Below are 112,412 nucleotides of genomic sequence, written 5' to 3' on the forward strand. Positions count from 1 at the left end.
TGTCGGCACCGGATACGGCACCGCCGGCGGCGCAGCTCGCGCCGATGCTCTCGGAGCCGGGAACACCCGGCCGCGCTCGCGCGCTCGGGTCCCCCGCATGGGCGGAGATCAAGTGGGACGGCATCCGAGCCATCGGCACATGGCAGGCATCGGATGCCGGTGACGGCCGCTTCACGCTTCGGGCGCGCAGCGGAGCAGAGATCACCGCCCGCTACCCGGAGCTCACCTCCGACGGCGCGCCTCACCTGCCCGCCTCCGAGGCGGTCGTCGACGGCGAGATCGTCGCGTTCGACGCGCATGGCCGGCCGAGCTTCGCACGCCTGCAGAATCGGATGCACCTCACCCGCGCCCGCGAGATCGAGCGGGAGGTCGTGCGCACCCCGGTCGTGTACATGCTCTTCGATCTGCTGCGCCTGAACGGACACGATCTCACGGGCGTGCCGCTGCGGCAGCGCCGCGAGCTGCTCGAGCAGCTGGCATCCGACCTCGACGCCCCCGTGCAGGTGCCGCCCGTCTTCGACGACCTGGAGGATGCGCTCGAGATGAGCAGTGCGCAGGGCCTGGAGGGCATCGTCGCCAAGGATCCGATGTCGACGTACCGCCCGGGCGCGCGTTCGTCATCCTGGCTGAAACTGAAGCACACCCGCACCCAAGAGGTCGTGATCGTCGGCATCCGTCCTGGCCAGGGCGGACGCACAGGCTCCATCGGCTCACTGCTGCTCGCCGTCCCCGACGGCGGCGGCGGGTTGCGTTACGTCGGACGCGTCGGCACCGGATTCACGGATCGGATGCTGCGCGACCTCGACCGCCAGCTGCAGCCACTGCGCGTGAAGAAGCCTCCGCTGGACGGCGTGCCGACCGCAGACAGCGGCGATGCGCTGTGGGTCAGGGCGGAGCTGGTCGGCGAGGTCGAGTTCGCGAACTGGTCACCCGGTGGCATCCTCCGCCACTCCCGCTGGCGCGGACTCCGGCCCGACAAGAGCGTCTCGGAGATCACCGTCGAAGACTGACTGCGTCCGCTGCCCGGGGAGGGCGCCATATCAGGAGTGCCTCGCCTCGCACTCCTCGTGGCCGGCGGGCTCCAGCTGGAACGTGGAGTGATCCACGTCGAAATGGTCCGCCAGGCATCCCTGCAGGTCCTGCAGCAGGTCAGCGGTGCGGCCGTCGACGAGCAGCTGCGGGTCGACCCGCACGTGCGCCGTGAACACCGGCGCTCCGCGGGTGAGCTGCCAGATGTGCACGTCGTGCACGTCGACGACGCCGTCGTACATCTTCAGGTGCGTGCGGATCTCACTGACCGCCATCCCCTTCGGCGCCGACTCCGACAGCACCGAGAACACCTCGCGCAGCAACGACAGCGCCCGCGGCAGGATCATCACGGCGATCAGCAGCGACGCGATGGCATCCGCCGGCATCCAGCCAGTCGTGACGATCACCACGGCGGCGATGATCACCATCGCCGAGCCGATCAGATCGCCCATCACCTCGAGGTAGGCGCCGCGGACGTTGATGCTCGTCTTCTGCGCGGCGCTGAGCAGCCACATCGAGATCGCGTTGGCGAGCATGCCGATCACGGCGACGACGAGCATCAGGGGTCCGGCGACCTCGACCTCGCCCGGCTCGATCAGACGCTGCACCCCCTGCACGGCGACCACCGCCATGAGCACGATCAGGATGATCGCGTTGATCAGCGCGCCGAAGACTTCGGCGCGCTGATAGCCGAACGTGCGCCGGTCATCCGCGGGGCGCGCGGCGACGGCGCTCGCGATGAGGGCGATCACCAGAGCTGAGGAGTCGGTGAACATGTGCGCGGCATCCGCGAGCAGCGCAAGGGATCCCGACAGGATCGCGCCGACGACCTGCACGACCATGATCGTCACCGTGATGCCGAGCGAGATCGCCAGCAGACGCCGGTTTCCGGCGCCACGGATTCCGCCGGGGACGGGGGCATGATCGTGCATGCCTCCAGGCTAGGCCGGAACCGCGGCGGGGGCGCGCTCCGCGCGACTGTCGGGAACGGTAACGGTTCTCAACAGCTCCTGCAGCTGCGAGGCGCGCATCCCAGAGCTTGCCCAGGTCGCCACGCGGGGCACGTGGCACGATGAGAAGGACGCACCTGCGTCGCGGAGACAGGAGGACGACGCAGATGATCTCGAGTGCGCTCGTGGCGCTCAGCGCCGCCGATGCCGAGTACGAAGGATTCATCGGCTGGGTGCTCTCACTCATGCAGACGCTCGGTGAGATCGGGGTCGGCGTCGCCGTGCTGCTCGAGACCTTCATCCCGCCGATCCCGTCCGAGGCGGTCCTGCCCGGCGCGGGCTTCCTCGCCTACGCCGGGAAGATGAGCTTCTGGTGGGCGTGGATCGCCGCGACCGCCGGCGCGCTGATCGGCGCGTGGATCTGGTACGCCCTGGGGGCAGCGCTCGGTCGCGATCGCACGCGTCGCCTGGTCGGCGCGATCCCGCTGATGGAGACGGAGGACTTCGACAAAGCCGAGACGTTCTTCCAGCGCTGGGGCGGCGTCGCGGTGCTGGTGGGGCGGTGCGTGCCGCTGGTGCGCTCGTTCATCTCGATCCCGGCGGGTATCGAGCGGATGCCCCTGTGGAAGTTCACCGCATACACGCTGCTCGGATCGGGCATCTGGAACGGCGTGTGGATCGGCCTCGGCTTCGCCTTCGGCCCGGCGATCGAGCCGGTGCTCGCGCAGTGGAGCGGCGTGCTCTCGAAGGCCGTGCTCGCCGTCATCGCGCTGCTGGTGCTGTGGTTCATCGTGGCCCGCCTGCTGCGCTTGCGGCGTCAGAAGCGGGCCGCAGCGACCACGGACGAGCCCGACGCGCGCGCGGGCTAGAGCGCTTCGAGCAGTGGCACGAGTGCGGTGAACGCGCGCGCACGGTGCGACTGCGACTGCTTCTCGGCATCCGAGAACTCACCGACAGTGCGCTCGGATGCCGGATCCTGGCCGTCCGGGATGAAGATCGGGTCGTAGCCGAAGCCGCCCGCCCCGGATGCCGCATGCGCGAGACGCCCCGGCCACACGCCCTCGACCACGTGCTCGGCGCCTTCTGCGGTGACCAGGGCGATCGTGGAGCGGAACTGTGCCGCGCGGTGCGGGTCGGCGATGTCGCGCAGCTGGTCGAGCAGCAGCTCGAGGTTCGCGCTCGCGTCCTTCTTCTGCCCGGCCCAGTATGCGGAGAACACTCCGGGGGACCCGCCCAGCACGTCGACGCAGATGCCGGAATCGTCCGCGACAGCGGCCAGACCGGTGTGCGCGGACGCTGCGCGCGCCTTGATCAGCGCGTTGACAGCGAAGGTCACGCCGTCCTCGACCGGCTCCGGTCCGTCATAGCCCACGACCTCGAGATCCGGGCGGGTGGCGGCGACGATCTGCTGGAACTCGGCGACCTTGTGCGGGTTGTGGGTGGCGAGGACGACCTTCATCAGACCCGGGTCCCTGTCGAGCGGCTCTGCGACAGCGCCGCGAGCTGATGCTCCTTCAGCGCCGCGCAGCCGCTGAGCCCGAGATCGGTCAGCGCGTCAAGCTCGCGCTTGTCGAACGGCGCGCCCTCCGCGGTGCCCTGCACCTCGACGAAGAGGCCGCGGCCGGTGACGACGATGTTCATATCGGTCTCGGCGCGCACATCCTCCACATATGCCAGATCGAGCATGGGCTCGCCGTCGATGATGCCGACCGAGACGGCGGCGACCGTGTCGAGCAGCGGAGTGGAGTTCCTGCCGATGAACTTCTTGTCGCGTCCCCACTCGATCGCGTCGGCGAGCGCGACGTAGGCGCCGGTGATCGCCGCGGTGCGGGTGCCGCCGTCCGCCTGCAGAACATCGCAGTCGATGACGATGGTGTTCTCGCCCAGCGCCTTGGTGTCGACGACGGCGCGCAGCGCGCGCCCGATCAGGCGCGAGATCTCGTGGGTTCGGCCGCCGATGCGGCCCTTCACGCTCTCGCGGTCGTTGCGCGAGTTGGTCGCCCGCGGCAGCATCGCGTACTCGGCGGTGACCCACCCCTTGCCCTTGCCGGTCAGCCAGCGGGGCACGCCGTTCGTGAAAGACGCGGTGCACAGCACCTTCGTGCCGCCGAAGCTGATCAGCGCCGATCCCTCGGCATGCGCGGACCAGCCGCGTTCGATGGTGATCTCGCGGAGCTGATCGGCGCTGCGGCCGTCGGCGCGGACGATGTCGGTCATGGTGTCCTCTCGAAGGGGTTCAGATCTGGTCTGCGTCGGAGAGATCCGGCAGGGTGATGACGCCGGTCTGCACGAGCTGCACGTCTCGGACCTCGCGCCCCATCAGCCGGTTGGCGAGCAGGGTGAAGTCGTCGGCGGACTGACCGGTCGCCTCATAGGTGTACCTGGCGATGGCATCCGCAGGCGCGAGCAGGTCGCGGCGCATGAGCTGCCGGTACACGTCCGCCGCCGTCTCGTCATCGCTGGAGACGAGCGAGACTCCGTCCCCCATCACGTAGCTGATCGCTCCGCGCAGAAAGGGATAGTGCGTGCATCCGAGCACGAGCGTGTCGACGCCCGCGTCGCGCAGCGGCGCAAGGTACCCCTCGGCCGTCGCGAGCACCTCGGGTGTGCCCGTGATGCCCGCCTCGACGAACTCCACGAACCTCGGGCACGCGGCGGTGAACACCTCGAGTCGCTCATTCACCTCGAGCATGTCCTGATAGGCGCGCGAGCCGATGGTCCCGACCGTGCCGATCACGCCGACGCGGCCGTTGCGGGTCGTCGAGACCGCGCGGCGCACGGCAGGGCCGATGACCTCGACGACCGGCACGTCGTAGCGCTCGCGCGCGTCGCGCAGCATGGCGGCGGATGCCGTGTTGCACGCGATCACGAGCATCTTCACGCCCTGATCGACGAGGGTGTCGAGCACCTCGAGACTGTAGCGCCGCACATCCGCGATGGGCTTGGGCCCGTACGGCGAGTGGGCCGTGTCGCCGATGTAGACGAGCGATTCCTGCGGCAGCTGAGCGCGAATGGCTCTGGCGACCGTGAGCCCGCCGACTCCGGAGTCGAAGATGCCGATGGGCGCGTCGTTCATGATGATCAAGCCTAGTCGGCGCCGCCCTGGTCGCGGGCAGCAGCGAGAGCCGCGCGCAGGTTGCCGCCGGTGGCTTCCAGCGCGCGAGCGACCGTGTCGGCATCTGCTCCGGTGAGCACGATCGCGATCGCGGTCTTCACCGAGCCGCCGGCCGCGGCAAGTGCAGCGGCCGCCTCATCGGCGCTGCACGCGGTGGCATGCATGACAGTGCGCTCGGCGCGGGCGCGCAGCTTCTCGTTCGTGGACTGCACATCGACCATGAGGTTGCCGAACACCTTGCCCGACTGCACCATCGCCAGGGTCGACAGGGTGTTCAGTACGAGCTTCTGCGCCGTTCCCGCCTTCAGCCGGGTCGATCCGGCGACGACCTCGGGGCCGACGACCACCTCGATGGCGACGTCGACTCCGGCCGAGATCTCGGCGTCGCGGTTGCATGCCAGGCTCACCGTGAACGCGCCCCGTTCCCGGGCGGCGCGGAGCGCGCCGGCGACATACGGGGTGCGCCCGGATGCCGAGATGCCGACGATCGCGTCATCCGGGCCGAGCTCGCGTCCGGCCTGCTCCCCCGCCGCGTCGTCGTCCTCGGCGTTCTCGATGGCGCCGCGCAACGCGTACTCGCCGCCGGCAATCAGGCCGGTGACCAGTGACGGATCCGTTCCGAACGTCGGCGGGATCTCACTCGCGTCGAGCACGCCCATCCGCCCGGCCGTGCCGGCGCCGATGTAGACCAGCCGGCCGCCGCGGTGCAATCGCGCCACGATCCCGTCGACCGCACGCGCGATGCTCGCGGCCTCACCGGCGACGGCCTGAGCGGCGACCACGCCCTGCTGCGCCATCAGCGCGACCTGGTCGGCCGTGCCCAGCAGGTCGAGGTCGGCGAAGTGTGGGTCGACGCCTTCGGTCGAGAGGGTTCCGAGGGTGGAGCGCAGCTCTTCACGGTCGGCCATGTCAGCTCTTCTTCCTGTCGGGAGCGGGCGGGTTCAGCAGGGTGCGCCGCGCGGCGCGTGCGGCGAGCAGGCTCGCCGCGGAGACGGTGATGGCCGGGCCGTCGATCTCGGCTGCCAGGCCCACGTTCACGACGACGGCGTGCGGCAACGTGGTGCGGATGCCATCGAGCAGCGCTCTCTGAGGGGCGCCCTCCTCGATGCGGTCGACGAGGATCACCGTCTGCGTCGGCTCGGATGCGGCCACGTCGGCTGCAGTCAGCTCGGCTGCAAGCGCGTCGATTTCGAGGGCGCTGATATGGGCATCCGAGGCTTCGCCATGACTCGTCGCGGCAGCGTCGAGGCGCACGATCTCCCCGCCCGCGGCGAGTGCGAGCGCAACGTGCGAGGCGGAGCTGTCGACCGCGAGGCTCGACGGACGACGCAGGTCGATGACCCTGGTCGGGCCGTCGGTGAACGCCTCTAGGTGGCCGTCGACATGCAGCGCCCGGTCGGCGATGCTGTCCGCATCGAAGGGGACGTCGGCTGCGGGCGTGCGCGAGCGCACGGCATCCGCCATCGACGCCACCCGCGCCGCTGCGTCCTGGACGCGCTCGCGCGGCAGGGCGCCGCTGCGGACCGCCGCGACGATCGCATCCCGGGCGGCGAGGTAGTCCCGCTCGTCCTGGTCGGCCAGCATCGCGGCTCCAGGGTTGGTCGGATTGCCGATGCACAGCAGGTCGGCGCCCGCGGCGAGCGCCTGCACCGCTCCGCCCCCGATGCCGACCGTCTCGCGAATGGCCGCCATGTCGAGCGCATCGGTGATGATGACGCCTTCGAAGCCGGACTCGCGCAGCTCACCCAGGGCCTTCCCGTTCAGGGTGACGGGTTCATGGCCCCAGTGCGGTGCGGTGATGTGGGCGGTCATGATGGCGCGCACCCCGGCATCCGCCGCCGCTGCGAAGGGCGGAAGGTGCACGGCCTCGATCTCGTCCTGGCTGAGCGCCAGCCGGGGCAGGTCGTGATGGGAGTCGGTGTGCGTGTCGCCGTGGCCCGGATAGTGCTTCGCACAGCCGGCGACACCGGCATCCTGCAGCCCCTGCACGTAGGCTGCGACGTGACGCGACACGAGCGCGGTGTCCGAGCCGAAGGCGCGCACCCCGATCACCGGGTTGCGCGGATCGGTGTTGACGTCGGCGACCGGCCCGATGACGACGTCCGCACCGATGCGGTCCACGCGTCGGCCGATCTCGTATGCGGTCGCCCTGGTGGCGTCCAGGTCGTCGAGGGCGCCGAGCTGCGCGGCTCCGGGGACGGTCGAGCCCGTGGTCGTCTCGATCCGCGTGACGCTGCCGCCCTCCTCGTCGATGCCGATCAGCGCGTGGGGCGCGGTGCGGTGGATCTCGGCGCTGAGTGCGGCCGTGTCACCGTCGAGGTTCTGTGCGAAGTACACGACACCGGCGAGTCCGTCGGTCAGTGCGGCCGCCAGCCAGGCAGGCAGGACATCGCCGAGAAACCCCGGCCAGAGCACGCCGTTGACGAGTCGTTCCAGTCGGTCGTCCTCGGTCATGCTCGCCTCTTCGCCAGTGGATGTCTTCGCGGGCGACTGTCACGGCCCGATCATCAGTATTCCCGATTCACGCGCTGGATACACTGGCCCGATGAGCTCCGCGTTCCTCACCGACCGGTACGAACTGACCATGCTCGCGGCGTCGCTGCGCGATGGCACGGCCGAGCGTCCGAGCATCTTCGAGCTGTTCTCCCGCCGCCTCTCCGGCGGACGCCGCTTCGGCGTCGTGGCCGGCACGGGGCGCCTGCTGTCGCTGCTGCGCGAGTTCCGCTTCGGCGATGACGAGCTGAGGTACCTGCGCGATCACGACGTGGTGGATGCCACCGCGCTGCGCTATCTGGAGGACTATCGCTTCACCGGCACGATCCGCGGCTACCGCGAGGGCGAGCTGTACTTCCCCGGGTCGCCGATCCTCACCGTCGAGGGCACGTTCGCGGATGCCGTCGTGCTCGAGACCCTGGCGCTGAGTGTGCTGAATCACGATTCCGCCGTCGCGACGGCGGCGTCCCGGATGAGCATCGCCGCGGGTGAGCGCCCGCTGGCCGAGATGGGTTCGCGCCGCGCGGCGGAGCAGTCCGCCGTCGCCGCCGCCCGCGCCGCCTACATCGCCGGATTCGGCGCCACGAGCAATCTCGAGGCGGGCCGGACATGGGGCATCCCGACCATGGGCACTGCCGCGCACTCCTGGACCCTGCTGCACGACAGCGAGGAGGCAGCGTTCCGCTCGCAGGTCGAGAGCCTCGGTGTCGAGACCACGCTGCTGGTCGACACCTACGACATCCGAAACGGCGTCGATACCGCGGTTCGCGTCGCAGGCACCGGTCTGGGTGGGGTGCGACTGGACTCGGGCGATCTGCCGCTGGTCGCCGCCGCCGTGCGCGCCCAGCTCGATGAGCTCGGTGCCACGGAGACGAAGATCACCGTCACCAGCGATCTCGACGAATACGCCATCGCTGCCCTCGCCGCCTCGCCGGTGGACTTCTACGGGGTGGGCACGTCGGTCGTCACCGGCTCCGGCTATCCGACCGCGGGCATGGTGTACAAGCTCGTCGCTCGACAGGACCCGACGGATTCATGGGTGTCGGTGGCGAAAGCATCCGCGGACAAGAGTTCGAAGGGCGGGCGCAAAGCGGCCTTCCGCACGCTGCGCGACGGCGTCGCCGTGGCCGAGACCATCTCGGTGGCAGACGGGTTCGAGCGGGTCGACAGCGCGGCCGAGCATCCGGATGCCCGCGCGCTTCAGGTCGTGCTCGTCGACAACGGCGAGATCGACTCCGCGCATGAAGGAGCCGCCGGAACAGCATCCGCTCGCGATCATCACCTCAATGTGCGCGAGGAGCTGCCGGTGCGCGCTCTGGCGCTCAGCAAGTCGGACCCGGCGATCCCGACTCTGTTTGTTGATGCCGACTGACGGTCAGCGGACCATGCTCTCGTAGATCTCTTTGCACGTGGGGCAGATCGGGAACTTCTCCGGGTCGCGCCCCGGCGTCCACTTCTTGCCGCAGAGCGCGCGGACCGGCTTCCCGGTGATCGCCGACTCGAGGATCTTGTCCTTCTTCACATAATGCGAGAAGCGCTCATGGTCGCCGGGCTCGAGATTCTCCTCACGGAGGAGCTCTTCGAGTTCGCGATCAAGTGTTGCCACGCCACCCTGATCGGGGCTGTCCAGCGGAGTACTCATGACGCGATTCTAGCCGCGGTTCGCACCGGCGGCTCAGGTCGTCTCGACGAACTCCATCAGCCGCTCACCGCTGCGCTCGAAGATCGCACCGCCGATGGCCGCGCCTCCGAAGAGCACCAGGACACCAGTGATGACCCCGAGCCAGAAGGTCGCGGGCGCATGCTGATCGCCCTCGACGATGGTCAGACCGAACTGCCACATCGTCGGTGCGCTGAACAGCAGCGCGCCGATGAAGGTGCCGGCCGCGCCGAACGATCCGTGCGACGACGAGCGCTGCGGCTGCTGGAAGGGGCTGTCTCCCGGTCGCGACACCGCGTATGGGAAGACGACTGAGGCGATGCTCGACATGCCGAGTGCGCTCAGCAGCAGCACCGCGGCCACACCGATCAGCGGCAGCAGCAGGCTCCATTGGGCGATGAATGCCAGGGTCACGGAGACGGCGATCGCCAGCAGCGGGATCGACACCAGCAGCACCGGCACGAGGCGTCCGAGCCGGTCGGGGAGCCCGCGCACTCCGCTGGCGATGTGGATCCACAGCGCGGTCGAGTCGTATGCGACGTCGTTGTGCGGCAGCCAGCCGAAGAACAGCGCCATCAGCGGCACCGGCACCAGCGCCGCGATCCACACCGGAACCCCGGCCACGATCAGCGGGAAGACAGTGAGCACACCGGCGATCGGCACGACGAGGAGGTTCACGATGTAGCGGCGATCGCGCAGCCAGTACACCAGACTGCGCGCGGCAACCGCGCCGAAGGCGTTGGCCGGCAGCGTGCCGAACCAGCCGAGGCCGGACCGCTCGCGCGTCGCGTACGGCCGCTCGGTGACGGTCGAGAGCCGGTGCACGAGGTACGCCCACAGACCGAGCAGCGCGAGGAAGGATGCCAGCGCGATCGATCCGCTCGCCAGAGCCTCGCGCTGTTCGCCTGCGGCGAGGTGGAAAAGCAGGGCGTGCGGTGCCGCGAGCGGCGAGAATCCGACCACGTTCGTGGCGACGTCCACAGCGCCGGGCACGTTGCCGTCCCACCGGAGCGAGGCGAAGTACGCAGCCACGGGGAAGGCGATCACCAGGACGGGGATCGTGATCAGCACGGTGAGCTCGCGCGAGCGGCGCTCGGGCAGCAGGATCGCGCTGATCGCCATGCCGATCCGCGCCGCCAGTGCCGTGGAGAGCACTCCGACGACTCCGGCGAGCACGGCCAGTGCGGTCGGCGCTCCGGCGCTGATCGCGACGAAGACCAGGCAGGTCGTGACCGCGATGAGTGCGAGGCTCGGGACGCTGATCAGCGACGCCAGCGCGAGGATCCACGGCAGCTGCCTGACGTCGACCGCGAAAGGTGCGAACCGGCGCGGATCCAGCTGATCCGGCGAGCCCGTGAGCATGGGCGCGAGGAAGAATGCCAAGAACGTCGCCGCTGCGCCCAGTACGAGCACCGTGTGAGCGGTGGGCAAAGGCGCGCTGCCCAGGCCGATGATCGCGATGCAGACCGCGACGGTGATGGCGATGGATGCCAGCAGTGCCAGCACCCGGCGCACTCCGTGCTCTCCGCGCGTCGCGCCGACGAGCAGCGCGAGCCTCAGTCGGAGAACGTGTGCAACCACTCCAGTCCCTCCACTTCGCCGCCCGATCCGGAGAGCTCGACAAAGCGCTGCGTGAGACTGCGTCCCGCTCGAACCTCATCGATCGTGCCTTCGGCGAGCACCTCGCCGCCGACGATCACGGCGACGCGCGAGCAGACCCGCTCGACCAGGTCCATGCCGTGGCTGGAGAGGATCACCGTGCCGCCGTGCGAGACGTAGGCGCGGAGGATGTCGAGGATCACGCCCGACGACACCGGATCCACGGCTTCGAACGGCTCATCGAGCACCAGCACCCGCGGAGAGTGGATGAGCGCGCCGGCGAGCATGAGCTTCTTCGTCATACCCGCGGAGTAGTCCGACACGACGCGGCTGAGTGCCTCGTTCAGGTCGAATGCGCGGGCGAGATCCGCGGTGCGGCTCTCGATGACGGGGCGCTTCAGACCGCGCAGCTGCCCGTAGTAGAACAGCAGCTGACGTCCGGTGAGACGGTCGAACGTGCGCAGCCTGTCGGGCAGCACCCCCATCACGCGCTTGGCTTCCAACGGCTTCGCTCGCTGATCGATGCCGCTGATCTGGACGGTCCCGGCGTCAGGACGCAGCAGGCCCGAGATGATCGAGAGGGTGGTGGTCTTGCCGGCGCCGTTGGGTCCGACGAGTCCGTAGAAGGACCCCGCGGGCACCGTCAGGTCGATCCCGTCGACGGCGAGCGTGTCGCCGAACCGCTTGACGAGACCGCGGATGCGGATCGCCTCGGCAGGAGCGGGAGCACCGACCACAGCGTCCGCTGGCACGTCAACCGGCGCATCCGTCACGGATTCGGCGTCCCCAGCGGTCGCCTCGTCGGTCGTGGGCTCCGCTTCGGCCACCGGCGCCTCGTCGGCAGCAGGCGCCTCGTCGATCGCAGGTGCCTCGTCGGCCGCAGGCGCCTCGTCGATCGCAGGTGCCTCGTCGGTCACGGGCTCCGCTTCGGCCACCGATGCCGCTGCCTCTGCGGCGCTCGGCGCGGCTGCCTCTGCGGTGACCGCAGGTGCGAGCTCAGTGACCACGGGGACGAATTCGACGACCGGCGGGGCGTCGGCGACCGCCGCCTTCCGCGGAGGGCGCGCTTCGGTCGCATCCGGTGCACTGTGCGACGCTGCGACCAGTCGTCGCGCCGGCGCCTCCGTCAGGTCCATGACGGCATCCGTCGTCACGATCGGCATCGCGACCGGTGCTGCGGCTGCCGCGGCGCGGGTCTTCTTCGCCGCGGGCTTGCGCGCGGCGGGCTTCTCGTGCGCAGCGGATGCGATCTTGGCATCCGTGCTCGTGTCTGCGCTCTTCACTGCGGGCGTCTTCTTCGCCGTCGTCGCAGTCGTGGTCTTCTTGGCAGTTGTCGTCTTCTTGGCAGCGGCCGTCGTCTTGGTAGCGGCCGTCGTCTTGGTAGCGGCCGTCGTCTTGGTAGCGGCCGTCGTCTTGGCGGCGGTCGTCGTCTTGGCAGCGGTCGTCTTCTTGACTGCGGTCGTCGGCTTCTTCTCGGCCGGCTTCTTGGCCGCGGGCTTGGCTGCGGCTGCCTTCTCGGCGGACGTCTTCGCAGCCGCCGCCTTCGCCGCCGCCGCATTCTCGGTGTCCGCCTTGGCAGCGGCCTTGACAGCCGCTGCTTCCGACGCAGCCTTCTTCGCCGCCGCCGTCTTCGCGGCGGTCGTCGCTGCGGCGGTCCTGGCAGCAGACGACTTCGCCGCCGCCGTGGTGGACGCGGCCTTCTTCGCCGCCGCTGTCCGCGCCGCGGAGTCGGCAGCGCTCTCCGTGGTGCTCTTCTTCGCGGCGGCCGTCTTCTTCGTCACCGGCGCGGTCTTCGCGGCCGGCTTCCTGGCAGCGGCTGGCTTCTTCGCAGCAGTCGGCTTCTTGGCTGCCGTGGTGCGCCCGGGCGTCCGGTCGGTCTTCGCATCCGCGGGCTTCTCCACCGCTTCAGGTGCCTGCACAGCATCCACCGTCTCGACCTCGGACCTGGCGGAGCGATCGTCCTCGAACTCGGGGGCAGCTGTCACGCCTACTACGGTACCAAGCGGCCCCGACAACGCACCCGAGTTGATGACGGTTCGAGTCACTATGATGCACTGCGCGCGAGTCTGGCAAACTCGTGTGCAATCGATCACGAAACAGCAACGTCATCCGCAACGCCCCGTGGCCTCCCAGGTGAAATCAGTAGCATTGCCAAGGCACGAAGAGGTGTCCCGTCGATGAATCGACAGTGAACACAGTTCTTTATTAGGAGAAATCGTGACTCTTCAGACCGTCATCCTGGCCGCAGGAATGGGCTCGCGCCTCGGTCGCGCCCTGCCCAAGCCGCTGACCGAGCTCAGCGACGGCCGCACCATCATGCGCCAGCAGCACGACAACATCCGCGCAGCGTTCGGCAGCGACGCCCGCATCACGGCTGTCGTCGGCTACCGCGCAGAGACGATCATCGAGGCCTTCCCCTCCGCCAAGTACGTGCACAACGAGCGCTACGACGTGACGAACACGTCCAAGAGCCTGCTGCGCGCACTGACCGTGACCGGCAAGGGCGGCGTGCTGTGGATGAACGGCGATGTGGTCTTCGACCCGCGCATCCTTGGCCGCGCCATCGAGTTCATCGAGCGCGACCAGTCGTTCGTGACCGTCAACACCTCGAAGGTCAGCGACGAAGAGGTCAAGTACACCGTCACGGCTGAGGGCTTCATCAAGGAGCTGTCGAAGACGGTCAAGGGCGGGCTCGGCGAGGCCGTCGGCATCAACTACATCTCGTCGGCTGACAAGAAGGCGTTCATGCGCCAGCTGCAGCGCGTCGACGACCAGGACTACTTCGAGCGCGGTCTCGAGTTGGCGATCGCTGAGGACGGCCTGCTGCTCGAGCCGATGGACGTCTCCGACCTGTACGCGGTCGAGGTCGACTTCGCCGAAGATCTGGAGCGCGCGAACCTGTTCGTATGATTCCACTCTGCGCCGCAAGCCGTCTCCTCCGGGAGGCGGCTTGCGGCGTTCTTGCGGATGCTGTGCGTAGGATCGCCGCATGCCCGACAAGGTCCACAAGATCCACTCCCTGCCCGACGGCGCCCCGTGGGACAGTGCGATACCGCCCGTCGGCTCGAAGGAGCACCCGCTCACGGTTCGCGGAATCGACCGCGTGATGGCCGTGCAGCGTCCGCTCGTGGTCGCGCACATCCGCAGCATCCGACTGCGCAATCCGAACGCGACGCCCGACCAGATCGTGCGGATCCTCGAGACCCGCTATCTCGCCGCGGTGACCACCGGCGGCGCGGCCGTGGGCGCGACGGCCGTCGTGCCCGGTATCGGCACCGGCGTGACGCTCGCGCTCTCCGGAGTCGAGACGATCGGGTTCATGGAGTCGACGGCGCTGTTCGCCCAGTCGGTCGCAGAGGTGCACGGCATCGCGATCGAGAACCCGGATCGCGCCCGCGCCCTCGTCATGACGCTGATGCTCGGCAAGGAGGGCGTCGATCTCGTCTCTCAACTGACCCGGCAGGTCGCCGGCAAGGGCGGGTCGCGTTCCGCGTACTGGGGCGAACTGGTGACGAAATCGATGCCGCGCGCCGCCGTGGGGCCGCTGGTCGACCGATTGAAGTCGGCGTTCATCCGGCAGTTCGCCGCCAGCGGCGGTGCGTCGTTCATCGGCAAGGCGCTGCCGTTCGGCATCGGCGCCGTCATCGGCGGGGCGGGCAACCACATCCTCGGGCGCCGCGTTCTCACCACCTCGCGCCGCGCATTCGGCACGGCGCCGGCGCTGATGCCGGCGGAACTCGAGCCGGTCCCCGGCTCGGAGAAGCTGGAGCGGCGGATGCTGTCGGGCGCCCGCTACCTCGGCGGAGGCGTCGTCGGGATCGCCGGGAGCGTCGGACGCGGTCTGGGCGCTGCAGGTCGCGGGGTGAGTGCTGCGGGGCGCGGAGTTGGCGCGAAGCTTCGCAAGCCGCGGCGCGAGTCGGATGCTGCGGAGTCGTCCTCCACAGACGGGCAGTGAGCCGACTTCTCCACAGGTTCCGCAGGATCCTCGGCGCGGAAGCTCGCGGCGTCGGAGGTCGTTCTTAGCGTGACGGGATGCTGCATCCCATCGACCCCGCTCAGCCGCCTCCGCCCGTCGCCTACTGCGTGCCTTGGGTGATCTCGCGCCGAGACAGGCAGCATCCCGTGGTCATGAACGCGGGCCGTGAGCCCGTCGATTTCGTACGCGTCTTCCGCGACGACGTCGACGATCAGAAGGTCGTCGACCTGTGGGGGCAGGTGCTGCCGGCCGAGACGATGGAGCTGTGTCTGTGCGCTTCCGACCCTGACGAGGTGGTGGTGACCGTCGCGTGGTTCCGGCAGGCCGACGGCCTGGAGTACGTATGGCGGTTCGTGGTGTGACAGCCGCGCGAGCGGACATCGCACCCGACGAAGAGAACCACCAAAGGAACCGGGCCCTCGTTGTGCCGAGCGTCCAACGGCGAAGCAAGCCCCGGCGCTAGTGTGGAATCCGTGACGGAAACGCCAGACCTCTCGACCACGGCCGCCAAGATCGCGGACCTCCGCTCTCGATTCAGCGAGGCGGTCGTCGAGCCGGAGAAGATCGCCCAGCAGAAGCAACACGCCAAGGGCAAGATGACGGCGCGCGAGCGCATCGAGCTGCTCGTCGACAACGGCAGCTTCGTCGAGTTCGACGAGTACGTGCGCCACCGCACGACCTCCTTCGGCATGGATCGCAACCGACCCTACGGCGACTCGGTCGTCACCGGCATCGCCACGATCCACGGCCGCACCGTCGCCGTGTACTCGCAGGACTTCACCACGTTCGGCGGCTCGCTCGGCGAGGTCGCCGGCGACAAGATCATCAAGATCATGCAGTACGCGCTGCAGGGCGGCATGCCCATCATCGGCATCCTCGACTCCGGCGGCGCGCGCATCCAGGAGGGCGTGCTCGCACTCAGCAAGTACGGCGAGATCTTCCGGCACAACACCCGCTCCTCCGGCGTCATCCCGCAGATCTCGATCATCATGGGACCGGCCGCCGGCGGCGCCGTCTATGGTCCCGCGCTCACCGACTTCGTCATCATGGTCGACAAGACCAGCCAGATGTTCGTCACCGGCCCCGACGTCATCAAGACCGTCACCGGCGAGGACGTCGGCATGGAGGAGCTCGGTGGCGCCTACACGCACAACACCCGCTCCGGCGTGGCGCACTACCTCGCCGAAGACGAGGACGACGCGCTCGACTATGCGCGCACACTGCTCAGCTACCTGCCCGACAACAACATGGCAGAGGTGCCGTCGTACGACTCGGCGTTCGAGTTCGAGACGACGGATGCCGATCACGTGCTCAACACGATCATCCCCGACTCGCCCAACCAGCCCTATGACATCCACACCGTCATCGAGCACGTCGTCGACGAGGGCGAGTTCCTCGAGGTGCAGCCGCTGTTCGCCCCGAACATCGTCATCGGTTTCGGTCGCGTCGAAGGGCGCTCGGTGGGCATCATCGCCAACCAGCCCTCGCAGATGGCCGGAACGCTGAACATCGAAGCAGGCGAGAAGGCCAGTCGCTTCGTCCGCTTCTGCGACTCCTTCTCGATCCCGATCGTGACCCTCGTCGACGTGCCCGGCTACCTGCCCGGCACCGACCAGGAATGGACCGGCGTCATCCGCCGCGGCGCGAAGCTCATCTACGCGTACGCCGAGGCCACCGTGCCGCTGGTCACGGTGATCCTGCGCAAGGCGTACGGCGGCGCGTACATCGTGATGGGCTCCAAGCAGCTCGGCGCAGACGTGAACCTCGCCTGGCCCACCGCCGAGATCGCCGTCATGGGCGGCCAGGGCGCCGTCAACATCCTGTACCGCAACGAGATCAAGCGCGCTTCCGAGGCCGGCGAGGACGTCGCCGCCGTGCGCACCCGCCTCGCCAACGAGTACACCTACAGCGTGACCTCTCCGTTCCTCGCCGCCGAGCGCGGTGAGATCGACGGGGTCATCGAGCCCGCGAGCACCCGTGTGGCGATAGCCAAGGCACTGCGCTCTCTGCGTGGCAAGCGCGCCGACCTGCCGCCCAAGAAGCACGGGAACATCCCGCTGTGAGCATGTCGAGCACCCCTCCGGCGAACGAACCGAGCAGCGCCGCCGAGGAGCACGCCTCCACGATCGAGATCGTGCGCGGCAACCCCACTGAGGAGGAGCTGGCGGCACTGATCGCGGTCGTGAGCGATGCATACGCGCATGAGGCCGGCGAGGCCGTCGCGGAGCAGCCGCACATCTCTGCGTGGCAGCGCACCCAGCGCGGACTCCGCCAGCCGCTGCGCCGCGACATTCCCTGGGGCCGATATTCCGGTTGAATTGCCGCACTGATTGCGTCGTCGATTTACCGACCGAAGTCGCATTCCATGCATTTCGCCCTCTAAAAGCCTCTTTCGACCCGAAATCGGCTCTTTTTGTCCCCCGAAATACCTACAGACACAGGTCTTTGCGCTCGACAGACTTATAGGGACGCTTCGCGTTAGGCGGCTGCTCTGTCCCAGGGTAGACAGACGCAGCACCGCCCCCCTGCGGACAGTTTTCGGGTAGCTGTTCCGCACCTGGCGAGGGGCGGGCGGCTTCGCCGCCCCTCGCCCACTCTCTTCCTCAAAGGACGCCCACCGGGCATGCCGCACAGAGCAGCCCACCGGGCATGCCGCACCCGGAGATGTGACGAGCGTGCCTCACTGGGCCGAGCGGCGGATCTCTCGCCAGAGATCGACGGCATCATCGTCGTTGGCGCCGCCGGCCGCACGGCCGACCACGGTGACCGCGACGACGTCGTCCCGCCCGGCGCGGATGATCACACGGTTCGACCGCGCCGATTCCACCACGCCGGCGAGCTCGTCGCGGATCTCGGCGATACGCGCCTCAGCTAGCCCTTCCAGTCCACCCTCGTCGAACACCGTCACTCTCGTTCCGCGGCGCCTGGCATCCGCTATCGCCTGGCGAACCGCGTCGTTGAGGAGGCTCGCACCGCGCAGCTCGTCGCGCAGTGTTCCCTCGGCGAGCCGAGCGTCGTCCCTCTCCTGCTCGGTCAGCTCGCCCCGCGAGGCCACTGTCCGCGTGAGGATGGGGCCCGCGACGGCGAGTGCGCGCTGCGCCCGCACCCGACGCTCTCGCTGACGCACCAGCTGCGTGGCGTTCCACGCCGACACAGCGCGCTGGATGTCTGCCAGACGCTCGGTGTCGTGCACGGCACGGTCCCAGAAGAGCACCAGCAGCTGGGCGACCAGCACCCAGGTGATCGAGCCGACCAGTCCCAGCGTGAAGGCATCCCCCACGCCCATATAGACCGAGGCCGACACGGTGAGCAGCGCGAGCATCGCCCAGCCGTACAGCGTTCTGCGACGCACGATGCACACCACTGCGAGTAGCCCGACGGCGCCGATGTACCAGGTCGCGAACGGCGCGCCGCGCACAGCAGGCGGCAGCGACAGACTCACCAGACTCGGCACGAGCACGCTGGTCGCGAGAGCGAGGATGGCCGGCTCCACGGGCATCCGGATGCTGCTCGCCGCCCCCGCGAGCACCGCGGTCAGCGTCGCGGCCAGATACAGCGCGATCGCCGTGACCATGAGCAGCGGCGCGGACGGGTGCACGGTCCACCAGATCGCACGCGCCGCGAAGTAGATCGCGAAGCCGAGCGCCAGAGCGGTCGTGATGCTGCGAACTGTGCGCCTCACGTCGCCCTCCAGCCCAGCACCACCGCGGTGCCGTCCGCATCCGTCCGGATCTCCGATGTCCCCGCCACTGCTGCCATCCGCGCCACGATCGACGCTCGGATGCCGAGTCGATCCTCGCCGATGGCATCCGGATCGAAACCTGGCCCCGCATCGAGGATCGTCAGGGTCAGCTCGTCCGCAGTCGCCGAGTCGGCGATGACGTGCAGTCCCCGGCCGCCGGCATGCGCGAGGGCATTGCCGATCGCCTGCCTGGCCGCCAGCACCATCGCGCGCGCCACCTTCCCTGGTACATCCGCCGCCACTCCGCGCTCCTCGACGACGGCATCCAGTCCCTGCTCGGACAGCGTGCGGCGCAGCTCGGCGACGATCTGCGGGCGGCTGACCGGCTCGTCGCTGCCCTCCTGCGCGATGGACGCCTCGGTGTTCGCCAGGCGGGTCAGCGCCTCGCGCGACATCGCCACCGCCAGATCCCGCTCACGCTCGGTGCGCGCGCGCTCCGCGGCGATCAGCGCCGCGAGCACGCTGTCGTGCATCAGCGCCGACATCGCCACCCGCTCCTCCTCCGCCGCAGACGCCGCGGCGGCCGCCGCGTACGTCTCCACCGCCCGGGCGCGTGCCTCGTCGACTCCGGCCGCCACCTGACGGAACATCCAGCCCAGCGAGATGATCACCATGCCGAGGATCAGCGTGAACGACACGTCGAACGCGGTGGTGATCCAGAAGTCGCGCAGGAAGTCGCCCTCCACCAGACGGACGTATCCGTAGACGAAGGGCAGGCCCAGCGCCCACACGATCTGCAGGCGGATCTTGAAAGCGAGCATCGCGGCGATGACGGCGATGTTGACGAGGAAGAAGATCCACGGCTGACTCGACGGCGCGCGCGAGAGCGGGTCGACCACCACCGGCCACAGCAGCAGCGCCACCACGTACACGACAGCGAAGGTTCCGCAGGCGGGCTTTATCAGCCGTGCCGTGGCGCAGGCGATGATCATCCAGAGCAGGGGTCCGAAGACCAGCACCATCATGCCGACCCGCGCGGCATCCACCGCGCTGATCCCGGTCACTGCCGCCAGCAGCGCCTGCGCCCCGAGGGCGGTCGAGCCGATCGCGGCGACGGTCGCGAGGATGCGCTCCATCCGCTGGCCGGTGAAGCGCTCGAGACCCGCCCCGACCTGTCCGGGCGACGGGATGCTGAGCCACGCCTCGCGGATGCTGCGGGTGTCAGGTGACACTCGACACCCCGTCGGGGGCCACGATGCCGTCCTCCATCGCACGGCGCAGCAGGTCGACCTTCGTCGGAGCGGGGCGACCGACCTCGACGTACTTCACGCGGATGCGCGTGATGTTCTCCTTCGCCGTGGAGTACGCCACACCGAGCCGCTCGGCTACCGCCTTCAGCGGGAGTCCTGCCGCATACAGGCGCAGCACCTCGCGCTCGCGGGCCGACAGCTGCGCGTCGGCGAACTCACGGTCGCCGTCGACGGCGCTCGCCCATTCGACGTTGTTCAGCGCCTCGCCTCGGGCGACGGTGCGGATCGCGTCCAGCACGTCGTCCAGCGCGGAGGACTTGCTGACGACGCCCGCGGCGCCGGCCACGAGAGCCTCGCGGACGGATGCCGGGCGGTCGGCCACACTGTGGATCACGACGCTCGCCCCGTCCGCCACGAGCGTGGCGACGTTCTCGGTGACGGTCGTGCCGTCCCCCAGGGTCAGGTCCAGGACGACCACGTCAACCGGGCGTGACTCGGAGGCCTCGCGCCAGGCCAGGTACTCCTTCACCGTTCCGCCGGAGAAGACCACCTGCTGCTCGCCGTCGCGCATGCACGCCGCCTCCAGGCCCAAGCGAACCGACTCGTGGTCGTCGATCAGTGCGACGGTACTCATTCCGCCAGCCTAGCGAGTGCGCTCCCCGGTCGAATGCCGGGTCACCTGGTCAGCAGGGCGACGGCTTCGAAGTGATGCGAGTGCGGGAACAGGTCGAAGGCGCGAAGGGAGGTCACATCCCACCCGAGCTCCCGGAACGTCCCCAGATCCCTGGCCAGGGCGACGGGATCGCAGGCGACGTAGACGACGGCGTCCGGGTCGAGGCCGTGGATCGACTCGACGACCCCGCGGCCCGCGCCAGCGCGCGGCGGGTCGAGCACGACGGCGCCGGCACGCGTGCCGTCGGGCAGCGCCGTGAGGAACCGATCGACCCGTGCGGTGACCGCCTGCGCGTCGAAGGCGGCGAGGTTCTCGAGGGCGTGCTCGGTCGCGCGTCGATCCGACTCGACGGTCACGATGTCGGTTGCACCCTGCTCGCCGAGCGTGGCGGCGAACAGGCCGACCCCGCCATAGAGGTCGAAGTGCGTGGCATTCGCGTCCACGCGCCCGTCGAGTGCCTCTCCGACCGCCTCGTGCAGTGTCTCTGCCGCACGCGGGTGCACCTGCCAGAAGCCGCCGGCCTCGACGCGGAAGCGGCGCCCGCCCACCGTCTCGACGATCGTCTCGGACTTGCCGCGGCGTGCTCCCTCCGGACGGGGCAGCACCCGAACCCGGCCATCGCCCGGTTCGACGAGGTCGACCCGGCCGGGTTTCTGCGAACGCAGCGCGAACGCGGCCTCCTCGATCGCGGGGCGCGCCAGCGGCAGGGATGAGACGTCGATCACGCGATGGCTGCGCGCGGCGAACGGTCCCACGCGCCCGGCGTCGTCGACGTGCAGCGACACGCGCGTGCGCCACCTGGTGCCGTCAGCCTGTCCTGTGCCGTCGGCCTGTCCTGTGCCGTCGGCCTGTCCTGTGCCGTCGGCCCGGTCGACAGCCTCGACGGCCGGGGCGCCGATCCCGGCACCGGCGAACTTGTCGAGCGCCTCCTGCAGCACCTGGTGCTTGAGCACCCGCTGATGATCCAGCGCGATGTGCCCGAGATCGGCGCCGCCCACGCGGTCCTCCGGTGCGCGCGAGACGTCGGCCTCTGCCCAGACATGATCACGGCGGTGGGGCGAGGCGTCGAGCACCTCGAGAGTCTCGGCGCGCCAGAAGCTGGATTTCGACGCGTCGGAGATCCGCGCCCGCACCAGCTCGCCCGGAATGGCATCCGGCACGAAGACCACGCGCCCCTCGTGGCGAGCGATGAACGTGCCGCCGTGAGCGATGCCGGTGATGTCGAGCTCGAGCTCGGATGCCGCGAATGTCATCATCCCAGGATCCCACAGCGGCTACCGTGGAGGGATGCGCGTGTGCCTGGCATCCACCTCCCCCGCCCGACTGATGCTGCTGCGGCAGGCGGGCATCGAGCCACTGATCATGTCGCCCGAGGTGGATGAGGACGCCGTCGCCGCGGCCGCCGCGACCGAGCGCGGCGACGACCTCGCCCCCGACGAGCTGGTGCTGCTGCTGGCGCGTGCGAAGGCGGCGGATGTCGCGCGCAGGCTGCCCTCCGAGCATCCGGCGTTCGACGGCGTCGTGATCGGCGGCGACTCGATGTTCGCCATGGACGGCCGGGTCTACGGCAAGCCCTACACTCCCGAAGCCGCGCGGGAGCGCTGGCAGGGCATGCGCGGCGCGACCGGTGTCCTGCACTCCGGGCACTCCGTCTTCCGTGTGCGGCCCGGCGCCGAGCTGGTCGAGGCGGTAGCGGTCGCGCAGGCATCCGTGACCTTCGCCGATGACGTGACGAATGCCGAACTCGATGCGTACATCGCGAGCGGCGAACCGCTGCACGTGGCCGGCGCGTTCACCGTCGACAGCCTCGGCGGCGCGTTCATCACCCGCGTCGACGGCGACCCGTCCACGGTGGTCGGCATGTCGCTGTCGACGCTGCGCCGCCTCATCGCCGAGCTCGGCGTCACCTGGACCGACCTGTGGACGCCACGAACCGCACAGTGACTCATCCACGATGAATTCTCCGGTTTCTTGTGGGGAGTCGTCAAAAGGAACGGGTCAGCAGTCGCTAGGCTGAAACCCATGCCTCACATCGCCAAGGTGCTCATCGCCAACCGCGGCGAGATCGCCGTACGCATCATCCGTGCCGCCCGTGACTCCGGGATCTCGTCCGTCGCCGTGTACGCCGACCAGGACCGCGATGCGATGCACGCGCGACTCGCCGACGAGGCCTATGCCCTCGACGGGTCCACCAGCGCCGAGACCTACCTGCAGATCGACAAGATCCTCTCGATCGCCCGCCGTGCCGGTGCGGATGCCGTGCATCCCGGCTACGGCTTCCTCGCCGAGAACGCGGAGTTCGCCCGTGCCGTGACGAACGCGGGGATGATCTGGATCGGCCCGTCGCCCGAGGCCATCGAGGCGCTCGGTGACAAGGTGACCGCGCGTCACGTGGCCGAGAAGGTCGGCGCCCCTCTTGCTCCCGGCACCCCTGGCCCCGTCGAGAGCGCCGACGATGTCGTCGCGTTCGCGAAGGAGTTCGGCCTGCCGATCGCCATCAAGGCCGCATACGGCGGCGGCGGTCGCGGCCTGAAGGTCGCCCGTGAGCTCGACGAGGTCGCCGAGATGTTCGAGTCGGCGACCCGTGAGGCCGTCGCGGCGTTCGGCCGCGGCGAGTGCTTCGTCGAGAAGTACCTCGACAAGCCGCGTCACGTCGAGACGCAGTGCCTGGCGGATGCCGAGGGCAACGTCGTCGTCATCTCGACCCGTGACTGCTCGCTGCAGCGCCGCCACCAGAAGCTCGTCGAAGAGGCGCCCGCGCCGTTCCTCACCGACGAGCAGAACGCTCAGCTCTACTCCGCGTCGAAGGCCATCCTCAAGGAGGTCGGCTACGTCGGAGCCGGCACCTGCGAGTTCCTGATCGGCGCCGATGGCACCGTGTCCTTCCTCGAGGTGAACACCCGCCTGCAGGTGGAGCACCCGGTCTCCGAGGAGGTCACCGGCATCGACCTGGTGCGCGAGCAGTTCCGCATCGCCGCGGGCGGCACCCTCGACTACGAGGACCCGTCGCCGCAGGGCCATTCGTTCGAGTTCCGCATCAACGGCGAGGACCCGGGTCGCGGCTTCCTGCCGCAGCCCGGTCCCATCAGCGTCTTCAAGACCTTCGGCGGTCCCGGCATCCGTCTCGACTCCGGTGTGACCGCCGGTGACGCCGTCTCGGGTGCCTTCGACTCGCTGCTGGCGAAGATCATCGTGACCGGCCGCAATCGCGCCGAGGCGCTGGAGCGCTCGCGCCGGGCACTCGATGAGTTCGAGGTGCTCGGACTGCCCACGGTCCTGCCGTTCCACCGTCAGGTCGTCCGCGAGCCCGCTTTCGTCGCCGAGAACGGCGAGTTCGGCGTGTTCACCCGCTGGATCGAGACCGAGTTCGTCAACGAGATCCCCGCGTGGGACGGCGAGCTCGAAGATCCCGCCGCTGCACCCAGCCGGCATACGGTCGTCGTCGAGGTCGCCGGCAAGCGGCTCGAGGTGAGCCTGCCCGACCGCGTGACCGCTCCGGTCGCCGGCACCGCCGGTCGCCCCGCGGCCGTCCCGCCGTCACGGCGCAGCCACGCCACGACCGCGAACTCCGGCGCCGCGGGCGACGCGATGAAGTCGCCCATGCAGGCGACCGTCGTCAAGGTCGCCGTCGAGGACGGTCAGCACGTCGTCAAGGGCGACCTGGTCGTCGTGCTCGAGGCCATGAAGATGGAGCAGCCGCTGCACGCCCACAAGGACGGCGTCATCGGCAACATCAGCGCGGATGCCGGCGCGACGGTGTCGGCCGGTCACCAGCTGCTGACGATCAGCTGACGCTCGTGGCAGTGCCTGACCCGGGTCCGGGCCGGGGTCAGGAGATGTTCACGGCGTGCATCGCGCGGCTCGCGTCGGTGATGCTCGAGGTCAGCGACGGGTAAGCCGCGAACACGCGGGACACCTGGTCGACGTTCAGCCGGCGCTCGACGGCCATCGCCAGCGGGTAGATGAGCTCGGATGCCCTGGGCGCGACGATCACGCCGCCGATCACCGTGCCGGATCCCCGGCGGGCGATGATCTTCACGAAGCCGTCCTTGATGCCCATCATCTTCGCGCGCGGGTTGGCTGCCAGCGGCAGCTTGTAGGCGATGCCCTCGGCGTGCCCGTTCTCGATGTCGCGCTCGGAGTATCCGACGGTGGCGATCTCGGGTGCGGTGAAGATGTTCGCGGTGATCTTGCGGTGCTCCAGCGGGATCACGATGTCACCCAGCGCGTGGAAGACCGCGGTGCGTCCCTGCATCGAGGCGACGGATGCCAGCGGGAAGAAGTTCGTGCAGTCTCCGACGGCGTACACGTTGGGGACGGACGTTCGCGCCACGCGGTTGACCCGCACGTGCCCGGAGTCGTCGAGCTCGACGCCCGCCTCCTCGAGTCCGATGCCGGTCGTGTTCGGGATGGAGCCGACCGCCATCAGGCAATGGCTGCCCTCGACGGTGCGACCGTCGGAGAGAGTGACCAGCACGCCGTCGTCGCTGCGCTCCACCTTCTCGGCGCGGGCCTTGGACAGCACCTGCATGCCGCCGCGCTTGAACACCTTCTCGAGCACGTGCGCGGCGTCGACGTCCTCGCCGGGGAGCACCTGGTCGCGGCTGGAGACCAGCGTGACCTTGGCGCCGAGGTTCATGTAGGCCGAGGCGAACTCCGCGCCCGTGACGCCCGAGCCGACCACGATCAGGTGCTCGGGGAGCGCCTTCATGTCGTATAGCTGCGTCCAGGTGAGGATGCGATCCCCGTCCGGCTTGGCCGAGTCGAGCTCGCGCGGCGAGGCGCCGACCGAGACCACGACGGTGTCGGCCTCGACGCGGTCGAAATCCGTTCCGCCGGGGCCGGTCGACACGACGATCGCGTTCGGGCCCTCCAGACGGCCGTGACCGGAGAGGATGCGCACACCGGCTTCGAGCAGTGTCGCCCGCATGTCCTCGGACTGCTGACCCGCCAGCGCAAGCAGCCGCTTGTTGACGGCGGCGAGGTTGATCGCGATCTCGGGCTTGAGCGGCTTGCCGTGGGCGCCCTTGGCGTAGAACTGCACGCCGAGATCGGATGCCTCGGCGATGGCGACCGCGGCATCCGACGTCGCGATCAGGCTCTTCGAGGGCACGACGTCGGTGAGCACGGCCGAGCCGCCGACGCCGACGCGTTCGACGAGAGTGACATCGGCACCGAGCTGCGCGGCGGCGAGCGCGGCTTCGTACCCGCCCGGGCCGCCACCGAGGACCGCCACACTCTGCCTGTTCGCGAAGGAAGTCTGAGACATGGTCTCCATTCTTCCGCAATCCTGGCTCCCGAGCCGCCACCTTCCTAGAGTGGAGTCATGCCTGAATCCGCCATGAATCCCCTGGACGACCCGAACGCCGATCCGTTCGCCATCGCTGCCAGGGCCGCCGACGACATCGCGCGCCTCACCGGGGTCGACCGCCACGACATCGCCCTGACCCTGGGATCCGGGTGGGGCAAGGCCGCCGAGATCATCGGCGAGACCGTCGCCACCGTCTCCGCCACCGAGGTCACCGGGTTCTCGAAGCCGGCGCTGGAGGGCCACGTCGGCACGCTGCGCAGCATCCGCACCCCCGACGGCAAGAACGTGCTCGTCATCGGCGCCCGCACCCACTACTACGAGTCGCACGGCGTGCGCCGGGTGGTGCACAGCGTGCGCACCGCGGCCGCCACGGGAGCTGCGATCATGGTGCTCACCAACGGCGCCGGCGGCATCCGCGAGACGTGGAAGCCCGGCCAGCCCGTGCTGATCAGCGACCACATCAACCTCACCGCGGACTCGCCGCTGGAGGGCGCCACCTTCGTCGACCTCACCGATCTGTACTCGAGGCGCCTGCGCGAGCTCGCCCGCTCCATCGACCCCTCGCTCGACGAGGGCGTCTACACCCAGTTCCGCGGGCCGCACTACGAGACGCCGGCCGAGGTGCAGATGGCGAAGCGCATCGGCGGCGACATCGTCGGGATGTCCACCGCACTGGAGGCGATCGCCGCCCGCGAGGCGGGTATGGAGATCCTCGGATTCTCGCTCATCACGAATCTGGCTGCCGGGATCCAGCAGACGCCGCTCAGCCACGCGGAGGTCATCGAGGCGGGCCGCGAGGCCGAGCCGGTGATCTCGGCGCTGCTGGCCCGAGTGATCGAGGCGCTGTGAACGAGCGAGGCGCTGTGAACGAGCTGCTCGCCCAGGCCCGCGCCTGGCTACGCCAGGATCCGGATGCCTTCACCCGCGACGAGCTCGCCGGCATCATCACGCGCGCTGCCGGCGGCGATGCCGCGGCGCTCGCCGATCTCGACGACCGGTTCCGCACCCGCCTCGCGTTCGGCACCGCCGGGCTTCGCGGCGCGCTCGGGCCCGGCAGCAACCGGATGAACCGCGTGCTCGTCGCGCAGGCCGCCGCCGGCTTCGCCGCCTTCCTGCGCGAGCGCGCCGCGGGCGAGCGCCCGACGGTGGTGGTCGGGTACGACGGCCGCCGCAACTCTCAGCGGTTCGCTCAGGACTCCGCCGAGCTGTTCGCCGGCGCGGGTCTGCGGGCCATCCTGCTTCCCCGCCTGCTGCCGACTCCGGTGCTCGCCTTCGCCGTCCGTCACCTCGGAGCGGATGCCGGCGTGATGGTCACCGCGAGTCACAACCCGCCGGATGACAACGGCTACAAGGTGTACCTCGGCGGCGCCGACGGCGGCGCTCAGATCGTCTCTCCGACGGATGCCGAGATCGCCGCGCACATCGCACGCGTGGCGGATGCCGGTGACATCAGCGCCCTGCCCCGCTCGGACGCCTACGAGACGGCGGGAGAGGACGTGGTGGAGGCGTACATCGCCGCGACCGCCGCGGTCTCCCCCGCGCCGTTCGGCGTGCAGGAGATGCGCTGGGTGTACACCGCGATGCACGGCGTCGGATGGGAGACGTTCTCGCGCGTTCTGAAGTCGGCCGGATACCCCGCGCCGCGCGTCGTCGACGAGCAGCGCGACCCTGACGCAACGTTCCGGACCGTGTCGTTCCCGAATCCCGAGGAACCGGGCGCCATGGACCTCGCGTTCGCCCGCGCCCGCGACGTCGACGCCGAGTTCATCATCGCCAACGACCCCGACGCGGACCGGCTGGCGGTCGCGGTGCCGGATGCCGCCGTGGAGGGCGGCTGGCGTCGCCTGACCGGAAATCAGGTCGGGCTGCTGCTCGGTCTTCGCGCAGCGCAGGCCGCCGTGCAGGCGGGCACTGCCGGCAGTTCGTCGCTCGCCTGCTCGCTGGTCTCATCCCCCGGCCTCGGCGCTATCGCCGCGGCGCATGGGATGGCATTCCACGAGACGCTCACCGGCTTCAAGTGGATCTCCCGCGCACCCGACATGGTGTTCGGCTATGAGGAAGCCCTGGGCTACCTGGTCAACCCCGGCACCGTCCGCGACAAGGACGGCATCTCGGCAGCGATCGCGATGCTGGGACTCGCCGCGGATGCCCGCGTGCGCGGCACCACCATCTCCGGACTGCTCGACGAGCTCGGTGACCGGATAGGCCACTTCGCCAGCGGACAGGTCTCGATCCGGGTGGATGATCTGGCTGTGATCGCGAAGGTGATGGCGTCGCTGCGCGCGCAGCATCCGGCGTCCTTCGGCGCCCGTTCCGTCGCCGCGGGCGAAGATCTCGCCGCGGCCGCTGCAGGGGCCCCCGCCGGTGATGTGCTTCGCTACCGGCTCGCCGACGGCTCACGCGTGATCGTGCGCCCGAGCGGCACTGAGCCGAAGCTGAAGGTGTACATAGACGCACGGGCGGATTCGCCCACCGAGGCCGCCGCCGCGGTGACCGAGATCGAGCTCGCCGTGCGGGAGCTGCTCGCGGAGCGACGATGAGCACGCTGCGCCGGCGGGTCACGGTCGCCGTGCACAACGGCGTCCATGCCCGTCCCGTCGCGGAGCTGGTGAGGCTGGCCGAGGCGCACGGCGCCGTCGTGAAGCTCTCGACCAGCGGCGGCGACACGGTGGACCTCTCCAGTGTGCTCGCCGTGATGGATCTCGGGATCGCCACTGGCGAGGAGGTGACCCTCGAGGTCGCCGACTCGCCTGACGCGGCAACGCTGCTGGACAAGCTCTCGGCCGTGCTCGCGCCGGCCTAGCCACGCCCGGTCACCCGCCGGATCGGGGGCCCGGTCAGCCGTCGATCACCGCCACCAGCTCGTCCAGGAACGATTCGAAGTCCGCTGAGCGGCGCATGATGCGCTGCACGCTGTCGCGCTCGCTGAACACTTCGACGAGCTGCTCGAACACCGTCTGGAAGGCGTCGCGGTCGCTGTCGCTGAAGGCGGCGAGCGCGACGACCTGCACGCGTCCGCTCCCCCAGGCGACGGATCCATCGGCCATGCCGATCGCGATCGCGGTGCGCTGCGCGCTCATCTGCAGCGCGTGCGGCACCGCGAGCGCATCGGTGAACGCGGTCGACGACATGTGCTCGCGCGCGATGGTGTTCTCGATGTAGTCCTCATCGATGAGACCGGATGCCGTCAGCATCCCGCCCAGGCGCCGGATGATCTGCTCCTCGCCGATGTCCGGCAGCGGCGCGAGGTAGGCATCGGCGGAGAAGTAGCGCTGCAGCTCCGCGCGCAGTCGGCGCAGCCGGCGCGCGCGGCGGATTCTGGCGGCGGCCTGCTGCACGCGCTCCACGTCCGCCTCGCCCAGGAAGGGCTGGATGCGGACGATGCGGTCGTCCGCGCCGGCCAGCGGGATCGTGCTGAGCACCAGGTCGGTGTCGAGCTCGCTCCAGTCCGGATCGACGCTCGTCACGACCCGCACGACCTCGATGAGTCGCCCCAGCGATTGGTCGACGCTGGAGCGCAGCAGCTCCTGCAGCTCCTGATAGCCGGGGCAGACGATGGTGGCCGTGAGGATGGCATCCGCCGCCCTGCTGCGCTCGAGTCGCCCGCCGACGTGCATGGCGATGTACGCGATCTCGTCCTCCTGCAGCGGCACGCCGAGCCGGTCGTGCAGTCCGCTGGCGATCGAGACGGCGACCTCGAAGATCATCGGGTACGAGGACTTCAGCGAGCGGGTGAGCGGATTGCGCGTCCACGCCTGCTCGCGCGAGCGGTGCAGCAGGTTCTGCACGTGCAGCGCGAGGCGCAGCGCGAACGCGTCGTCGACGAGGTCGACCTGGTAGTCGTGCGCGGCCTGCTCGATCTCGGCGCGCACAGCGCGCACCACCTGCGGGTCGGTGCTGCGCGGCGCCCGCTCACGGGCGCCGTCGCCCGGGGTGACCACCCTGGTGAGCACGAGGTTCGCCAGATGCTCGCGATCGCCGTCGCCGAGCGTGACGCCGAAGTGCTGCTCCGCCAGTCGCGCGATCGCCGAGCCGACCCCCGCGACGGCGTCGTCGTCCGTGCTCGAGCGGCCCTCCAGCGCGCGTCCGCCCGCGACGCGCTCGGCGGCGATCGTGATGTGCAGCAGCACATCGCTGATCGCGAGCTCGTTCACGTAGTATCCGAGCGCGCCGAGTTCGCCCACCAGCGCGCTCTTGAACGGCCCCACGGCCCTTGCGGGAACCGCCTCGGGCGCCAGGGCGCGCTGCAGAGCGTCGGCGCGCAGCGGACCGGCATCCATCTCGTCCTGTGCAAGTCTGCTCAGCAGGCGCCGCAGCGACTGCTCGTCGCCGCTGAGCCGCACCACGTCGCGTTCGCGCTCGAGACGCACCGCGGTGCCGTCCAGCAGCGCTCGCACGCGCACGAGGTCGTTCTCCAGGGTCGTCTCGCTCACCTGCAGGGCGAGTGCGGTGTCGTACACGTCGATGCCGTCCGAGTCGTCGACGAGCGCGCGCAGGATCCTGTGCAGGCGGGCGCGAGGAGTGTGCGCATGCTCGCCGGTGCCGACCGCGTCGTGGGCGTGCGCGCCGGCGCGGTAGCCCGCGGAGCCGGATTCGACGGCATCGCCGCCGGCCACCCGTGCGTTGAGCGCGGCGACGTACGTGCGGATGCTGCGCGGGGTCACCCCCAGCTGGTCGGCCAGGTTCGCGGCCGTGGACCAGGAATCCTGACGCAGCAGAAGCGCGAGGAGCTGGTCCTGTCGCTGGCGTGACATCCTCCGCCTTCCTCGCTGACGACGCGTGCGCCTCCATGATGCCAGTCGCGGCGCCCGGGCGGGCGGAAACCGATGTTCCGCGGGGGCGGAAGGAAGCTTGCTGGAAGAACGCTGAACGTCCTGGGCACACTGAGAGAGAGGAAGGGGCAGGCAGATGCGAATCCTGGTGGTGTGCGGCGCGGGTGCGTCGAGCACGTTCGTCGCCCAGCGCCTGGCGCGCGCGGCGACCGGGGCGGGCCTGCCGTGGTCCACCGAGGCCGGCACGGAGCGGACCGCGCTGTCGGCGGCAGGCGTCGACATGGTCCTCGTCGGGCCGCACCTGGCCGATCATGCCGATGACATCCGCTCGGCTCTCAGCGGCCGCTCGCGCGTCGTCACCCTCCCCGACGACGCCTTCAGCGATCTCGACGGCAGCCGCACGCTGCGTCTCGTCCGCGACGCGATGGCCGCGCCGCACGACCGGAAGGAAGCACCATGACCGTCTCCAGAACCGTTCGGGTCGGCTCCTCGCACGGGCTGCACGCCCGCCCCGCGAAGCTGTTCGCGCAGGCGGCGAAAGACGCCGGCATCCCGGTGACCATTGCGAAGGATTCCGGAAAGGCCGTCAACGCGGCCAGCATCCTCAGCGTCATCTCGCTCGGCATCGACTTCGGCGACCACGTCGTGATCACCGCCGACGGCGACAGCGCCGAGCAGGTGCTCGACAGCCTCACCGAGCTGCTCACCACCGACCACGATGAGGGCGCATGAGCGTGCTGCGCGGTGTCGGCATCGGTCAGGGCGTGGCGACCGGACCGGTCGTGCGCATGGCCGAGGCGATGCCCGCTCCTCAGGAGCAGCCGAGCACGCTGAGCGTCGAGGATGAGCGCACACGCGCCCGGGAGGCCGTCGCCGCCGTCGCCGCCGAGCTGCAGCAGCGTGCGGATGCCGTCGGCGGCGCCGCCCAGGAGGTGCTCGAGGCTCAGGCGATGATCGCCGAGGACCCGACCCTGCAGGACGAGATCGACACCAGGATCGATCAGGGCAGCACCGCCGAGTGGGCTGTGCACGACGCGTTCGCCGGCTTCCGTGCCACGCTGGAGGCCGTCGGCGGCTACCTCGGCGAGCGCGCCGCCGATCTCGACGACATCGCCCAGCGCGTGCTCGCGCACCTCCGCGGCGTGCCGGCACCCGGTGTGCCCGACCCGGGGCATCCGTTCGTCCTCGTCGCGCGCGATCTCGCGCCCGCCGACACGGCGCTGCTGAATCTCGAGCAGGTGCTCGCGCTGATCACCACCGACGGCGGACCGACCTCGCACACCGCGATCCTCGCCAGGGAGAAGGGCATCGTCGCCATCGTCGGCGCCACAGGCGCCGCCAGTCTCTCCGACGGACAGTCGGTGATCGTCGACGCCGCCGCGGGCACGGTGAACGACGCTCCCACCGAGGCGGAGATCGCCGCGGTCGAAGAGCGGCTCGCCGCGCGCGCCGCCGAGGATGATGTGCCGGCCGCACCCGGCGCGCTCGCCGACGGAACCCCCATCCTGCTGCTCGCCAACCTCGGAAAGCCGTCCGACGCAGCCGACGCCGTCGCCCGCGGCGCGGAGGGCGTCGGACTGTTCCGCACCGAGTTCCTCTTCCTGTCGGCATCTCAGGCGCCGACGATCGAGCAGCAGCGCGCCTCGTACATCGAGCTGCTGCAGGCCTTCGAGGGCAAGAAGGTCGTGGTGCGCCTGCTGGATGCCGGCGCCGACAAGCCGCTGGCCTTCCTCAACGATGCGCACGAGGAGAACCCCGCGCTCGGTCTGCGCGGGCTTCGCGCGCTGCGCGCCAGCGAAGACATCCTGCGCGAGCAGCTGACCGCGCTCGCCGAGGCGGATGCCAAGACAGCGGCCGACCTCTGGGTGATGGCCCCGATGGTCACCACCGTCGAGGAGACCGCGTACTTCACCGCGCTGGCGAAGGAGTACGGGCTGAAGACCGCCGGAGTCATGGTCGAGGTCCCGGCCAGCGCCCTGCTGGCCGATCGCGTGCTCGCGCACGCCGACTTCGCGTCGATCGGCACGAACGACCTCACGCAGTACACGATGGCAGCGGACCGGCTGCTGGGCTCGGTGGCGTCGTTCCAGGACCCGTGGCATCCGGCTGTGCTGCGCCTGGTGCGGGAGGTCGGCGACGCCGGCGCCCGCCTGGGCAAGCCCGTCGGAATCTGCGGCGAGGCTGCCGCGGACCCGCTGCTGGCCGTCGTGCTGGTCGGACTCGGCGCGACGAGCCTCTCGATGGCGCCGGCCGCCCTGGGCGACGTGCGGCGCTCCCTGACCGCACACAGCCTCGACGACGCGCGGCGCATCGCCCAGGCGGCTCTCGCCGCCGACGACGCCGACGGCGCCCGCGACGCCGCTCGCGCCGCGGCCGGGTCCTGAACGCGGACGCGACGCCCCGAAGACCTGCATCACCACCACCCGAACACCGCAACATCTGACCAGAGAGAGACACATCATGACGACGACGTCACCGACAAGGCCCGGAGGAGCACGCGTCGCCGTGCAGCGCTTCGGCACGTTCCTGTCCGGCATGATCATGCCGAACATCGCGGCGTTCATCGCCTGGGGCTTCATCACGATGCTCTTCATCCCGGCCGGCTTCTTCGGTGCCGACAGCCCGTTCCGCTGGCACTGGGCGCCCGTCGCCGAGATCATCGGCGGCGGCGGTGACGCCGCCGTGATCAACTGGCCCGGCGCCATGACCGCGCTCAGCGAGGGCGACGGCGGGAACTACGCCGCCTACGTCGGCCTCGTCGGGCCGATGATCACCTACCTGCTGCCGCTGCTGATCGCCAACACCGCCGGACGGATGGTCTACGCCGAGCGCGGCGGCGTGGTCGCCACCATCGCCACCATGGGCGTCATCGTCGGCACGAACATCCCGATGTTCCTCGGCGCGATGATCATGGGCCCCATCGCCGCGTGGATCACCAAGCAGATGGACCGCATGTGGGACGGAAAGATCAGGCCGGGCTTCGAGATGCTGGTGAACAACTTCTCGGCCGGCATCCTCGGCATGATCCTGGCGATCGTCGGATTCTTCGCATTCGGCCCGCTCATGCTCGGCATCAGCGCAATCCTCGGCGGTGCCGTCGGCTGGCTGGTGTCGGTGCAGCTGCTTCCGCTGGTTTCGATCATCGTCGAGCCTGCGAAGGTGCTGTTCCTGAACAACGCCATCAACCACGGCGTGTTCACGCCGCTCGGCATCGAGCAGGCCGCCGAGACCGGCAAGTCGATCCTGTTCCTCATCGAGGCGAACCCCGGCCCCGGACTCGGACTGCTGATGGCGTTCACGTTCTTCGGCGTCGGCGCAGCCAAGGCCTCAGCCCCCGGTGCTGCGATCATTCAGTTCTTCGGCGGCATCCACGAGATCTACTTCCCGTACGCGCTCAGCAAGCCGGCCACGATCCTCGCGCTGATCGCGGGTGGCGCAGCCGGGGTGACGACCAACATGCTGCTCGGGGGCGGACTCGGGTTCCCCGCGGCCCCCGGCAGCATCATCGCCGTCACCGCCGCGGCCATCGGCTCCGGCGTCGGCAATCTGCTGGTGGTCTACCTGTCGGTGATCATCGCCGCCACGGTGACGTTCCTGATCACCGCCGTGATCCTGCGCGCCTCGCGCCGCCGCGATCTGGAGGCCGAGGCCGATTCGTTCGGCGCCGCCATCGCACAGACCGAGGCGAACAAGGGCAAGTCCTCCAGCACATTGTCGAACCTCGCAGCCAGCGCGTCGGCCTCGAGCGCAGGCACAGCCGTGGCCACTCGCCGCATCGAATCGATCGTGTTCGCCTGCGACGCAGGCATGGGCTCGTCGGCGATGGGCGCGAGCGTGCTGCGCAACAAGATCAAGCAGGCCGGCGTCTCGGGCATCACGGTAACCAATGCCGCCATCGCGAACCTCGACGGCACGGCCGATCTGGTGATCACGCAGCAGCAGCTGACGGATCGCGCACAGGCGAAATCGCCCGGTTCGATGCACGTCTCGGTGGACAACTTCATGAACTCGCCGAAGTACGACGACGTCGTGCAGCTGGTCCGGGAGCAGGATGCCGTCGTGGCGGAGCCGCAGGCGGCCGCTGATCCCGCGGCTGCCGCAGCACCCGTCGCCGCAGCACCTGTCGCCGCAGCACCCGCGGGCTCGGCCGTGCTCACCGCCGACCGGGTCCGCATCCACGCGGGCTCCGCGACACGTGACGAGGCGCTGAAGGAGGCGGCCGATGCGCTGGTCGCCGCCGGCGCCGTGACGCCGGACTATCTGCAGGCTATGCGCGAGCGGGAGAGCACGGTCTCGACCTTCATGGGCAACGGCCTGGCCATCCCGCACGGCACCAACGACGCCAAGGACGCGGTGCTCGGCTCGGCTCTCAGCGTCGTGCGCTACGACGGCGGCGTCGACTGGGACGGCGACCGCGCCACGTTCGTCATCGGAATCGCCGGAAAGGACGGCGACCACCTGCAGATCCTCGCTCAGATCGCCGAGCTGTTCTCGGATGAGGCGGACGTGGCAAGGCTCAACGCCGCCGCAACGCCCGAGGAGCTGTACGCCATGCTGTCGGCGGTGAACGAGGCATGAAAGCCGTCCACTTCGGCGCCGGGAACATCGGACGCGGCTTCGTCGGTCTGCTGCTGCATCAGGGCGGCTACGAACTGGTGTTCTCAGACGTCGCCGCCCCGCTCGTCGACGCGATAAACGCGGCGGACAGCTACACGGTGCACGAAGTGGGCGACGGCGGCGTGGACACCGTGGTCACCGGCTTCCGCGCCATCAACAGCGCCGAGCAGCCCGAGGCGCTCGTCGCGGAGATCGCGGATGCGGAGGTCGTGACCACGGCGGTGGGCGCGGGCATCCTGCGCTTCGTCGCACCCCCGATCGTCGACGCGCTGCGCCGTCGATCGGATGCGGCGCCGCCGCTGCAGGTCATGGCCTGCGAGAACGCGATCGGCGCCACAGATCTGCTGCGGCAGGAGATCATCGCACGCGCCGGCGAGGACTGGGGGGCCCTCGCCGGGCGGGCGGTGTTCGCCGACACCGCCGTGGATCGGATCGTGCCCGGTCAGCCCGCCGACGGCGGTGTCGACGTCACGGTCGAGCCGTTCTACGAGTGGGCGATCGAGCGCGGTGCGTTCGGAGACGCCCCACCGCACATCCCGGGGGCGCACTTCGTGGACGATCTGACGCCGTACATCGAGCGCAAGCTCTTCACGGTGAACACCGGGCACGCCACCACGGCGTACCTCGGTGCGCAGGCCGGCATCGAGAGCATCTCCGACGCCCTGGCCGACGAGACGATCGCCGCCGCGGTCGCCGCGGCCCTGGAGGAGACCTCTGCCCTGCTCGCGGACAAGCACGGACTGGATCAGGCAGAGCTCGCCGAGTACCGTGCGACGATCCTGCGGCGCTTCGCGAATCCCGCGCTGCCTGACACGGTGTGGCGGGTCGGGCGGCAGCCGCTGCGCAAGCTCTCACGCCACGACCGCTTCATCGGTCCGGCGGCCGAGGCCGCCGAGCGCGGTCTGCCCACCGATGCGCTGATGCGCGCAGTGGCCGCGGCGCTCGAGTTCGATCACCCGGAGGATGACCAGTCCGTCGAGCTGCAGCGGCTGCTGCGCACCTCTGACGCCACCGCACTGGCATCCGAGGTGACCGGTCTCGATGACGGGCATCCGCTCTTCCCCGCCGTGCGGGACGCGTTCGTCCAGCGCGTCGCAGAGGTGACAATCGCCTAGGCTCGTGCGAGGACGGTCCGACCCGCGGGCCTGAAAGAGGTCGCTGACGGATGCTGGTGCTCACCGCCGCGGCGACTGTGATCGCCGCGGTCATCCAGCGCGTGACCGGCCTCGCCTTCGTACTGGTGCTGATCGGACCCGTCGTACTCGTCTACGGACCGGTGGAAGGTGTCACGGTCGCCGTGTTCCTCGCCGTGATCGCGTCGCTGTTCGCCGTGCCTGGAGCGTGGCGCGACGTCGACTGGCGCCGCACGCTGTGGCTGCTCGGCGCCGGACTCGTCGCGGCTCCCCTCGGCGCCCTCACCTCGGTGCTGCTGCCGGAGGCCGCACTTCTGCTGCTGATCGGCGGGATGGGCGTGCTCGCCCTGAGCGCTCAGCGGCTCGGTCCGATCGCCCGGCACGTCCGCGGCCGGTCCGGCGCGATCGGCGCCGGGGCGCTGGCCGGATTCATGCACGCCTCCAGTGGGCTGTCCGGCCCCGCGCTGGCCTCCTTCGCGCTCGGGGACGACTGGCCGCAGCGCCGGTTCGCCGCGAGCGCGCAGATCATCTTCCTCGGCTACGGCGCGATCGCGGTGGCGCTGCGGGGGCTGCCGTCCACCCCGGTGCCGGAGATCGCGCTGCTCGCCGCATGCACGGCCGGCGGGATGATCATCGGCATGTTCGCCGCGCGGCGCGTCTCGCCGGCGCTCGCCCGCCGGGTCATGCTCCTCTGCGCCTGGGCGGGCACGCTGGTCGTGCTGGTGCGCGCCGTGCTCGCGCTGCTCGGCTGAGCGCGGGTCTTCGGCACCTGCTGCCGTCGGTTAAGATCGAGTGACCCCGGGGGGCCGTCTGCAATGCACGATGTCGTGCAGGAGTGAAATGAAGAACTACGCCGTCATCGGCGCGGGCCCCTCAGGCCTTGCCGCCGCACGCGCCCTGAGCAGGCGCGGCATCCAGGTCACCGGCTACGAGGCATCCTCCGATGTCGGCGGGCTGTGGGACATCGACAATCCGCGCAGCACCATGTACGAATCGGCGCATCTGATCTCGTCGCGCACCACCACCGAGTTCGCCGAATTCCCGATGGACACGGATGCCGATTACCCGGGTCACCGAGTGCTGAAGAGCTACTTCGACGCCTACGCCGACGAGTTCGATCTGCGCGAGCTGTTCCATTTCGACGCGAAGGTGACGCGCCTCGAGCCCGCCGGCGGGCCCGATGACGGATGGATGCTGTACGCCGACGCCCGCGAGCCGCGCCACTTCGACGGCGTCGTGCTCGCGAACGGCACCCTGGCCGAGCCGAACATCCCGCGGTTCCCCGGGGAGTTCAGCGGTGAGATCATGCACACCAGCCAGTACAAGCGCCCGGGCCAGCTGGCCGGCAAGCGGGTGCTCATCATCGGCGCCGGCAACTCGGGCTGCGACATCGCCGTCGATGCCGTCCATCACGCGGCATCCGTCGACATGAGCGTGCGCCGGGGCTACTACTTCGTGCCGCGCTACCTGTTCGGCAGGCCGAGCGACACTCTCAACCAGGGCAAGCCGCTTCCGGCGAAGCTGAAACAGGCGATCGACACCCGGGTGCTGAGGGCGTTCACCGGCGACCCGGTGCGGTTCGGCTTCCCCAAGCCGGATTACCGCATCTACGAGTCGCACCCGATCGTGAACACGCTGATCCTGAACCACCTCGGCCAGGGCGACCTTCGCATCCGGGCCGACATCGCCCGCTTCGACGGCGACACGGTGCATTTCAAGGACGGTTCCTCCGCCGAGTACGACCTGATCCTGCTGGCCACCGGGTACACGCTCGACTACCCGTTCGTCGATCGCGGGCACCTGCACTGGCAGAACGCATCGCCGCGGCTGTTCCTCAACATGTTCCCGCCATCGTTCAACGGCCTTTACGTGATGGGCATGATCGAGGCGTCCGGCATCGGCTGGCAGGGACGCTACGAGCAGGCCGAGCTGCTGGCCGCGTACCTCTCGTCACTCGAGCACTCCCCTGCCGCTGCGGCCGCGTTCCGAGCCCGTGTCACCGGACGCCCGTGGCCGGACACCACCGGCGGGTATCGGTATCTCGGCCTGGATCGCATGGCCTACTACGTCAACAAGGATGCGTACCGCTCAGCCGTGCGCACCGCGACCCGCAGCCTGGAGGCGTGATGGACTTCGACGAACTGGTGCTGAACTTCACCCCCGGCACGCTGATGATCCTCAACGTCGTCCTCGGGCTGATCATGTTCGGCATCGCGCTCGACACCAGGCCCGCCGACTTCAAGGTGGTGGCGCGGCACCCGAAGCCCTTCGCGATCGCGATCCTCGCGCAGCTGCTGGTGCTGCCCGCCGTCACGTTCGGCCTGACCCTGATCCTGCCGGTGACCGCGTCGATGGCGCTGGGCATGATCGTCGTCGCATGCTGCCCACCAGGAAACATCTCGCAGGTGCTGACGCACCGCTCCGGCGGCAACGTCGCCCTGTCGGTGTCGATGACGGCGGTCGGCAACCTGCTCTACATCGTCGCCATGCCGATGAGCATCGCATTCTGGGGATCGCTGCACCCCACCGGACGCGAGCTGCTGCACGCGGTGTCACTGAACCCGTGGCAGATGCTGCTGGAGATCGTGCTGATCATCGGCCTGCCGTTCGCCGCCGGCCTGGCGCTGCGCGCCTGGAGACCCGGCTTCGCGCAGCGCGTGCAGCCGTTCGTGCGCTGGTTCAGCCTGATCGCGCTGGTGGGCTTCATCGTCGGCGCGCTGGCCGGGAACTGGGCCGTGTTCATCAGCGTCATCGGCGCGGTGCTGGTCGTGGTCGCCGTGCATGACGCCGTCGCACTGGGCATCGGCTACGGAACAGCCGTGCTGGGCGGTCTCGGCACGCGCGAGCGCAAGGCCATGACCTTCGAGGTCGGCATCCGCAACGCCGGGCTGGGTCTCGGCCTCATCTTCGCGTTCTTCGGCGGGCTCGGCGGCATGGCCGTCGTCGCCGGCTGGTGGGGCGTGTGGGACATCATCGCCGGCCTCATCGTCGCAGGACTCTGGGCACGGCACACGCGAAGGCGCACCGGGTCGGCGCAGGGCGATGCCAGCAGGCACGCCGTCGCCACCGACGCACCGGCGGGTCCCTCATCGGATGCCGCGCCGGAGACCACCCGATGACGCGCGTGCTGGTGACCGGCGGCGCCGGGTTCCTCGGCTCCCACGTGACCCGGCTGCTCTGCGGGCATCCGTCGGTCGAGGTCGTCCTCAGCGGCGACCTGCGCGACTCGGACGTGCCCGGCGTGATCTCGGCGCGCTTCGACGTGACCGATGGCGAGGCCCTCGCTCCGGTTCTCGCCGAGCACCGCATCGACACCGTCGTGCATCTCGCGGCGATCGTCAACCCCGGCCGCGACGTCGACCTGGAGTACCGGGTCGACGTCGACGGCACCCGGCATGTGCTCGACGCCTGCATCACGGCCGGTGTGCGGCGCATCGTCGTCTCCAGCTCCGGCGCCGCGTACGGGTATCACGCGGACAGTCCGCTATGGCTCACCGAGGACCATCCGGCGCGCGGCAGCGACGAGTTCCCGTATTCGAAGCACAAGCGGCTGGTCGAGGAGATGCTCGCCCGCGCTCGCAACGAGCATCCGGAGCTGGAGCAGGTCGTCTTCCGCATCGGGACGATCCTGGGTCCGACGGTGCAGAACCAGATCACCGCGCTCTGGGATGCGCCGCGCCTGCTGCGAGTCGCGGGCTCCGACTCGCCGTTCGTGTTCGTCTGGGTCGACGATGTGGCAGGCGCCATGGTGCGCGCCGCGACTGACGGGCCGGAAGGGATCTTCAACGTCGCGGGCGACGGACGCATGACCGTCCCCGAGATCGCCGAGCGATTGGGCAAGCGGATGCTGACGATCCCCGCCTGGCTGCTCGGCGGCGCCCTGCGGATCGGACGCGCGCTGCGCCTGACCGAGCACGGTCCGGAGAAGGTGCGGTTCCTGCGATACCGCCCGGTGCTGGAGAACACGCTGCTGAAAGAGCGATTCGGGTACGTTCCCCGGCTGACCAGTCGTCAGGCGTTCGAGGAGTACCTGCGCACCCACCCCGGCGTCGCACGCCGATAGCCTGGGACGACGCCGACCGAGCGCGCGAAGCGGACGCGCAGCTCGTCGGTCGGTTCCCGGCGGGGGTGTGACTCAGCGCTCGAAGCCCTCGGCGATGATCTCGACGATCTCCTCGCGCTCCTCCACGGGAAGGAACGCCGCGGACGCCGCATTGAACTGGAATGCCTCCAGGTCGTCCAGGTTGTAGTCGAACGCGTCCACCAGCAGCGCGAGCTCGCGCGTGAGCGAGGTTGCGCTCATCGTGCGGTTGTCCGTGTTCACCGTCACGGCGAAGCCCAGCTGATACAGCAGGTCGAACGGATGATCGGCGAGTTCGTCGCCCCACGCCGCGATGGCGCCGGTCTGCAGATTCGACGACGGCGACAGCTCGAGCGGGATCTCCCGGTCGCGCACCCAGCGGGCGAGGTCGCCGAACTGCACGTGCACCTCGTCGCCCTCGCGCTCGATGATCTGCAGATCCTCGGCGATGCGCACCCCGTGCCCGAGACGCAGGGCGCGCCCGTCGATCAGCGCGGAGCGGATCGAGCTCGGCCCGGCCGCCTCGCCGGCGTGCACAGTCACCGGGAAGAACTCCGAGGCGAGGTAGTCGAATGCGTCGCGGTGCTGAGAGGCGGGGAAGCCGTCCTCGGGCCCGGCGATGTCGAAGCCGACGACGCCGCGCTCGCGGAACGCGATCGCGACCTCGGCGACCTCGCGCGCGCGGTCGTTGTGGCGCATCGCTGACAGGATCTGACCGACGCGGATGCTGTGGCCTGCGGCATCCGCCTCATCCTCGCCCTCCTCGATGCCGCGCTGGACGGCATCGACGGCCTGGGCGAGCGAGAGCCCGCCGGCGACGTGCTGCTCGGGTGCCCAGCGCACCTCGCCGTAGATGACGCCGTCCTTCGCCAGGTCGGTGACGAACTCGCGGGCGACGCGGGTGAGCGCCTGCTCGCTCTGCATCACCGCGGTGACCAGGTCGAACGTCTTCAGGTACTCGGTGAGCGAGCCGGAGCCGCACTGCTCGGCGAACCAGCGCCGCATGCCCCTTGCATCCCCCGCGGGCGCCGGCACGCCGATCTCGGCGGCCAGCTCGAGGATCGTCGCGGGGCGCACGCCGCCGTCGAGGTGGTCGTGCAGCGAGATCTTCGGCAGGGCGCGCAGCGACAAGCCCTGGACCTTGATGTCTCCGTGCTGATCGATCGTCATCGCGCGCCCTCCTCTGCGGTGATGCGCTCGCGCACGATCGACTGCGCCGCCGGTGCGGCATCGCCGATCTCGTATGCGCCGCCGAGCGCGTCCAGCGCGCGGGAGAAGCGGCTCTCATCGTCTCCCGACAGGGTGAACAGCGGCTGTCCCGCGGTCACCCGGTCGCCGGGCTTGACGGCGAGGTCGATGCCGGCCGCGTGGATCACGGGATCTTCCGCACGCGCACGTCCCGCGCCCAGACGCCAGGCTGCGATCCCGAACGGCAGCGCATCCATGCGGGTGACGACGCCGTCGCGCTCTGCGGTGACGACATGCGTCTCCCGCGGCGTCGGCAGCGCGGCACCCGGATCGCCGTCCTGCGCGCGGATCATCGCGTTCCAGCGGTCCATCGCACGGCCGTCGTCGAGGGCGGCCTCGACGTCGGCATCCGGAAGCCCTGCCAACGCGAGCATCTCGCGGGCCAGCGCCACGGTCAGCTCGCGGACGTCGGCGGGACCGCCGCCGGCGAGCACCTCGACGGACTCGCGCACCTCGTTCGCGTTGCCGATCGCGAGTCCCAGTGGAGTGTTCATGTCGGTCAGAAGCGCCGTGGTCGCCACCCCGGAGTCAGTTCCGAGCGCGACCATCGTGCGGGCGAGCTCGCGCGCACGATCGATGTCCTGCATGAAGGCGCCGCTTCCGAACTTCACATCGAGCACCAGCGCGTCGGTGCCCTCGGCGATCTTCTTCGACATGATGCTCGAGGCGATCAGCGGGATCGCCTCGACCGTTCCGGTGACATCGCGCAGCGCGTAGAGCTTCTTGTCCGCAGGAGCGAGGCCGGAGCCGGCCGCGCAGATCACCGCGCCCACATCGCCCTGCATCTGCGCGAACATCTCCTCGTTCGACAGCGCCGCACGCCACCCGGGAATCGACTCGAGCTTGTCTAGCGTGCCACCGGTGTGGCCGAGCCCGCGTCCGCTCAACTGCGGCACGGCGACGCCGAACACGGCGACCAGCGGCGCCAGCGGAAGGGTGATCTTGTCTCCGACACCGCCGGTGGAGTGCTTGTCGACCGTGCGCTTGCCGAGGTCGGCGAAGCTCATCCGCTCCCCGGAGGCGATCATCGCGTCGGTGAGCACGCGGATCTCGTCGCGCTCCATCCCTCGCTGGAAGATCGCCATCGCGAAAGAGGCCATCTGCGCGTCTGACACGTATCCGCGGGTGTAGGCGTCGACCATCCAGCGCAGCTCGGGCTCGGGGACGGTGCCGCCTTCGCGCTTGGCGCGGATGACGTCGATCGCGTCGAACGGCTCGCCCTTCGTCTGCGCACCGGTCATCGGACATCCTCCAGGTCGGCGGGACCGAAGCGGTCCGGCAGCACCTCGTCGATCGTGCGGATGCCGGAGACGGTCTCCAGCAGCATCCCCGGCATCGCGTGCTCAGAGAGAAGCTGACGGCAGCGGCCGCACGGCATGATCGTCGTTCCCTCCCCGTTCACGCACACGAACGCCACGAGCTGTCCGCCGCCGGACATGTGCAGGTCGCCGATCAGGGCGCACTCCGCACACAGGGTCACCCCGTAGGAGGCGTTCTCGACGTTGCATCCGGCGACGATGCGACCGTCGCCGACGAGAGCGGCCGCTCCCACCTTGTATCGCGAGTACGGCGCATAGGCCCTGCCCATCGCATCGATCGCGACCTGTCGCAGCTCGTCCCAGTCGATGTCGGTCATCTGCGTGTCTCTCCTATGACTTGATGTACGGCTCGCCGTCGGCGGCCGGCGGCCGCGAGCGTCCGACCAGACCCGCCACGGCGAAGATGGTCACGACGTACGGCAGCATGAGCATGAACTGGCTGGGCACCGGCGATCCGATGACGCTGAGCACACCCTGCAGGTTCGTGGCGAAGCCGAACAGCAGCGCGGCCAGGGTCGCGCGGATCGGATCCCACTTTCCGAAGATCACCGCCGCGAGGGCGATGAAGCCGGCGCCAGCCGTCATCTCCTGGTTGAAGCGCGGCACCGAGACCAGCGTGTAGAACGCTCCGCCCATGCCCGCGACGGCTCCGGCGAGGATGATCGCCCGGTAGCGGGTCGCCGCCACCTTGATCCCGACGGTGTCCGCCGCCTGCGGGTGCTCGCCGACTGCGCGAAGACGCAGCCCCCAGCGGGTGCGGTACAGCGAGTAGGCGACGATCGCGACGACCGCGTACATCAGGTAGACGATGAAGGACTGCTGGAACAGGATCGGCCCGATCACGGGGATCTCGCCGAGCACCGGGATGGGCAGCACCGTGAAGGTGTCCGGGCTGTTCAGCGCCTCGGTGTTGGGGGCGAGCACCTGACGGAACAGGAACGTGGTGAGACCGACCACCAGGACGTTCAGCACCACGCCGACGATGATCTGGTTGACGTAGTACGTGATCGTGAAGACGCCGAGCACCAGCGCCACGAGCATGCCCGCGACCATCGCGGCGATCAGACCCGCCCACGGCGTGCCCGCGAGCGATGCCGCGACCGCCGCCGTGAAGGCGCCGGCCAGCAGCTGCGCCTCGATGGCGATGTTGACGACACCGGCGCGCTCGCCGATCACACCGCCGAGTGCGCCGTAGATCAGCGGGGTCGCCAGTGCGAGCGCACCGGCCAGAAGGCCGATCATCGGCAGGGTCTGACCCGCCGCCGCCCAGGCGAGGAACCCGATCAGCAGCACCGCGACGTACGCCACGATCAGCCACAGCGAGATCTTGCGGTGACGCATAACCGCGAGCGCAGCGAGGACAGTGCACACTGCGAGCAGCAGCACGGCGACCCACGCGGTCGCCGTGGCCGGCAGCACCACGTCGGGCACAGGGATCGCGGCCCGCTCCTCGGCGAGGCGGAACGTCGTCACGCCGTCGCGCGGCGCCAGCAGCGGCAGCAGGGCGAACAGCACCGTGAACAGGCCGAAGATCACCGGGGTCTTCCACGAGACGACGGCGACGCGACGGGGCTCCTCGATCGGGGCGTCGGTCAGGGGGGCCGTGACGGTCATGCCGACACCTCCTTCTCTTCGACGGGCTCGGTGCGGCGCTTCGCGGAGGCGCGTCTGCTGCGCCGGGAGGGCCGTCCGGGCTGCGGCAGACCGAACATGGCCCGCACCAGCGGCGGCGCGGCGATGAACAGCACGATCAGCGACTGCACGACGAGGATGATCTCGACCGGGATCCCCTGCGAGGACTGCATCGTGAAGCCACCGGTCTTGAAAGCGCCGAACAGCAGGCCGGCGCCGAGGATGCCCAGAGGCGAAGAGCGCCCGAGCAGGGCGACGGTGATCGCATCGAAGCCGATGCCGGCGTCGATGCCGCCGCTGAAGCCGCTGACCTCGGTGCCGAGCACCTGGCTGACACCGGCGATGCCGACGAGGGCACCGGCGATGAGCATGACGACGAAGTACATCCGGCCCACGTCGATGCCCGCCACGCGTGCGGCCGCGGGGTTCTCGCCGACCGCGCGGAAGCGGAAGCCGAGCGCCGAGCGCTCCAGCAGCCACCACGTGAACGCGACCGCGATCAGCGCGAGCAGGAAGCCGGCGTGCAGCTTGTACCCGGGGCCGAGGATGAGCGGCAGCTGCGCGGACTCGGGCATGGGTGCCGTCTTCGGGTTGCTCGAGCCGGGCGCCTGCAGCAGGCCCTGGGTGGCGAGCATCCACGCGAGCAGATAGAACGCGATGTGGTTGAGCATGATCGTCGTGATCACCTCGTGCGCGCCGGTGCGCGCCTTGAGGTAGCCGGCGATCCCGCCCCACAGCGCTGCGGCGATCATGCCGGCGACGACGGCGGCGACCAGGTGCAGCACGATCGGCAGGTCCATCGCGGTGGCCACGTAGCCGGCGGCCGCCGCGGCCATCAGCATCTGGCCCTGGCCACCGATGTTGAACAGGCCGGCGCGGAAGGCCAGGCCGACGCCGAGACCGGCCGCGATCAGCGGGGTCGCGAACTTCAGGGTCTCGGTGAGCGGGCGGATGCCGGCGGCGAAGGTGTCGGCGTTGTAGTTGTAGATCGCGCCGCGGAACAGTGCCGCATAGGCTCCCGAGACCGATTCCCAGATGGCGACGAACGTGTCCATCGGCTGCGCGAAGAAGTATCCGGCGGCGGCCTGGACATCCTCGTCGGTCGCGGCGATCATGATCGAGCCGACGACGACGGCGATGAGCACTGCCAGCAGCGAGATGATGCCGTTGCCGTGCACGATCGCCTGCAGGGTCACCTGCCAGCGCGACGGTGCGATCTTGGTCTCGGGTTCGGCGAGTGGGCCCGGCGTCTGCGTGGTGCTCACTTCGTCTCCCTCCGGTCGCTCAGTGCATCCAATGCGATCTCTCCGTTCTGGTCGGCGGAAGAGGTCCGGTCGGCTGTGCTCTCGGCGGAGGCCGCGGACTCGCTCATGCCGGCCATCATCAGGCCGAGCGTCTCGCGCGAGGTGTCGCCGGGCACGATCCCGACGATCCGGCCGCGGTACATCACAAGGATGCGATCGGCGAGTGCGGATACCTCGTCCAACTCGGTGGAGACCAGGATCACGGGGACACCGGCATCCCTCGTCTCGATGATGCGCTTGTGGATGAACTCGATCGAGCCGACGTCGACGCCGCGCGTCGGCTGCGCAGCGACGAGCAGCGACAGGTCCCGGCTGAGCTCACGAGCCAGCACCACCTTCTGCTGGTTGCCGCCGGACAGGCGGCCGGCCGACTGCGTCGGCCCCTGCGTGCGGATGTCGAACTCCTCGATCTTGTCGTGCGCGAAGCGCTCCAGCAGCCCGCGCTGCACGGCGCCCATGACGACGAACGGCGCGCCGTACGAGCGATCGAGCATCAGATTCTCGGAGATCGAGAACTCCTTGACCAGGCCGTCGACGCTGCGGTCCTCCGGCACGAAGCCGACGCCGGCGTCGAGAATGCGCCGCACGGTGCGTCCGACGAGCTCCTGCCCGTCGAGGCGGATGCTGCCTCGCACATCGCCCTGCAGGCCGATGATCGCCTCGGTGAGCTCGGTCTGCCCGTTGCCCTGCACTCCGGCGATGGCCAGCACTTCGCCACCGCGCACCTCGAAGGACGCGCCGTCGACGGTCACTGTGCCGAACTCGTCAGCCACGGTGAGGTCCGAGACGACCAGGCCGTTCTCGCGCAGCTCGGGGGCGTCCTTGGCGACCGTGAGCTCGACAGCGCGGCCGACCATCAGGTTGGCGAGCTCGGAGTTGGATGCCGTCGGCTGGGCCTCGCCGACCACCTTGCCGAGGCGGATGACGGTGATGCGATCGGCGACTTCGCGCACCTCCCGCAGCTTGTGCGTGATGAACACGATCGAGGTGCCCTGCTCCTTGAGCCGACGCATCGTCGCCATCAGCTCGTCGGTCTCCTGAGGGGTGAGCACCGCGGTCGGCTCGTCGAAGACGAGCACCTTCGCCTCGCGGGAGAGTGCCTTGATGATCTCCACCCGCTGCTGAACCCCGACCGGGAGGTCCTCTACGAGGGCATCCGGGTCGACGTGGAAGCCGAACCGGTCGGAGATCTCACGCACCTGCGCGCGAGCTGCCGCGATGTCGAGCCGACCGCCGAAGCCGGTCTGCTCGTGACCGAGCATGACGTTCTCGGCGACCGTGAAGACGGGGATGAGCATGAAGTGCTGGTGCACCATGCCGATGCCGGCAGCCATCGCATCGCCGGGACCGGCGAAGTGCTGCTCGACATCATCGAGGAGGATCTCCCCCTCATCGGCCTGGTACAGACCGTAGAGCACATTCATCAGCGTCGACTTCCCGGCGCCGTTCTCGCCGAGCAGGCAGTGGATCTCCCCTGCCTCGACCGTCAGGTCGATGTGGTCGTTCGCTGTCAGCGCGCCGAACCTCTTCGTGATGCCGCGCAGTTCAAGCTTCATATTCTGATCCTATTCACAGGCAGAATCGGGGAGGCCGGCGCGAGCCGACCTCCCCGATCCCAATGCATCAGTTGTTGAGGTACGAGGTGACCTCGACCGTGCCGTCGATGATGTCCTGGCGCAGCTGAGTGACCTCATCCTGCAGCTCGGCATCGACCTTGTCGGCGAAGTTGTGCAGGTCGGCGATGCCGACGCCCTCGTTCTCGAGCGTTCCGATGTATGCCTCGGCGTCGAACTCGCCCTTGCCGCTGGAGAGCACGGCCTGGTAGGTCGAGAGGTCCATGGCCTTCAGCACCGAGGTCAGCACGACGTCAGCGGTGCTCGGATCGGTGACGAACAGGTCGGCGTCGGCGCCGATCAGGGCGATGTCCTTGCCGGACTCCTTGATGGCCTGCTGAGCCGACTGGTAGATCGGACCGCCGACCGGGAGGATGACGTCGACGCCCTGGTTCAGGATGTTGACTGCGACCTGCTTGGCGTCCGGGTTGGCCTCGAAGCCACCGGTGAACGAGCCGGTCTTGCCGTCCCAGCCGATGACCTGGACGTCGGTGCCCTTGACCTCGTTGTAGTGGTTCACGCCCTGCAGGAAGCCGTCCATGAAGATCGTCACGGTCGGGAACTCCATGCCGCCGTAGGTGCCGACCTTGCCGGTCTTCGAGTAGCCGGCCGACAGGTAGCCCGCGAGGAACGCGGCCTGTGCGGTGTCGTACAGCAGGGGCTTGATGTTCTCGGCGTCCTTCGTGCCGTCGAAGTCGTTGTCGGCGGCGTCGTCGACGAGGATGAAGTCGATGTCCTCGTTGGCGCCGGCCGCCTCGACGGTCGCTGCCGACAGCGCGAAGCCGACGGCCACGATGGCGTTGCAGCCCTCGCTGACGAGGTTGGTCATGTTGGGGCCGTACTCGGTCTCGGCGTTGGACTGCACGTCCTTGAGCTCGACACCGAGCTCGTCAGCGGCCTTCTTCGCGCCTTCGAACGAGAGCTGGTTGAACGACTTGTCGTCGAAGCCGCCCATGTCGGAGACGATGCAGGGCAGGAAGTCGAGTGCTTCCTCTCCTCCGCCGCCCGCGGGCTTGTCGGTGGGCGCCTGACCACACGCGGCCAGGCTGAGGACGACGCCGGCGGCGAGGGTCGCGCCGAGCAGCTTCTTGGTGATGGAGATGGACACTCATGCCTCCCTGAACGGTCCCGCGGACATCGCGGGTCGATCGAGATTACCTACTGTTACGCGCTCTGCGCACCATCAGCCCGGACGTGCTGGCGAAAGGTTACAAACCTGCAATGCACGACGCGCTACAGCACGTCCCCTCGGCCGGTGAGCTTGAGGGATTCTACGACGCCCTTCACCCGCTGGGCGTGCTCGACGGTCGTCACCAGCAGGGCGTCGTCCGTGTCGACGACGACGATGTCGCGCACGCCGACCAGGCTGATCACGCGGGAGGTCTGACTCACCAGGATGCCGCTGGCGGCGTCCGACAGCACTCGCGCCTTCGGCCCGAGCACCGCGAGGTCGTTCTTGCGGCCGTGGGTGATGAGCTTGGTGAGGGATGCGAAATCGCCGACGTCATCCCAGTCGAAGTGCCCGGGGATCACCGCGAGACGTCCGCGCTCGGCGGCGGGCTCGGCGACGGCGTAGTCGATGGCGACCTTCTTCAGCCCCGGCCAGATGCGGTCGACCGCGGGCCCTCTGCGGTCGCGGTCGTCCCACGCCTCGGCGAGCTCGAGGAGCCCTGCGTGCAGCTCCGGCTCGTTCGCCGCGAGCTCGTCCAGCAGGACTCCCGCCTTGGCGATGAACATGCCCGCGTTCCACAGGTAGTCCCGATCCGCCGCGTACACCTTGGCGGTATCGAGATCCGGCTTCTCGACGAAGCGCTCCACCAGCGTCGCCTCCGGTGCGCCGTCGACGACGATCTCCTCGGCCCGCTTGATGTACCCGAACCCGACGGACGGCTCAGTCGGCGGGATGCCGATCGTGACGATGAACCCTTCGCGAGCGACCTGGACGGCCTGCTGCACGGCCCACTCGAAGACCTGGGTTCCGCGGATCACGTGATCGGCGCTGAAAGATCCGATGATCACGTTCGGGTCCCGGCGGTGCAGGATCGCCGCCGCCAGCCCGATGGCCGCGGCGGACTCCCGCGGCTCGGATTCGAGGAAGACGTTCTCATCGGGAATGCCCGGAAGCTGGCCCTCCACGGCGGCGCGATGCGCGCGACCGGTGACCACGGCGATGCGCTCCTCGCCGGCCAGCGGCACCAGGCGATCCCACGTGTCGCGCAGCAGCGAGTGCCCCGACCCGGTGAGGTCGTGGAGGAACTTCGGCGCGTCGGCGCGTGACAGCGGCCACAGCCGGCTGCCGATTCCGCCCGCGGGGATCACCGCGTAGAAGTCATCGATTCTGCCCATGCGTCCAACCTATCCGGCCGCCGCAGTCGAGACCGCGACGCGCTAAGGGTCGCCTTCGTCGCACCCAGCGTTCTGACAGGAATAGGATGGAGGAGGCCGGGCATGCCCTGTGGCACGCCCCCGACATCTCATCGATCAGGGAGGACGACGTGTCCACGAGCACGCGCTTGACACCGTCGATTTCGGAGACCACGTCGAAGTCTCCGCGCGGCACACTGTATCGGGGCCGCGAAGGGATGTGGTCGTGGGTGCTGCACCGCATCACCGGCGTCGCGATCTTCTTCTTCCTTCTGGTGCATGTGCTCGACACGGCGCTCATCCGCGTCTCGCCGGAGGCGTACGACGCGGTCATCGGCACCTACAAGAACCCGGTCATGGCGTTCGGCGAAGTGGTGCTGGTCGCAGGCATCGCCTTCCACGCGATGAACGGCCTGCGCATCATCCTGGTCGACTTCTGGTCCAAGGGCGCGCGGTTCCAGCGTCAGCTCTTCTGGATCGTGATCGGGGTGTGGGCCGTGATCATGGCGGGCTTCGTGCCGCGCCACCTCGCACTCGCGTTCGCCGGATTCGGAGGGGGTCACTGATGTCCACCCAGACTGCAGCTCCTGTCGCTCGCCGCCGTCGCGGTGTCAACCTCGAGAAGTGGGGCTGGCTGTTCATGCGCGGCTCCGGCGTCATCCTCGTGGTGCTGATCTTCGGCCACCTGTTCGTGAACCTGATGCTCGGCGACGGCATCCACGCACTGGACTTCGGCTTCGTGGCGGGCAAGTTCGCCAACCCGTTCTGGCAGTGGTGGGACGTGCTGATGCTCTGGCTCGCGCTGATCCACGGCGCCAACGGCATGCGCACCATCGTGAACGACTACGTCACCCATGAGAAGGCCCGCAAGACACTCGTGTGGGCGGTCGGCCTGGCGGCGGCCCTGCTCATCATCCTCGGCACCCTGGTCGTCTTCACCTTCGACCCCTGCCTCGGTCTCACCGAGGGCAGCACGCTCGAAGAGGTCTGCGCCGCCCAGGGCGTCTTCCCGAACTGACAAGAGAGCAACGACAAGTGACTACCCAGACCCATGATTCCGTCGTCCGCGACGGCGTGCACTACCACCAGTTCGACGTCGTCATCGTCGGCGCCGGCGGCGCGGGCATGCGCGCCGCGATCGAGGCCGGGCCCGGTGCGAAGACCGCGGTGATCTCGAAGCTGTACCCGACGCGCTCGCACACCGGTGCGGCGCAGGGCGGCATGGCCGCGGCCCTGGCGAACGTCGAGGACGACAACTGGGAATGGCACACCTACGACACGGTCAAGGGCGGTGACTACCTCGTCGACCAGGACGCCGCCGAGATCCTCGCCAAGGAGGCGATCGACGCCGTCATCGACCTTGAGAACATGGGCCTGCCGTTCAACCGCACCCCGGACGGCAAGATCGACCAGCGCCGCTTCGGCGGACACACCGCCGAGCACGGCAAGTCCCCCGTGCGCCGCGCCTGCTACGCCGCCGACCGCACCGGTCACATGATCCTGCAGACGCTGTTCCAGAACTGCGTCAAGCTCGGCATCAACTTCTTCAACGAGTTCTACGTGCTCGACCTGATCACGGTGAAGGACGCCGCCGGCGCCACGCAGATCGCGGGCGTCGTGGCATACGACCTCGCCACCGGCGAGCTGCACGTGTTCCACTCCAAGGCCGTGATCTTCGCGACCGGCGGCTTCGGCAAGATCTTCAAGACCACCTCGAACGCCCACACCCTCACCGGCGACGGCGTCGGCATCGTCTGGCGCAAGGGCCTGCCGCTCGAGGACCTTGAGTTCTTCCAGTTCCACCCGACGGGTCTGGCCGGTCTCGGCATCCTGCTCACGGAGGGAGCCCGAGGCGAAGGCGCGATACTCCGCAACGCCTCCGGCGAGCGGTTCATGGAGCGCTACGCCCCCACCATCAAGGACCTCGCGCCCCGCGACATCGTGGCACGCAGCATGGTGCAGGAGGTCGCGGAAGGCCGCGGCGCCGGCCCGCACAAGGACTACGTCTACCTGGACTGCACGCATCTGGGCGCCGAGGTCCTCGAGACCAAGCTGCCGGACATCACCGAGTTCGCCCGCACCTACCTGGGCGTCGATCCCGTCGTCGAGCCCGTCCCGGTGATGCCGACCGCGCACTACGCGATGGGCGGCATCCCCACGAACAACGACGCCGAGGTGCTGGCCGACAACACCACGGTGGTGCCCGGACTCTACGCCGCCGGCGAGTGCGCCTGTGTGTCGGTGCACGGCTCCAACCGTCTCGGCACCAACTCACTGCTCGACATCAACGTGTTCGGCAAGCGCGCAGGACGCAACGCCGTGGAGTACTCCAAGACCGCGGACTTCGTGCCGCTGCCCGAGAACCCGGCCACATTCGTCAAGGACATGATCGAGGGCCTGCGCGAGAACAAGGGCACCGAGCGCATCGCGGTGCTGCGCAAGAAGCTGCAGGACGAGATGGACAAGGGCGCGCAGGTGTTCCGCACCCACGAGTCGCTCGAGCACGTGCTCGGCGTCATCAAGGAGCTGCGCGAGCGCTACCGGAACGTCCACGTGGACGACAAGGGCAAGCGCTTCAACACCGACCTCCTCGAAGCGGTCGAGCTGGGCTTCCTGCTCGACATCGCCGAGGTCGTCGTCTACGCGGCGCAGAACCGCAAGGAGAGCCGTGGCGGTCACATGCGCGACGACTTCCCCAAGCGCGACGACGAGAACTACATGAAGCACACCATGGCCTACCTGACGGGCGACCCGCACTCATCGACGCCGGCCGACCACATCAAGCTCGACTGGAAACCGGTGGTCATCACCAATTACCAGCCGATGGAGAGGAAGTACTGACATGTCGAACGCCGTCGCCGAGGCATCAACTCAGAACGTCGCAGAAGAAGCGGCCGTGCAGTCCTTCCTGGTCACCTTCAACATCCGCCGCTTCGACCCCGAGGTCGACGCGGAGCCGCGCTGGGTCGACTACGACGTGGAGCTCTACGCCACCGACCGCGTGCTCGACGCGCTGCACAAGATCAAGTGGGAGGTCGACGGCTCGCTGAGCTTCCGCCGCTCCTGCGCGCACGGCATCTGCGGGTCGGACGCCATGCGCATCAACGGCCGCAACCGCCTCGCCTGCAAGACGCTGATCAAGGACCTCGACATCTCGAAGCCGATCTACGTCGAGGCGATCAAGGGCCTGCCGCTGGAGAAGGACCTCATCGTCGACATGGAGCCGTTCTTCGCCTCCTACCGCGAGGTGCAGCCCTTCCTCATCGCGAACTCCACACCCGAGAAGGGCAAGGAGCGCGTGCAGTCGATCACCGATCGCGCGATCTTCGACGACACCACCAAGTGCATCCTGTGCGCCGCGTGCACCTCGTCGTGCCCGATCTTCTGGACCGACGGCCAGTACTTCGGTCCGGCCGCGATCGTCAACGCGCACCGCTTCATCTTCGACTCGCGCGACGACGCGGGCGACGTCCGCCTGGACATCCTGAACGACAAGGAGGGCGTGTGGCGCTGCCGCACGACCTTCAACTGCACCGAGGCGTGCCCGCGCGGCATCGAGGTCACCAAGGCCATCGCCGAGGTCAAGCAGGCTGTCCTCCGCGGACGAAGCTGACCCACTCGCTACTCTGGGGTCGTGACCGATTCCGAGCAGCAGCGGACGCCGGGAGCCAGCGCGCGTGAGAAGCGCGGTCTGGCCGCCCGGGCCGCTCGCGAGGAGCAGCATCTTCGGGCACGGTGGGAGGCGACGCAGGAGAGCCTGCGGGGGCGCTTCGATGTGCCCATCGAGCGCGCCACGAAGCTGACCCGAAGGACCCTCGCGCTGTTCCCCGTCCGGGTGTGGCGCAACTTCCTGCAGCACGAGGGGTTCCTGCTGGCGGCGGGCGTCAGCTATCAGACGCTGTTCGCGACATTCGCCGCCGTGTACGTGGTGTTCGCGGTTGCCGGCGTCTGGCTGGGCAACGATGAAGCCGCCGTGCAGGCTCTGATCAATGTCATCAACGACTACATCCCAGGCCTCATCGGCGAGACCGGGATCGCCACCCGCGAGCAGGTGCTGCAGATCACCAGCAACACCAGCAGCGCGCTGACGATCACGGGTGTCATCGCGCTCGGAGCCTTGATCTGGACCGCCATCGGCGCGATCTCGTTCGCCCGGCGCGCGGTGCGGGGCGTGTTCGGCATCGCGCCGGACCGGCGCAACTACGTGATGCTCAAGTCCCTGGATCTGCTGGCCGCCATCGTCTTCGGCGCAGGTCTCGTGCTCGGCACCGCGCTCGGCACCGTCGGTACCTGGGCGCTCAGTCTGGTGTTCGAGCTCATCGGCATGAGCGAGTCCTCGGCGCTGTTCGGATTCACCGTCCGAGCGGTGACCGTCGTCATCCTGTATGCCGTGAACACGGCGCTGCTGGCCGGATTGTTCCGCTTTCTGACAGGCACCAGCCTGACGTGGCGCCGCATACTCCCCGGCGCGTTCCTCGGAGCCGGTGCGACGACCGTGCTGCAGCTCGCGTTCGGTCTGTTCCTCAGCTACTCCCCCTCGAACCCGCTGCTGGTGACGTTCACCGTGTTCATCGTTCTGCTGCTGTGGTATCGGCTGATCGGCATCGTCCTGCTCGTGGCGGCGTCCTGGATCGCCGTGGCAGCATCCGATCACGACGTGCAGCTGATTCCGCAGACCGAGGCCGAGCGGCTGGCGGCCGAGCACGAGGCGCTGCTGCTGGCGGCACGGGTGCGGCTGCGGACCGCCATCGACGAGCAGGTGACGTCGCCGTGGTACCGGCGCTGGGCCGCGGACCGCGCCGTGCGCGATGCGCGGGACGAGCTGAAGCAGGTCGAGGATGCCAAGCCCCCGGCGCCGGTCAAGGGCAGGCGCGGCGGTGTCCGTGCCGGTCGTTAGGCTGGAGGAATGCCCCATCTGCGTATCGCTTCAGTCAATGTCAACGGGATCAGGGCGGCCGTCCGCAACGGCATGCACGCCTGGCTGGACGCCGCCGATGTCGACATCCTGACAGTGCAGGAGGTGCGCGGAGACGATGAGCACCTCGCCGCGGCGTTCCCCGGCTGGTCCATCGTGCACGACAAGGCGACCGCAAAAGGACGCTCGGGAGTGGCGATCGTCAGCCGGGAGCCCGCGGTGGCGTCGCGCACGGTGTTCGGCGACGATGACTTCGACTCGGCGGGGCGCTGGATCGAAGCCGATTTCTCTCTCGGTGGCGAACCGCTGACCGTGGTCAGCGCGTACGTGCACTCCGGCGAGGCGGATACGCCCAAACAGGACGAGAAATGGCGCTTCCTCGACGCGATGACGATCCGCATGGGTGAGCTCGGCGCCGACGGCGCCCTGGCGCTCGTGACCGGAGACCTCAACGTCGGTCACCGCGAACTCGACATCAAGAACTGGCGCGGCAACCGCACCAAGGCGGGCTTCCTGCCGCGCGAGCGCGCCTACTTCGACAGGTTCCTCGGCGCCGCCGGCGAGCACGTCACGGGTGTGGACGGCACGACCGGTCCCGGGATGGGCTGGGTCGACGTGGGTCGGGTGCACCACGGCGAGATCGATGGCCCGTACACGTGGTGGTCGATGCGCGGCAAGGCCTTCGACAACGACAGCGGATGGCGCATCGACTACCACCTCGCGACCCCTCCGCTGGCGGCACGCGCCACCGGCTACACGATCGCGCGAGCGGCCACCTACGCCGAGCGCTGGAGTGATCACGCTCCCGTCATCGTCGACTACACGTACTGACGAGTCGGCCGCACCTGACCAGTCGAGCGCACGCACTGACCATAGGATTGACTCCGTGACGAAACCACGCCTCTACTCAGGAATGCAGCCCTCCGCCGACTCGCTTCAGGCCGGCAACTACATCGGGGCGCTCCTGCAGTGGCGTGAGATGCAGGGCTCGTACGACGCCTTCTTCTCGGTCGTCGACCTGCATGCGATCACCGTGCCCCAGCAGCCCGCCGAACTGCGCGAGAAGACCCGTCGCACGGCGGCGCAGTACATCGCGGCGGGCATCGAGCCGTCGAAGTCGACACTGTACGTGCAGTCGCACGTGCGCGCGCACGCCGAGCTCGCCTGGATCCTCAGCACGATCACCGGCTTCGGCGAGGCCGGCCGCATGACGCAGTTCAAGGACAAATCGCAGCGATACGGTCAGGACTCCACCTCTGTCGGGCTGTTCACCTATCCGGTGCTGATGGCTGCGGACATCCTGCTGTATCAGAGCGAGCTCGTGCCGGTCGGTGACGACCAGAAGCAGCACGTCGAGCTCACCCGCGACCTCGCCGAGCGCTTCAACAGCCGTTTCGGGAAGACGTTCACCGTGCCGATGCCGGTCATCCAGAAAGAGACCGCACGCATCTACGACCTGCAGAACCCGACGTCGAAGATGTCGAAGTCGGCTGAGAGCGACGCGGGAGTGCTGTGGCTGCTGGATGACCCGGCGAAGTCCGCGAAGAAGATCATGCGCGCGGTGACCGACACCGAGGGCTCGGTGCGCTTCGATCGCGAGAGCAAGCCAGGGGTATCGAACCTGCTGACCATCTACGCGGCCCTCACCGGCAGGCAGGTCGGCTCCATCGAGGACGAGTACGCCGGGCGGGGCTACGGCGATTTCAAGAAGGGTCTCGCGGAGGTCGTGGTGCACGAGTTCGGCCCCGTGCGCGAGCGCGCCAACGAGCTGCTGGCCGATCCTGCCGAGCTCGATCGCATCCTCGCCGGCAACGCGGCGAAGGCGGATGCCGTGGCGGATGCCACGCTCGCGGACGTCTACGACAAGGTGGGACTGCTGCGTCGCGTCTGACGCGAGCGGTGAAGGGAACGCGAGATGACTGATCAGACACCACCTCCCCCACCGCCGCCCGCCGCTCCGAACGGGAGCTACGGTGTGCCCGTGGGCGGCTACCAGGCTCCGGCCGGCGGGTATCAGGTACCGGTCGGCTATCAGGTGCCGGCCTATCAGACGCCGCAGGCGGATCTGCCCCGATCACGCGCGCTCGGCGCGATCTCGCTGATCCTCGCGCTCGTCGCGGCGATCGTCGTGCCCGTGGTCGGAGGCGTCTTCGCGTACCAGATCGGCGCCCTGCTGCCCACGACCGAGATCGACGTCACCTCGTCGTTCAACGACGACCTGGCCATGCTCTCGCCCGCCCGCATGCAGGTGCTCTGGGCCGAGATCACGTTCTGGACCGGAACGGTGCTCGGCGTGCTCGCCCTCGTGCTCGGCATCATGTCCGTCGCCAAGCGACAGGGGCGCGGTGCGGGAATCACGGCGATCGTGCTCGCAGCGCTGGGGCCCGTGCTGTTCGTGATCGCGATCACGCTGATGCTGGGCATCGGCGCGGCTGTCGGAGCCGCTTCCCTGTAGCCGAAGTCGCGCGTCAGCCGCGCGAGTGGTGCTTCTGCTGCGCCGCGACCAGTCCCTCGTCCACGAGCTGCTCGACCGCGTCGGCCGCGTCGGAGAGGAACATGGGCAAGGACTTCTGCTCGACCGATCCGAACGGCGCGAGCACCCAGTCGGCCGGATCCTGACGCCCCGGAGGACGCCCGATGCCGGCCCGCACGCGCAGGAAGTCGGCGGTGCCGAGGGCGCGCGCGATGTCGCGGACGCCGTTGTGGCCGCCGTGCCCGCCGCCCGCTTTCATCCGGATGCTGTCGAACGGGATGTCCAGCTCGTCGTGGACGACGACGACGTTCTCGGCCGGCACGGAGTAGAAGCGCGCCAGCGCGGCCACCGGAGCGCCGGAGACGTTCATGAACGAGTTCGGCTTCGCGAGCACGAGCTTCTCGCCACCGGGACGCAGCCACGTCTCGACGACCCTGGCGCCGGCCTTGTGCTCGCGAAAGCGCTCACCGCGCCGGTCGGCGAGCTCGTCCAGCACCATCTGCCCGATGTTGTGCCGGGTGGGCGCATATCGGGGCCCCGGGTTGCCGAGGCCGACGATGAGCCAGGTCGATGCCATGCTCTGATCCTCTCAGGGACGCCCGCAGGCGCGGGCCGGATATGACGAAGGGGACGCGATCAGCTCGCGTCCCCTTCGCCGACATCATCGGCGGATCACTCCGCGGCGGCCTCCGCTGCCTCAACCGGTGCGGGCTCGGCTGCGGCCTCTTCGTTCTCCTCGGCGACCTCAGCGGCCGGGATCGAGACCGCGACGAGCAGGACGTCCGGCTCGTCGAGCAGCGTGGCGCCCTTGGGGAGCGTCACGTCGCCGGCGGTGATGTGAGCGCCCTCTTCGAGACCCTCGACGCTGACCTCGACGTGCTGCGGGATGTGCGTGGCCTCGACCTCGAGCTTGATCGTCGCGAGGTCGACGGTCACGATGGTGCCCGAGAAGGACTCACCGGTGACGACGATCGGGACCTCGACGGTGACCTTCTCGCCCTTCTTCACGACGAGCAGGTCGATGTGCTCGATGATCTGGCGCACGGGGTCCTTCTGGACGTCCTTCACCAGCGTGAGCTGCGACTTGCCCTCGATGTCGAGCTCAAGCAGCGCGTTGGCGCGGCGGATGATCAGCGAGACCTGGTGGCCGGGCAGTGCGACGTGCACCGGCTCGGTGCCGTGGCCGTAGACCACTGCGGGGATCTTGCCCTCTGCGCGCAGACGGCGGGCGAAGCCCTTGCCGAAGTTGGTGCGGAGGTCGGCGTGGACCTTGTTGTCGTCGGACATGAGTGGTTCTCCTTCAGACGCGCGGGATGGGCCGCGCGGTGGTCGTGGGGGCTCGCGCCTCGGCTGCGGACGCGAGGAGGCGAAGCCGCGATCATCTGACCGTTGAAGTCCACATGACACCGGGCTCACGTCACCGCGTCGATCACGGATGCCTGCGCACGCGCGAAGCATCCCTCGCCGAGGAACTCCTCCATCGTACCCGAAACGTCGATATGCTGTTGCCATGCTTGATGCCGCCTTCCTCTCCCACGCGATCCTCTGGCTGATCGGCGCAATGACGCTCGGCGCCATCGTCAGCACCATCGGCGCCCTGTACGCGATGGGCCGCTCGGGTTACCGCAAGGACTGAATGCGTCACATGAGCGGAGCGCTCGGCGCGTGACGGTACGCTGAACACGTCCCGCACGCTGCCCTCGAGGAGTTCTTCTGTGTCCGTAGCATCTGCCAACATCGGAGTCGTCGGCCTGGCCGTGATGGGTTCGAATCTCGCTCGCAACCTCGCCTCTCGTGAGGGCAATACGGTGGCCGTGCTGAACCGGTCGCGGACGAAGACGGATGAGCTGGTGGCGGCGCACCCCGAGGCGGGGTTCGTGCCGGCGTTCTCGTATGAGGAGTTCGCCGCGTCGCTGCAGAAGCCGCGCACGGCGATCATCATGGTCAAGGCCGGTGGCCCCACGGATGCGGTCATCGATGAGCTGGTGCGGGTTTTCGAGCCGGGTGACATCATCGTCGACGGCGGCAACGCGTACTTCCCGGACACGATCCGTCGGGAGAAGGCGGTGCGCGAGACGGGCATCAACTTCGTCGGCGCGGGGATCTCCGGCGGTGAGGAGGGCGCCCTGCTCGGGCCCTCGATCATGCCGGGCGGATCGGCGGAGTCGTGGGTGACGCTGGGTCCGATCCTGACGTCGATCGCGGCGGTCGCGGAGGGCGAGGCGTGTGTGACGCACATCGGCGCGGACGGTGCCGGGCACTTCGTGAAGATGGTGCACAACGGCATCGAGTACGCCGACATGCAGCTGATCGCCGAGGCGTACGACCTGATCCGTCGCGGCACCGGCAAAACCCCCGCACAGATCGCGGACATCTTCGCCGACTGGAACACAGGCGAGCTGGAGTCGTACCTGATCGAGATCACCGCCGAGGTCCTCCGCCAGGTCGATGCGGAAACCGGACAGCCTTTGGTGGATGTGATCGTGGACCAGGCCGGCGCGAAGGGCACCGGAGCATGGACCGTGCAGACCGCCCTGGCACTCGGGGTGCCGGTCTCCGGGATCGCGGAAGCCACCTTCGCCCGCTCACTGTCCTCCCACCCCGAACAGCGCACCGCCGCCGCACACCTGCCCGGCCCGCAGGACGCGTTCACCGTCCCGGCCGAGGAGGTCGACGCGTTCATCGAGGACGTCCGCCTGGCCCTGTACGCGTCGAAGATCGTCGCCTACAGCCAGGGCTTCGACGAGATCCGCGCCGGCGCTGTCGAGTACGACTGGGACATCGACCTCGCCGCCGTCAGCAAGATCTGGCGCGGCGGGTGCATCATCCGCGCCCAGTTCCTCAACCGCATCGCCGACGCCTACACCACCACCCCCGACCTGCCCGTGCTGCTGGCCGCCCCGTACTTCGCCGAGGCCCTCACTCGCGGACAGGCCGCCTGGCGGCGCGTGGTCATCGCCGCCGCACAATCCGGCATCCCCGCCCCCGCCTTCTCCTCCTCCCTGTCCTACTACGACGGCATCCGCGCCGACCGCCTCCCCGCCGCCCTCGTCCAAGGCCAACGCGACTTCTTCGGCGCCCACACCTACCGCCGGGTCGACAAACCAGGCACCTTCCACACCCTCTGGTCCGGCGACCGCACCGAAATCGAAGCCGAAGACACCCACTGACCTAGAACCAACGGATCCCTGAGCCTGCTGCTCGTACTGAGCGAGCGCAGCGAGTCGAAGTGAACGCATAACGAGTTCTCAGTGAGCCTCCAGCGGCTTCCATAGATTTCGCATAGCAAGTTCGTCAGAATGGATGCATGAGCACCGAGCATCCGGAACTGCGCCGCGCTGACGGCGAACCTCTGCGCATCCTCGCGGTGGACGATGAGCCGATGCTCACCGATCTGCTCGCGATGGCCCTCCGCATGGAGGGCTGGGAGGTGCGCACCGCGGCATCCGGCCTGGAGGCGCTGACGGTCGCGCGCGAGTTCGAACCGGACGCCCTGGTGCTGGACGTGATGATGCCCGACCTCGACGGGATGAGCGTGCTGCGCCGTCTTCGCGAATCGGGCAATCTCGTCCCCGTCGTGTTCCTTACGGCGAAGGATGCGGTCGCCGACCGCATCGCCGGGCTCACCGCCGGCGGCGACGACTACGTGACCAAGCCGTTCAGCCTCGAAGAGGTGATCGCGCGCCTTCGCGCCGTGATCCGCCGCTCAGGCCAGAGCCGCACCGAGCACGAGCAGGCGATCCTGCGGGTCGCGGACCTCTCGCTCAACGAGGACAGCCACGAGGTGCTCCGCGGCGACGACGAGATCGAATTGACCGCGACGGAGTTCGAGCTGCTGCGCTTCCTGATGCGCAACGAGCGCCGCGTGCTGTCGAAAGCGCAGATCCTCGACCGGGTGTGGAGCTACGACTTCGGCGGCAAGTCCTCGGTCGTCGAGCTGTACATCTCTTACCTGCGCAAGAAGATCGACGCCGGCCGCACTCCCCTGCTGCACACCGTGCGCGGTGTCGGCTACATGATCAAGGCACCGCAGTAGGCACAGTCATGCTCGCGCCTCCGCTGAGCCTGCAGGCCCGGCTGATGGCCGCGGTGATCGGGTTCGTCTCCCTCATCCTGGTGATCGTCGCGATCATCACCAGTGCGACGCTCGGCAACACCCTCGAGGTCCGTCTGCAGGAGCAGGTCGACGGCGCGGCCTCCCAGACGGTTCCGCTCGTGACCGAACGAGCCCAGACTGCGGCTATGCACGGGCAGACGCTCACCGTCGACTACGTCATGGAAGGCCAGCACGTCCAGGGCAACAGTCTTCTTGTGATGGTGGTGCCGCCGGGCACCGCGCCATCGGGTTCGATCGTCACGCCGGATCAGTCCACGCCGCTGACCGCGCAGGACATGCTGATCCTGACGTCGGCGCTGCAGAACTCTCGCAACGCGACCGTGACGGTGCCCGACTTCGGCTCGTACCGCGTCACCGTCGACCAGACGCGCAACGGCGTCGTCGTGATCACCGGCCTCTCGCGCGCCGAGGTGCAGCACACGATGACATCGCTGTTCACCACGATCGCGCTGGCGACGCTCGGCGGCCTCATCCTGCTGGCACTCACCACGGCGCTGACGATCAGCATGAGCCTTCGCCCGCTGCGCGCGGTCGCGGCCACCGCGACCCGCGTGGCGAGCCAGCCCCTCGACCGCGGCGAGGTGACGATCACCGAGCGCGTGCCCGACTACGAGGCCGACCCGCGCACCGAGGTCGGCCGGGTCGGGGTCGCGTTGAACACGCTGCTCGACCATGTCGACTCGTCGCTCGCCGCCCGGCAGCGCAACGAGGACCAGATGCGCCGCTTCGTGGCGGATGCCAGTCATGAGCTGCGCACCCCCCTGGCATCCATCCGCGGCTACTCCGAGCTGTCGCTGCGGGCACTCGGTCAGGGGCACGGCGACGAGGCGCTGCAGCACACCACCTCCGCGCTGGAGCGCATCCAGGCGCAGTCGCTGCGGATGACCAGGCTCGTCGAGGATCTGCTGCTGCTCGCGCGGCTGGATGAGGGCACCGAGCTCGTACACGGCACCGTCGATCTCTCCCAGCTCGCCGTCGAGGCTCTCGCCGACGCGCAGCCGACCGGCGCCGATCATGTCTGGGAGCTGGAGGCCCCCGGAGAGCCGGTGACGGTGCCCGGCGACACCGGCCGACTCCACCAGGTGCTGGCCAACCTGCTCGCCAACGCGCGCACGCACACGCCCGCCGGCACGACGATCACGCTCACCGTGGCTCCCGTCGAAGGGGGCGCCGAGCTGCGCGTGCACGACGACGGCCCGGGTATCGACCCCCAGATGCGCGACGAGCTGTTCGCCCGTTTCGCCCGCGGCGATGTCTCACGCGCTCGACAGTCCGGCGGAACCGGCCTCGGTCTCGCCATCGCGAAGGCGATCGTCGAGGGCCACGGCGGCAGGATCTCGGTCACGAGCGAGCCCGGCGACACCACGTTCACGGTGCACCTGCCCGCGGGCCCGGCCAATCCTCCCCGTCAGACGGCGCAGCAGCCCGCTCAATAGCCGGCGAAGGCGTCCGTGGTGAGGCCGCGCGCCTTCTGCAGCGCAGGTGCCAGATCTGCGATCAGCCGCGGCGGACCCGAGATGAACGCGTGGCGCAGCGCGATGTCGGGAACGACCCTCTCGAGGCCCTCGGCATCCAGCCGCACGCCCTGCGCCCAGCTCCAGTGCGCCGGCAGATCGGCGGGCCGGTCGCGGACGAACACGACGGTGCGCGCGCCCGTCGCCTCGAGCTCGGCGCGGAAGGCCAGCTCGGCGGACTCGGATGCCACATAGATCAGCACCACGTCACGGTCGACGCCAGTGGCCTGCAGCTGGCGCAGCTGCGAGACGAACGGCGTCACTCCGATGCCGGCGGCGACCATCAGCACCGGCGCGGTGCCGCGCGGCAGCACGAAGTCACCCCAGGTCCCGGTGACACCGAGAACGGCGCCGGGCTCCGCGGCCTTGAGCGCGCGCTTGTAGCTGGACGGATGCTTCTGATCGCCGTCCTTGTATGCCAGGCGCAGCGTCGGAAGGTCGGCGGGAGCGGAGACGATGCTGAACTCGCGCCGCGTGCCACGGGCGTCCGGATTGCGGTGCGGCACCTCCAGCTCGAGGTACTGTCCGGCCACGAACGACAGCCGCCCGCGCGTGCGGAAGGTGAGCTCCTGCGCGGTGGGTGTCACGAACTCGCGCTTCGTGAGGATCAGTCGCGCCGAACCGCGCACCGCGAAGGCGAACGCCAGCAGGTTGCCGATCAGCAGCGCACGCTCCTGACCCAGAGTGAAAGCGCCGCCGATGATGATCGGCCATCCGGCCAGCACGCCCACCAGTGCGGCGACGCTGAACTGCTGCCAGCGGCGCGGCGGCATCGTCAGAGGCTCGGACAGCATGAACGCACCGAGGAAGAGGTACGGGCTCTGCGTGATGGCGAGCGCTGCGGCATCCGACACGGTGAACGCGAGACCGGCCGCCTCGGCCTGCACCGCCTGGCGCACCACCGAGACCCCGACCGCGACGAGCAGGAATACCAGGACGATCCGCACCTTCTCGGTGCGCCACAGCACGATCAGCCCGAGCAGTGCCACCGGCAGCGTCAGTGCGGGCGTGCCGACCCACCAGGACGAGAACGAGCCGAGCCCGAGCACCGTGACGACGGCCGCGCCGAATGCGGCCGGGTTCAGGATGTGACGTCCTCGCCACGCGATCAGGTACTTCGACGCGGCGGCGAGTGCACCGGCGACGGCGTTGCCGGCCAGCCCCTGGACGGTGAGTGACGGGGCCATCACGAACAAGAGGATGAGGGCGGTCACCAGCGAGGACTCGATGCGCCACGGCAGACGCAGCAGCCTCTGGGCGAGTGCGTCGACGGCGGAGACGACAGCGCCCAGCACGGCGAAGGATGCGAGGATCTCGGCGGCCGTCGGGCCGATGAGCCCGGTGAAGGACAGTACGACCGCGATCACCGCCAGGGCGACCAGGGCGAAGAACACGAGCCGGTACATCGACAGGGCTCCGAGCACGGCGAGCACGCGCTGCCGCAGGGCCGTGAAAGTGGTGATCACGCTACTACTCTTCCGTATTCTCGGTGCGTCGGGCGTGAGACGCCCATTTCGTCAGGCGGTGAACAGCTCCCCGGCGAACCCGGCCGAGCGCTCCACGCGCCCGTCGGTGGTCATCCGCACCCAGTCGACACCCCAGCGGGCGGCGAGTTCGGCGCCCCCGTCGAAGAACAGCGCAGTGGCGGCGGCGTCCGCGTGCATCGCGTCCGACGCGAGTGCCCACGTCGCCGCCCAGGTGCGCACCGGATGTCCCGTGCGCGCGTCCAGCACGTGGTGCAGGCCGTCGCCCCAGGCACGTCGGTTGATGGCCGAGGCGCACAGCGCGCGATCGGTCACCGCCACGACTCCGATGGCGGATGCCGGATCGTACGGGTGTTCCAGCGCGACGCGCGCTGTTCCGCCGCTCACGCGCAGATCTCCGCCGGCATCGACGATCACGCGTCCGGGCACATCCGCCAGCTGCGCTGCGACGAGGTCGGCCAGGCGCCCCTTGCCGAGCGCTCCGACATCGATCACGGCGCGACCAGTGAGGCTGAGCGTCGTTGCGCTCCACGTCAGCATCCGCTCCCACTCCGCCGGCGAGACCTGGGCCGGTGAGGCCTCCGCGGGTGATACCCGGACCGGTGAACTCTGGGCCGGCCCCGCCGAGAGGGTGTACGCGGGGTCGTAGCCGAGCGATTCCAGCGCGGCGCCGACCAGCGGGTTCACCGCGCCGCTCGTAGCCTGGCTGAGCTCACGGTACGTCTCCAGCATCAGGACGGCATCGGCCGGGGCATCCGCCGTGCCGCCGTCGCGCAGCGACGAGACGACCGAGTCCGCACGGAACCTCGACCAGGCGGCGTCGAAGCGCGCGACCACGTCCCCCACTGCGTCGTGGTGTCGCTCGGGCAGCGCCGACTCGGTCTCGATCTCCCAGCGCGTGCCGATCGCGTCGAAGCGCCAGATCATGAGGAAAGTCCCGAGCTCACGACGTCCGGCTGCTAATCGGCGGCCTCAGCGAGCGTGGCCTCATCCTTGATCCGCACGACGGCCTGATCGAAGCCTCCGCTGGTCAGCGAGGAGCCGGCCACGCGATCGACGTCGAGCTCGTCGAGGCTCTTGCCGACGACGTGCTCGTCGATGCCCGAGATGAACTGCCCCTGGTAGCGGGTCGACTCCGGTGCGATCGGATCGCCGACGATCTCGACATCTGTGACGATGTCGTCCTTCAGCGTGAGGGTCACCGAGATCGTCTCAACCGTCTCGGGGGTCTGATACGAGCCGTCTGCGGTGTAGGTGCCATCCGCGTACGGGGCGGTCGCGTCCGTCTCGGTCGGATTCGGATCGGCCTTGTCGACACCCGCCGAGCCGGAGCATCCGGCGAGAAGCAGGGCTCCGGCGACGCCGAGCAGAGCGGATCCGGTCCGAGCAGCGGGGTGGGCGTTCATGCTCACAGCATCCGGTATGCGGCTATGAGCGGTTCTCAGGCGTCGCCGCCGAACATGCTCGTGACCGAGCCGTCCTCGAAGACCTGCTTGATCGCCGTCGCCAGCAGCGGTGCGATCGGCAGGATCGTGAGCCCGTCCCAGCGACGCGACTCGGTCAGCGGGACGGTATCGGTGATCACGACCTGATCGATCGATGCGTCCTGCAGACGCTCGGATGCCGGGTCGCTGAAGATCGCGTGGGTAGCGGCGACGATCACCTTGCGGGCGCCGTTCGCCTTTAGCGCCTGCGCGGCCTTCACGATCGTGCCGCCGGTGTCGATCATGTCGTCGACGAGCAGGCAGGTGCGACCGTCCACGGCGCCGACGATCTCATGCACCGAGACCTGGTTGGCGACCTTCGGGTCGCGGCGCTTGTGAATGATCGCCAAGGGTGCTCCCAGGCTGTCGGACCAGGTGTCCGCGACGCGGACGCGACCCATGTCCGGCGAGACGATGGTGAGCGTCTCGCGGTCTTCGGCGGTCAGCGTGCTCTCGAAGTGCTCGAGCAGCACGGGCTTGGCGAACAGGTGGTCGACGGGGCCGTCGAAGAAGCCCTGGATCTGCGCGGCGTGCAGGTCGACGCTCATGACGCGGTCCGCGCCGGCGATCTTCAGCATGTCGGCGACCAGTCGGGCCGAGATCGGCTCGCGACCGCGGCCCTTCTTGTCCTGCCGGGAGTACGGGTAGTACGGCGCGACGACGGTGACTCGCTTCGCGGAGGCGCGCTTGGCGGCGTCCAGCATGATCAGCGTCTCCATGAGCCACTCGTTCACCGGCTCACCGAACGACTGCACGATGAAGAGGTCGCAGCCGCGGATCGAGACCTCGAAGCGGGCGTAGATCTCACCGGATGCGAAGGTGCGGTGCTCGACCGGAGCCACCTCCTGCCCGAGCGCCGCGGCGACCGCGGCGGTCAGCTCTGGGTGCGAGCGTCCGCCGGCGACGACGAGGCGCTTCTTGGTCTTCGCGATCAGGCCGGGGGCGACCCCGTTCTCACGATCCAGCGCGACCTTCTTCTTCTTCTTGTGCCCCATGCGAACTCCGCCTATTCCGCTGATCGTTCCCGGGCAGCCGCGTCGGCCGCGCCCGTGCCTGCTCTGTTCTTCTCGACCCACCCGACGATGTTCCGCTGGGGGGCGACGCTCATGGCCAGGGCGCCTGCGGGGACGTCCTTGCGGACGACGGCGCCTGCACCGGTCTTCGCACCGGCTCCCAGCTTAACGGGAGCGACGAGCACGGTGTGCGAGCCGGTGTGCACCTCGTCGCCGATCTCGGTGCGGTGCTTGTTCACATCGTCGTAGTTCGCTGTGATCGTGCTGGCGCCGAGGTTGACGCCGCGTCCGATGGTGGCATCCCCCACGTACGACAGGTGCGGGACCTTGCTGCCCTCGCCGATCTGCGCGTTCTTCGTCTCGACGTACGCGCCGATCTTGCCGCCCGCGCCGAGGACGGTGCCGGGGCGCAGGAACGAGAACGGGCCGACGGTGGCGCCTCGGCCGATGACGGCCAGGTTGGCATCAGTGCGGCGCACGACGGCGTCCTCGCCGACCTCGCAGTCGACCAGCGTCGTGTCGGGGCCGATGGTGGCGCCGGCGGCGATCACCGTGGCGCGCAGGATCTGCGTGTTCGGCAGGATGGTCACGTCGGGCGCGAGCTTCGCGTCGTCGTCGATCCAGGTGGTGGCGGGGTCGATGATCGTCACGCCCTCGCGCTGCCAGTGGCGCACGATGCGCTGATTGAGCACGCGGCCGGCCTCGGCGAGCTGGGCGCGGTCGTTGATGCCGAAGGTCGATGCCACGTCACGGGTGATCTCGGCGGCGACGGTCTCGGCGGCGCCGCGCAGCAGCCCGATCACGTCGGTGAGGTACATCTCGCCCTGGGCGTTGTCCTGATCGACCTTCGCGAGGTAGGTGCGAAGCGTCGGCGCGCGGAACACGTAGACGCCGGCGTTGATCTCGGTGATCGCCGCCTCGTCGGCGCTGGCGTCCTTCTGCTCGACGATGCGCTCGACGACGCCGTCCGCACCGCGGATCACGCGTCCGTAGCCGGTGGGGTCGTCGAGGTGGGCGCTGAGCAGCGTGGCCGCGGCGGAGGCCGCGCGGTGCCCGGCGATCAGCGCCTCGAGGGTGTCGGTCTCCAGCAGCGGCACGTCGCCGGAGAGCACCAGCACGTCGCCGTCGAAGTCTGCGGGCAGCGCGTCGAGGGCGACCTGCACGGCACGGCCGGTTCCGGGGATCTCGTCCTGGTCGACGATCACGGCATCCGGGTACTGATCGGCCAGGGCTGCGACGACCTTGTCCCGCTCGTGGCGCACGACGACCTCAACGTGGTCGGCTCCGAGAGCATGGGCGGTGGTGAGCACGTGTCCGACCAGCGGTCGACCGCCGATCTCATGCAGCACCTTCGGCAGCCGGGACTTCATGCGGGTGCCCTGGCCCGCGGCGAGGACGATGATGGCGAGTGGATTCTGCGACATGCTCCGCCGCCAGGACTCGAACCTGGACCTAACAGCTCCAAAGGCTGTCGTGCTGCCATTACACTACGGCGGACCACGGCCTCAGCAGGTCTGAGCGCATTCGGCCGCGTGACAAGTCTGCCACGTCCGGGCGAGCGTCCCCTGCGGGCGATAATGGAGGGATGAGCGAGGTGGATGAGGTCGATCGCATCGTCGGCGCCTGGAACACCCAGCGACCCGACCTGGACTTCTCGCCGCTCGAAGTGCTCTCGCGGATGGATCGCCTCTCGCGCCACCTCGACCGGGCCCGCCGCGAGGTGTTCCACCGCAGCGACATCGAGCCGTGGGAGTGGGACGTGCTCTCGGCGCTGCGGCGCGCGGGCTCTCCGTTCCAGCTGAGCCCGAAGCAGCTGCTGCAGCAGACGCTCGTCTCCAGCGGCACCATGACCAACCGGATCGACCGGCTCGTGGGTCGCCGATTCGTGCGCCGCGAGGCGGACCCGGTCGACGGCCGCAGCATCCTGGTCATCCTCACCGACGACGGGAAGGTGCGGGTGGATGCCGCTATCACCCGTCTGGTGGATGCCGAGGCCGAGCTGCTGCGCGCCCTCCCCCGCGCCGACCGCGAACGACTCGCCGGGCTGCTGCGCAAGCTCAGTCTGAGTTTCGACTCGTGACGCTCCTCGATTCGGGCGGCGGCTCCTGATGGCGATGGCATCGCCCCTGCCCGTGCGAGACGGCGTCGGCGCGACCAGGCTGCACCTGCCGATGAGCGGTGAATGGCCGACGGTCGGGGCGTACATGGCCGAGCGATTCTTCCACCTCGATCCGGAGCGGCTGCTGAGGCGGTTCGACCGCGGTGAGATCGTCGCGAGGGACGGCACCGCGCTCACCCGCGAGACGCCGCTGGGCGCCCACGAGTTCGTCTGGTACTACCGCGACCCGCCCGTGGAGCGCGAGATCCCGTTCGAGGTCGAGGTGCTGCACCAGGACCGCGACCTGGTCGTCGCCGACAAGCCGCACTTCCTGCCGACGACCCCCGGCGGCAAGTACCTGCAGAACTCCGCGCTGGTGCGGCTGCGGAACCTCCTCGGCATCCCCGAGCTCACCCCGATCCATCGCCTCGACCGCGCGACGGCAGGGCTGCTGATGTTCTCGACGCGGCCCGAGACGCGCGGCGCCTACCAGCTGCTCTTCCAGGATCGAGAGGTCGAGAAGGTCTACGAGGCCGTCTCGGCGCTCCCGGAAGGCTGGGATGCTGCATCTCCTGCGCTTGCCGGACAGCCGTTCCCGATCGTCTACCGCAACCACATCGAGAAGGCGCGCAGCAGCGTGTGCGTGCGAGTGGATGCCGAGCGCGAGCCGAACTCCGAGACCTTGATCGAGCTGATCGATGCCGACGAGCGCGTGCTGCACACCATGCTCAGGCCACACAGCGGCAAGATGCACCAACTGCGCGTGCACCTCGCGGCTCTCGGCGCAGGCATCCTCAACGACGGCTTCTACCCCGAGCTGCTGCCCGAGGTGCCCGACGACTTCGGCAGGCCGCTGCAGCTGCTCGCCCGCGAACTGCGCTTCATCGATCCGCTCAGCGGTGCACCGCGCGAGTTCGTCACCGCGCGGACACTGCAAGAGGCGCCAGGCGCCCACGGCGGCTGACGAGACTGCCGGTCTCAGCGCAGGCAGGCCCCGGTCGGAACCGGCTCGCTCGCCTCGTCGAGCGTGGCGAGCACGGGCAGCAGCTCAGCGTTGGTCATGGCATACCCGACGTCCTTGTTCGTCTCGCCGCGGGCGAAGACCACCCCGGCGGCCTCCCCCGCCGTGGTCAGCAGCGGGCCGCCGGAGTTGCCGGGATGCACCTCGGCGCCCAGGGTGTAGACCGAACGCTCGGTGGTGCCGGTGCCGTAGATGTCGTCGATCGGGATGCTGCCCGCGGCGATGACGCCGGCAGGCACCGTGCGGAACGGACCGCCGTACGGGTATCCCTGCACGACGGCCTCGTCTCCGGGGCCCAGCGCGTCGGCGAGCGGCAGCGGCGACGCCGCGACATCAGCGGCGATCACGGCGATGTCGTCGACAGGGTCGAAGTAGACCACGTGTCCGTCACGCGCCGGCTCGCCCGGCAGTTCCACCACCGGCACATCGACGCCGGCGACGACATGGGCGTTGGTCACGATGAGGTCGACACCGGCGACGAAACCCGAACCGCTGGGCATCGTGGCGCAGGCGGGCGCGACGCCAGAGATCCGCGCGACTGACGATGCGGTTGCGGCGAGCGCGGGATCGTCGACGTCGATTCGGCCCGGGTCGGGCGCGATCGCCAGGTCGCCCTCGTCGAGCAGTCCATCGATCGTCGGCAGTGTGGTGTCGCCGAGCACGGCCGCGTGCAGCCGCGCCATGGTCTCGGCCAGCATCGGGGGCGTGTGCCGGTCAATGTCGCGCAGCACCTGGGAGGAGGCGACGGATGCCGAGACGACAGGGATTCCGGCCGTGGCCAGTGCCGCGCCGGTGAGGGCGAGCGTCATCGCGCCGGCCACCAGACCGAGTGCTCCGCCGAGAGCGCGCTCGATCACGCGCAGCCTCAGCCGGTCGGCCCCTGAACGCAGCATCGCCCCGATGCCCGATCCGAGACTCGCACCCGCCGCCAGCAGCACGATTGCGCTGCCGACAACACTGAGAGCATGCCAGTCACCGGCCGCCGTCATCCCCGACACCCACGGCAGCACCCACGTGGCAGCCAGGCCTCCGGCCACCAGCCCGCACAGCATCCCGAGCACGGCGAACACGCCCATGCGCAACCCGGCCAGCAGTGCCGCGATCACGAGCGCGACGATCACCACATCGACCACGGGCGGCATCCGGCCTCCTCGCTCCAGCGGGCGCGCATCTGCGCGCCCCGGTCAGATTACGGGCTCCGGCTGTGCGTGTTCCGAACGGGGATCTGGGGTTGTTCGGGTCGTTTCGTCGCTGACGGGGAGCCGAATGCCGGTTCTCAGCGGCTGAGGCAGACATCTGGCTCCCCGCGACGAGCACCTGAGCGTCACCGGCGCATGATCACGCGGGCCAGCTTCGTGCCCAGCAGCTGCACGAGATGCACGAACACGACGATCAGGACGATCGCCGCCCACATCACAACCGGTTCGAACTTGCGGAAGCCGTAGATCTGCGCGAACGCACCGAGACCTCCGCCGCCGATGAGCCCTGCCATGGCGGTCATGTCGATCAGCGCCACGACGATGAAGGTGTAGCCGAGGATCAGCGGGCCGAGCGATTCGGGAATCGCGACGGTGAACAGGATGCGCCACGGCCCCGCGCCCATCGACCGAGCCGCCTCGACGACACCGGGCGAGACCGAGACGAGGTGCTGCTCGACGATGCGGCCGATCGCGAAGGCCGCCGCGATGCCGATGGCGAAGGCTCCCGCGGTGGTGCCGATGCCGATGCCGATCACGGCACGGGTCACCGGCTGCAGCACAGCGATGAAGATGACGAACGGGATCGGTCGGAAGAAGTTCACCAGCAGCTCGAGGATGCCGTTGAGCAGCCGGTTCTGCATCAGCCCACCGGGACGGGTGACGTACAGGCCGATGCCGATCAGCGTGCCGAGGATGCCGGCCAGGACGAGCGCGTACGTCGTCATGTAGAGCGTCTCGAGCGCAGCATCCCAGAACTCGGGCCACAGTTCGTTGAGGCGATCCATCAGGCGGCCCCTTCCGCGGTGATTTCGGTGACCGTCGCATGTTCGCGGATCTTCTCCAGGGTCGCGTCGACCGTGGCATCCGATCCCCTGATCGCCAGGGTGAGGTGACCGAACGCGCGACCGCGGATGTCGTTGATGCCGCCGTAGACGAGCTCGAAGCCGAGGCCCGCTTCCGCGAGGTCGACGAACACCTGCGCCTGAGAGGAATCGCCGTCACGGAACGAGAACGTCACCAGGCGCCCCTCGTGGCGCGCGCGCAGCGACGCGCTCTCGGCGGGCGATGGGATGCCCTTGACGACGGTTCCCACGAAGCGCTGGGAGGCCGGGTTCTGTGGGTCGGAGAAGACTTCGAACACGTCACCCTGTTCGATCACGCGACCGTTCTCCATGACGGCGACCTTGGTGGCGATGGACTGGATGACATCCATCTCATGCGTGATGACGACGATCGTGACGCCCTGCTCGTCGTTGACGCGCTTGAGCAACGCGAGCACTTCGTGCGTCGTCTGCGGATCCAGAGCACTGGTCGCCTCATCGGCCAGCAAGATCGCGGGCCTCGTGGCAAGCGCGCGTGCGATGCCGACGCGCTGCTTCTGCCCTCCGGAGAGCTGTTCGGGGTGGGCCTTCGCCTTGTCGGCGAGCCCGACGAAGCGCAGCAGTTCGTCGACTCGCTCGTCGATGTCGCTCTTCGACCAGCCGGCGAGCTTCAGCGGGTAGGCGATGTTCGCCTTCACGGTCTTCGATGAGAACAGGTTGAACTGCTGGAAGATCATGCCGATGCCGCCGCGCACCCGACGCAGCTCGCGCTCGCTCAGCGCGGTGATGTCGACGCCGTCGACATGGATCGTGCCACTGGTGGTGGGCTCCAGCGCGTTGATCAGCCGCACGAGCGTCGACTTGCCAGCGCCGGAGTAGCCGATGATGCCGAAGATCTCACCCTGCTCGATGTCGAGCGTCACGCCGTCGACCGCGGTCACGGGCTGTGCGCCCTTGACCGCGGCCGGGTAGGTCTTCGTGACGTCGACCAGACTCACGATGGCCATGGATGTCAGCCCTGTGCCTCGGTGTCCTTCTCGACCTTGGCCAGCGACTCCTCGAGATCGGCGACCGGTGTCTGCAGCGGGACGATGGTGTTGCCGGATGCCTCGAGCAGACCTGCCTGAACCGCCTCGTCGGTCTGGAAGATCTCGACGAGCTTCAGGTACGTCTCGTCGTCCTTGTCCTCGGCGCGGGCGGCGAAGATGTTCACGTACGGCAGGGCGTTCGCATCGCTCGGGTCGTCCTGGGCGATGGCATCCTCGAACTTCAGTCCCGCCTGCGTGACGAAGTCGTTGTTGATGATGGCCGCAGCGACGTCGGGCAGCGAGTTCGGGATCAGCGCGGCCTCGAGCGCGATGACCTCGACCTTGGACTTGTCCTTGTCGATGTCGGCCAGGTCGGAGAAGATCGTGCCACCGCTGGTGAGCTCGATGAGCCCGGCGGACTGCAGCACGAGCAGGGCGCGCGCCTGGTTCGAGGCGTCGTCCGGAACGGCGACCTTCTCGCCCTTCTTGATGTCCTTGACGTCGTCGACCTTCTGCGAGTACAAGCCGAGCGGGTAGATGCCGGTCGAGCCGATCGGCGTGAGGTCCTCGCCCGAGGCGACGTTGTAGCCGGCCAGGTACACGATGTGCTGGAACTGGTTCAGATCGAGCTCGCCCTCAGTGAGCGCCGGGTTCGGCTGCTCGTAGGAGCCGAAATCGACCAGTTCGACCTCGATGCCCTCTGCGGCTGCGGCCTCGACGAACGCGGGCCACTGGGGATCGCTCTTGCCGACGACGCCGATGCGGACGGTCTCGCCACCGGACGGTGCGCTGTCACCGCCGTCGGCGGCGGGAGACGACGCGCATCCGGCGAGGGACGCGATGAGCGCGGCCGCTGCTGCTGCGGCTGCGATGGTGGTGATGCGGCGGGACATTTCGGGTGCTTCCTCTCGTGGGGACTCAGAAACCGTACGTTCCGTCCGCGCGCCCGCCGTAATCGGCACGTCACATTACGTCACAGCGAAGCCTGCGCCAGTAGTGTTCGCCCCCGATGCTCTTGGCCGTTGGTGCGCTTCATCGGGGGCGAATCGCGGACACCCGCGTCAGCCGATCTGCTCGGTCAGCTCGAACCAGCGCAGCTCGAGCTCTTCGACCTCATCCTGCTGAGCCTGAATCGCCTGCATCTTCTCGCCGAGAGCGGCGTAGTCGGACTGATCGTGCTCGGCGAGCGCATGCTTCGCCTTGTCGATCTTCTCGTTCAGCTTCTGCATCTTGCGCTCCAGCGCCGCGAGCTCTTTCTGTGCCGCTCGGAGTTCGGCTCCGGAGAGCGTAGGTCCGGTCTGTGAGCCCGTTTCGTCTCGCTTCGCTCGCTCAACGACCGGGGAGGCCGCGCGCAGTCGCAGGTACTCGTCGATGCCGCCGGGCAGGTGGCGCAGCCGGCCCACGCCGTCCGGCCCCGGCATGACGGCGTACTGCTGATCGGTGACCCGCTCGAGGAAGTACCGGTCGTGGCTGACGACGAGCAGCGTGCCCGGCCACGAGTCGAGAAGATCCTCGATCGCGGCGAGCATGTCGGTGTCCACGTCGTTGGTGGGCTCATCGAGGATGAGCACGTTCGGCTGATCGAGCAGCACCAGCAGCAGCTGCAGGCGCCGCTGCTGACCGCCGGAGAGATCCTTCACCGGCGTGGAAAGCTGCGCGGAGGTGAAGCCGAGCCGTTCGAGGAGCTGCCCCGGCGTGAGGTCCTGCGCCTTGGACCCCGCACCGAACGTGTACGAGGTGCGCAGGCCGTTGATGACCGTGCGCACCGGATCCTTCCAGTGCTTCTCGAGCTCGTCGATGCGCTGGGTGAGGGTGCGCACCTGCACGGTCTTGCCGCGTTTGACCCGCCCGCTCGTGGGCTCGACGGTACCGGCGACGAGGCCGAGCAGCGTCGACTTTCCGGCGCCGTTGACACCGAGGATGCCTGTGCGCTCCCCCGGCGCGATGCGCCACTCGACGTCCTTGAGCACGTGACGCGCCTGCCCTGAGCTCGCCGCGGGGTACGTCACGCCGGCATCCAGCAGGTCCACGACGTCCTTGCCGAGCCGCGCGACGGCGAGGGACTGCAGTGAGACGGTGTCGCGGATCTCGGGCACGTCGGCGATCAGCGCGTTGGCGGCGTCGATCCGGAACTTCGGCTTGCTGGTGCGCGCCGGTGCACCACGGCGCAGCCATGCGAGCTCCTTGCGGGCGAGGTTCTGCCGCTTCGCCTCAGTGGCCGCGGCCATCCGATCGCGCTCGACGCGCTGCAGGATGTATGCCGCATACCCGCCTTCGAAGGGCTCGACGATCCGGTCGTGCACCTCCCAGGTGGCGGTGCAGATCTCGTCGAGGAACCATCGGTCGTGGGTGACGACCATCAGTGCCCCGGCGCTGGGAGCCCAGCGGGTCTTCAGGTGGCCGGCCAGCCACGTGATCGCCTCGACGTCGAGGTGGTTGGTGGGCTCGTCCAGGGCGATGATGTCCCAGTCGCCGGCCAGCAGCTTCGCGAGCGACACGCGGCGGCGCTGCCCGCCGCTGAGGGAGGCCACCGGGGCGTCCCACGGCAGGTCGCCGACGAGACCGGCGATGACGTCGCGGATCTTCGCGTCGCCCGCCCACTCGTGCTCCGGGGTGTCGCCGACGACGGCGCCGCCCACCGTCAGCGTGTCGTCGAGGGTGTCGGCCTGATCGAGAACGCCGATGGTCGTGCCGCCGCGGACCGTCACGCGACCGGCATCCGGCTCCTTGCGGCCGGCGAGCATCGCGAGCAGGCTGGACTTGCCGTCGCCGTTGCGTCCGACGATGCCGATCCGATCACCCTCCTCGATGCCGACTGTGACGGAATCGAAGACGATCTTCGTGGGGTATTCGAGGTGGAGCCCTTCGGCCCCGAGCAGATGTGCCATGTCCTACCCAGGCTATCCGGTGGGGCTGAGCGTGACGCTGGGCGTGACCGGGCGACCGGTCAGCGGATGCGGCCGCGTCGGCGCACCACACTCTGCAGGGTGTCGCGCACCGGTGCGCCGAGGAACAGCCCCAGTGAAGCGCCGGATGCCAGTGCGAGGCCGATCGCCCCGGCCTGGAACAGGTCAGCGAAGCCGAGGATGAGACCGGTCGCATCGTCCTCAGCCTCGACGATCCCCAGCAGCCCGCGGTAGACGACCGAACCCGGCACCATCGGCACGATCGCAGCGGTGGTCACGGCGATCGACGGCACGTGCAGCCGGTGCGCGACCAGCGTCCCGATGAAGCTCGCGATCAGGGCGCCGACGGCGCTGGCCAGGGGCACGCCGATGCCGCCTGCGACAGCGGCACTGAAGCCGCCCCAGGCGATGCTGCCCAGCAGAGCGGACACCAGGATCGTGCGTCCCGCGGCTCCGTTCCAGACGGCGACCGTGACGGCGATCAGCACGACCCCCGCGATCTGCATCGCCACCGGCCCCAGCGTGGGAGGATCCGTCGAGAGCGGGATGCCGACCCCGAGCCGCTGCGCCAGAGACACGCCGCCGACGATGCCGATGACGACGCCGAGCGTGAGCAGCGCGAGATCGAGGATGCGCCCGCCCGCGGTCAGCGCGAAACCGTCGATCGCATCCTGGGCGGCGGCCACCACCGACATCCCGGCGAGCATGAGCACGATGCCCGCTGCGACGATGATGCCGGGACTCGCGTCCTCGAACGCCGGCACGCCGTTCGCCCGCAGAGCGTTGGCCGCCGCGGCGAACGCGGTGACCACCAGGGCGCCGGCTGCCTGTGAGAAGAAGAACGGCACATGCATCCGCGCCATCCATCGCTGCGCCAGCGCGGCACCGCACGCGGCCAGCAGCGCGACCAGAGTCGTCAGCCACGACGCGCCGTAGAGCAGACAGACGCCGGCGGCGAGCAGCCCCTGAGCGATGACGATGACGGCTGGACGATACCGGAACGGCGTTCGCCGGATGGTGTGGAACCGGATGCGCGCCTCGTCAAGCGCCAGCCCCGACTCGATCTCCACCACCAGCGCCTGCAGTTCCTGCAGCTTCGCGTGGTCAGGCACGGGGGCCCGCACGACCCGGATCAGCGTGAACGGCAGATCGGACTCACCGCCGTGATACGAGACAGCGATCGCGTTGAAGGTGATGTCGACGTGCACAGGCCGGATGCCCAGCGCAGCCGTGACCCGCGTCACCGTGAGCGCGACCTCGTTCGCGGCGGCGCCGACCGCGATGAGCGCCTCGGCGATCCGCATCGCCAGCTCGATCACCCGGCGGGCGTACATCTCGTCTACGGAGAGGATCGCCTGCGTCTCGGGACGTGAGGCCGCATCGACGTGGATCGCGTGCGCGAGACGCATGCGCCAGTTCTTCGCTGCGGCCATCACCCCATCCTCACAGGCTGATCACCCGCGGCTCAACCCAGCACCTGCGCACCCGCCACCGGTCCGTGCACATGCAGTGCCGTGCGGCCGGTCGCCTGCAGCTCCTGCTGCACGGTGCGGGCGATCTCCGAGTCGGCGCACAACAGCGCGACTGTCGGACCGGAGCCGGAGACGATTCCGGCCAGGGCGCCGAAGCGCAGGCCGTCGGCGAGTGCACGCTCGAGATCGGGTCGACCGTCGACGGCCGCCCGCTCGAGGTCGTTGAACATCACCGGTGCCAGAGCCATGGCATCCCCCGCGCGCAGCGCCTGCAGCACCGCAACAGGGACATCCAGGGAGAGCGGCGGGTCATCCGCGAGCGCTTCGCCGTGAGCGCGCAGCGCGTCGAGACGTCCATAGATCTCGGGCGTCGACAGTCCCTGCGCACTGGTGACCAGCACCCAGTCGAATCGTCCGCGGGCGAGCGCAGGGGTCAGCTCATCACCGCGTCCGGCTCCGATCGCCGTGCCGCCGTGCAGCGCGAACGGCACATCGGCGCCCAGTCGCGCGGCCAGCTCGTGCAGCCGATGCGGTCCCAGCTCGGTGCCCCAGAGCGCGTCGCACGCCACGAGTGCCGCCGCGGCATCCGCGGATCCGCCGCCCATACCCCCGGCGACCGGCACGCCCTTGCGGATCACCAGGTGCACGCCGGCCGTGACGCCGGCCGTCTGCGCGAGCAGCTTGGCTGCGCGCATGGCGAGGTTGCGGTCATCGACCGGCACATCCGCGACGTCCACGTCGCCGTAGACCTCCAGCGTGAACTCGTTCGAGGGATGCGCGTAGACGTCCTCGTACAGCGAGACCGCCTGGAACACGGTGGCCAGCGCGTGGTAGCCGTCATCGTGCTGCGACCCGACCCCCAGATAGACGTTGATCTTGCCGGGGGCGCGCACGTGCACGGCATCCGATCTGTGCGCCATGCTCATACTCTGTGCTCGTACTCTCGGAGGTGCGGATCAGAGATCCGACGAGACGGCCCACAGGTTCACGTCGATGCCGTGCGAAAGCGCGTCGATCGCAGTGAGCTCCTCATCGGTGAAGTCCGGTCCGTTCACGGCGGCGATGTTCTCATCGAGCTGCTCCGGACGCGAGGCTCCGATCAGTGCCGAGGCGACGACCGGGTCGCGCAGCGTCCACTGCAATGCCATCTGCGCGAGCGTCTGACCGCGCTCCGCGGCGATGTCGTTCAGCCCGCGCAGCACGGCAAGGCCCTCCTCCGACAGGGGCTTGTCCGGCAGCGAGCCGCGCTTCTGCGCACGCTCGGCGGTGCCGTCGGCAAGGTACTTGTCGGTCAGCAGGCCCTGGGCGAGCGGTGTGAACGCGATCGCTCCGACGCCCTCCGTGCGCAGCGCGTCGGTGAGGCCGTCCTCGACCCAGCGGTTCAGGATCGAGTACGACGGCTGGTGGATCACCAGCGGCGTGCCCAGATCGCGTGCGACCGCCAGGGCGGCCTCGGTGCGCTCGGCGCTGTAAGAGGAGATGCCGACGTACAGTGCCTTGCCCTGACGCACGAGCGTGTCGAGCGCGCCGATGGTCTCCTCGACCGGGGTCACGGGGTCCACGCGGTGCGAGTAGAAGATGTCGACGTAGTCCAGGCCCATGCGCGTGAGCGACTGCTCGGCGCTGGCGAGGATGTACTTGCGGCTGCCGAGGTCGCCGTACGGGCCGGGCCACATGTCCCATCCGGCCTTCGACGAGATGATCAGCTCATCGCGGTACGGCGCGAAGTCCTCGGCGAAGATGCGCCCGAAGTTCTTCTCGGCCGAGCCGTAGGGCGGGCCGTAGTTGTTCGCCAGGTCGAAGTGCGTGATGCCGCTGTCGAACGCGTGGCGCAGCAGGGTGCGCTGGTTGTCGAGCGGGATGTTGTCGCCGAAGTTCCACCACAGACCGAGCGAGATCGGCGGCAGATACAGCCCCGATGAACCGACCTGGCGGTACTCGAAGCGCTGGTAGCGATCTGCGGCCGCGACGTACGGGCGGTGGATCTCGGGGACAGCGGGCTGAAAGCGAGGTTCGGTCACGGTGCCAGAGTATCCGCATCGGGCGACACCGGCGACGCGGGCGCGGGCGCGACCAGGGCTATGCGGTGGTAATCGTCGACCGTCAGGTCCTCGCCGCGCGCTGTCGGTGCGACGCCGGCGGATTCGAGCACGGCGGATGCCGCGGCCGAGCCTCCGAAGATGCTCGACAGCGCCTGCCGAAGCATCTTGCGGCGCTGGTTGAACGCAGCATCCACGATCTGGAACGTGCGCCGGCGCTCGTCCTCGCTGCCGCGCGGCTCTGCGTCACGGACGAAGCCGACCAGCAGGCTGTCGACGTTCGGCACCGGCCAGAACACCTGGCGCGACACCGTGCCGCGCAGCTGCCACGGTCCGTACCAGGCGGCCTTGACGCTCGGTGTGCCGTAGATCTTCGACCCGGGCTTCGCAGCCAGCCGCTCGGCGACCTCGGCCTGCACCATCACGACGCCGCGCTGCAGAGTGGGGAACGTCTCGAGGAAGTGCAGCAGCACCGGCACCGAGACGTTGTACGGCAGATTCGCGACGAGGATGGTCGGATCGCCCGGCAGCTCGGAGATCTGCATCGCGTCGGCATCCACCACAGTCAGCGCGCCATCGGCCACGCCGCGCTCGGCGGCCGTCTGCGGCAGCCTCTCGGCGAGGCGGTGATCGATCTCGACGGCGGTGACAGATGCCCCGGCCTCGAGAATGGCGAGGGTGAGCGAGCCGAGCCCGGGGCCGATCTCGACGACTCGCTCCCCCGGCTGCACGCCCGCCGCGTGCACGATCTTGCGCACCGTGTTCGCGTCGACGACGAAGTTCTGCCCCAGCTTCTTGGTGGGGGTGACGTCGAGCTCGGCGGCGAGTCGGCGGATCTCGGTGGCGCCGAGCAGTGAGACGGTCATGATCACATTGTTCCGCATGTGGGACCCTGACCCTAAGATCGACCGGGTGACCGCACTCGGAGAGCTCATCGCACCACGCCGGATGGGCCGCGATTTCCGCTGGCTGCTGGCGTCATCGTGGACCAGCAACATCGGCGACGGCGTGGCCCTGGCAGCAGCGCCACTGCTGATCGCGTCGATGACCTCGTCACCGATCCTGGTGGCATCCGGTGCTGTGCTGCAGTTCCTGCCGTGGCTGCTGTTCGGGCTGCACGCCGGTGCGATCGCGGACCGTTTCGACCGCCGCAGACTGGTCATGTTCGCCAACGCCGCGCGCGCCGTCGTGCTCGCAGCGCTGTGCGTCTTCCTCATCACCGGCACAGCGAACATCTGGATCGTGCTCGCCGTGGCGTTCCTGTACGGCACAGCCGAGGTGTTCGTCGACACCGCCGCCAGCACGCTGCTGCCGATGCTGGTCAAGCCCGCCGACCTCGGCATCGGAAACGCGCGCCTGCAGGCCGGCTACCTCGTCGCCAACCAGTTCGCCGGTCCCCCGCTGGGCGCGTTCCTGTTCGCGGCCGGCGCGGCCTGGCCGTTCCTGCTCGAGGTGCTCTGCGTGCTGCTGGCCGTCATGCTCGTCTCGCGGATGGCCGCGACGCCGGTGCCGCCGCGTGCGGAGTCCGCGGCGAAGCCGGCTGTGCACACCGACATCGCCGAGGGGATCCGATGGCTCTGGCGCAACCCGCCGGTGCGGATGCTGGTGCTGATCATCCTGCTCTTCAACGTCACGTGGGCGGCCCCCTGGGGCGTCCTCGTGCTGTACGCGACCGAGCATCTGAACATGGGTGCGGTCGGGTTCGGCATGCTGACGACGGCATCCGCCGCGGGAGGCCTGCTCGCCACCTTCTGCTTCGGGTGGCTGGAGCGCCACGTCTCGTTCGCGTCGCTGATGCGGGTCGCGCTGTCGCTCGAGGTGGCGATGCACCTCGCGTTCGCGCTCACGACGACGGGCTGGGTGGCGCTGGTGATCATGTTCGTCTTCGGCTTCTACGCGTTCGTCTGGGGCACGATCTCGACCACGGTGCGTCAGCGCCTGGTGCCGCCGCAGCTGCAGGGGCGCATCGCCTCGGTCAACATGGTCGGCGTGTTCGGCGGGATGGTGATCGGTCAGGCCCTCGGCGGCGTGATCGCGCAGGTGTGGGGGCTCACCGCGCCGTGGTGGTTCGCGTTCGTCGGCGCAGCGATCACCCTGCTGCTGGTGTGGCGTCCGATCTCGCACATCGTGAATGCGAAGCCCGCTCTCACTGAGACCGGATCGATCGCCGTCATCGCAGAAGACATCGCAGAAGACGGGGGCGCTCAGTCGAACGAGCCGTAGACCGCCAGTGTGTTGGCGGCGAGCTGCGCGCTCAGCTCGTCCACGTCCATGCCGAGCTCGGCGGCCATGAACCGCACCGTGATCGGCACCAGGTAGGGCGCGTTGGGACGGCCGCGCAGCGGCACGGGAGTGAGGAACGGGGCATCCGTCTCGACGAGGATGCGATCGCGGGGCGTGACCGCGAGCGCATCGCGCAGGTTCTGGGCGTTCTTGAAGGTGATGTTGCCCGCGAACGACAGGTAGTACCCGGCATCCGCCGCGATCCGCGCCATCTGCTCATCGCCCGAGAAGCAGTGGAACACGGTGCGCTCCGGTGCGCCGACGCGCGTCAGCGTCTCGAGGACGTCGTCGTGCGCGTCGCGGTCGTGGATCTGCATGGCGATGCCGTGCTTCTTCGCCAGCGCGATGTGCGCCTCGAACGACTCGTGCTGTGCGGGGCGCCCCGGCTCTCCGGTGCGGAAGTAGTCCAGTCCGGTCTCGCCGATCGCGCGGGTGCGCGGGTGCGCCGCGAGCTCGTCGATCACCGCGATCGCCTCTTCGAGGCGCCGCTCGGCCGCGTACGCCGGCGCATCGTTGGGGTGGATCGCGACGGCCGCGAGCACACGGGAGTCGGATGCTGCCGCATCCACCGCCCAGCGGGACGACTCGATGTCGCCCGACGCCTGGACGACCCCGGCGATGCCGACCTCCGCCGCGCGATCGAGCTGCTCCGTCAGCGTGAGCGGTTCTACACCGTCGGTGATCTCGAGGTGCGCGTGATTGTCGTAGACCGCGATCGCCAGTCGCTCGGGGGCGACCGGATACCGCAGATCCTTGCGGCCGTCGGCGGAACGCGCCTGCACGTAGGTCTCTGTCACGCGTTTCGTCTCCTCGCTGCGCTCGTCGCTCAACGACCGGGAAGGCTCACTCAGGCAGTCTGCTCCACCCGCGGGAACAGCGGCGCGAGCGTCGAGACTTGCGTGCCGGGCTGCAGTGCACCCCAGGCTCCGGCCTCGCGGATCGGCTGCGCCTGGAGGTCACCCAGCGCTGCGGCGACGCCGAGGGCGTCCCACAGCTTCGCGGTCGACTGCGGCATCACCGGCGACAGCAGCACGGCCAGTGCGCGGAGGCCCTCCGCGCAGGTGTACAGCACGGTGCCGAGACGGTCGCGCTGCTCCTCGTCGCGCGCCAGAGCCCACGGCTCGTTCTCGGTGATGTAGTGGTTCAGCTCGTCGACGATCTTCCAGATCGCGTCGATGGCCTCATCGATCCGGAACTGCTCGATGGCAGCATCCGCCGCCGTCGCGGCATCCGCAACGATCTTCTGGATCTCAAGGTCGCGCTCGGTGTACTCGGCGGCGGCGGGAACGACGCCGTCGAAGTACTTCTCGATCATCGCGACGGTGCGCGAGGCGAGGTTTCCGAAGCCGTTGGCGAGCTCGGCCTGGTAGCGGGCCGACAGGTCCTCCCACGAGAACGAGCCGTCCTGGCCGAAGGCGATCGCCGACAGGAAGTAGTAGCGGTACGCGTCCGAGCCGAACACGTCGGTGATCTCGGTCGGAGCGATGCCGGTGAGCTTCGACTTCGACATCTTCTCGCCGCCGACCAGCAGCCAGCCGTGCGCGAAGACGCCCTTGGGCACGTCGACGCCCGCGGCCATCAGCATCGCCGGCCAGATCACCGCGTGGAAGCGCAGGATGTCCTTGCCGACCACGTGGTATGCGGGCCAGCGGCGGTCGAAGTTCTCCTGGTCTTCGCCGTAGCCGACGGCGGTCGCGTAGTTCAGCAGCGCGTCGACCCACACGTAGATGACATGCGACTCGTCCCACGGCAGCGGGATGCCCCAGTCGAAGGTCGAGCGCGAGATGGAGAGGTCCTTCAGCCCCTGGCTGACGAAGGAGATGACCTCGTTGCGCGCCGAGTCGGGGCGCACGAAGTCGGGCTCGGTCTTGTACAGCTCGAGCAGGCGATCCTGGAACTCGCTGAGCTTGAAGAAGTAGTTCTTCTCCTGCAGCAGCTCCAGCGGCTTCGAGTGGATCGCGCAGACCTTCAGCCCCTCGAACGGACCGGTGCCGTCGACGATCTCGGAATCGGGCTTGAACTCCTCGCAGCCCACGCAGTACAGCGCCTCGTACTCGCCGGCGTAGATGTAGCCCGCGTCGTACAGCTTCTGGAAGAACACCTGGACGTTCTTCTCGTGCCGCTCCTGCGTGGTGCGGATGAAATCGTCGTTGGCGACATCGAGCGTCTTCAGCAGCGGGAACCAGCTCTCGCCGACGAGGCGGTCGACCCACTCCTGCGGGGTGACGTTGTTCGCCGCAGCAGCGCGGAGCATCTTCTGACCGTGCTCATCGGTTCCGGTGAGCATCCACGTGTCGTCCCCCGCCTGGCGGTGCCAGCGCGAGAGGGTGTCGACAGCCACCGTCGTGTACCCGTGGCCGATGTGCGGCACATCGGACGGGTAGTAGATGGGCGTGGTGATGTAGAAGGAATCGCCTGCGGGCATGCTGTCGATTCTAGGCGGGAACGTGAGGCGGTTTGGCCGCATGACCAACGTGCGGGGGCGGGCGTCCGGACGTTCCCTGCGCTCGCAGAGGCGGGTCCCTCCCGCTGCGCGGGCCCCTCCCGATGCTCGCTCCCGGGAACGTCCTCCCGCCCTCTCTGGTGTGCTGCGTGCGCACTCGGAGCTCCGTACACCCCACGCGGGAATGTACGCCTCGCGCGGATAGATTCCGGGGATTCGTCCGCGGGAAGCGTACATCTCCGCGGGAAGCGTACGACGGAGGTCGCCTGGTCAGCGTCGGGTGGCGGTGAGAGAGGCGTGCGGGCGGATGCTGACCTCGCCCTCGACGCGAGCGCGCTGTTCGGATGCTGTCGGCGTGAAGCCCGCATCATCGAGGATCTCGGCGAGGGCATCCGGAGTCCAGTAGTAGGCCGCCGTGACCGCATGGCTGAACCGCTCCCGCGGGGTGCCGTCGAAGAAGCCCACCAGGATGCTGCCACCAGGCGCGAGCACGCGAGCGAATTCGGCGAGGACCGCGGGCAGGTCCTCGGGAGGCGTGTGGATCAGCGAATACCAGGCGAGGATACCGCCGAGCGACGCGTCCGGCAGCGGCAGCTCGGCGAAAGATCCGCGCACGAACGTCAGCTGCGGGTACTGAGACCCCGCGTGCGCGATGAACTCGGCCGACAGGTCGATGCCGAGAACGTCACGCGATCCGGGTGAGTCACCGTCATGCAGGAACTGCGTCCAGTGCCCTGGCCCGCATCCGGCATCCAGCAGCCGCCCCGCCGTGCCGTGCCGCCACTCGCCGATCACCGCACGATCCGCATCCGCCATCTGCTCGATCGACCCCGCCGCCGCGATGTACTCCTCTGCCCGCGCCCCGTACTCCGCCGCGATCTTCCCGTCACTCACGCGACTTCCCCCGTCGAGAGCACATGATGTCGCCGCACCGGATGTTCGCGTCAATGAGCGATGCGCTCGGCGAGGTGTCGTGCTGTCGACGAACCGGGTGGGGCATCTCAGCGGGCGGCGAGCGCGGACTGGTAGAGGTCGCGCGAACTGAGATCGGTCGCGGCGGCGACCTCGGCACAGGCGTCCTTGAGGCGGGTTCCGGATGCCACCAGCGCCTGCACCTGCGCGAGGGCATCCTCTGCCGACACGGCAGCCGGGGCTGCCCCCTCGACGACGATGACGATCTCGCCCTTCACTCCCTGCTCGGCCCATTCCACGAGCTCCGAAGCAGTACCACGGCGCACCTCTTCGTAGAACTTGGTGAGCTCGCGGCAGACGGCGATGCGACGGTCGGCGCCGAAGGCGGCGCCGATGTCGGCGAGAGCGGATGCCAGCCGTGCGGGCGATTCGAAGAACACCATGGTGCGCGGCTCGGATGCCAGCGTCCGAAGCGTCTGCCTCCGCTCCCCCGGCTTGCGCGGCAGGAAGCCCTCGAAGGTGAAGCGATCGGTGGGCATTCCTGAGATGGCGAGCGCCATGAGCACGGCGCTCGGCCCAGGGATCGCCGTGACGGTGACGCCCCGCTCGACGGCTGCGGCGACGAGTCCGTAGCCGGGATCGCTCACGGCGGGCATCCCGGCGTCGCTGACGACGACGACGTCCTGCTGCTCGGCGAGCTCGGCCAGCTCGGCAGCCTTGTGCTTCTCGTTATGGTCGTGCAGGGCGATCAGCCGCGGACGGTTCTCGATCTGCAGGGCCTGCAGCAGCCGCTGAGTGGTGCGGGTGTCTTCCGCTGCGACGACCTCCGCGTTCTCGAGCACCTCGATCAGCCGCCGCGACGCGTCACCCAGATTGCCGATCGGGGTCGCCGCGAGGATGATCATCGGACCAGTTTAGGCGGCGCCGTCACACTGATCCCGACCCGAATGCCTAGGCTGATCACGTGACCTCGCCCCGCTCGCTGCTGCCGTCGCTCGAGACGCGCGCAACGAGGTGGGAACGGCTGAGCTCGGCCGTGATGGCGGACGCCGTAAGAGCCCGGATGCTCGCTTGGCTGGCACCTACCCTGATCACCCTGCTGGCGGCCGCGCTGCGCCTGGTGAACCTCTCGCACCCGCACGAGATCATGTTCGACGAGACGTACTACGTCAAGGACGCCTGGTCGCTGTGGAACCTCGGGTACGAGGGCACGTGGGGTGAGAACGCGAACACGCAGCTGCCGGGCGGTGACGACTCCGCCCTGCAGACGGAGGGCTCGTATGTCGTGCACCCTCCGCTCGGCAAGTGGATCATCGGACTGGGCATGATCTTGATGGGTCCGGGATCCAGCTTCGGCTGGCGGGTGACGACCGCACTGCTGGGCTCTCTCACGGTGCTGTTGGTCTATCTGATCGCACTGCGTCTGACGCGCTCGCACGTGGTCGCCACGATCGCCGGAGGCCTGCTCGCTATCGACGGCGTGGCGATCGTGATGAGCCGGATCGCACTGCTCGATGGCATCCTGACCTTCTTCATCACTCTCGGCGCCCTGTTCGTGCTGCTGGACCGGGAGCGCACCCTGCCGCGGATCGAGGGCCCGGGGGCGACCGAAGGCGGCCTGCGGATGACGGGACCGGTGATCTGGGCGCGTCCGTGGCTGATCGCCGCTGGAATCGCTCTCGGCGCCGCGTCGGCGGTGAAGTGGTCGGGGCTGTACGCCATGGCCGTGCTGGGGCTCTACGCTGTGATCACGGATGCGCTGGCGCGGCGCCGCGCCGGCATCCTGCTGTGGCCGACGGATGCCGTGTTCCGGCAGGGTCTGGTCTCATTCGCTCTGATGGTCGGGCCGGCGCTGCTCACCTATCTGGCCTCGTGGACCGGCTGGCTGGTGACGGCCGGAGGTTATGACCGCGGAGCGCACGCGAATCCGCTGATCGCGCTGTGGGACTATCACGCGTCGATGCTGAGCTTCCACGTCGGCCTCGCCAGCCCCCACCCGTATGCAAGTGCGGCGTGGCAGTGGCCGCTGCTGCTGCGACCGACGGCGATCTGGGTCTCGGATGACCCGGCTCCATGCGGCACCGACCATTGCATCGCAGTGATCTCGTCGGTGCCGAATCCGCTGATCTGGTACGGCGCAGTGGCCGCGAGCGTGTACCTGCTGTACCGGTTCGTCCGCGGACTCATCGAACGCAACCCCGTCGGTCCCGCAGTGACCTACCCGCTCGTGGGCCTGCTGGCCACCTACGTGCCGTGGCTGCTGGTGCCGAACCGCACGATCTTCCAGTTCTACACGGTGGTGATGGTGCCGTTCCTCGTGATCGCCCTCGCCGTCGCGCTGCGCGAGCTTGCGGGACGCGCGAATGAGCCGCTGCATCGTCGCCAGGCCGGGCAGCGCACCGTGGCCGTCTACCTGGTCGTGACGGTTCTGGTCTCGGCGTTCTTCTACCCGGTCTGGACCGGCATGAGCGTGCCGTACGACTTCTGGCTCATCCACAACTGGCTGCCGGGCTGGATCTAGAGCACCAGCCATTTTGTTTTAGCCGCTAAACTATCCCTATGACGACCATCGCTCTCTTCGGTGCCACCGGCAAGACCGGGCACCGCGTTCTGCAACGCGCCCTTGCAGCCGGGTACGACGTTCGCGCACTCGTGCGAGACCCCGACAGACTCCAGACGAACGACCACCGCCTCACTGTGATCCGCGGCGACGTGCTCGACGCGGCAGCCGTTGACTCGACCATCGCCGGCTCAGACGTCGTGCTGAGCCTGTTCGGCCAGGTGAAGGGATCACCGAAGACGCTGCAGACCGACGGCACGCGCAACATCGCAAAGGCCATGCAGGCGCACGGTGTGCGCCGCCTCGTCACGCTCTCCGGTGGCGGCCTCCGCGCCGAGGGACAAGACCGGCCGAAGGCGGCCGACCGGATCATGCGACTGCTGTTGAAGACGATGGCCGGGCACGTGCTCGCCGATGCCGAGGGTCACCTCGCTGTGCTGCGCGCCGGCGAACTCGACTGGACGGTCGTCCGCGGTCCGCGACTGCTGGACACGCCTGGCTCGGGCGCCTACCGCGTGGGCTGGGTCGGCGTCGGAACCGGCATGCAGATCAGTCGTGACGACCTGGCCGATTTCATCCTCACCCAGGTCAACGACAAGCAGTTCGTGCATGAGATGCCCTTCGTCAGCGCATGATGGCCGATGCTCACGACGCGACGAGCGCAACCGGAGCGGCCGGTGGGGCGCGCGCCGCGCACGCCGCGGCGGTGCTTGAAGCCGTCACCCGCCTGAGCCGCGCGATCGCTGCGCAACGCCACACGCCGCTCGAAGGCCGAACACTCAGCAGCTCCCAGATGGAGACCCTGTTCCTGCTCGCGCACGGCGCCGGTCCGGTCACCCCTGGTCGAGTCGCGTCGCGGCTTGGTCTCACGGCGGGTGCGGTGACACAACTCGTCGATGGACTGAAGGCAGACGGTCTGGTCGAAACCGCACGGCATCCCGACGATGCGAGATCGCGAGTGCTCCGCCTCACCGACGACGCGGCCGAGCAGATCGCGCGCTTCGAAGCCGACACGGTCGAGAGGATGATGCCCGTGTTCGACGGGCTGAGCGACGATGAGGTCGGCGAGCTCGCACGCCTGCTGCGCGCCACTTCCGACGGCGAAGACCGATGATGACTGGCGACGCCGTCTTCGTGACCGGTGCAACAGGCATCGTCGGCGGCGCAGTCGCCCGATCGCTCGTCGATCACGGCGTTCCGGTGATCGCAGCGGTGCGAAGTGAAGCGGATGCCACGCGCGTGGCCACCGGCGTGCACCCTCGCATCTTCGATTTCGGCATGCCCCCCCGAACAGATGGACGCGGCACTCGAAGGGTGTGATCGCCTGTTCCTCATGCGACCACCCGCGATCGACGACGTGCGCACGCACCTCTTGCCTCTCATCGACGCCGCGAACCGGCGCGGCATCCGCCAGATCGTCTTCCTCTCGCTGCAGGGGGTGCAGGCGAACCGCGGCACACCTCATCACGCGGTTGAGCAGTACCTGCGCGAGACCGACGCTCCCTACACGAGCCTGCGACCGAACTTCTTCATGCAGAATCTGTCGACGACGTACGCCGATGCGATCCGCGAGCACGACGAGATCTTCGTGCCCGCGGGCCATTCGTTCACGGCGTTCATCGATGCCGAGGACATCGGTCGGGTCGCCGGAGCGGTCTTCACCTCTCCGGGACACCTGCGCATGGCCTACACGCTGTCAGGCGAGCAGTCGCTGACCTACGCGCAGATCGCGCGGATCCTGTCCGGCGTGCTCGGACGCCACATCCGATACGCGCGACCGAGCGAGCGCGACTACCTCGCCCGCCTGGCTGTGCAGGGCGCGCCCGCTGACTACCTGGCTGTGCAGAAGATGATCTACCGGATCGTGCGCCTGAACATCTCGGCGTTCCCCAACCAGATGGTGCGCAAGCTGACCGGCCGCGCAGCGACGACGTTTCGCGAGTTCGCCGAACGCGAGCGGGCTGTCTGGGAGCCGTGATCCCATAGGGCCTCGAGCCGATAATGGACACATGCCCGCACCCAACGGCTTCGAGCACATCGTCAGAGGCGGCGACGTCGTGATCCTGCACCGCGGCATCCGCGCTGCCACACTTCGCGGCGAGAAGGCGTCTGAGTTCCTCAGCCGCGTCGAGACCGAGGACCCGCAGCTGCTGATGGCGCGCATGACCGGCAACTATCGCCGCGGCAACGAGCGGCAGGCGCGTCAGCACCCGCGCAGCCAGCGCTGAACGCGAAAGGCTCAGTGCTGTGCGCCGGCCTCGGCCTTCGGCATGCGGTGGCCTTCTTCGAGGTTCGGCTTCTTGCCCAGCATCCGACCGATGCCGAGCACGACGCCGACGATGGCCAACCCGACGATCAAGCCGACGACCGCCGAGAGCGCGGTGCCGCCGAGCCACACCACGAATCCGCCGAACGCGGCGAGCAGATCTTCCACGCCGTGCAGCAGGTCGGCCAGCCAGTGCAGGCCGACCTCGCCGAGGTTGACGACGAAGAGATGTCCGCCGACCCACAGCATCGCGACCGTGCCGATGACACTGATCACGCGGAACACCGCCGGCATCGAACGCACGATGCGCGTGCCGGTGTGCCGCACACGGCGCACCGGATTCTTCGCCATCTTGAGGCCGACATCGTCGATCTTCACCAGCAGCGCAACGGCCCCGTAGACGACGGCCGTCATCAGCAAGGCGATGACCGCGAGCACCCCGAGCGTCTGCCACAGCTCCATGCCCTTGTCGAGACTGGCGAGCGAGATGAGCATGATCTCGGTCGAGAGGATCAGGTCGGTGCGGATCGCACCCCAGATCAGGCGGTTCTCGTCGCGGGTGCTCTCGTCGGCGTGGCCGTGGTGGAAGCCGAACCACTCCAGCACCTTCTCGGCGCCCTCGAAGCAGAGGTATGTACCGCCGACGATCAGCAGGTACGGCAGCACCCATGGCGCGAATGTCGTGAGCACGAGCGCGATCGGGATGATGATGAGGAACTTGTTCGCGATCGAGCCCAGCGCGATCTTGCCGACAACCGGCAGCTCGCGAGCGGGCGTGAGCCCCTGCACGTACTGCGGGGTGACCGCGGCATCGTCGATCACGACGCCCGCCGCCTTCGACGACGCCTTCAGAGCGGCACTGAGAATGTCGTCTACGACCGCCAGCAGACCAACCGACATGCGTTCTCCTCGTCTCGAAGACAGCACCGGTGGGCGCCGTCAGGTAACGGTACTAGGAAGACGCGTGATCCGCGGAGCCGACGCGCACCACTGGTTGCCGCAGCAGGGTGCGCAGCTTCTCCGGCGCCACGCGACGGACGTCACTCAAGTAGATCTCGTGATGCGTGCCCGACATGCGCAGCCCGGCGTCCGGGATGAACTCGTCGTGCATGCGTGCGAGCACGGGTGCTTCGTCGTCGAACGATCCGATGTGCAGCGTCTGCACGCACAGTCCTTCGGTCAGCGCCTCGACGCGCACGTCGCCCAGGCGCGCAGGCGGCTCTTTCTTCGCCGCGACCTTCGCGCGCGCCGCGTCGATGATCTCCTGCGGAATCCACTCCGGAACCATCAGCATCAACGTCCAGTTCCAGCGGGACTTGTCGCGCGCCGTCGTGAACGACGCCATGTCGTCGGCCCACCACAGGCCCTCCAGCGGCGGGACGACGTAATCACGACCCAGCTCGCGCGCACTGGCGAACTTCAGCGCGTAGGCGAGCGGATACAACGCCTCGAGTGACTGCGTGTACTGCGCAGAGGTGTTCGGATCACCGTGTCCGTCGATCATCAAATAGGTCGTCTCCGGAATCTCGACCACACGGAAGTCTCCCCGTCTGGCTCGATATCGGTCCAGCGTCTTCTTGAGATCGACCTTCGTCATCATCCGTCCCCTCGCGCGCGCTGCACCGCGGCGGGATCCGACACCGGCAGCCGGCACACGAACGCCCGGCAGTCGTACGCGACGCCGTCGGCGGCAGCCTTGCCGTCGAAGAGCTCGAACCCGGCGGCAGCGAAGGCTTGCGCCTGCGCGGGAGTGACGGCGGCGACCACATCCGCGTCGGCGGCGAGCGCGGCCGACGCGAGCGGCCCGCGGCGATCGGATGCCACGGCGATGACCTGCCTCGGCGCCTCGGCCAGCCCCGCCGCGATCCGCAGCAGCGATCCGAAGGCGAACGGCTGCCCGATCGCCCTGGAGACCAGGCCGGATGCGAGGGCCTCAGCGCGCTCACGATGCTCATCGCCGGCACCGAGACGCCACGCGGACAGATGCGCGGATGCCAGGGCCGCCGTGCCAGAGGGCAGGTCACCGTCGCTCTCGTCGGCGGATGCCGGAATGCCATACGCCGCCAGGACAGGGTCTCCAACCGCCTCGGCGGCGAGAACCTCGAGCGCGCGCGTCGCCCATGACGCGTCACCGGATGCCAGCGCGAGCGCGAACAGCCCGTCGGCGAGCAGTCCGAGATCCGCCGTGGTGGCGACGGCGTCCGCCGCCACCCCGTCGAGCGACGAGCGCACGAGCTCTCCGCTCGGGCCTCGGTTGATGGCGAGGACATCGGATGCCGCCGCCGCCGCGGCATCCACCCACTCCTGCTCGTCCAGCCGCGCACCCGCCCGGGCGAGCGCGCCGATGGCGAGCCCGTTCCAGCCGGTGAGGACCTTCCCGTCGACCGCCGGCGGCTCGAGCGTCGCGCGCTCCGCGGCGCTGCGACGGTAGTAGCCGCCCTCGCTGCGCTCGCCGTCGATCCACGACTCGGAGTCCTGCGCGGCGCCGAATCCGCCGTCGTCTCGTCGCAGTGTCGCGAGCAGGAATTCCGCGACGCCGCGGACGATGTCGTCGCGTCCGGCATCGAGCGCGACCTCGAGAAGCTGCGCGTTATCGGTCAGCATCCGCTCGTAGTGCGGCACTGTCCAGTCTCGCTGCGTGGCATAGCGGAAGAAGCCGCCATCGACGTCGCGCAGCTCCGACCCTGACATCGCCGTGAGCGCCCGAGACACAGCATCCGACCCCGCCGCGATCGGATGCTGCAGAAACCGCAGCGTCGTCGCCACCGGGAACTTCGGCGCACCGCCGAATCCGCCGAACAGTCGGTCTTCGCGCTCGAGGATCTGCGCCGAAGCCGCGCGCAGTTCCGTGGCGTCCGGCAGAGCGGATGTCGTGCGGGCCGCTGCATCGCGCAGTGCTCCGGCGACGGCATCCGACGAGGCGATCACGTCACCGCGCCTCTGCGTCCACGCCTCGCTGACGGCGATGAGCACCTCTCGGAACGAGGGCAGGCCGCCGCGCGCGGTCGGCGGGAAGTAGGTGCCTGCGTAGAAGGTGCGGCCCTCGGGCGTCGCGAAGACCGTGAGCGGCCAGCCGAGATTCTGCGTGAACGCCGAGGCCGCCGACATGAACGCCGCATCGACCTCGGGATGCTCCTCTCGATCGATCTTGATGGGCACGAAACCGTCGTTGATCTGCTCCGCCGTCGCGGCGTCGGAGAAGGACTCGCGCGCCATCACGTGGCACCAGTGGCAGGTGGAGTAGCCGATGGAGATCAGCAGCGGGACATCGCGACGCGCGGCCTCATCGAAGGCGGGCTGCCCCCACGGATGCCATTCGACGGGGTTCTCGGCGTGCGCGCGCAGATACGGACTGCGGGTCTCAGCCAGCCGGTTGGACATGTCATCACGCTACCTGCGCCCACCGACGCCCGGAAGCAGATCTCAGAACGCGACGACCGCCCGCGGGTCGCGCTGGGCCGCGTAGCCGACCAGCGGAAGCGCGCGATCGGCCGCGGTGGCGATCCGGTCCCGCAGCGCGGGCGAGTTCACCACGTGCCCGTCGAAGTCCGTGTCGCTCGCGTACACGCCGAGCGGAAGGGTGAGCGCCTGGAAGAACGCGAACAGCGGGCGCAGCTGGTGCTCGATGATCAGGGCGTGTCGCTCCCCGCCGCCTGTGGCCGCCAGCAGCACGGGGGTGCCGACGAGCGCGTACTGTCCGATGAAGTCGAACAGGTGCTTGAATAGTCCGGTGAACGACGCCCGATACACGGGACTGCCGACGATCAGGAGGTCAGCGTCCTCGATGGCGCGCAGTTCGTCCTCGACGGCGAGCGGCAGATCTTCTCGTCGGAGCGCTCCGGCGAGTGCGGGACCGATCGTCGTCAGCTCGATCAGGTGCACCTCGGCATCCGCGCGCTCGGCGACCGCGGCTGCCAGCGCGCGCAGCAGAGCGGTCGTGCGACTGGGCTCATGCAGAGAGCCGGACACGGCGACGACACGGTACGGGGCGGTCATGCCTCGACGCTACTCAGCACGACGCCCCGCGTCACCTGAGGCGACACGGGGCGTCATGGGCGATGGATCAGTTGAACTCGTTCGGGTGCGTCCCGACCCGGCCGGAGCCGTCCAGGGGGTCCAGTCCGTCGATGGCCGCGATCTCAGCATCCGACAGCGTGAAGTCGAAGACATCGAGGTTCTCGCGCATGCGCTCGGGACGCACCGACTTCGGGAAGACGATGATGTCCTTCTGCAGGTGCCAGCGCAGCACGACCTGCGCGGGCGACTTCTGGTGTGCGGCCGCCGCGTCGGCGACGGGCGCCGCACCGAACAGGTCGTACTTGCCCTGGCCGAGCGGACCCCACGCCTCGGTGCGCATTCCGCGCTCCGCACCCCAGGCGACCTCGGCACGCTGCTGGTAAGCGGGATGCAGCTCGATCTGGTTCACCGCCGGCACGACGCCGGTCTCCGCGACGACGCGGTCGAGGTGCTCCACGAGGTGGTTGGAGACTCCGATGCTCTTGGTCAGGCCGGCGTCTCGCAGCTCGATGAGCTTCGCGAACGCGTGCACATAGTTGTCCTTGGCAGGGGTCGGCCAGTGCACGAGGTACAGGTCGACCTGCTCGAGGCCGAGCTTCTCAAGGCTCTCGGAGATGGCGGCGTGAGGCTCTTCGCCGTCGTGACGGTCGTTCCACAGCTTCGTGGTGATGTACAGCTCATCGCGAGCGATGCCGCTCTTTGCGATCGCCGCTCCGACGCCTTCTTCGTTCTGGTAGATCGCCGCGGTGTCGATGTGGCGGTAGCCGGCCTCGAGCGCGTCGCTGACCGCGCGCTCGGCGTCATCGGCGGGCACCAGGAAGACGCCGTAGCCGAGCTGGGGAATCGTGTGTCCGTCGTTGAGTTCGAGGGTGGGGATGCTGGTCATGATCTACAGCCTAAGGGGTTGTCATGACAGGCATGCCGGATCGGATGCCGGCGAGTCAACGGCGGTTGGCGAGCACCGCGACGGCATCGCCGGCTCTCGCGGCCAGCGTCTCCAGCGGACCCCGCCGCCACAGGATCGACCAGGCGGTGGTCATCACGAGCAGGATGACCGTCGACAAGAGCAGGATGTCCATCGACGCGAGCCGCCCGTCCGGCCCCGCCATCACGAAGTACGACACGACGTGCGCCGTGTATGCGCTGAGCGGCATGGAGCCGAGAGCCGCGATCGGCAGCAGCGGCCAGCGCAGCGGTCTCGCCAGCAGCAGGCACAGTCCGATCACCAGCGATCCCATGCCGAGCGCTGCCAGGATCTCCAGCATCGACCCCGAGTGCGGTTCGAGATCGAAGACCGCCGCGGACAGCATCCGATCCCCCGTCGGCAGGGCGGCGAGCGCGTGAGCGGAGACCAGCAGCGCCGCGCCGGCGGCTGTGAACCAGAGCGCCGTGACCGCGCGCTGCAGCGGCAGCCGCGCCAGTGCCATGCCGATGAGCGCGAAGAACAGCCACACCGTGATCGGGTATGACCCTCGCAACAGGAACTCCAGCACCGGCCCCAGCGTGTCCTCGGGCAGCGGCGCGAGCACGGCCAGCAGCAGAGGGCCGAGCAGGCCGAGCGCCACTGCGAGCAGCACGAGCCACGACGAGCGCCAGCGCAGCATCGGGATGAGCGCCAGGTACAGCACACCGTAGAGGGTCAGGATGATGGCGATCGGTGTACTCAGCAACTCGAGAAACACGCCGATCGCGAAGATCGTGATGCCGCGGCCCAGCATCCGAAGCCGCACCGCCGCGATGTCCTCGTCGGCGACCTGACCGAGTCTCGTCATCAGCGAAACGGAGAAGCCTGCCAGCAGGGCGAACAGCAGGGAGGGGTAGCCGTGCACGATGCCGGCCCAGCTCGACGGGTCGGCGAGCGCGAAGGACTCATCGATCCCCGCGGCGTGTGCGCCCATCATGCCCACGATCGCGAACGCACGTGCGACGTCCAGGCCCATCACGCGCGGAGGGCGCCCGAACATGCGCCACCAGGCCGAGAGCGCGTCGTCGGACGTCATGAACCGATCCTAGAGCGGCACCTGTTCGGCATACGATGGAGGGCTATGTCTTTGCCGGTGATCACCTACCCACCCGAGCTGCCCGTCAGTGCGGCGCGTCAGGAGATCGCCGACGCCATCCGCGACAACCAGGTCGTCATCGTCGCCGGCGCGACCGGGTCCGGCAAGACCACGCAGCTGCCGAAGATCTGCCTCGAGCTCGGCCGCGAGAAGATCGCGCACACCCAGCCGCGTCGACTCGCCGCGCGCACGATCGCCGAGCGCGTGGCCGATGAGCTGGGCGCCTCACTCGGCGACCTCGTCGGCTACAAGGTGCGTTTCACAGACCAGGTGTCGGATGCCACGCGCATCGCGCTGATGACCGACGGCATCCTGCTCAACGAGATCCACCGGGATCGGCTGCTGCGCCGGTACGACACGATCATCATCGACGAGGCGCACGAGCGCTCGCTCAACGTCGACTTCCTGCTCGGCTATCTGCGGAGGATCCTGCCGGAGCGCCCGGATCTGAAGGTGATCATCACCTCGGCGACGATCGACCCGGAGAGCTTCGCGAAGCACTTCGCGGATGCCGACGGCGAACCCGCGCCGATCATCGAGGTCTCCGGCCGCACGTATCCCGTGGAGATCCGGTACCGGCCGCTCGTCGTTGACGCCACAGCTCCGGAGAATTCCTCCGGGAAGGGCTCTGTCGGGGCCGCCGGCCGCGGTTCTGCCCCGGATCTCCTGAGTTCTGGCGGCGAAGCGGGCGATCCGGAGGATGAGGTCTCAGCGATCGTCGCAGCTCTCCGCGAACTCGACCGCGAGCCGGCCGGCGACGTGCTGGTGTTCCTGCCCGGCGAGGCCGAGATCCGCGATGCCGCGGAGGCCGTTCGAGGCGCCTACCGCTCGACTTCCGCGCCCGTCGAGGTGCTGCCGCTTTACGGCCGGCTCTCCGCCGCCGAGCAGCACCGCGTGTTCGAGCCGTCCAAGGTCGCCGGCGTTCGCCGCCGGGTCATCCTGGCCACGAACGTCGCCGAGACGAGCCTCACCGTTCCCGGCATCAAGTACGTGATCGACACCGGCACCGCGCGCATCTCGCGGTACAGCGCCCGCTCCAAGGTGCAGCGCCTGCCGATCGAGGCGGTGTCGCAGGCCTCCGCCAACCAGCGCGCCGGACGCGCCGGCCGCACCAGCGACGGCATCGCCATCCGCCTGTACGGCGAAGAGGACTTCGAGAAGAGAGCGGAGTTCACCGAGCCCGAGGTGCTGCGCACATCGCTGGCATCCGTGGTGCTGCAGATGCTCTCGCTCGGATTCGGCGACATCTCGGCGTTCCCCTTCCTCACTCCCCCGGACTCCCGCGGCATCAAGGCGGCCTTCGACCTGCTCACCGAGATCGGCGCGGTCTCCGTCGGCCGCGGCGCCGAACCGCGGCTCACGAAGGTAGGCCGCGAGATCTCGCGGATGCCGATGGACCCCCGCTTCGCCCGGATGCTGGTGGAGGCCGCCCGCGCCGGCGCGCAGGTCTCGGCAGACGTCATGCCGATCGTCGCGGGGCTTTCGATTCAGGATGTGCGAGAGCGCCCCAGCGCCGAGGCGCCGCAGTCAGTGCGGGATGCGGCCGACCGCGCACATGCGCGCTTCGTCGACCCGACCAGCGACTTCCTCACCCTGCTGAACCTGTGGAACCATCTGCGCGAGCAGCAGCGTGAGCTCGGGTCGAGCGCGTTCCGGCGAATGTGCCGCAGTGAGCACCTGAACTACGTGCGCGTGCGCGAGTGGTTCGATGTGCACCGCCAGCTGCGCACGCTGGTGAAGACACCGAAGCACCAGCGGGGGGCGACGGATCCGGACGCCATCCACCGGGCGATCCTGGCGGGGCTTCTCTCGCAGATCGGCATCCTCGATGAGCGCACCGCGTCCGTTTCGTCTCGCTCCGCTCGGTCAACGACCGGGTCGGGCTTCAAGGGCCGCCGCATTGCCGAGTATCGCGGCGCTCGTGGCATCCGATTCTCGATCTTCCCCGGTTCCGGTCTGCGCAAGAAGTCGCCGCAGGCGGTGATGGCCGCCGAGATCGTCGAGACCTCGCGCACCTTCGCGCGCACGGTCGCCGCGATCGACCCCGCGTGGGCGGAGTCGCTCGCGGGCGACCTCGCCAAGCGACAGGTCACCGAGCCGCACTGGTCGAAGGATGCCGGCGCCGCCGTGGCGTTCGAGAAGGTGACGCTGTTCGGCGTGGAGATCATTCCGCGCAGGCGCGTGCAGTTCGCGCGCATCGATCGTGCGGGTGCGAGGGAGCTCTTCATCCGCCACGCACTGGTGGAGGGCGACTGGGATCCGTCACGGATCGACAAGCGGGTCAGCGCGTTCTGGCGATCGAACGCCGAGCTGCGCCGCCGGCTCGAGAAGCTCGAGGAGCGCGAGCGGCGCCGCGACATCCTCGCCGGCGACGAGACGGTGTTCGCGTTCTACGACGAGCGCATCCCGCGTGATGTCTTCGATGTGCGCTCCTTCGAGAAATGGTGGCGCGACGCACTGGCATCCACGCCGAAACTGCTCGTGATGCGCGAGAGTGACCTGATCGAAGACGACGGGCGGGCGGATCAGAGCGAGTTCCCCACCCGCTGGACGCAGGCCGATCAGGTTCTCGGTCTCGCCTACCGCTTCGAACCGGGCGCCGAGGACGATGGTGTGAGCGTGGTCGTGCCGCTGGCGCTGCTGCAGCAGATCCGCGACACCGGGTTCGACTGGCAGGTGCCCGGGCTGCGGGCAGAGCTGATCACCGCGCTGCTGCGCGCCCTGCCGAAGGCGATCCGCCGTCATGTCGTGCCTGCTGCCGACTGGGCCGAGAAGTTCGGCGCGGAGGTCGTCGCCGACGCCCCGGAGCGACACGAGGGAGTCCCGCCTCGCTCGCTCAAGGAGACGCTCGCCCGGCTCATCCAGCCCCTGGCGAATCAGCCCGTCACCGCCGCGGACTTCGAGGACGAGCGAGTGCCGGGCCACCTGCAGATGAACTTCCGCGCTGTTGACGAGCGCGGCCGCGTGGTCGGCTCCGCGCGAGCCCTTGCCGAGCTTCAGCAGAAGCTCGCGGATCGATCTCGACAGAGCGTGACGCGCTCGCTGAGCCGCCCGGACAACCGGTCGTTGAGCGAGCGAAGCGAGACGAAAAGCGTGGCGACAGCATCCGCCCGCGCTCCGATCGAGCGCGACGACCTCACCGACTGGACCTTCGGTGACCTGCCCGAACTGCTCGACACGAAGGTCGCCGGCGGCACCGTCCGCGGCTACCCTGCGATCGTCGACCGGGGAAAGTCGGTCTCGCTGCGAGTGGAGGCGACGGCGGATGCCGCAGCAGCAGCCACCCGCGACGGCGTGCTCCGACTGGTGCTGCTGAACGTCCCCTCCCCCGCCTCGTACGTGCAGAGCCACCTGACTGCACCCGAGAAGCTGGCGCTGGCGGCATCCCCGTATTCGAACGTGGCCGCGCTCATCGAGGACGCGCGCGCCGCCGTCGTGCGCGCGCTGATCGACGAGCAGGTGCCGCCTTCGAGCGGCTCAGGGGGCCTGATTCGCAGCCAGGCGGAGTTCCAGCGGGTGCGGGATGCGGTGAACGCCGCTCTCGTCGACCGCCTGTTCGCGTGCGTGTCGCTGGTCGCGCGCATCCTCACCAAGAGCCGCGATGTGGAGCGCGGCATCAAATCGCAGAACTCCCTGGCTCTGCTCGGGCCGCTCAACGACATCCGCACGCAGCTGTCCGGACTCATCGCGCCCGGCTTCATCTCGACGACCGGCGTCGATCGGCTCGCTCATCTGCCCCGGTACCTGGACGGGATGCTGGAGCGTCTGAAGACGCTCGCGAACGAGCCCGGCAAGGACCGCGCGCGGATGACCGAGTACGAGCGGATGGCGAAGGCGTTCGAGGATGCCGGTGGCACGATCCCCCTGGCATCCGACGCGCCGGCGCACATGGTTGAGGTGCGCTGGCTTCTCGAGGAGTACCGCATCAGCGTGTTCGCCCAGCGCCTCGGCACCGCACAGCCCGTGTCCCCACAGCGCATCATGAAGGCGCTGGCCGCGTCCTCCGGGTGAATGGGCAGCCCGGGGGGAGCCAAATGCGGGTTCTGAGGGCCTCGTGAGCGTCTTTTGGCTCCCCGGCTGCGTGGCTGGATCAGCTGGCGCACCCCACGTCTGACGCTTCCCGACCTCGCTTGCGCCTAGCGTCACGGCACCGCGCTAGCCTGGGCCACATGGCTCGCGCAATCGTCTACACGGAAATCGGCACACCTGACGTCCTGCACCTGGCGGAGATCCCCGACCCGACGCCGGGTCCGGACGAAGTCGTCGTTCGCATCGAGGCCGTCGGGGTCAACCCGCTGGATGCCAAGCTGCGCCGCGGCGCCCGCCCGTCGCCGCCCATCGTCGAACCGCGGCGCGTCGGCTTCGACGGCGCGGGTGTGGTCACCGAGCTCGGCGAGGGAGTGACCGGCTTCGCCGTCGGCGACCGGGTCGCCATCATCAACGTGCTCGGCACCTACGCCACCGCGCTGGCCGTTCCGGTCTCCCGACTCGCCCGCCTGTCTGACGGCGTGACGGCGGCGGAGGGCGCGGGTTTGGGCATCCCGATCGGCACGGCCTATCAGTGCCTCCGCTCGCTGCGCGTGGGTCAGGGCGACACGCTGCTCGTGCACGCCGGCTCCGGCGCAGTCGGGCAGGCCGCCGTGCAGTACGCCGTGCTCTGGGGTGCGAAGGTGGTCGCCACCGGCAGCCCGGAGCGCTTCGAGCAGCTGCGCTCACTGGGCGCGATTCCGGTCGCGTACGGCGACGGGCTCACCGGCCGGGTGCGCGAGGCCGCGCCCGAAGGCGTCACCGTGGCACTGGATTGCGCGGGAACCGACGAGGCCATCCAGACTTCCCTCGAACTGGTCGCGGACCGCGACCGCATCGCGACGATCGTGCGAGGACCGGATGCCGCCGACTTCGGCATCCGTGCGTTCTCCGGCGGCAGCCCCGTCCCGCTGACGGAAGAGGAGAAGGCGTGGCGCGATGAGGCTGTGGCGCTCACCGTCAACCTCATCGAAGCGGGTGATTTCCAGATCGAGCTCGGCCCGGAGCTTCCTCTCGCCGAGGCGGCGCGCGCTCACGAGCTCATCGAGCAGCACGCCGCCGACGGCAAGATCATCCTGGTGCCGTGACCGCGCACCCTCCGGCCGTCAGGCCGGGGCGACGGCGCGGCCGAGCGAGAGCATCAGCCGGTTCGCCCAGTTGAAGAACGCGGCGCCGTGCACGACGTCGGCGATCTCGAGATCGTCGAGGCCCGCCGCGCGCAGGCGTTCGATGTCGGTCTCGCCGAAGGCACTCGGAGTGTCGGTGAGGGCGACGGATGCTGACACGACGGCATCCCAGCGCTCGCCGAGCTCGGTCGTCACGCCCTCGTCGAGCAGCCGGTCCACGTCGTCCGCGCGCTTGGAGAAGTGCGCGGCGAACCGCGAGTGCACCGACGCACAGAAGACGCAGCCGTTGCGCCGCGACGCCGCCGTCGCCGACAGCTCGCGGTCCGCGCGGGGCAGCCCTTCGGCCGTGTTGTAGAAGATGTCCTTGTCGACGAGCGTCCGCGCCTTCAGCACCTCGGGGTCACGGGCCAGCAATCGGAAGTAGTCGCTCTTGGCCCGGCCGGCATCGACCAGACCGTCACGATGCCGGTCGCTGAGCTCCTCCTCGGCCAGCGGGGTCAGATGCGGGGTCCAGCCGACGTCGGCGCGGGTGAATCGCTCGGGGTGCGGTCGGTCATCGGGCAGCGTGCTTCCCAGCGTGGTGCTCATGCGGCGTCCTCCTCATCTTCTGATTCCTGTCCCTCGTCTGCAGCCGCCAGACCGGCATTCTCCAGCGCGCGCAGCCCCGTGATCACACGCTGCTGGAACGCCAGGAACGACACGAGCTGCGACAGCGTCACTATGCCGTCCTCGTCCCAGCCGGCCTGCAGCAGACGTTCGAGGTCGTCAGCCCCGGACTCGCGTGGTCGGAACACCAGCAGGTGCGTGTGCGCGAGGGCTGCGGCCAGGCGCGCCCCGAGGATCGCGACTGTCTCGGCGCTGGGTGTGTAGCGCGAGCCGTTCTCGTTCTCGCCCTGCAGTCCGACCTCGATGTACGAGCCGAACGGGCCGGTGGTCGTCGCGCTCACCGCTTCGTCGATCACGAGCCGCGCCCGCGCGGGGTCTGCGGCGAGCGCGCGCTCCGCGTAGAAGGACGAGGTCCGATCCGCTCCGGTCAGCCGCGTGGCGAAGGCCGCGATCAGTTCGCGCTCGGCCTGGGCCACATGGGCAGTGGAGACGGGCGCGAACAGCGCGTCGAAGCTCGCCTGCAGCTGAGCCCTGGTCTGTGGCCGCCGGTCTCGCAGCGCCGCGAGCGCGGGCGAGGACCCGGCGATGGTGTCGACGATGTCGTCGGTCATGCGATCTTCCCTTCGGTTGCGGTGAGTGAAGCGGCTTCGGCCGTCGCCCAGCCGAGGGCCGGCGCGACCTGCCCGGCGAACAGCTCGATCGAGCGCAGCACGTGCTCGTGCGGCGCGTCGACCGAATGCACCTGGAACGCGATCTCGGTGGCGCGCTGCAGCGTGCGGTCGGCGGCGAGCGACTCAGCCACCTGCTCGGGAGTGCCGAGGTGGGTGTCGGTCAGTGTGATCAGCGCCTCCAGCGAGTCGTCGGGGAACTGCTGTCCCTGTCGGCGCAGGCTCTCAGCGCCGCGGCGAAGGCCCACCTCGGCGAAGCGCAGCGCCTCGTCGCGATCATCCGCCACGAACACCGTGCGCGACGCGGTGATCCGCGGCTGGGCATCGGCCGGCAGCGCATCGAGGTAGGCATCGATGATCGGGTCCTGCAGCGCCGACAGCGGGGCGTACGGATCGAGGTCCCGGCGCGGCTGAGTGCGCGAGAGCAGCAGTCCGTGCCCGTGCCGCCCCGCGCGCTCGCCACCCGGTGCGGAGAAGGTGGCCTGCCAGATGCGCTCGCCGAGCCCCGGTGCGGAGCCCTCTCCCCTGGCATCCGGATACAGCGCGTTGCCGGCACCGACGTCGCCGCCGTCCAGCGCGCGCAGCAGGGCCGCGAGCTTGCTGTCGTACGCGGTCGCCTTGTCGCGCACATCCTGCCCGAACGGCGGGAACGACGACGGCGTCCCGCCACTGCCGAGGCCGAGGTCGATCCGTGCGCCGGAGAGCAGGTCGGCGACCACGGCGTCTTCGGCCACGCGCACCGGATCCTCCAGCGGCAGGGTGATGATGCCCGTGCCGAGGCGGATGCGCGACGTGCGCGCGGCGGCGTGCGCGAGGAAGACGAGCGGCGACGGCAGCCCGCCCTCGGCGGCGCGGAAATGATGCTGCGCCACCCAGGCGCGGCCGATGCCGTGCCGTTCGGAGTGCTGGATCTGCTCCAGCGCGTGCGCATAGCGCTGCGCGGGCGTCGCGTCATCGAGCAGACGGGTGAAGAACGCGAGAGTCGGTGCTGCGGTCATGCCGGTACCTCCGATCGGCCGGGAACTGCGGCGAGCAGCTCCCTGGTGTATTCGTGCTGCGGATCCTCGAAGATCCGCTGGGTGAGTCCGTCTTCGACGATGCGCCCCCTGCGCATCACGGAGACGGTGTGGCTGATCCCCCGGACGACGGCGAGGTCGTGCGAGATGAACAGGTACGTGAGGCCGAGTTCGACCTGCAGCGCCGCGAGCAGCTCCAGGATCCGCGCCTGGACGGTGACATCCAGCGCCGAGACCGCCTCGTCGAAGACGATGATCTCCGGATCGATGGCGAGCGCCCTGGCGATCGCCACGCGCTGTCGCTGCCCGCCGGAGAGCTCGCGGGGAGTGCGCCGTGCGACGTCCGCGGGCAGCGTGACCCGTTCCAGCAGCGCGTGCGCCCGCTCCCGCCGCTCGCCGCGCGTGCCGATCCGGAAGTTCGTCAGCGGCTCGGCGATGATGTCCTCGATCCGCTGACGCGGATCGAGCGACGCGAACGGGTTCTGATAGACGAGCTGGATGCTCCGGCGCAGTTCGCGCAGCTCCCGCCCCGAGGCCGTGGTGACGTCGGTGTCGTCGATCGCGATGGTCCCGGCATCCGGATGCTGGAAGCGGGTGATCAGTCGCGCGGTCGTCGTCTTGCCGGACCCCGACTCCCCCACCAGCGCATGCGTGGTGCCCTTCCGCACCCGGAATGACACGTCGTCGACGGCGCGGAACGGCTCACGTCCGCCGGATCGGAACTGCTTCACGAGCCCCGCGGCCGTGATCGCGTAGGGGTTCTCCGCCGCGGCGGCCGCGGCGTCGCGCAGGAATGTCGGCGCCTCGGGGCTGCGGAAGCCGGTCGCGAACGCCGGCGCGTCGGCGAGCAGCTGCCTGGTGTACCGGTCGGCTGGAGATGCGAGCACCGCTTCGCTTGCGCCCTGCTCGACGACGCTGCCGCCTTGCAGCACGACCAGGCGCTGCGCCCTGTCGGCCGCGACTCCGAGGTCGTGCGTGACCAGCAGCACGCTGGTGCCCTCCTCGGCCCGCAGCTCGTCGATCAGGTCGAGCACGCGTCGCTGCACGGTGGCATCCAGCGCGCTCGTCGGCTCATCGGCGATCAGCAGACGCGGGCGCAGGGCGACGGCGATCGCGATGAGCACGCGCTGCCGCATCCCGCCGGACAGCTCGTGCGGATGCTGTCGCGCTCTGAGATCCGGATCGTCGATCCCCACCCGCTCGAGCAGATCGGCCACGCGGGCGCGGCGTGCTTTCGCGTCTCGGTGACCGTGCAGCGCGAAGATCTCCTCCACCTGCGCGCCGATGGTGCGCACCGGGTTGAGCGAGGTGACCGGGTCCTGCGGCACGAAGCCGATCTCCGCGCCGCGGATCGGACGCATCGCCCGATCCGACCAGCCCGAGATGTCGAGGTCGCCGAGAAGCACCCGGCCGGCGTCGACCCTGCCACCGTGCGGCAGCAGCCCCAGCACGGCCTGCGCGGTGGTGGACTTGCCCGATCCGGATTCGCCGACCAGCGCGACCGTCTCCCCCTCGCCGATCTCGAACGAGATCCCGTGCACGACGTCGCGGCGTGCACCGCCGGACGTGCGGCCGGCACCGTATGAGATGCGCAGGTCTTCGATCGTGAGCACGCTCATGATGCCCTCCGTCCCAGGCTGTGACTGATCCGGTTGGCGCTGAGCACGACCGCGACGACGACCAGGCCGGGCAGGGCCGTGAGCCACCATGAGGTCGCGACGTAGTTTCGTCCCTCGGCGATCAGCAGCCCCCATTCCGGTGTCGGCGGCGGCGCGCCGTAGCCGAGGAAGCCGAGCGTCGCGATCGCGAGGATCGCACTGCCGAACTGCAGGGCCGCCAGCGCGAGCACCGGGGTGAGCGAGTTGGGCAGCACGTGCCGGCGCAGCACGGCGAAGAACGTCGCTCCGCTGCCGAACGCCGCCTCGACGTAATCGGTGCGCCGCACTCTGACGACCTCCGAGCGCATCAGCCGGGCGAAGACAGCGACGCTGCCCAGTCCCACGGCGAGCGCCGCGTTGACGGTGCCGAAGCCGAGCAGGATGATCACCGACAGCGACAGCAGCAGACCAGGGATGGCCAGCAGCACGTCGACGGCGCGCATCAGCACATCGTCGAGCACGCCTCCGACGGCACCGGCGAGCACGCCGATCAGGCTGCCGAGTGCGAGTCCGACAGTCACGGCGATCAATGCGCCGGACAGCGACTGCACGGCGCCGTGCACCACGCGGCCGAACAGGTCGCGACCGAGGATGTCGGTGCCGAACCAGTGCTCGCCGCTCGGTGGCAGCAGCTTCTGCGCCGGCACCCCCGTGAGAGGGTCGCCCGGCGCGAACACCCCGGGCAGGAAAGCCCACAGCACGACCGTCGAGATGACGGCGACCGCGAGGATCAGCGTCCAGGACGGCAGGTGGCGCACCCGGCGGGTGCGTGCGCCGGACGTGGCCGGGTCGGATGCCGCGGGCGCGGCGACCACGGCATCCGCCTCGGCAGGAGCCGGTGTCGGGGACAGCACTGGCGCGGTCATGCGACCACCTCCTTCTCGGGAGCGGCTGTCGAAGCCACCGAATCGACTACAGGAGGGACGGACTTCCCGCGCAACGCAGGTCGTGTGAGCGTCCGGAGCCGCGGGTCGATGAGCGGCGTGATCAGATCGACCGCGAAGCTGACGATCACGAACCCGAGCGCAGACAGCAGCACGATGGCCTGCAGCACCGGGATGTCCTGGTTGGTGACGGCCTGCTCGGTGAGACGACCGATGCCGGTGCGGCCGAACACCGTCTCGGTGACGACGGCACCGCCGATCAGCTCTCCGAAGAGCACGCCCGCGATGGTCAGCGCCGGCAGTGCGGCGTTGCGGGCCACCGAGCGCGTCAGCACCCACGCGGGCGGTGCTCCTTTGGCGCGCACGACGGTGATGAACGGCGCCGCCTGCACCTGATCGATGGAGCGCACCAGCACCTGCGCGAGCGGCGCCGAGATCGGCACCGCGAGCGTCAGCACCGGCAGGATCAGCGCGCTGATCGGGTCGGCGCCGATCACCGGCACCCAGCCGAGACCGAACGAGAAGACCTGGATGAGAAGGATGCCCAGCCAGAACACCGGGACCGCGACGAACAGCGCGGGGGCCTGCCGGATGGCATCCCGCAGCCATCCGAACCTGGCCAGGGTCGAGGTCGCGGCGATGGCGACGGCCAGCAGCAGCGCGACGATCAGGCCCAACGAGGCCAGCAGCAGAGTCGACGGAAGCGCCTCGGCGAGCATGGCCGACACCGGCGTGCCGAACTGAGTCGAGTATCCGAAGTCACCGACGGCGAAGCCGGCCAGCGCGTGCAGGTACTGCTGCCACCAGGGCAGGTCGATGCCGTACGAGGCGCGGATGTCTTCGATCTGCGCCTGGCTGAGCCCGAGACTCGGGTCGGTGAACTTGATCAGCACCGCGTCGCCCGGCAGCAGCTGCAGCAGGAAGAACGTGGCCGTGAAGGCGGCGATCAGCACGATCGCCGCCTGTCCGGCCCGCCGAAGCAGGAAGGGCATCAGTGCTCCTGCAGCCACACGCCTGCGAACGATGGACGGCCGACCGATTCGAAGTCGATCCCGTGCACGTAGGACGCGGCGCCGTACACCTGCGGCTCCTCGAACAGCGGGACGACGTACGCCTGCTCGGCGAGGTAGTCCTGCACGGCCTGCGAGGCCGCGATGCGCGCAGCGTCGTCGGGCTCGGATGCCACGACCTCGAGCAGCCGGTCGAGCTCGGCGTCGTCCGAGATCAGCACGTCGCGGTTCTCGGTGTGGTATTCGCTCTTGATCACGTCGAGATCGGCGCGGCCGACCATGGCGTGCGAGACGGAGGCCTTCAGCGGGTCGAGGATGTCGCTCGCGTAGCTGCCCGCGTCCCCGGGCTTGACGTTCAGTTCGACGCCGATCCTCTTCCACTGCTGGGCGACCAGCTCGAGGGTCTGCTTCGACTGCGGCTGCGGCTTGGACTCGTAGACGGTGAGGGACAGCTTCTCGCCGTCCTTCTCGCGGATGCCGTCGGAGCCGAGCTCCCAGCCTGCCTCCTCCAGCAGCTTCGCCGCCTTCTTCTCGTCATGCGCGTAGTGAGCGGACTCGTCCTTGTACCCGGTGGCCTCGGACGACAGCGTCGAGGTCGCTGCCGGGTAGTTCGCGGTGAACAGCGTGTCGGCGACCTCCTGCGCATCGGTGGCGGCGACCAGCGCCTGGCGCACCCTGATGTCGGCCAGCAGCGGGTTGGTGAACCGCAGCGCGAGCGAGTTGTTCACGCCGCGGGTCTCCGGTGCGTACAGAGTGAAGCCCGCCTGCTCGACGCGGGCCTCATCGAAGGCCTGCACGTAGCGCACGTAGTCCGCCTGACCGGAGAGCAGCGAGCCGATGCGCACCGAGTCCTCCGGGGTGACGAGCACGTGCACGGCGTCGAGATACGGCCGCCCCTGGTTCGGGACGCTGGCCGGCGCCCAGTCGTAGTCGTCGCGCGCGGTGAAGGTGAACTCGGTGCCCAGCTTCTCGTCGGTGATCGTGAACGGCCCGGAGCCGATGATCTCCTCGGCGTTGCCTGCGCCGAAGTCCTCGATGGTGCCGTCCAGAGTCTCAGGTGAGAGAAGCCCGGAGTTGATCGTCGAGGTGGCCTGCAGGAAGCCGGGCGACGGTGCGGAGAAGCGGAAGACGACCGTGTCGACGTCGACCACTTCGCTGCCGGCGTAGTTGTTGATGGCCTCCGAGACGGTGAGCCCGCGATCGGCGTCGCCGAGTCCGTAGGTGTCGAAGTTCTTCTTCACCGCCTCGGCATCGACCGGAGTGCCGTCGGAGAAGGTCACATCGTCGCGCAGGTCGAAGGTGTACTCGGTCGCGTCGGCGTTGACTGCCCACTCAGTGGCCACCCACGGCTCGATCTCGAGCGTCTTCGGGTTCTGCCAGGTGAGACGGGCGGCGATGTTGCCCACGATGCCGCCGTTCGGATAGAAGCCGGCCTGCGGCGGATACAGGTTCGTGTACGTCTGGTGTTCGAGGTAGATCAGCGTTCCGCCGGTGACGGGATCGCCGGACGTCGGCACGTCGGCTGGGGCTGGTGAGGACGAGCACGCCGCAAGGCCTGCCATCATGACGAACGGCAGTGCGACGGCTGTGGCGCGGACGATGCGACGGTTCATGCGGGACCTCCTGAGTGCGTTGACGGGTGGAATGCCGTTCACGCTAGAGAAGTCGGATGCCGCGGCGCGAGCGATGACGTCATCGGACGACACCGCCCGTCACGCACGGTCATGTTTCGACACAATGAACGCGTTCGCGCGGGCCATCAGACGAGGATGAAGAAATGACGACTCTCGGATCAGCGACCGGCTTCGCGACCGCGCAGGTGCAGGCGGGCTATCAGGCCGCCGGCGCCGTCGGCGCGGTGCCGCCGATCCACCAGACGGCGGCCTACGAGTTCTCGAGCCTGCAGGAGGCCGCTGATCTGTTCGCGCTGCGCAAGCCGGGAATCATCTACAGCCGCAACGCGAATCCGACCCAGCAGATCCTCGAGGAGCGCATCGCGCAGCTCGAGGGCGGCGTGAGCGCGGTCGCCGTGGCATCCGGTCAGGCGGCCGTCGCCGTCACGCTGCTCGCACTCGCGCACCGCGGTGGGCACATCGTCGCGGCGCACCAGCTCTACGGCGGCACGATCGATCTGCTGCAGGAGACGCTCGACGACTTCGGCATCGCCGTGACCTTCGTGGATCAGGACGACCTGGACGCCTGGCGCGATGCGATCACGCCGCGGACCCGCGTGGTGTTCGCCGAGACCGTCGCGAATCCGATCGCGCAGGTGCTCGACATCAGCGCCGTTGCCGACATCGCGCACGACGCGGGTGTGCCGCTCGTGATCGACAGCACCGTCGGCACGCCGCACCTGATCCGCCCAGGCGAGCACGGCGCCGACTTCGTGGTGCACTCGGCCACGAAGTTCCTCTCCGGCCATGGCAGCTCGCTCGGCGGCGTCGTCGTCGATCGGGGCAGCTTCGATTTCGGTGCGGATGCCGCGCGCTGGCCGCAGTTCACCGAGCCTTACACACGCTTCGGAGACTTGGTGCTGTGGGAGCGATTCGGCCGGGGGCACGCCTTCGCCGCACTGGTGAAATCGAAGTACGTGCATGACCTCGGCCCATCGATCTCGCCCTTCAACGCCTGGCAGATCCTGCAGGGCATCGAGACGCTCGACCTGCGGGTCGCACGGCAGAGTGCCACCGCGCTGCGGATCGCCCAGCACCTCTCCGACCATCCTGCGGTGGCCGCGGTGCACCACCCCGGACTCGCCGGCAACCCCTGGCACGAGCTCGCGAAGCGCTACCTTCCCAACGGGGTGCCGTCGGTGTTCTCCTTCGACCTCGCCGGCCCGCAGGACGAGACGGCATTCACCCGCGTCGCCACCGTGCTGGATTCCCTGCGCGTGTTCCGCCTGGTGGCGAACATCGGCGACGCCCGCAGTCTCGTCGCGCACCCGGCATCCATGACCCACGGGCATCTGACCGCCGACCAGCGCGCCGCCGCCGGCATCTCGCTGACCACGGTCCGCGTCTCCGCCGGTCTTGAGGACCCGGCCGACCTCATCGCGGATCTCGACCACGCGCTGACGCTGCTCTGAGCGCGCGCCGCTGCCCTGCCCCGCGTCGGGACACCCCACTACGCTGAAGACATGACCGGACTTCGCTGGGGCATCCTCGCCACGGGCGGCATCGCCGCCGCATTCGCATCCGACCTCCGCACCGCGGGTCTTGATCTCGTGGCGGTGGGCTCACGCAGTCAGGCGTCGGCCGACGCCTTCGCCGCGCGCTTCGACATCCCACACGCCCACGGATCCTACGAGGCGCTGGCCGCCGACCCCGAGGTCGACATCATCTATGTGGCCACTCCGCACCCGATGCATCACCAGGACGCCAGGCTCGCGCTGGAGAACGGCAAGCACGCACTGGTCGAGAAGGCGTTCACCCTCAACCGCGCAGAGGCCGAGGACCTGCAGCGGCTCGCTGCCGAGAAGGGACTCATCGTCATGGAGGCGATGTGGACCCGCTACCTGCCGCACATGGTGCACCTGCGCGAGATCATCGCGGCAGGAACGCTCGGCGAGATCCGCGCGGTCATGGCGGATCACACCCAGAAGCTGCCGACAGATCCGGCCCACCGCCTGAACGCGCTCGAGCTCGGCGGCGGTGCCCTGCTCGATCTCGGCATCTACCCGATCTCGTTCATCTGGGACGTGCTCGGTGAGCCCACCTCGATCCAGGCGACGGCTCGGCTGATCGAGACCGGCGCGGACGCCGAGGTCGCGACGATGATGACGCACGCCGGCGGCGCGATCTCCACGAGCCTGTCGTCCTCGCGCGCAGCCGGAGCCAACGCTGCCGTGATCGTGGGCACCGAGGCGCGGATCGAGATCGACCGGGTCTGGTACACTCCCACCTCGTTCCGCGTGGTGGCGCCCGACGGCACCGTCCTCGAAGAGTATGTCTCCGCCGTCGAGGGGCGCGGCATGCAGTACCAGGCGTTCGCTGCCGAGAGCGCCGTGGCGGGCGGTGACCCGGAGTCGCTCGCCCTGCCGATCGCGGAGAGCGTCGCCATCATGGGCACGCTCGATGAGATCCGACGCCAGATCGGCGTCAGCTACCCGGGCGAGGAGTGAACATGGCCGAGACGACCGGACGCGTCGCCGTCTACCTCGACTTCGACAACATCGTCATCTCCTGGTACGACCGGGTGCACGGCCGAAACGCCTACGGCAAGGATCGTCAGCGCATCGCCGAGAACCCGAACGACCCCGAGGTGGCGGAGCGGCTGAAGCAGGCGGTCATCGAGGTCGGCGCGATCATCGACTATGCATCGTCGTTCGGCACCCTCGTGCTCACCCGCGCGTACGCCGACTGGTCCGCGCCCGTGAACGCCGAGTACCGCTCTCAGCTCGTCGCCCGCGCGGTCGACCTGGTGCAGCTGTTCCCCGCTGCCGCGTACGCGAAGAACGGCGCCGACATCCGACTCGCCGTGGATGCCGTCGAGGACATGTTCCGCCTGCCCGATCTCACGCACGTCGTGATCGTCGCCGGCGACAGCGACTACGTGCCGCTGGCGCAGCGGTGCAAGCGTCTGGGCCGCTACGTGATCGGCGTCGGAGTGGCGGGCTCCACCGCCAAGTCGCTCGCCGCGGCCTGCGACGAGTTCGAGTCGTACGACTCACTGCCCGGCGTCATCCGCCCGCCCAAGACCGTGGCCGCGCCCGCTGCCGTCCCCGTCAAGGATGCCAAGGAGAAGGCGGAGCCGAAAGTCGCGAAGACCCGTCGGGCGAAGTCCGCGCCGAAGAACGATGAGCAGGGCGAGGCGACCTCGCTGCTGGAGCGCGCCCTGCGGCTCGGGCACGACAAGGCGGATGCTGACGAATGGCTGCACGCTTCGGCGGTGAAGACGCAGATGCGCCGGATGGATCCGTCGTTCAGCGAGAAGGCCCTCGGCTTCCGCTCGTTCAACGACTTCCTGCGCTCGCGTGACGACGTCGCCGAGCTCTCCGAGAGCGGGCACGAGCGGATGATCCGGCTGCGGGAGAGCTGACCGCGGGGCGATAGTTAAGACCCTGTCCGAACGGGCGAGGCGTTGCTAGGCTGACCTGCACGTCTGGGGACGAAGCTGGGGACGAATCTCGATGAGGAGAACGTCATGCAGAGAAGACCCACCCATCGCGCCCTGGCCATCGCCGCGGCGCTGTCGCTGACCGCGGCACTCGCCCCCGCGGCGGCATCCGCCGCGGAGACGCCCCCAGGCCACGAGCGCAAGGCCGAGGCCTACGCCGAGAAGACGATGCGGTCGATGACGCTGGAGCAGAAGATCGGCCAGCTGTTCATCCTCTTCGCCTACGGGCCCCACGCCGACACGACCGACGCACGCAACACCGCGCTGTACGGCCAGCCCACGGCGTCCGACATCATCTCCGAGTACGAGCCCGGCGGGTTCATCCTGTTCTCGGCACGCGACAACATCGTCGACCC

General features: G+C 69.1%; 105 protein-coding genes and 1 tRNA gene (2 of these 106 running past the window's edge). 49 read left to right on the forward strand and 57 right to left on the reverse strand.

The features are described from left to right. Positions 1 to 1,010: the final stretch of an ATP-dependent DNA ligase gene (locus ACQUSX_RS14530; RefSeq protein WP_428907788.1), read on the forward strand. 1,462 nt of this gene lie to the left of the window's left edge; 1,010 of the gene's 2,472 nt are visible here — the last part of the coding sequence; its start codon lies off the left edge, out of view; it ends in the stop codon at positions 1,008 to 1,010. A gap of 30 nt (positions 1,011 to 1,040) precedes the next feature. Here the strand turns inward: ACQUSX_RS14530 and ACQUSX_RS14535 are convergent, their stop codons facing one another. Next, positions 1,041 to 1,961 carry a cation diffusion facilitator family transporter gene (locus tag ACQUSX_RS14535; protein ID WP_428907787.1) on the reverse strand — a complete coding sequence of 307 codons (921 nt, stop codon included), beginning with the start codon at positions 1,959 to 1,961 and terminating at the stop codon, positions 1,041 to 1,043. Positions 1,962 to 2,146: 185 nt separating this feature from the next. Between ACQUSX_RS14535 and ACQUSX_RS14540 the strand changes: the two genes are divergently transcribed. Continuing rightward, positions 2,147 to 2,848 (forward strand): DedA family protein, encoded by a 702-nt coding sequence (locus tag ACQUSX_RS14540; RefSeq protein WP_428907786.1) that lies wholly within the window; start codon positions 2,147 to 2,149, stop codon positions 2,846 to 2,848. Here the strand turns inward: ACQUSX_RS14540 and rdgB are convergent. From rdgB to ACQUSX_RS14565, 5 genes are read right to left on the reverse strand one after another with little or no spacing between them, the layout of a single operon-like run. Further along, positions 2,845 to 3,438, reverse strand: a complete 594-nt coding sequence (gene rdgB / locus ACQUSX_RS14545) for an RdgB/HAM1 family non-canonical purine NTP pyrophosphatase (RefSeq protein ID WP_428907785.1) — start codon at positions 3,436 to 3,438, stop codon at positions 2,845 to 2,847. The two genes, ACQUSX_RS14540 and rdgB, sit on opposite strands and share 4 nt — an antisense overlap. Then, the gene (gene rph, locus ACQUSX_RS14550) at positions 3,438 to 4,196 is read right to left on the reverse strand and encodes a ribonuclease PH (protein ID WP_428907784.1); all 759 of its coding nucleotides are present in this window, start codon (positions 4,194 to 4,196) and stop codon (positions 3,438 to 3,440) included. The genes rdgB and rph overlap by 1 nt, the downstream gene beginning before the upstream one ends. A 19-nt stretch (positions 4,197 to 4,215) precedes the next feature. Continuing rightward, positions 4,216 to 5,055, reverse strand: a complete 840-nt coding sequence (gene murI / locus ACQUSX_RS14555; protein WP_428907783.1) for a glutamate racemase — start codon at positions 5,053 to 5,055, stop codon at positions 4,216 to 4,218. A gap of 11 nt (positions 5,056 to 5,066) precedes the next feature. Beyond that, positions 5,067 to 6,002, reverse strand: a complete 936-nt coding sequence (gene murQ / locus ACQUSX_RS14560) for an N-acetylmuramic acid 6-phosphate etherase (protein ID WP_428907782.1) — start codon at positions 6,000 to 6,002, stop codon at positions 5,067 to 5,069. A gap of 1 nt (position 6,003) precedes the next feature. Then, complete coding sequence (locus ACQUSX_RS14565) at positions 6,004 to 7,548, reverse strand: glycoside hydrolase family 3 protein (RefSeq protein WP_428907781.1); 1,545 nt, start codon at positions 7,546 to 7,548, stop codon at positions 6,004 to 6,006. 91 nt (positions 7,549 to 7,639) lie between these two features. Between ACQUSX_RS14565 and ACQUSX_RS14570 the strand changes: the two genes are divergently transcribed. Then, entirely contained in the window at positions 7,640 to 8,959 is a 1,320-nt protein-coding gene (locus ACQUSX_RS14570) for a nicotinate phosphoribosyltransferase (protein ID WP_428907780.1), read from the forward strand. Between the two features lie 3 nt (positions 8,960 to 8,962). On the opposite strand, the gene ACQUSX_RS14575 is transcribed toward ACQUSX_RS14570, so the two are convergent. Genes ACQUSX_RS14575 through ACQUSX_RS14585 form a run of 3 tightly spaced genes read right to left on the reverse strand, consistent with a single transcriptional unit; the run spans position 8,963 to position 12,831 of the window. Continuing rightward, positions 8,963 to 9,229 (reverse strand): DUF3039 domain-containing protein, encoded by a 267-nt coding sequence (locus tag ACQUSX_RS14575; RefSeq protein ID WP_045253497.1) that lies wholly within the window; start codon positions 9,227 to 9,229, stop codon positions 8,963 to 8,965. Positions 9,230 to 9,262: 33 nt separating this feature from the next. Further along, a complete protein-coding gene (locus tag ACQUSX_RS14580; protein WP_428907779.1) occupies positions 9,263 to 10,828 on the reverse strand; it encodes a hypothetical protein in 1,566 nt (521 codons plus the stop codon). Beyond that, complete coding sequence (locus ACQUSX_RS14585) at positions 10,804 to 12,831, reverse strand: ABC transporter ATP-binding protein (RefSeq protein WP_428907778.1); 2,028 nt, start codon at positions 12,829 to 12,831, stop codon at positions 10,804 to 10,806. Before ACQUSX_RS14585 ends, ACQUSX_RS14580 begins: the two co-directional genes overlap by 25 nt. 232 nt (positions 12,832 to 13,063) lie before the next feature. On the opposite strand from ACQUSX_RS14585, the gene ACQUSX_RS14590 reads away from it, so the two are divergent. The 5 genes from ACQUSX_RS14590 to ACQUSX_RS14610 all read left to right on the forward strand — a co-directional run bounded on the left by ACQUSX_RS14590 (position 13,064) and on the right by ACQUSX_RS14610 (position 17,139). Next, the gene (locus ACQUSX_RS14590) at positions 13,064 to 13,756 is read left to right on the forward strand and encodes a phosphocholine cytidylyltransferase family protein (protein ID WP_428907777.1); all 693 of its coding nucleotides are present in this window, start codon (positions 13,064 to 13,066) and stop codon (positions 13,754 to 13,756) included. A 79-nt stretch (positions 13,757 to 13,835) separates the two neighbouring features. Further along, the gene (locus ACQUSX_RS14595; protein ID WP_428907776.1) at positions 13,836 to 14,801 is read left to right on the forward strand and encodes a hypothetical protein; all 966 of its coding nucleotides are present in this window, start codon (positions 13,836 to 13,838) and stop codon (positions 14,799 to 14,801) included. A 77-nt stretch (positions 14,802 to 14,878) separates the two neighbouring features. Next, a complete protein-coding gene (locus tag ACQUSX_RS14600; protein ID WP_428907775.1) occupies positions 14,879 to 15,184 on the forward strand; it encodes a hypothetical protein in 306 nt (101 codons plus the stop codon). A 111-nt stretch (positions 15,185 to 15,295) separates the two neighbouring features. Continuing rightward, positions 15,296 to 16,885, forward strand: a complete 1,590-nt coding sequence (locus ACQUSX_RS14605; RefSeq protein WP_428907774.1) for an acyl-CoA carboxylase subunit beta — start codon at positions 15,296 to 15,298, stop codon at positions 16,883 to 16,885. A 2-nt stretch (positions 16,886 to 16,887) separates the two neighbouring features. Next, positions 16,888 to 17,139 (forward strand): acyl-CoA carboxylase subunit epsilon, encoded by a 252-nt coding sequence (locus tag ACQUSX_RS14610; protein ID WP_428907773.1) that lies wholly within the window; start codon positions 16,888 to 16,890, stop codon positions 17,137 to 17,139. A 363-nt stretch (positions 17,140 to 17,502) separates the two neighbouring features. Here the strand turns inward: ACQUSX_RS14610 and ACQUSX_RS14615 are convergent, their stop codons facing one another. Genes ACQUSX_RS14615 through ACQUSX_RS14630 form a run of 4 tightly spaced genes read right to left on the reverse strand, consistent with a single transcriptional unit; the run spans position 17,503 to position 21,680 of the window. Beyond that, a complete protein-coding gene (locus tag ACQUSX_RS14615) occupies positions 17,503 to 18,504 on the reverse strand; it encodes a hypothetical protein (RefSeq protein WP_428907772.1) in 1,002 nt (333 codons plus the stop codon). Continuing rightward, on the reverse strand, positions 18,501 to 19,736 hold the full coding sequence (locus ACQUSX_RS14620) for a sensor histidine kinase (protein ID WP_428907771.1): 1,236 nt from the start codon (positions 19,734 to 19,736) through the stop codon (positions 18,501 to 18,503). The genes ACQUSX_RS14615 and ACQUSX_RS14620 overlap by 4 nt, the downstream gene beginning before the upstream one ends. Continuing rightward, entirely contained in the window at positions 19,726 to 20,388 is a 663-nt protein-coding gene (locus tag ACQUSX_RS14625; RefSeq protein ID WP_428907770.1) for a response regulator, read from the reverse strand. Before ACQUSX_RS14625 ends, ACQUSX_RS14620 begins: the two co-directional genes overlap by 11 nt. A 41-nt stretch (positions 20,389 to 20,429) precedes the next feature. Beyond that, positions 20,430 to 21,680, reverse strand: coding sequence for a class I SAM-dependent RNA methyltransferase (locus tag ACQUSX_RS14630; RefSeq protein ID WP_428907842.1), 1,251 nt, complete (start codon positions 21,678 to 21,680; stop codon positions 20,430 to 20,432). Positions 21,681 to 21,714: 34 nt separating this feature from the next. Between ACQUSX_RS14630 and ACQUSX_RS14635 the strand changes: the two genes are divergently transcribed. Both ACQUSX_RS14635 and ACQUSX_RS14640 read left to right on the forward strand, forming a co-directional pair. After that, entirely contained in the window at positions 21,715 to 22,371 is a 657-nt protein-coding gene (locus ACQUSX_RS14635; RefSeq protein ID WP_428907769.1) for a Maf family protein, read from the forward strand. A 78-nt stretch (positions 22,372 to 22,449) separates the two neighbouring features. Continuing rightward, entirely contained in the window at positions 22,450 to 24,219 is a 1,770-nt protein-coding gene (locus ACQUSX_RS14640) for an acetyl/propionyl/methylcrotonyl-CoA carboxylase subunit alpha (RefSeq protein WP_428907768.1), read from the forward strand. Between the two features lie 37 nt (positions 24,220 to 24,256). On the opposite strand, the gene ACQUSX_RS14645 is transcribed toward ACQUSX_RS14640, so the two are convergent. Beyond that, positions 24,257 to 25,705, reverse strand: coding sequence for an NAD(P)H-quinone dehydrogenase (locus ACQUSX_RS14645; protein ID WP_428907767.1), 1,449 nt, complete (start codon positions 25,703 to 25,705; stop codon positions 24,257 to 24,259). Between the two features lie 48 nt (positions 25,706 to 25,753). Between ACQUSX_RS14645 and ACQUSX_RS14650 the strand changes: the two genes are divergently transcribed. From ACQUSX_RS14650 to ACQUSX_RS14660, 3 genes are read left to right on the forward strand one after another with little or no spacing between them, the layout of a single operon-like run. Beyond that, positions 25,754 to 26,587: a purine-nucleoside phosphorylase gene (locus ACQUSX_RS14650; protein ID WP_428907766.1), complete on the forward strand. Its 834-nt coding sequence runs from the start codon at positions 25,754 to 25,756 to the stop codon at positions 26,585 to 26,587. Positions 26,588 to 26,601: 14 nt separating this feature from the next. Then, positions 26,602 to 28,278: a phospho-sugar mutase gene (locus tag ACQUSX_RS14655; RefSeq protein ID WP_428907765.1), complete on the forward strand. Its 1,677-nt coding sequence runs from the start codon at positions 26,602 to 26,604 to the stop codon at positions 28,276 to 28,278. Continuing rightward, on the forward strand, positions 28,275 to 28,541 hold the full coding sequence (locus ACQUSX_RS14660) for an HPr family phosphocarrier protein (RefSeq protein WP_428907764.1): 267 nt from the start codon (positions 28,275 to 28,277) through the stop codon (positions 28,539 to 28,541). The genes ACQUSX_RS14655 and ACQUSX_RS14660 overlap by 4 nt, the downstream gene beginning before the upstream one ends. A 34-nt stretch (positions 28,542 to 28,575) precedes the next feature. Here the strand turns inward: ACQUSX_RS14660 and ACQUSX_RS14665 are convergent, their stop codons facing one another. Then, positions 28,576 to 30,492, reverse strand: a complete 1,917-nt coding sequence (locus ACQUSX_RS14665; RefSeq protein WP_428907763.1) for a BglG family transcription antiterminator — start codon at positions 30,490 to 30,492, stop codon at positions 28,576 to 28,578. 154 nt (positions 30,493 to 30,646) lie between these two features. Between ACQUSX_RS14665 and ACQUSX_RS14670 the strand changes: the two genes are divergently transcribed. The 9 genes from ACQUSX_RS14670 to ACQUSX_RS14710 all read left to right on the forward strand — a co-directional run bounded on the left by ACQUSX_RS14670 (position 30,647) and on the right by ACQUSX_RS14710 (position 40,323). Then, on the forward strand, positions 30,647 to 30,970 hold the full coding sequence (locus ACQUSX_RS14670; RefSeq protein WP_428907762.1) for a PTS sugar transporter subunit IIB: 324 nt from the start codon (positions 30,647 to 30,649) through the stop codon (positions 30,968 to 30,970). Next, a complete protein-coding gene (locus ACQUSX_RS14675; protein WP_428907761.1) occupies positions 30,967 to 31,242 on the forward strand; it encodes an HPr family phosphocarrier protein in 276 nt (91 codons plus the stop codon). The genes ACQUSX_RS14670 and ACQUSX_RS14675 overlap by 4 nt, the downstream gene beginning before the upstream one ends. After that, positions 31,239 to 32,894 (forward strand): phosphoenolpyruvate--protein phosphotransferase, encoded by a 1,656-nt coding sequence (gene ptsP / locus ACQUSX_RS14680; RefSeq protein WP_428907760.1) that lies wholly within the window; start codon positions 31,239 to 31,241, stop codon positions 32,892 to 32,894. The genes ACQUSX_RS14675 and ptsP overlap by 4 nt, the downstream gene beginning before the upstream one ends. 76 nt (positions 32,895 to 32,970) lie before the next feature. Then, positions 32,971 to 35,088: a PTS mannitol transporter subunit IICBA gene (locus ACQUSX_RS14685; protein ID WP_428907759.1), complete on the forward strand. Its 2,118-nt coding sequence runs from the start codon at positions 32,971 to 32,973 to the stop codon at positions 35,086 to 35,088. Next, positions 35,085 to 36,242, forward strand: a complete 1,158-nt coding sequence (locus ACQUSX_RS14690) for a mannitol-1-phosphate 5-dehydrogenase (protein ID WP_428907758.1) — start codon at positions 35,085 to 35,087, stop codon at positions 36,240 to 36,242. Before ACQUSX_RS14685 ends, ACQUSX_RS14690 begins: the two co-directional genes overlap by 4 nt. Before the next feature lie 50 nt (positions 36,243 to 36,292). Continuing rightward, complete coding sequence (locus ACQUSX_RS14695; RefSeq protein ID WP_428907757.1) at positions 36,293 to 37,012, forward strand: TSUP family transporter; 720 nt, start codon at positions 36,293 to 36,295, stop codon at positions 37,010 to 37,012. A gap of 88 nt (positions 37,013 to 37,100) precedes the next feature. Beyond that, the gene (locus tag ACQUSX_RS14700; protein WP_428907756.1) at positions 37,101 to 38,387 is read left to right on the forward strand and encodes a flavin-containing monooxygenase; all 1,287 of its coding nucleotides are present in this window, start codon (positions 37,101 to 37,103) and stop codon (positions 38,385 to 38,387) included. Beyond that, positions 38,387 to 39,379: a bile acid:sodium symporter family protein gene (locus tag ACQUSX_RS14705; RefSeq protein ID WP_428907841.1), complete on the forward strand. Its 993-nt coding sequence runs from the start codon at positions 38,387 to 38,389 to the stop codon at positions 39,377 to 39,379. The genes ACQUSX_RS14700 and ACQUSX_RS14705 overlap by 1 nt, the downstream gene beginning before the upstream one ends. Continuing rightward, positions 39,376 to 40,323 carry an SDR family oxidoreductase gene (locus ACQUSX_RS14710; protein ID WP_428907755.1) on the forward strand — a complete coding sequence of 316 codons (948 nt, stop codon included), beginning with the start codon at positions 39,376 to 39,378 and terminating at the stop codon, positions 40,321 to 40,323. The genes ACQUSX_RS14705 and ACQUSX_RS14710 overlap by 4 nt, the downstream gene beginning before the upstream one ends. A gap of 72 nt (positions 40,324 to 40,395) precedes the next feature. Here the strand turns inward: ACQUSX_RS14710 and ACQUSX_RS14715 are convergent, their stop codons facing one another. From ACQUSX_RS14715 to ACQUSX_RS14750, 8 genes are all read right to left on the reverse strand, one after another. Further along, complete coding sequence (locus tag ACQUSX_RS14715; protein WP_428907754.1) at positions 40,396 to 41,511, reverse strand: adenosine deaminase; 1,116 nt, start codon at positions 41,509 to 41,511, stop codon at positions 40,396 to 40,398. Beyond that, complete coding sequence (locus ACQUSX_RS14720) at positions 41,508 to 42,830, reverse strand: thymidine phosphorylase (RefSeq protein ID WP_428907753.1); 1,323 nt, start codon at positions 42,828 to 42,830, stop codon at positions 41,508 to 41,510. The genes ACQUSX_RS14715 and ACQUSX_RS14720 overlap by 4 nt, the downstream gene beginning before the upstream one ends. Next, positions 42,827 to 43,225 (reverse strand): cytidine deaminase, encoded by a 399-nt coding sequence (locus ACQUSX_RS14725; RefSeq protein ID WP_428907752.1) that lies wholly within the window; start codon positions 43,223 to 43,225, stop codon positions 42,827 to 42,829. The genes ACQUSX_RS14720 and ACQUSX_RS14725 overlap by 4 nt, the downstream gene beginning before the upstream one ends. 13 nt (positions 43,226 to 43,238) lie before the next feature. Then, positions 43,239 to 44,522: an ABC transporter permease gene (locus ACQUSX_RS14730; RefSeq protein WP_428907751.1), complete on the reverse strand. Its 1,284-nt coding sequence runs from the start codon at positions 44,520 to 44,522 to the stop codon at positions 43,239 to 43,241. Then, positions 44,519 to 45,805: an ABC transporter permease gene (locus ACQUSX_RS14735; RefSeq protein WP_428907750.1), complete on the reverse strand. Its 1,287-nt coding sequence runs from the start codon at positions 45,803 to 45,805 to the stop codon at positions 44,519 to 44,521. The genes ACQUSX_RS14730 and ACQUSX_RS14735 overlap by 4 nt, the downstream gene beginning before the upstream one ends. Then, a complete protein-coding gene (locus ACQUSX_RS14740; protein ID WP_428907749.1) occupies positions 45,802 to 47,400 on the reverse strand; it encodes an ABC transporter ATP-binding protein in 1,599 nt (532 codons plus the stop codon). Before ACQUSX_RS14740 ends, ACQUSX_RS14735 begins: the two co-directional genes overlap by 4 nt. 67 nt (positions 47,401 to 47,467) lie before the next feature. Beyond that, positions 47,468 to 48,565: a BMP family lipoprotein gene (locus tag ACQUSX_RS14745; protein ID WP_428907748.1), complete on the reverse strand. Its 1,098-nt coding sequence runs from the start codon at positions 48,563 to 48,565 to the stop codon at positions 47,468 to 47,470. A gap of 125 nt (positions 48,566 to 48,690) precedes the next feature. Continuing rightward, positions 48,691 to 49,803: a mannose-1-phosphate guanylyltransferase gene (locus ACQUSX_RS14750; protein WP_428907747.1), complete on the reverse strand. Its 1,113-nt coding sequence runs from the start codon at positions 49,801 to 49,803 to the stop codon at positions 48,691 to 48,693. 149 nt (positions 49,804 to 49,952) lie between these two features. Between ACQUSX_RS14750 and sdhC the strand changes: the two genes are divergently transcribed. Genes sdhC through ACQUSX_RS14790 form a run of 8 tightly spaced genes read left to right on the forward strand, consistent with a single transcriptional unit; the run spans position 49,953 to position 57,191 of the window. Beyond that, on the forward strand, positions 49,953 to 50,387 hold the full coding sequence (gene sdhC / locus ACQUSX_RS14755; protein WP_428907746.1) for a succinate dehydrogenase, cytochrome b556 subunit: 435 nt from the start codon (positions 49,953 to 49,955) through the stop codon (positions 50,385 to 50,387). Then, a complete protein-coding gene (locus ACQUSX_RS14760) occupies positions 50,387 to 50,839 on the forward strand; it encodes a succinate dehydrogenase hydrophobic membrane anchor subunit (RefSeq protein WP_428907745.1) in 453 nt (150 codons plus the stop codon). The genes sdhC and ACQUSX_RS14760 overlap by 1 nt, the downstream gene beginning before the upstream one ends. A 17-nt stretch (positions 50,840 to 50,856) precedes the next feature. Beyond that, positions 50,857 to 52,662 carry a succinate dehydrogenase flavoprotein subunit gene (gene sdhA, locus ACQUSX_RS14765; RefSeq protein WP_428907744.1) on the forward strand — a complete coding sequence of 602 codons (1,806 nt, stop codon included), beginning with the start codon at positions 50,857 to 50,859 and terminating at the stop codon, positions 52,660 to 52,662. Position 52,663: 1 nt separating this feature from the next. Beyond that, on the forward strand, positions 52,664 to 53,434 hold the full coding sequence (locus tag ACQUSX_RS14770) for a succinate dehydrogenase iron-sulfur subunit (RefSeq protein WP_428907743.1): 771 nt from the start codon (positions 52,664 to 52,666) through the stop codon (positions 53,432 to 53,434). 21 nt (positions 53,435 to 53,455) lie between these two features. Beyond that, complete coding sequence (locus ACQUSX_RS14775) at positions 53,456 to 54,718, forward strand: YihY/virulence factor BrkB family protein (RefSeq protein WP_428907742.1); 1,263 nt, start codon at positions 53,456 to 53,458, stop codon at positions 54,716 to 54,718. A gap of 9 nt (positions 54,719 to 54,727) precedes the next feature. Then, the gene (locus tag ACQUSX_RS14780) at positions 54,728 to 55,567 is read left to right on the forward strand and encodes an exodeoxyribonuclease III (RefSeq protein WP_428907741.1); all 840 of its coding nucleotides are present in this window, start codon (positions 54,728 to 54,730) and stop codon (positions 55,565 to 55,567) included. Between the two features lie 55 nt (positions 55,568 to 55,622). Beyond that, on the forward strand, positions 55,623 to 56,627 hold the full coding sequence (gene trpS / locus ACQUSX_RS14785; RefSeq protein WP_428907740.1) for a tryptophan--tRNA ligase: 1,005 nt from the start codon (positions 55,623 to 55,625) through the stop codon (positions 56,625 to 56,627). A 24-nt stretch (positions 56,628 to 56,651) separates the two neighbouring features. Beyond that, on the forward strand, positions 56,652 to 57,191 hold the full coding sequence (locus ACQUSX_RS14790) for a hypothetical protein (protein ID WP_428907739.1): 540 nt from the start codon (positions 56,652 to 56,654) through the stop codon (positions 57,189 to 57,191). 13 nt (positions 57,192 to 57,204) lie between these two features. On the opposite strand, the gene pth is transcribed toward ACQUSX_RS14790, so the two are convergent. Further along, positions 57,205 to 57,786 (reverse strand): aminoacyl-tRNA hydrolase, encoded by a 582-nt coding sequence (gene pth, locus ACQUSX_RS14795; protein ID WP_428907738.1) that lies wholly within the window; start codon positions 57,784 to 57,786, stop codon positions 57,205 to 57,207. A gap of 95 nt (positions 57,787 to 57,881) precedes the next feature. Beyond that, positions 57,882 to 58,496, reverse strand: a complete 615-nt coding sequence (locus ACQUSX_RS14800) for a 50S ribosomal protein L25/general stress protein Ctc (protein WP_428907737.1) — start codon at positions 58,494 to 58,496, stop codon at positions 57,882 to 57,884. Between the two features lie 223 nt (positions 58,497 to 58,719). Here ACQUSX_RS14800 and ACQUSX_RS14805 point away from each other — a divergent pair, with 223 nt between their 5' ends. From ACQUSX_RS14805 to ACQUSX_RS14820, 4 genes are all read left to right on the forward strand, one after another. Then, complete coding sequence (locus ACQUSX_RS14805; RefSeq protein ID WP_428907736.1) at positions 58,720 to 58,845, forward strand: hypothetical protein; 126 nt, start codon at positions 58,720 to 58,722, stop codon at positions 58,843 to 58,845. A 79-nt stretch (positions 58,846 to 58,924) separates the two neighbouring features. Then, positions 58,925 to 60,379: an NADP-dependent phosphogluconate dehydrogenase gene (gene gndA, locus ACQUSX_RS14810; RefSeq protein WP_428907735.1), complete on the forward strand. Its 1,455-nt coding sequence runs from the start codon at positions 58,925 to 58,927 to the stop codon at positions 60,377 to 60,379. A 137-nt stretch (positions 60,380 to 60,516) separates the two neighbouring features. Further along, on the forward strand, positions 60,517 to 61,245 hold the full coding sequence (locus ACQUSX_RS14815) for a response regulator transcription factor (protein ID WP_428907734.1): 729 nt from the start codon (positions 60,517 to 60,519) through the stop codon (positions 61,243 to 61,245). Between the two features lie 8 nt (positions 61,246 to 61,253). Next, a complete protein-coding gene (locus ACQUSX_RS14820) occupies positions 61,254 to 62,762 on the forward strand; it encodes a sensor histidine kinase (RefSeq protein WP_428907733.1) in 1,509 nt (502 codons plus the stop codon). Here ACQUSX_RS14820 and ACQUSX_RS14825 read toward each other — a convergent pair. The 6 genes from ACQUSX_RS14825 to ACQUSX_RS14850 form a co-directional block, all read right to left on the reverse strand. Further along, positions 62,756 to 64,306 carry an FAD-dependent oxidoreductase gene (locus ACQUSX_RS14825; protein ID WP_428907732.1) on the reverse strand — a complete coding sequence of 517 codons (1,551 nt, stop codon included), beginning with the start codon at positions 64,304 to 64,306 and terminating at the stop codon, positions 62,756 to 62,758. The genes ACQUSX_RS14820 and ACQUSX_RS14825 overlap by 7 nt on opposite strands. Before the next feature lie 51 nt (positions 64,307 to 64,357). Then, the gene (locus ACQUSX_RS14830) at positions 64,358 to 65,251 is read right to left on the reverse strand and encodes an FAD:protein FMN transferase (protein WP_428907731.1); all 894 of its coding nucleotides are present in this window, start codon (positions 65,249 to 65,251) and stop codon (positions 64,358 to 64,360) included. A gap of 32 nt (positions 65,252 to 65,283) precedes the next feature. Beyond that, positions 65,284 to 65,730, reverse strand: coding sequence for an FMN-binding protein (locus tag ACQUSX_RS14835; RefSeq protein ID WP_428907730.1), 447 nt, complete (start codon positions 65,728 to 65,730; stop codon positions 65,284 to 65,286). 35 nt (positions 65,731 to 65,765) lie between these two features. Next, on the reverse strand, positions 65,766 to 66,803 hold the full coding sequence (locus tag ACQUSX_RS14840) for a ribose-phosphate diphosphokinase (protein ID WP_428907729.1): 1,038 nt from the start codon (positions 66,801 to 66,803) through the stop codon (positions 65,766 to 65,768). A gap of 11 nt (positions 66,804 to 66,814) precedes the next feature. Further along, positions 66,815 to 68,245: a bifunctional UDP-N-acetylglucosamine diphosphorylase/glucosamine-1-phosphate N-acetyltransferase GlmU gene (gene glmU, locus ACQUSX_RS14845; protein ID WP_428907728.1), complete on the reverse strand. Its 1,431-nt coding sequence runs from the start codon at positions 68,243 to 68,245 to the stop codon at positions 66,815 to 66,817. Between the two features lies 1 nt (position 68,246). Next, positions 68,247 to 68,318: transfer RNA gene (locus tag ACQUSX_RS14850), tRNA-Gln, on the reverse strand. Between the two features lie 88 nt (positions 68,319 to 68,406). Between ACQUSX_RS14850 and ACQUSX_RS14855 the strand changes: the two genes are divergently transcribed. Both ACQUSX_RS14855 and ACQUSX_RS14860 read left to right on the forward strand, forming a co-directional pair. Then, complete coding sequence (locus ACQUSX_RS14855; protein ID WP_428907727.1) at positions 68,407 to 68,901, forward strand: MarR family winged helix-turn-helix transcriptional regulator; 495 nt, start codon at positions 68,407 to 68,409, stop codon at positions 68,899 to 68,901. A gap of 34 nt (positions 68,902 to 68,935) precedes the next feature. After that, positions 68,936 to 69,883 carry a pseudouridine synthase gene (locus ACQUSX_RS14860; protein WP_428907726.1) on the forward strand — a complete coding sequence of 316 codons (948 nt, stop codon included), beginning with the start codon at positions 68,936 to 68,938 and terminating at the stop codon, positions 69,881 to 69,883. A gap of 14 nt (positions 69,884 to 69,897) precedes the next feature. On the opposite strand, the gene ACQUSX_RS14865 is transcribed toward ACQUSX_RS14860, so the two are convergent. From ACQUSX_RS14865 to rsmA, 9 genes are all read right to left on the reverse strand, one after another. Beyond that, positions 69,898 to 71,082, reverse strand: coding sequence for a MarP family serine protease (locus tag ACQUSX_RS14865; RefSeq protein WP_428907725.1), 1,185 nt, complete (start codon positions 71,080 to 71,082; stop codon positions 69,898 to 69,900). 182 nt (positions 71,083 to 71,264) lie between these two features. Next, positions 71,265 to 71,924 (reverse strand): methionine ABC transporter permease, encoded by a 660-nt coding sequence (locus ACQUSX_RS14870; protein WP_428907724.1) that lies wholly within the window; start codon positions 71,922 to 71,924, stop codon positions 71,265 to 71,267. Beyond that, a complete protein-coding gene (locus ACQUSX_RS14875) occupies positions 71,924 to 72,967 on the reverse strand; it encodes a methionine ABC transporter ATP-binding protein (protein ID WP_428907723.1) in 1,044 nt (347 codons plus the stop codon). Before ACQUSX_RS14875 ends, ACQUSX_RS14870 begins: the two co-directional genes overlap by 1 nt. Before the next feature lie 5 nt (positions 72,968 to 72,972). Beyond that, positions 72,973 to 73,881 (reverse strand): MetQ/NlpA family ABC transporter substrate-binding protein, encoded by a 909-nt coding sequence (locus tag ACQUSX_RS14880; protein ID WP_428907722.1) that lies wholly within the window; start codon positions 73,879 to 73,881, stop codon positions 72,973 to 72,975. Positions 73,882 to 74,049: 168 nt separating this feature from the next. After that, positions 74,050 to 75,876: an ABC-F family ATP-binding cassette domain-containing protein gene (locus tag ACQUSX_RS14885; RefSeq protein WP_428907721.1), complete on the reverse strand. Its 1,827-nt coding sequence runs from the start codon at positions 75,874 to 75,876 to the stop codon at positions 74,050 to 74,052. Positions 75,877 to 75,935: 59 nt separating this feature from the next. Continuing rightward, positions 75,936 to 77,327 (reverse strand): threonine/serine exporter family protein, encoded by a 1,392-nt coding sequence (locus tag ACQUSX_RS14890; RefSeq protein ID WP_428907720.1) that lies wholly within the window; start codon positions 77,325 to 77,327, stop codon positions 75,936 to 75,938. A gap of 32 nt (positions 77,328 to 77,359) precedes the next feature. Next, positions 77,360 to 78,292 (reverse strand): 4-(cytidine 5'-diphospho)-2-C-methyl-D-erythritol kinase, encoded by a 933-nt coding sequence (locus ACQUSX_RS14895; RefSeq protein ID WP_428907719.1) that lies wholly within the window; start codon positions 78,290 to 78,292, stop codon positions 77,360 to 77,362. Positions 78,293 to 78,322: 30 nt separating this feature from the next. Further along, positions 78,323 to 79,387, reverse strand: a complete 1,065-nt coding sequence (mgrA, locus tag ACQUSX_RS14900; protein ID WP_428907718.1) for an L-glyceraldehyde 3-phosphate reductase — start codon at positions 79,385 to 79,387, stop codon at positions 78,323 to 78,325. Then, positions 79,384 to 80,271 carry a 16S rRNA (adenine(1518)-N(6)/adenine(1519)-N(6))-dimethyltransferase RsmA gene (gene rsmA, locus ACQUSX_RS14905; RefSeq protein ID WP_428907717.1) on the reverse strand — a complete coding sequence of 296 codons (888 nt, stop codon included), beginning with the start codon at positions 80,269 to 80,271 and terminating at the stop codon, positions 79,384 to 79,386. The genes mgrA and rsmA overlap by 4 nt, the downstream gene beginning before the upstream one ends. Before the next feature lie 82 nt (positions 80,272 to 80,353). Here rsmA and ACQUSX_RS14910 point away from each other — a divergent pair, with 82 nt between their 5' ends. After that, positions 80,354 to 81,628: an MFS transporter gene (locus tag ACQUSX_RS14910; RefSeq protein WP_428907840.1), complete on the forward strand. Its 1,275-nt coding sequence runs from the start codon at positions 80,354 to 80,356 to the stop codon at positions 81,626 to 81,628. On the opposite strand, the gene ACQUSX_RS14915 is transcribed toward ACQUSX_RS14910, so the two are convergent. The 4 genes from ACQUSX_RS14915 to rsmI all read right to left on the reverse strand — a co-directional run bounded on the left by ACQUSX_RS14915 (position 81,610) and on the right by rsmI (position 85,948). After that, a complete protein-coding gene (locus tag ACQUSX_RS14915) occupies positions 81,610 to 82,485 on the reverse strand; it encodes a TatD family hydrolase (protein WP_428907716.1) in 876 nt (291 codons plus the stop codon). The genes ACQUSX_RS14910 and ACQUSX_RS14915 overlap by 19 nt on opposite strands. A gap of 50 nt (positions 82,486 to 82,535) precedes the next feature. Next, on the reverse strand, positions 82,536 to 84,113 hold the full coding sequence (metG, locus tag ACQUSX_RS14920) for a methionine--tRNA ligase (RefSeq protein ID WP_428907715.1): 1,578 nt from the start codon (positions 84,111 to 84,113) through the stop codon (positions 82,536 to 82,538). A gap of 288 nt (positions 84,114 to 84,401) precedes the next feature. After that, on the reverse strand, positions 84,402 to 85,025 hold the full coding sequence (locus ACQUSX_RS14925) for a class I SAM-dependent methyltransferase (RefSeq protein ID WP_428907714.1): 624 nt from the start codon (positions 85,023 to 85,025) through the stop codon (positions 84,402 to 84,404). A 107-nt stretch (positions 85,026 to 85,132) separates the two neighbouring features. Continuing rightward, on the reverse strand, positions 85,133 to 85,948 hold the full coding sequence (rsmI, locus tag ACQUSX_RS14930) for a 16S rRNA (cytidine(1402)-2'-O)-methyltransferase (protein WP_428907713.1): 816 nt from the start codon (positions 85,946 to 85,948) through the stop codon (positions 85,133 to 85,135). 59 nt (positions 85,949 to 86,007) lie between these two features. Between rsmI and ACQUSX_RS14935 the strand changes: the two genes are divergently transcribed. Genes ACQUSX_RS14935 through ACQUSX_RS14960 form a run of 6 tightly spaced genes read left to right on the forward strand, consistent with a single transcriptional unit; the run spans position 86,008 to position 89,831 of the window. After that, a complete protein-coding gene (locus ACQUSX_RS14935) occupies positions 86,008 to 87,564 on the forward strand; it encodes a dolichyl-phosphate-mannose--protein mannosyltransferase (protein WP_428907712.1) in 1,557 nt (518 codons plus the stop codon). A 38-nt stretch (positions 87,565 to 87,602) separates the two neighbouring features. Beyond that, a complete protein-coding gene (locus tag ACQUSX_RS14940) occupies positions 87,603 to 88,238 on the forward strand; it encodes an NAD(P)-dependent oxidoreductase (RefSeq protein WP_428907711.1) in 636 nt (211 codons plus the stop codon). After that, complete coding sequence (locus tag ACQUSX_RS14945; protein ID WP_428907710.1) at positions 88,235 to 88,717, forward strand: MarR family winged helix-turn-helix transcriptional regulator; 483 nt, start codon at positions 88,235 to 88,237, stop codon at positions 88,715 to 88,717. The genes ACQUSX_RS14940 and ACQUSX_RS14945 overlap by 4 nt, the downstream gene beginning before the upstream one ends. Next, a complete protein-coding gene (locus tag ACQUSX_RS14950) occupies positions 88,714 to 88,923 on the forward strand; it encodes an NAD-dependent epimerase/dehydratase family protein (protein WP_428907709.1) in 210 nt (69 codons plus the stop codon). The genes ACQUSX_RS14945 and ACQUSX_RS14950 overlap by 4 nt, the downstream gene beginning before the upstream one ends. Positions 88,924 to 88,936: 13 nt before the next feature. After that, complete coding sequence (locus ACQUSX_RS14955) at positions 88,937 to 89,581, forward strand: NmrA family NAD(P)-binding protein (RefSeq protein ID WP_428907708.1); 645 nt, start codon at positions 88,937 to 88,939, stop codon at positions 89,579 to 89,581. Between the two features lie 31 nt (positions 89,582 to 89,612). Further along, a complete protein-coding gene (locus ACQUSX_RS14960; RefSeq protein WP_428907707.1) occupies positions 89,613 to 89,831 on the forward strand; it encodes a hypothetical protein in 219 nt (72 codons plus the stop codon). 11 nt (positions 89,832 to 89,842) lie between these two features. Here ACQUSX_RS14960 and ACQUSX_RS14965 read toward each other — a convergent pair whose 3' ends face one another. The 6 genes from ACQUSX_RS14965 to ACQUSX_RS14990 form a co-directional block, all read right to left on the reverse strand. Next, the gene (locus ACQUSX_RS14965) at positions 89,843 to 90,769 is read right to left on the reverse strand and encodes a DUF808 domain-containing protein (RefSeq protein WP_428907706.1); all 927 of its coding nucleotides are present in this window, start codon (positions 90,767 to 90,769) and stop codon (positions 89,843 to 89,845) included. A 52-nt stretch (positions 90,770 to 90,821) separates the two neighbouring features. After that, positions 90,822 to 91,469, reverse strand: coding sequence for a GyrI-like domain-containing protein (locus ACQUSX_RS14970; RefSeq protein WP_428907705.1), 648 nt, complete (start codon positions 91,467 to 91,469; stop codon positions 90,822 to 90,824). Beyond that, positions 91,466 to 93,250: a thioredoxin domain-containing protein gene (locus tag ACQUSX_RS14975; protein ID WP_428907704.1), complete on the reverse strand. Its 1,785-nt coding sequence runs from the start codon at positions 93,248 to 93,250 to the stop codon at positions 91,466 to 91,468. Before ACQUSX_RS14975 ends, ACQUSX_RS14970 begins: the two co-directional genes overlap by 4 nt. Before the next feature lie 42 nt (positions 93,251 to 93,292). Beyond that, positions 93,293 to 93,865 (reverse strand): FMN reductase, encoded by a 573-nt coding sequence (gene msuE, locus ACQUSX_RS14980; RefSeq protein WP_428907703.1) that lies wholly within the window; start codon positions 93,863 to 93,865, stop codon positions 93,293 to 93,295. Between the two features lie 67 nt (positions 93,866 to 93,932). Beyond that, positions 93,933 to 94,772 carry an aldo/keto reductase gene (locus ACQUSX_RS14985; RefSeq protein ID WP_428907702.1) on the reverse strand — a complete coding sequence of 280 codons (840 nt, stop codon included), beginning with the start codon at positions 94,770 to 94,772 and terminating at the stop codon, positions 93,933 to 93,935. 55 nt (positions 94,773 to 94,827) lie between these two features. After that, positions 94,828 to 95,886, reverse strand: a complete 1,059-nt coding sequence (locus ACQUSX_RS14990) for a heparan-alpha-glucosaminide N-acetyltransferase domain-containing protein (protein ID WP_428907701.1) — start codon at positions 95,884 to 95,886, stop codon at positions 94,828 to 94,830. A gap of 45 nt (positions 95,887 to 95,931) precedes the next feature. Between ACQUSX_RS14990 and hrpA the strand changes: the two genes are divergently transcribed. Continuing rightward, positions 95,932 to 99,957 (forward strand): ATP-dependent RNA helicase HrpA, encoded by a 4,026-nt coding sequence (hrpA, locus tag ACQUSX_RS14995; RefSeq protein WP_428907700.1) that lies wholly within the window; start codon positions 95,932 to 95,934, stop codon positions 99,955 to 99,957. A 158-nt stretch (positions 99,958 to 100,115) separates the two neighbouring features. Then, on the forward strand, positions 100,116 to 101,060 hold the full coding sequence (locus tag ACQUSX_RS15000; RefSeq protein ID WP_428907699.1) for a quinone oxidoreductase family protein: 945 nt from the start codon (positions 100,116 to 100,118) through the stop codon (positions 101,058 to 101,060). Positions 101,061 to 101,078: 18 nt separating this feature from the next. Here the strand turns inward: ACQUSX_RS15000 and ACQUSX_RS15005 are convergent, their stop codons facing one another. From ACQUSX_RS15005 to ACQUSX_RS15035, 7 genes are read right to left on the reverse strand one after another with little or no spacing between them, the layout of a single operon-like run. Continuing rightward, on the reverse strand, positions 101,079 to 101,687 hold the full coding sequence (locus ACQUSX_RS15005; RefSeq protein ID WP_428907698.1) for an alkylhydroperoxidase domain protein: 609 nt from the start codon (positions 101,685 to 101,687) through the stop codon (positions 101,079 to 101,081). Then, positions 101,684 to 102,316 carry a CMD domain protein gene (locus ACQUSX_RS15010; RefSeq protein WP_428907697.1) on the reverse strand — a complete coding sequence of 211 codons (633 nt, stop codon included), beginning with the start codon at positions 102,314 to 102,316 and terminating at the stop codon, positions 101,684 to 101,686. The genes ACQUSX_RS15005 and ACQUSX_RS15010 overlap by 4 nt, the downstream gene beginning before the upstream one ends. Then, entirely contained in the window at positions 102,313 to 103,371 is a 1,059-nt protein-coding gene (locus tag ACQUSX_RS15015) for a putative FMN-dependent luciferase-like monooxygenase (protein WP_428907696.1), read from the reverse strand. The genes ACQUSX_RS15010 and ACQUSX_RS15015 overlap by 4 nt, the downstream gene beginning before the upstream one ends. Beyond that, positions 103,368 to 105,008, reverse strand: coding sequence for a dipeptide ABC transporter ATP-binding protein (locus ACQUSX_RS15020; protein WP_428907695.1), 1,641 nt, complete (start codon positions 105,006 to 105,008; stop codon positions 103,368 to 103,370). Before ACQUSX_RS15020 ends, ACQUSX_RS15015 begins: the two co-directional genes overlap by 4 nt. Continuing rightward, complete coding sequence (locus tag ACQUSX_RS15025; RefSeq protein WP_428907694.1) at positions 105,005 to 105,913, reverse strand: ABC transporter permease; 909 nt, start codon at positions 105,911 to 105,913, stop codon at positions 105,005 to 105,007. The genes ACQUSX_RS15020 and ACQUSX_RS15025 overlap by 4 nt, the downstream gene beginning before the upstream one ends. Then, entirely contained in the window at positions 105,910 to 106,923 is a 1,014-nt protein-coding gene (locus ACQUSX_RS15030) for an ABC transporter permease (RefSeq protein WP_428907693.1), read from the reverse strand. Before ACQUSX_RS15030 ends, ACQUSX_RS15025 begins: the two co-directional genes overlap by 4 nt. Then, complete coding sequence (locus ACQUSX_RS15035) at positions 106,923 to 108,554, reverse strand: TIGR04028 family ABC transporter substrate-binding protein (protein ID WP_428907692.1); 1,632 nt, start codon at positions 108,552 to 108,554, stop codon at positions 106,923 to 106,925. Before ACQUSX_RS15035 ends, ACQUSX_RS15030 begins: the two co-directional genes overlap by 1 nt. 164 nt (positions 108,555 to 108,718) lie before the next feature. Between ACQUSX_RS15035 and ACQUSX_RS15040 the strand changes: the two genes are divergently transcribed. The 4 genes from ACQUSX_RS15040 to ACQUSX_RS15055 form a co-directional block, all read left to right on the forward strand. After that, a complete protein-coding gene (locus ACQUSX_RS15040; RefSeq protein WP_428907691.1) occupies positions 108,719 to 110,026 on the forward strand; it encodes an O-acetylhomoserine aminocarboxypropyltransferase/cysteine synthase family protein in 1,308 nt (435 codons plus the stop codon). 51 nt (positions 110,027 to 110,077) lie between these two features. Continuing rightward, the gene (locus ACQUSX_RS15045; protein WP_428907690.1) at positions 110,078 to 111,061 is read left to right on the forward strand and encodes a Gfo/Idh/MocA family protein; all 984 of its coding nucleotides are present in this window, start codon (positions 110,078 to 110,080) and stop codon (positions 111,059 to 111,061) included. Between the two features lie 2 nt (positions 111,062 to 111,063). After that, the gene (locus tag ACQUSX_RS15050) at positions 111,064 to 111,978 is read left to right on the forward strand and encodes an NYN domain-containing protein (RefSeq protein ID WP_428907689.1); all 915 of its coding nucleotides are present in this window, start codon (positions 111,064 to 111,066) and stop codon (positions 111,976 to 111,978) included. A gap of 105 nt (positions 111,979 to 112,083) precedes the next feature. Next, positions 112,084 to 112,412, forward strand: partial view of a glycoside hydrolase family 3 protein gene (locus ACQUSX_RS15055; protein ID WP_428907688.1) — the 5' end (the start) only. 1,459 nt of this gene lie beyond the right edge of the window; only the first 329 of its 1,788 coding nucleotides appear in the window; its start codon is at positions 112,084 to 112,086; its stop codon lies beyond the right edge, outside the window.

This window comes from Microbacterium alcoholitolerans, from assembly GCF_050408615.1.
Lineage (GTDB): Bacteria > Actinomycetota > Actinomycetes > Actinomycetales > Microbacteriaceae > Microbacterium.

Excerpts from the sequence above, each read along its gene's own strand:
- ACQUSX_RS15040 (WP_428907691.1), top strand. The coding sequence starts at position 108,719 with ATGACGACTCTCGGATCAGCGACCGGCTTCGCGACCGCGCAGGTGCAG.
- rph (WP_428907784.1), bottom strand. The coding sequence starts at position 4,196 with ATGACCGACATCGTCCGCGCCGACGGCCGCAGCGCCGATCAGCTCCGC.
- ACQUSX_RS14575 (WP_045253497.1), bottom strand. The coding sequence starts at position 9,229 with ATGAGTACTCCGCTGGACAGCCCCGATCAGGGTGGCGTGGCAACACTT.
- ACQUSX_RS15035 (WP_428907692.1), bottom strand. The coding sequence starts at position 108,554 with ATGAACCGTCGCATCGTCCGCGCCACAGCCGTCGCACTGCCGTTCGTC.
- ACQUSX_RS14815 (WP_428907734.1), top strand. The coding sequence starts at position 60,517 with ATGAGCACCGAGCATCCGGAACTGCGCCGCGCTGACGGCGAACCTCTG.
- ACQUSX_RS14565 (WP_428907781.1), bottom strand. The coding sequence starts at position 7,548 with ATGACCGAGGACGACCGACTGGAACGACTCGTCAACGGCGTGCTCTGG.
- rsmI (WP_428907713.1), bottom strand. The coding sequence starts at position 85,948 with ATGATCATCCTCGCGGCGACCCCGATCGGCAATCTGGGTGACGCGTCG.
- metG (WP_428907715.1), bottom strand. The coding sequence starts at position 84,113 with ATGCCCGCAGGCGATTCCTTCTACATCACCACGCCCATCTACTACCCG.
- ACQUSX_RS14570 (WP_428907780.1), top strand. The coding sequence starts at position 7,640 with ATGAGCTCCGCGTTCCTCACCGACCGGTACGAACTGACCATGCTCGCG.
- ACQUSX_RS15000 (WP_428907699.1), top strand. The coding sequence starts at position 100,116 with ATGGCTCGCGCAATCGTCTACACGGAAATCGGCACACCTGACGTCCTG.
- ACQUSX_RS14695 (WP_428907757.1), top strand. The coding sequence starts at position 36,293 with ATGCTGGTGCTCACCGCCGCGGCGACTGTGATCGCCGCGGTCATCCAG.
- ACQUSX_RS14985 (WP_428907702.1), bottom strand. The coding sequence starts at position 94,772 with ATGACCAGCATCCCCACCCTCGAACTCAACGACGGACACACGATTCCC.
- ACQUSX_RS14800 (WP_428907737.1), bottom strand. The coding sequence starts at position 58,496 with ATGTCCGACGACAACAAGGTCCACGCCGACCTCCGCACCAACTTCGGC.
- ACQUSX_RS14960 (WP_428907707.1), top strand. The coding sequence starts at position 89,613 with ATGCCCGCACCCAACGGCTTCGAGCACATCGTCAGAGGCGGCGACGTC.
- ACQUSX_RS14650 (WP_428907766.1), top strand. The coding sequence starts at position 25,754 with ATGCCTGAATCCGCCATGAATCCCCTGGACGACCCGAACGCCGATCCG.
- ACQUSX_RS15015 (WP_428907696.1), bottom strand. The coding sequence starts at position 103,371 with ATGACCGCAGCACCGACTCTCGCGTTCTTCACCCGTCTGCTCGATGAC.
- ACQUSX_RS15005 (WP_428907698.1), bottom strand. The coding sequence starts at position 101,687 with ATGAGCACCACGCTGGGAAGCACGCTGCCCGATGACCGACCGCACCCC.
- ACQUSX_RS14665 (WP_428907763.1), bottom strand. The coding sequence starts at position 30,492 with ATGTCACGCCAGCGACAGGACCAGCTCCTCGCGCTTCTGCTGCGTCAG.
- ACQUSX_RS14730 (WP_428907751.1), bottom strand. The coding sequence starts at position 44,522 with ATGACCGTCACGGCCCCCCTGACCGACGCCCCGATCGAGGAGCCCCGT.
- ACQUSX_RS15045 (WP_428907690.1), top strand. The coding sequence starts at position 110,078 with ATGACCGGACTTCGCTGGGGCATCCTCGCCACGGGCGGCATCGCCGCC.
- ACQUSX_RS14950 (WP_428907709.1), top strand. The coding sequence starts at position 88,714 with ATGATGACTGGCGACGCCGTCTTCGTGACCGGTGCAACAGGCATCGTC.
- ptsP (WP_428907760.1), top strand. The coding sequence starts at position 31,239 with ATGAGCGTGCTGCGCGGTGTCGGCATCGGTCAGGGCGTGGCGACCGGA.
- ACQUSX_RS14715 (WP_428907754.1), bottom strand. The coding sequence starts at position 41,511 with ATGACGATCGATCAGCACGGAGACATCAAGGTCCAGGGCTTGTCGCTG.
- ACQUSX_RS14740 (WP_428907749.1), bottom strand. The coding sequence starts at position 47,400 with ATGAAGCTTGAACTGCGCGGCATCACGAAGAGGTTCGGCGCGCTGACA.
- ACQUSX_RS15020 (WP_428907695.1), bottom strand. The coding sequence starts at position 105,008 with ATGAGCGTGCTCACGATCGAAGACCTGCGCATCTCATACGGTGCCGGC.
- ACQUSX_RS14710 (WP_428907755.1), top strand. The coding sequence starts at position 39,376 with ATGACGCGCGTGCTGGTGACCGGCGGCGCCGGGTTCCTCGGCTCCCAC.
- ACQUSX_RS14790 (WP_428907739.1), top strand. The coding sequence starts at position 56,652 with ATGACTGATCAGACACCACCTCCCCCACCGCCGCCCGCCGCTCCGAAC.
- ACQUSX_RS14955 (WP_428907708.1), top strand. The coding sequence starts at position 88,937 with ATGCGACCACCCGCGATCGACGACGTGCGCACGCACCTCTTGCCTCTC.
- msuE (WP_428907703.1), bottom strand. The coding sequence starts at position 93,865 with ATGACCGCCCCGTACCGTGTCGTCGCCGTGTCCGGCTCTCTGCATGAG.
- ACQUSX_RS14705 (WP_428907841.1), top strand. The coding sequence starts at position 38,387 with ATGGACTTCGACGAACTGGTGCTGAACTTCACCCCCGGCACGCTGATG.
- ACQUSX_RS14865 (WP_428907725.1), bottom strand. The coding sequence starts at position 71,082 with ATGCCGCCCGTGGTCGATGTGGTGATCGTCGCGCTCGTGATCGCGGCA.
- ACQUSX_RS14885 (WP_428907721.1), bottom strand. The coding sequence starts at position 75,876 with ATGGCACATCTGCTCGGGGCCGAAGGGCTCCACCTCGAATACCCCACG.
- ACQUSX_RS14780 (WP_428907741.1), top strand. The coding sequence starts at position 54,728 with ATGCCCCATCTGCGTATCGCTTCAGTCAATGTCAACGGGATCAGGGCG.
- ACQUSX_RS14895 (WP_428907719.1), bottom strand. The coding sequence starts at position 78,292 with ATGAGCATGGCGCACAGATCGGATGCCGTGCACGTGCGCGCCCCCGGC.
- ACQUSX_RS14835 (WP_428907730.1), bottom strand. The coding sequence starts at position 65,730 with ATGAACGCCCACCCCGCTGCTCGGACCGGATCCGCTCTGCTCGGCGTC.
- ACQUSX_RS14690 (WP_428907758.1), top strand. The coding sequence starts at position 35,085 with ATGAAAGCCGTCCACTTCGGCGCCGGGAACATCGGACGCGGCTTCGTC.
- hrpA (WP_428907700.1), top strand. The coding sequence starts at position 95,932 with ATGTCTTTGCCGGTGATCACCTACCCACCCGAGCTGCCCGTCAGTGCG.
- ACQUSX_RS14870 (WP_428907724.1), bottom strand. The coding sequence starts at position 71,924 with ATGGATCGCCTCAACGAACTGTGGCCCGAGTTCTGGGATGCTGCGCTC.
- murQ (WP_428907782.1), bottom strand. The coding sequence starts at position 6,002 with ATGGCCGACCGTGAAGAGCTGCGCTCCACCCTCGGAACCCTCTCGACC.
- ACQUSX_RS14670 (WP_428907762.1), top strand. The coding sequence starts at position 30,647 with ATGCGAATCCTGGTGGTGTGCGGCGCGGGTGCGTCGAGCACGTTCGTC.
- ACQUSX_RS14700 (WP_428907756.1), top strand. The coding sequence starts at position 37,101 with ATGAAGAACTACGCCGTCATCGGCGCGGGCCCCTCAGGCCTTGCCGCC.
- ACQUSX_RS14875 (WP_428907723.1), bottom strand. The coding sequence starts at position 72,967 with ATGGCCATCGTGAGTCTGGTCGACGTCACGAAGACCTACCCGGCCGCG.
- ACQUSX_RS14630 (WP_428907842.1), bottom strand. The coding sequence starts at position 21,680 with ATGACATTCGCGGCATCCGAGCTCGAGCTCGACATCACCGGCATCGCT.
- ACQUSX_RS14970 (WP_428907705.1), bottom strand. The coding sequence starts at position 91,469 with ATGATGACGAAGGTCGATCTCAAGAAGACGCTGGACCGATATCGAGCC.
- murI (WP_428907783.1), bottom strand. The coding sequence starts at position 5,055 with ATGAACGACGCGCCCATCGGCATCTTCGACTCCGGAGTCGGCGGGCTC.
- ACQUSX_RS14940 (WP_428907711.1), top strand. The coding sequence starts at position 87,603 with ATGACGACCATCGCTCTCTTCGGTGCCACCGGCAAGACCGGGCACCGC.
- ACQUSX_RS14830 (WP_428907731.1), bottom strand. The coding sequence starts at position 65,251 with ATGATCTGGCGCTTCGACGCGATCGGCACGCGCTGGGAGATCGAGACC.
- ACQUSX_RS14770 (WP_428907743.1), top strand. The coding sequence starts at position 52,664 with ATGTCGAACGCCGTCGCCGAGGCATCAACTCAGAACGTCGCAGAAGAA.
- ACQUSX_RS15025 (WP_428907694.1), bottom strand. The coding sequence starts at position 105,913 with ATGACCGCGCCAGTGCTGTCCCCGACACCGGCTCCTGCCGAGGCGGAT.
- ACQUSX_RS14750 (WP_428907747.1), bottom strand. The coding sequence starts at position 49,803 with ATGGGCAGAATCGATGACTTCTACGCGGTGATCCCCGCGGGCGGAATC.
- ACQUSX_RS14600 (WP_428907775.1), top strand. The coding sequence starts at position 14,879 with ATGCTGCATCCCATCGACCCCGCTCAGCCGCCTCCGCCCGTCGCCTAC.
- ACQUSX_RS14535 (WP_428907787.1), bottom strand. The coding sequence starts at position 1,961 with ATGCACGATCATGCCCCCGTCCCCGGCGGAATCCGTGGCGCCGGAAAC.
- ACQUSX_RS14625 (WP_428907770.1), bottom strand. The coding sequence starts at position 20,388 with ATGAGTACCGTCGCACTGATCGACGACCACGAGTCGGTTCGCTTGGGC.
- ACQUSX_RS14860 (WP_428907726.1), top strand. The coding sequence starts at position 68,936 with ATGGCATCGCCCCTGCCCGTGCGAGACGGCGTCGGCGCGACCAGGCTG.
- ACQUSX_RS14595 (WP_428907776.1), top strand. The coding sequence starts at position 13,836 with ATGCCCGACAAGGTCCACAAGATCCACTCCCTGCCCGACGGCGCCCCG.
- ACQUSX_RS14540 (WP_428907786.1), top strand. The coding sequence starts at position 2,147 with ATGATCTCGAGTGCGCTCGTGGCGCTCAGCGCCGCCGATGCCGAGTAC.
- ACQUSX_RS14660 (WP_428907764.1), top strand. The coding sequence starts at position 28,275 with ATGAGCACGCTGCGCCGGCGGGTCACGGTCGCCGTGCACAACGGCGTC.
- ACQUSX_RS14675 (WP_428907761.1), top strand. The coding sequence starts at position 30,967 with ATGACCGTCTCCAGAACCGTTCGGGTCGGCTCCTCGCACGGGCTGCAC.
- ACQUSX_RS14840 (WP_428907729.1), bottom strand. The coding sequence starts at position 66,803 with ATGGGGCACAAGAAGAAGAAGAAGGTCGCGCTGGATCGTGAGAACGGG.
- ACQUSX_RS14990 (WP_428907701.1), bottom strand. The coding sequence starts at position 95,886 with ATGACGTCCGACGACGCGCTCTCGGCCTGGTGGCGCATGTTCGGGCGC.
- glmU (WP_428907728.1), bottom strand. The coding sequence starts at position 68,245 with ATGTCGCAGAATCCACTCGCCATCATCGTCCTCGCCGCGGGCCAGGGC.
- ACQUSX_RS14880 (WP_428907722.1), bottom strand. The coding sequence starts at position 73,881 with ATGTCCCGCCGCATCACCACCATCGCAGCCGCAGCAGCAGCGGCCGCG.
- ACQUSX_RS14805 (WP_428907736.1), top strand. The coding sequence starts at position 58,720 with ATGCTTGATGCCGCCTTCCTCTCCCACGCGATCCTCTGGCTGATCGGC.
- ACQUSX_RS15050 (WP_428907689.1), top strand. The coding sequence starts at position 111,064 with ATGGCCGAGACGACCGGACGCGTCGCCGTCTACCTCGACTTCGACAAC.
- ACQUSX_RS14890 (WP_428907720.1), bottom strand. The coding sequence starts at position 77,327 with ATGGCCGCAGCGAAGAACTGGCGCATGCGTCTCGCGCACGCGATCCAC.
- ACQUSX_RS14635 (WP_428907769.1), top strand. The coding sequence starts at position 21,715 with ATGCGCGTGTGCCTGGCATCCACCTCCCCCGCCCGACTGATGCTGCTG.
- ACQUSX_RS15030 (WP_428907693.1), bottom strand. The coding sequence starts at position 106,923 with ATGCCCTTCCTGCTTCGGCGGGCCGGACAGGCGGCGATCGTGCTGATC.
- pth (WP_428907738.1), bottom strand. The coding sequence starts at position 57,786 with ATGGCATCGACCTGGCTCATCGTCGGCCTCGGCAACCCGGGGCCCCGA.
- ACQUSX_RS14610 (WP_428907773.1), top strand. The coding sequence starts at position 16,888 with ATGTCGAGCACCCCTCCGGCGAACGAACCGAGCAGCGCCGCCGAGGAG.
- ACQUSX_RS15010 (WP_428907697.1), bottom strand. The coding sequence starts at position 102,316 with ATGACCGACGACATCGTCGACACCATCGCCGGGTCCTCGCCCGCGCTC.
- ACQUSX_RS14720 (WP_428907753.1), bottom strand. The coding sequence starts at position 42,830 with ATGACCGGTGCGCAGACGAAGGGCGAGCCGTTCGACGCGATCGACGTC.
- ACQUSX_RS14725 (WP_428907752.1), bottom strand. The coding sequence starts at position 43,225 with ATGACCGACATCGACTGGGACGAGCTGCGACAGGTCGCGATCGATGCG.
- rdgB (WP_428907785.1), bottom strand. The coding sequence starts at position 3,438 with ATGAAGGTCGTCCTCGCCACCCACAACCCGCACAAGGTCGCCGAGTTC.
- ACQUSX_RS14975 (WP_428907704.1), bottom strand. The coding sequence starts at position 93,250 with ATGTCCAACCGGCTGGCTGAGACCCGCAGTCCGTATCTGCGCGCGCAC.
- ACQUSX_RS14760 (WP_428907745.1), top strand. The coding sequence starts at position 50,387 with ATGTCCACCCAGACTGCAGCTCCTGTCGCTCGCCGCCGTCGCGGTGTC.
- ACQUSX_RS14645 (WP_428907767.1), bottom strand. The coding sequence starts at position 25,705 with ATGGAGACCATGTCTCAGACTTCCTTCGCGAACAGGCAGAGTGTGGCG.
- ACQUSX_RS14965 (WP_428907706.1), bottom strand. The coding sequence starts at position 90,769 with ATGTCGGTTGGTCTGCTGGCGGTCGTAGACGACATTCTCAGTGCCGCT.
- ACQUSX_RS14640 (WP_428907768.1), top strand. The coding sequence starts at position 22,450 with ATGCCTCACATCGCCAAGGTGCTCATCGCCAACCGCGGCGAGATCGCC.
- ACQUSX_RS14910 (WP_428907840.1), top strand. The coding sequence starts at position 80,354 with ATGGGCCGCGATTTCCGCTGGCTGCTGGCGTCATCGTGGACCAGCAAC.
- ACQUSX_RS14945 (WP_428907710.1), top strand. The coding sequence starts at position 88,235 with ATGATGGCCGATGCTCACGACGCGACGAGCGCAACCGGAGCGGCCGGT.
- ACQUSX_RS14855 (WP_428907727.1), top strand. The coding sequence starts at position 68,407 with ATGAGCGAGGTGGATGAGGTCGATCGCATCGTCGGCGCCTGGAACACC.
- ACQUSX_RS14820 (WP_428907733.1), top strand. The coding sequence starts at position 61,254 with ATGCTCGCGCCTCCGCTGAGCCTGCAGGCCCGGCTGATGGCCGCGGTG.
- rsmA (WP_428907717.1), bottom strand. The coding sequence starts at position 80,271 with ATGACCGTCTCACTGCTCGGCGCCACCGAGATCCGCCGACTCGCCGCC.
- ACQUSX_RS14685 (WP_428907759.1), top strand. The coding sequence starts at position 32,971 with ATGACGACGACGTCACCGACAAGGCCCGGAGGAGCACGCGTCGCCGTG.